This window comes from Dysgonomonas sp. ZJ709, assembly GCF_011039195.1.
Classification (GTDB): Bacteria; Bacteroidota; Bacteroidia; order Bacteroidales; family Dysgonomonadaceae; genus Dysgonomonas.
On the sequence record NZ_JAAKEM010000010.1, the window covers coordinates 1 to 115343 of the forward strand.

The window sequence follows — 115343 nt, forward strand, 5'->3', positions numbered from 1 at the left end:
AGGAATTTATAATGTTAATATTTGTTAGTAAAATGCAGGGCTTTATTAGAAGCTCTAGCGGATTTTACTTAACCGGTGGTATACTTTTCAATTATTTTAGTGGACTACTTTTCAATTATATTATACAGTATATTATCGTGTTAGCACGAAAAAGCAAGCCACAAGCGGTTTAGGCTTAGAGGCACAAAAAACGATAGTTCAGAACTATCTAAAAAACTCCAATAACATCATTGCGGAATATATTGAAGTTGAGACAGGGAAGAGTGCTAACCGTCCGCAATTGAACGATGCACTACAATGTTGTAAAGAGAATACTGCTACATTGATAGTAGCCAAATTAGATAGACTTGCAAGAAATTTGCATTTCGTTACATCGTTACAAGCTGCAAATGTAGACTTCATTTGTTGTGATATGCCGACCGCAAACCGTTTGACAATACACATAATCTCTGCCATAGCTGAAAATGAAGCCTTACTAATCAGCCAACGGACAAAACAAGCCTTAGCAGAGAAGAAGAAACAGGATATTAAGTTAGGTAATCCACAAAACAACGGATTAACAGAAAAGAACATTGCTAAAGGTAGAAGTATAAGAATAGAAAACGCACTTTCTAATGAACATAACAGAAAGGCAAGTACACTTATACTAATGATGCGAAATAATGGCTCTAAATGGTCTGAAATCGTTTCACAATTGAATCAAAACGGATTTAGGACTAGGCGAAATTGTATGTTCGACATTACAGCCATAAAGCGGTTATATATCAGATACAACAATCTTTTTTAACATAAATCCTTATATTTGTAAAAGTTAGTAATTTAAAATGAATAAAAAACATGAACAAAGGAGATATTATTTGGGCAAGAGATAGGGAAAAACATCCTCATCCGATTGTTTTTCTTAAACAAGAGAGAAATGGTACTTTTAGTGCTTGTATAATAACTCATGAGCAAGGTAATGGAAATATAAGAATGGAAGATGAACATTTTTGTAAAGTGGATGAAAACAATAATCCATATTCTATTAAATATGAGAATACTTTTCTTGTTCATCGGAGATTATCAAAGGAAAACAGCTGGATAACAAATGAAACAGTTAAAGGAAGATTGACAGAAGTAGGGATTAGATATGTGGAGAGCATGATTCCAACAAATACAGAATCGCACCCTGATGCAGTTTGGAATTGGAATGAGGATTAAAATTGAGAGATTAACAGTAAATATGAAATGCTGTTTAGCGTTTCTTGTCTTATTTATTCGCAGCATCCACAAAGTTAAATATTTCCAATTAGATAAATAAATAGAAATAAATCACACTTAAATCGTATAGTTATTAGCCAAAGCATGGTGGTGATTAGTGAGAATATATCCGCAATCGGCAGCTACAGTATGAAGCTGGTGATTAGGAAGATGTTTCAATTGCCGTCTGGACTCTGCCAATGTACAATAAAACCGATAGTCGGGATAGTCCATCTGATAAGTTTTGAATGCAGCTTTAAGACATGCTTCATCAAAGCCTTTGTTATGTGCTACTAACGGAAGCCCCTCAATGAGAGATTCCACTCGAAACCATACTTTAGAGAATACTGCTTCTTTCACTGTATCTTCGTAAGTTAAACTGTGAATACTACTGTTCTGAAGACTATAATAGTTGGGCTCGGGTTGAATAAGGCTATAGAAACGGTCTGTGATAATACCGTTCCTGACAACAACAATTCCTATACTGCAAACACTGGATAGTTGTTCATTAGCTGTTTCAAAATCGATAGCTGCAAAATCCCGTATCATTTATTTCAGGCTTTTCTTGTATTTTATAATTTCTGTCAAATCTGCCAGTTGTTGTCCTTTCTCAATATCGAGTATCAACGGAATTAATTTGCCGATGGCATCTGCATTTTTGAAGCTTTCTTTAATTTTGGTACTGATTTCGAGATCGTAAATTCCGCCACGTGTTTTCTCTGTAAAATAGAAACCGGTCTTTATAAATTTCGCCCAAATAGAGAGCCAAAAAACTGTCTTTTTCTTATAGACTACTTTACAAAACCATGACTTACCATCTTTATAAAATCTCCATTCATATTCCATTTGAAATTCTGAACAGATAATCTCTAATAGTTTAGTATAAACTACGAAAAGATCTTTTCCTAAAGCCGCTTCCAAGACTATATCTGTTGGTTTTACCTCTTCTTCCCGTAAGAGTTGGATCGGATTTTCTGTTTTCATTGTATTTTGTTTTTGAGGTTGAATTACACCAATAATTAATGTCTTTATTGTATTATATAATACAAAGATATAATTTAATTGATTCCTAGTAAAAGGTTGAAATAAAACATTATCAACAAGCTTTTATTTTAAATAGTATATAAAAAATCCCTGCCTGGGATGAGGACCAAGCAGGGATGTCATTTACTAATCGTATTACAGCTTAACGACTTTCAAATAATCAAGAAATGCATCATTTTGATCTTTTTTCCCATGCGACATATTACTGTCGAATCCTTTGTTTTCCGGATTCAATCGCAGCTTAATAATATGAGTGCCGGCAGGGATATTTTTTAATATCAAGTAATTCGACGTTGTCCATGTATTCCAGTCACCAGAAGATTCTAAGATAAAAGTACCTGTATCTACATCATCTACAAATACCGAACGGATATAGCAATATACATCGTGAGGACCTCTACCGTTAGAGCCTATCAAAGCAACTCCATAATTTCCGGCTTCCTTAATATCTATTGTCAACTCTACATTTGCGCTGTTATTCGCCATATCTTCAATATAGCCTTTTCCCGAGAAACCCTTAGCAGAATTTTTAACAGTGCCTTTATATTTTGCATCTTCTACTTCATATATATTTATCGAAGTCGAATGGATAAATGGGTTGGATAGATCAGACTCAAAGCCTTTTTGATCGACAGTATACACCGAGTAAAAACCATTAGGTTTATTATTCAGATCGTAAGGCGAAACTGCTGTTTCGTTGGTGTCAGCACTATAAACAAAATCCTTCAACCCTTCATTTTGAAACCATGATAATTTACTATTCTCTTCTTTCAATACTGGTTCTATTGGTGACCAACATTTACGTGGACCAGCTTCTACCATGTTGATCTTAGTTGAAACATTAGGATCTGCTTCCATTTCTATTTCAATATCGAATTTGCCTTTGGATGCGGCAGGTAGTTCGAAAGGTAAGGTTTGTACTTCTCCATTGACCTTTAGCGATTTTACTTTATTACCTAAGCCATTTACAGTAATATCCAAAACGGCATCTCTATATTTGAAATTTTTCAAATGTAATGCTCCGTTTATCATATCGGATGGAACAATAGGATTGAATTTTAATCCTGTTTCTGTCATTTCCATCCCGAATAACATACGATATACAATACTTACATAAGAGGCTACAGACCATAACTGACGATCTGAGTTTAATGCCGTATTACGATCATATCCTGTATCATGAGTCATATTTTCTTTATGAGTAAGGAACATAGCCCCTTGCCTTATTTGCGATTTCATAATATGGCTTGCCGCTGTCATATTACCAACTCGTTTTGCAGCATACATATACGGTGTTTGCCATACAGCCCACACACTTTTGTTGTGATAAGCAAAATCGTCAGGGATAGTAGGATACAATACCGCAGCTCCGTATGGATAAAGAGGGAAATTCTCTACTACATTCACTGTTTGTTCGGGTGAGGTTGCACCTAACAAAGCACATAAACCGTTACCCATCACATCTACTCGTTGAGTAGATCGGTAGTTCAAATATTCAGGGTAGAGATAAGCTGTGTAAAGGCTACGTTCTTTATCCCAGAAATATTTATTTAAACCGTTTTTAACAGATGTGTAATATTTCTCCCAAACATTTATTTCTTCATCGCTTTTGCCCAGCATTTTACCCGACTTCATCAGAAGTTCGTACATAAACATGTGTAACGCATTCGTTCCGCTGGAAAATGATTCTCCGATATTCTCGTTCGAGAACCAATTAGGGTAAGTATGTGTACGCCAGTCCATCGAACAGGTTTCACCTCTGAATAAACCGATGTTCTTGTCAAAAGCCACATGGATATCTTTTGTAGCAGTATAGCTTAAACCATCATACACTTCGGCCAGCCATTCCTTATCGCCTGTTGATAAATAATATTCCCACGCAGCAAGTGCCCAAACTACCCTGTCGGTAGAGATAGGCCATGAACCGCCTGTACCTGTATCCTGAAGTGCTTCTTTGGGGTTATCTAAAGTTTGTTTTCGGAGAGTCTTTTTTGATATGTCCTGATGTATCCACGAGAATGAGAAATACATGCTGTAAACTACATCGCGTGTCCATGTATCCGGCCATAAAGCACCTGTACTGAATGTAGAATCGGAACGGAGATTCATCTGCATTTCTTCTAAAGCCATATTGTACAATGCAACAACCATTGTATTGTTGTCAGCCGTAAACTGAGGAAAAGCAGAAATATCTTCCTTCAATTTCCAATGTCCGCCATCACCATGATAATTTGATAGTATTTCGGTCGGCGATATAGCTTTCGATGTACGTAATCCAAGAAAAGAAGCTTCAACAACACTGTCTGGAGACAATGTATAAGGTAGTAAAGAACCTTTTTCTCTGACAACCGTCCAATGCGAATTGAAGTCTGCATTTCTATCCAGCGATTCGAGTCTTAAGCCATCTGGTGTTTGTGTCAGAAACTTATCTTCACCTCCCGATAGATTGGATATCGTAAACCAACCACAATTTTTCATTTGGCGAATACCGAAGCCTTTGTAAGACCATGTCAGGTTATTTTCGTCAGCATTTTCAATATCCTTACTGATTACATTACCATCAGTATCTAACTGAAGATAGTTCCCTGTCTTTTTATTCTTAAATTTTACGCTCTCTGTTTCTGTCGATTCTGCTATCCACAGATAGCTGTCGTTTGCAGGTTCTTTTCCAAATTTTATAGATCCGTTATCTTCGTAGATATATTCTCCTGTCTGGCGACATTGGAAACTCCATTCCGAATATACCTTTTCATTATTCCCTTTGTTGGAGCAGCCGGTGCTGATCAGGAGTAAAAAGAGACCTATATAGTTTAATAACTTTTTCATGTCTTCATATTTTAGTTAATATCGATTTTTTATAATCCTAATTCTTTTTCTATTTGTTCTAACGATTTTCCTTTTGTTTCGGGAATCCATATTTTAACAAAGATAAATGCCAATACGGTGAATCCTCCAAAGATAGCAAACAGCCATTCCAGCCCTAACGAACTTTTGATGATAGGCGCAAACTGGATAGTAAGGAATGTACACAACCATGTTATCGCAGTAGAAAAAGACATAGCCAACCCTTTTATCCTATTCGGATATATTTCGGATATAATTACCCACATCACAGGAGCAAATGAGGCTGCAAAGAACGATATATAAACTAATAACGCAACCAGCACGCCCGTATTGTTTGTACTTGTACCCGAAAACTCGTAAGTAAGGTAAGCTAAAGCTATTGTCATACCGACAGCTCCCCATAAAAGAAGAGTTTTACGTCCTTTCGAGTCTACAAGTCTTAGAGCTACGATAGTCATCAGAAAGTTGATAAGGCCTACAATCATCGATTGGAAAAGTGAATCCTCCTTCATCGAACCTGCTGCCTGAAAAATATCGGGCGCAAACATAATAACTGCATTTACCCCCGTTATTTGTTGAAATGCAGCGATGAGTGTTCCTATAAGTACGACTTTACCGGTTTTCCCTCTGAATAATTCTCCGATTGAAACTTTATCTTTCGCATTTTCTGCATTGATAGAACGTTCTATCTCGGGTAAGTCTTCTTTTACAAAAGTTTCATCACCAATTCTTTGCAGAATAGCTACAGCCTCTTCTCGTCTGCCTTTCGCTAACAACCATCTTGGACTTTCGCAAAACGAAGTAAGCAGAAATATTAGATACAATACACCGAAAACAGCAGGAACAGCCAACATATATCGCCAGCTATTATCACCGAGATCGACAAGTAAGTAATCGAAAACATAAGCTAACAATATACCGATCGTAATAGCAAACTGATTGAGTGATACGAGCCTTCCTCTATCTTTAGCAGGAGATATTTCCGATATATACATTGGAGCTACAACCGAAGTTGCACCCACTGCGATACCCGATAACACTCTGAATGCAGTAAGCAACATTGCAGATGGAGCCAGTGCGCATCCCAATGCAGATATAATATAGAGAACAGCAGTTACTGTCATAACCTTTTTTCTACCATATTTTTCAGTTATTCCTCCTGTGAATAAAGCCCCTATCAGACAGCCGATAGTCAGCAATGCAGCTACAGTACCTAATCCGCTGTCAGACAAGCTGAATTCACTTTTTATCATGTCATTCGCTCCGGCAATACCCGCCATATTAAGTCCGAACATCAGTCCTCCGTTTATGGCAACGAAGACAATCCAGTATAAGTATTTATTATTTGTCATGGTATCTATATTTATTTAGTAAGTAAATATAATTAGAAAGTAGGTAACTTAAGGTGTAAAATTCTTCCAGACTTCTTCTTTTAACTGAGGTCGTGGTACATATAGAAACGTATCAGGATCATCCTCGAATATTTTATAAATAGATTTTCCTTTTTCTATACCCAGTTTTTCATAATTTTCAGGGGATTTACAGATTAATTCCGATGGGTTGTAACAAGGGTTAGCTATCCATTCAATTTTATTTTCATTGTTGAATATGGGAAACCAAGCTATTCCCTTGTGACTTCTTACCCCATCGTAAACAAATCCATAATCTCTGTCGCACCATGCGCCGAATGTCAGTGGCTTATCAGGATTTGCACTGATTGTAGCATGTGCCCAATAAGGGGGAACTATCACTACGTCACCCCGTTTTGCATATATAGCAAAACATCTTCCCGGTTCATCTTCCGCATACTCCTGCATATAAATAATAGCTTCTCCCGACCAAATTTCATATACTTCGGGTGTAGACCATCCGCTATACAGAGAAACTTTGTGTATATGTCCCTGACTTCTGATAGGTTCTTTGCCCAGTTTGCCGGCAGCATAAGTAACTACGCCATAGAGAAGATGCAAATCGTTTAGTAATTGGCGATGTGTATTTTTTCCTACATCCATTGCAATCGTATAGACGGTAGAAGGTCCATCGCATTCAGGATTCATCAGACTCTTGCGAATATCATCCAATCGGCGATTTTCAACTTCCGGTCCAAAAACATCGGTTCCATAAATGAAACCCATTGGGCTTTCTGTCATTTGGATAGAAAACCCGGGATTAAATATATTCGATTCAGGCATGGTTTCTTACATATGCTTTAAGAGTTCCACATTTCTGTCCTTCCGATTCACCATAAGGTCTTATTGTATATTCACCTACGCTTGCAGGAATAATGAAAGTCTCCGCATAGTGAACTACAAACGGCTCGAATGCCTTGGTCGGGCTTTCGATTATTACTTCACGCCCTTCTACCAGATTCAGTACATTTACGCAATCGTTTGTATTATGCAGTACCGATTCGGTAAACCAATGCCTGCGAGTTTCGATAAATTCACGTTCATGTAAGCCTGTATGCTCTTCTATCCAGCCTTCGCCTTCGCCAACCACAGTGACACGATCAAGAATTTCTTTCTTTACCCAATCTTCAGCTCTATCCCATTGTATTACATTTTTGCCATGTTCTACATTGATAGGACGAGGGCGACCATCTAGACCGAGGCGTTCCCAATCCCATAGTTTGAATGTGAAAATAAAAGGGGTCGCACTTATTTCCAATACCATAGAATCTGTACCCGAGCAATGAATTGTTCCCGCAGGAATAAGTACATGGTCATGTTTCTTTACAGGATAACAACCTACATATTTATCAGTATCGAATTTCCCTGTTGTTTGCGCTTCTCTTAAGTCATCGATCATTGCATCTGAGTCAACACCATCTTTCAGTCCGAGATATACTACTGCATTATCTTGTGCATCGAGCATATAATAGCTTTCGTCTTGCGTATAGTGCATCCCGAATTTATCTTGGATATATTCAGTCAAAGGATGTACTTGCAAACTAAGGTTGCCGCCTTCCATTGTATCCAATAGATCGAATCGGATAGGGAATTCATCACCGAAACGAGCATGTACCGGATCACCTAACAGTTCTTTTGGATAAGCAAATACGAGGTTTATAGACGGAATCTCAAACTTAACATCACCAAAGCCTAAGAAAAGGCTATTCTCTTCGGGAACACAATCGAAGCACCATGCAAAATTGATTTGATCATCGTCCAATCCGCAGATTTGCTTCATCCATTGTCCACCCCAAGGGCCGGGATCGAAAAATGGTACTACACGGAATGGAGTATGCACAGCTTTCTTTAGCCCTGCTATCACCGCTTCGCCTGTCACCATTTTCGGTTCGTCTTTTGTATTTGTATCTAATACAAAATCCCATTTAGACATTAATGTTTTTTTGAATCTGTCGCAGACACGCCAATCAACAAAAAATCCTCTTTTATATTGAAGCGATGCTCTTTCGGTTTTATTATTTACACCTATATTACTGATTTCGTTTCGGCGGAAGCGCATTTGTATTTCCCACCTTGCCATATCCGCATATACAAGAATATCGTATGTTGGTTGAATATAAGCCGCTCCTACTCCATAGATAATAATGACACCTTGTTTTACGTCACAAATAGATTGTCTTACTTTCTCTACTTTTTCAGTATCAAAATAACAGTCGATATTGAATCGGGTCATATAGCCGAATATTTCATCGTCGGTTATATCTGCTTTCAGCTTATCATTCAAGACTGATTCAGATAACATTGCTTGTGAAGAATTGATGAATGTAGCTGATGCAAAAGCCTTTCTTATATTCGTTTCAACTTCACTGTCAAGTACCCCTTGATAGCATTCAATCACCATTATTTTTTTCGGTGTTGTTACACTATCTATTTTTTCCTGCATCTGTTTAGTGATATTTTCCCACCCCACCGAGCACTTATTATGATGGGATGGTACTTGTATCACAGGGTATTTATCATAGTTTGGCGATTTGTCAGTATATCGTTTCATGTTTTTTTTCTTTTACGTTTATTAAACAATGTTCTATTCCTAATAATGCAGCATTGTCGCCTTCTTGTGCAACAACAATGTTTACTTTACCCGAAGGACACCATGCTAATTTATCGACGCGCTCTTTGAGATAAGGGATAATGACATCGCTGCTTTTCATTATGCCACCTCCCAGAACGATGATTTCAGGATCGTAAGCATGTATATATGTTACTATAGCTGCACTCCATACATTCATACATTCGTTACGAATCGTGATAGCGTCACTATTGCCATTATTCGCAAGCGAAAATATTTCCTTGAAATCATATTCATCAGCACGTGCTTTAAATTCTGGTGTCAGCGACTTATTGTCTTTTATTATGGCAGGCAAAAAAGAGGAAGAAGCTAGTGCTTCTACACAGCCGATATTACCACATGTGCACCTTCTGGCTTTGTAGTCCACTACAAAGTGTCCGCCTAATGAGCCGGCTTGAAAATGCTCGCCATGAAGTACTTTTCCATCTATTATAACGCCCGTCCCTATGCCTGTTCCAATAGTCATCATCACCACGTTATTACGTCCTTTAGCTGCTCCATATTTCCATTCGCCCATTGCTGCAAGGCGCGAATCGTTATCCATACAAAAAGGAACAGCCCAGTTCTCTTTAACCCATACGTCAAGTTTCAGGTCGCAAGCATCATCGTATTTATCATTTGTAGATATAACTGTTTTCTTTATTGGATTTACTAATCCCGGAAATGCCAGTCCTATGCCTGATAATTGCGAAGGCTCAATACTCTCTTTAAGAAGAAGATCATTAATGGCCTTTTCGATAAATGGCAAGTTAGATTCCAAGCCTTTTCGGGAATTTGCATCCAAAACAGTGAATCCGATGATTTTGCCGGAATGTATCAATCCTATTTTTACGATTGTACCTCCTAAGTCTATTCCTATGCTATACATCTTGTTTCAATTTAGATTAAGTTGGGGACTCCATTTCTATCTACCAAGCGACAGGCAAACCCGTTTTGGGCTATTTCCTCATAATTATGTCCTGCGTCAGAAGGCCAGCAAGCTCCAAACGACAACATCTGATTGCCGGTATTGGCTACACGATGTGCTATGCCTCCGGGTATGTAATGCAAACTGCCGGGAAACATTCTCTCTGCCCACACTTTTCTTTGTTCATCCATAAATATGAGCATGCCTTCACCTTTCAGACCCCAATAAAATTCTGCTCTGTCTATATTTGCATGAAAATGTCCTTTAGTCATGAAATATTCATCGCCTACTTTACCCGGGTACAAATAAGTAATCCCAAAGTATAGTCCGCCCGGTGTACCCTCTTTTACAGGTAAGAAACTGCTGACTTCATAAACAAGCTTTTCTTCTTGTATTTGCAGAAAGGCTGCTTCGTCTTGAAATATGCCTTTCAGATCTTTCATTCTACGTACCGATTTTTCAACTTTGTCTCCGATCAGATTATCATCCGCGAAAAAAAGTGCTGGATTGATGATATTAGATGTGCTCATAATTATTTGTTTTAGTATTTATATTTCTTGAATTATCTTAGTGCTATTGTTAAGCTATTCGATTTGGAAGGATTTAATTTTATAGTATTCGATTCTTTGTTTTTAGCCCACTCTCCGAGATGAACATATATTCCTGTACAAGAACTGTCTGTCAACTTATCTATTGTCAAATTAGCCTCGTTTCCAGCTTCATTCACTTTCAGTGTAAATGATAGTTTTCCAAATGGTGTAGCTATATCTTTCAGACTCGTTTCCATACCTGCTTGCAACCATTCTGCCGGTAATCCTTCGAGTAAGTGCATTTCATTTCCTCTGTCGAGTGCCAATAAGTGAACTGCTAAACGGACAAACTCTGCACTCCCCCAATTGTGCGGCATTTCGCCCCAAAATTTAGGTTCCAGATCTCGTGGATTTTGTTCTTCACGCCATGCGTATAATGGCGAAGCATGATTTGCAAAAGCATAAAGAGATTCATAGGCACTTTTACTATCACCCATCCAAAGACATGCATGACCATAGAAGCTTGCGAAATAAGACCAAATTCCGTCGGGCATCCAACCTGTTCCCATAACGATACCTTCCTGTAAGGTTGTATGAAGCATATTGATAGTTCCTACAGCAATCGGATCTTCTTTTTCGAATATTTGTCCCGGATATATTCCCTGACAAAACGCCCATTGTGCACGTTGGGGCAATGCCTGAAACTTAGGGTCCATTAATACTGATAAGTATTGATTTCCGAAAGCATCTGTTTGCATATCACGATGGGCAGCAGCTTGGAATGTGTCATAAAAGTCTTTGTATTCTTTATCCCATTCTTTTGCGTCTTTCTTTTCGCCGATCCAATTAGCTGCCTGAATCATGGCTTTAAGCCCTGATAGGTTCCAATATATATTAGTATATTCTGCTTGATCTTTTCCGCCCCAAAGTCCGCCGTCTATATCTCCCGGAGGTATTAATCCGTCGTCAAGAGGGATATCATTGTCAAGAGTTGTCTTTCTTAATTCTTTAATATAGGCGACTGTTTTGCGAAGTTTAGGCCATATCGATCTTAGCCATTCCTTATCTTGTGTCAGCATGGCATGGCGAACGCATGTCCATAGTACAATACCGTTTTCTTTCCAGTAGTTAGGAGTCATTTTCCCGAACTTTCCATTCTCCTGTTGAAACGAGAGAGTATAATCAATTCCATAGCGGGCATCTTTTCCTTTGTCGAGCATAGTCGCTGTTTCAAGGAAGAAAGCGCCGTCGGTGATCCACAATCCACGATAACAGGTAGGTCCTACCTGAAAAGATATATTACCATCTTTAATTTCGCGTGCCTGCCAGATTCCCCTGATAGAAGCGTCCAGAATATTCTGAATTTCCTGATCGGGAACAGATATATGTCCGTAAGGAATTTCTGTTTTATTTTCCCAATAAGAAATATGCTCTTCTTTTATTGTATTGATTTTATTATTTAATGATTTAGCATCTGCCTTAAGTTCATTAGCAAGCAGCGATTGTTTCCCATTGTCGTAGAGAACAACCATTTGTCTTTTTTCTCCAGCAGCCATTTGTATGGAAGCTAATTCGAGAAATGTTTTAGAATCGCTAAGTACTTTTCTTACTTTTACGATCTCTTCACTGACAACAAGTTGTTCTTTATTATTGATAGTCACGACCCGACCTTCTACTTTGACTTCATGCTCAGAGTTGATAATCAAAACAGGATTAATTGTTTTCAGGGTGTTTGTTTTATTTTCTACTGTTGTAAGAACGATATCTTCCCTGTTCCCCTTCTTCGTGCTTATTCCTTTTTGAATATAGTCTAGTCCGGTAGCAAAAGCCTCTTGGATTATTTCCATTCCTGCATACGAACTTTCGGTAACTACAATAGGAACACGAGGTGAATAGAGTTTTTGATCGTTTATTTTTACGTTCTCATCAGCTAAGACATGCACCACAGTACGAAACCCCTTATTGTTTGCGTAAGGATAAAAAATATCACTGCCGAACTCATATAATAGTTGTCCTAAAGGTCCAACCACCGTTTTGCAAGTGTCATCGGGTAAAGAAGTCGTAGAGGCGTGCCACTGTGGCGCATATCTGTAGTCTACTTTCAATGTTTGGGCATACAGAGAAAATATGCCAACAATGAATAATATAAATAATAATCTCGTTTTCATTTGTATATATTTTTGATGATTAAATCGTTATCTTTTATTTATAATTTCACTTTCAGCTTTTTCAGTATCTCTTTACCTATCGGTCGATTTATTACAGAAGGAGTTATCAGTATATAACCGCCCTTCGTTTTTGTATCTACAATTCTTACTATACAAGGGTATCGTTCGCTAGTCATCGGATAAAGCAGATTTTGCTTTGTGTTTGTATATGCGAGAACTTCGAATGTCCAAGGTTTAAACAGTGCAAAATCAGTATATGTAGTGTTTACAGGGAATGCTTCGGACGATAGCCCTTCTAATACTGTCCCATCGCAAAAGTCTATACCTGATCCCTCTATTTCGAAACCAAATAATCCATTCTTTGTACTCCATGAGTTGAAAAACTGTTCGCTTCCCCAATAATTCACACCTTTCCGCTTAGGGTGAGTTAATCCGATATTTGGTAGGGCATCATCTGTCGCCTGCCATTCGTTTGCGGCTTTTTGTATACTGATGTTTGGTGAATTTGATTCGGGAAAACCGAAATCCATACCATCGTTATACAACTTTACATTTATTGCGTTTGAAGAACCGAATTTCAGCGCTTTATAAGCGTCAGAACCAGCTTTTACAACATACATACGGCTAAGCATTTTATAGCGATGTGAGTCCGGATAATCAGTATTAGTCGGATATTCTTGTTTTATAAATTGCTCCATATCCCGATAATTGGCAACATACGTATTGTTGATAAATACACTATCGAGTCCAACAAGGGTTCCAAGTTCTATATAAATATCTTTTCCTTTGAAAGCGGAATTTAATGTAAATTCAGAAGCGTAATTGCCGTTCTTCTGATTCGGATATGTATTGTTTGCATGTGGAGTGAACGACCAGTCTTTTAAATATTGCCTGTCTTTTGCAGGAAGATATTGATACCAATCGACAATGCCACCTTGCTCACCCAAAATACCCGCTCCATCTTCATCACTCTTCGGGTTTACAGTAGCTCCATAGAAAACGACTGTTCCACCTTTGTTTACATAGGCTTCTAAGGCTCGTTTTATATTTTTACCTGATTTAGTGTAGAGTGGTAAACTATTTCCTTGTATAATAAGCTTGTTGTACGAGGAACCAGCCATATTTGCTAACGATTCGACATTGATCGCATCTAATTCCAATTCCGGTTTTACAGAATGAAATTCGGGATCATAAAATATTGCGGTTTTACCTTCTCTTAATTGGGGTACAGTAATTTTCGATACCGTATTATAAATTCTCTCGTTGATAATCGGTTTTATATATTGCTTTTTATCAGCGCCTGTTACTGTTACGTCGCTCAAGTTATCGACATGTATATATTTTATATTTATATCCTCTACGCTTACAGTTAGTTTTCCATTTTTACAGTTGAGTAACATATTCCCGTTTGGTGTAGGTATCTTACACTCATAATCTTTCCAATCAGCAGGAACAGCGGGAACAACTTTTACTTCCGTCCAACCCGGTGCAAGTGTTTCCACACCCATAAGGTCTTTTACTACTACTTCTAGTAGATTGCCTGCGGCAGTAATAAATACATTGCCGCCAATAGATGTACCGTCTGTATCAAGTGTTTCTTCTATTAGTCCAGGGTACTTCTCGTCTTCTATTGTCGAAGCAGCTAAGTCTAATAATTTATAAGCCCCTTCTTTATCATTGCATCTGAAACGTGCTTCTACTTCCCATAGATTCCACCAAGGCCATACTTTCACATTCTGGTCGTTATCTAGCCCGACATGATTCATACGTGGAACGATTGTTATGGAGCCGTAATCGCACCAATTATTTTTCTTTAAATAATCGAGTGTCTTTTTAGCTCGCACATCATCAGTCGCATGCATTTTGAGCAATATGGATTGGAAAGTCTGTGAACTGCTCTCACTGATAATGTCCCACAGAGTCATGCTGTTGAAGTATTCTTTTTCTTTATTCCAGTAAACAGTATTAATTGCGTCTACGGTTCGTGTATATAGTTTCTGCAGGCGAGCTGCTTCTTTTTTATTGCCTATTTCTGTTTCTATTTTAGAGAAGTAATCTAGTGCACATGCATACATTGCATTCGTTGCCAATGTACTGACGCCATTAGTTGTTAGCATCATAATCATGTGATCCATAAATTCGGTAACATCCGTGATTAAGCCATCTTCATCATAATCTCTGGTAATCCAGTGATTGATCCACGGTCTGATTATATCTGCATCTTTTTTTAGAGTTTGAATATCACCTGAATGGAGGTAATAATTCCATGACGAACGAGCCGTCCATCCTATTTCGGATGATGTGCCCCCTTGTGAGGGATCATTTGAGTTTTTACAATCCTGAGGCGACATTAATGCATATCTATTCAGGTCGTAATCCAGTGATTGTCGAGCCATTTTTGCTCGTCCCGAAACAAGTCCTCCGGGTAACATGCCTGAACCTAAATCGCGAGCCCAGATGTCTTGCCAGCGAAATAATTCGCACAGCATAATTTCGCCGTTATATCCCAGATCTAATAAAAATTGGGAAAATGCAACTGACTTATTTAGAGTAGTATTTGGCGATTTTAGGACTAATTGTTGTGTGTAAATTTCCTGTAGCAAAGTATTCATAGCTTCATAGCTCTCTACAGAATCAAAATTTTCATTTTGTGTAAAAAAAGTGTAGCTTGTGCCACCATTATGAATCTCTTTTTTGTATAGTGGTATAGAGTTTTTCAGTTCAAGTTGGGTTTTTATATTTACAGGCGATTTTACACAAATAGTAAAACCTGTAGCTGGTAATACGCCATACATGACATGAACCGAATCTCTGCCTATTCTAATATCATATGATGCTCCTCCAGGAAAGAAAGTAGAATTCCATAAGGTACTTGTAGGTAGTAATTCTTCCCTTCCTTTAAGGAAATGCAACGAACCATCTAGTTTTAAGCCTTTTGCAGCAATAAAACGTTCGGGTGTTGTTTTTACTATATATTTCCCATCCCCTATCAATGAGGTAGGAGCTTTTCCGATGTATCGCAAAGACAAATTATCTTGTCCCCAGAAACAATTGGAAGATAGCACCAATAGAAATATAATTATTGATATTTTTCTCATAATCAGCCTTTTTAGAGGGTGTGTAAACTCAGTTCATATTGAATATGAAGGAATAAAATAGCCTGTCTCAAAAGTCTATAGACCTTTCAGTTTAAAATTCTCCATTACTTCTCAGATAATAGACCTCTGAGACATGGCTAAGTAAAAGTCAGTAATTAGTAACCCGGATTCTGCTTCAAATGTGGGTTTTTATCCATTACCGCCAGAGGTATTGGAAATAGGTAAGTGTGTTTATCAGCAGGGTCTTGATTAGGTTTAAAATCCCATGTTCCCTTGAATGCATCGAAACGTATAAGGTCGTTTCTTCTCCATCCTTCGAAAACAAATTCAAAGCCCCGTTCTTTAAGTAATAAATCAAGGGTCAGAGTAGGCAATGGTTTCGCCGGGCTAAAGTTGCGTTCTCTTACTTGATTTACAATAGCACGTGCACTAGGTTCATCTCCTTTACGCAATAGGCATTCAGCTTTCATGAGTAAAACATCTGAGTATCTGAAAATAGCAAAATCGTTATTCAAGTGATTTTTACCTCCTTTTTCAACTTCCCATTTGAATAGTCTGGCTCCTTCATTTTCGTTTGCATTCGCAAAGTCACCAACTTCGATTGTGAAATCAAGCGGAGTAACACCATCACGTATATAAAGAGTTTGTCCATCAGCAGAATATTGAGGTCCTATTAAGAATGAAGCATAACGAGCATCATCTTTATCAAAACTTTTCACAAAACCAGGTACTGCGCAAGGTCCGTTCCACGAACTGAATTGTACATCGAAAGTTGTATAGTTGGAGTAATGCCAAGACATTTGGTAAGGGATAAAATAACCTCTGAAATATTCTGCATCGTAAGGTATAGCAAATATATTTTCGGTAGAGCCTTCATTCTTTACTTTGAAATTATTGAAGATATTAGGTTCTAATTGATACAAACCCGATTCGATAACTTTATTGGCATAAGTAAGACATTTATCCCATTGAGCTGTACCGGTATATACTTGAGCATTCAGATATAATTTTGCTAAAATTGTATATGCAACCCATTTCGTAGCTTTAGCATACGTACTTGCGTTCTTGTCTTCGGAAAGCCCTTCTACTGATTCCAATAATTCTTTTTCTACAAAATCGTAAACTTCCTTACGTGTATTATTGGTTGGTAGTGTACCGTCGAAAGACGTAACAATAGGCACATTGCCTATATTGTCGAGCATCATAAAGTACCAGAAAGCCCTGATCGTTCTCAATTCAGCATAAGTACGCTCTTTGTTTTCAATCTGAACGGCTGTCTTATCTAACATGTCAATAATCTTGTTGACAGTAGTTACTTGCTCGAACCGCCAGAAGTCAGGAGTTTCTTTTGCAGACCATTCATGTGTATGGTATCGTAAATGGATACCACCCGAATACCAATCCAGTCCGCGTGCCGGAATCATATATTCATCGGTAGTAATTTCTTGCATCCAGAAATCATTATTGACATAGTTGACTAATGTTCCGTATGCAGGGCCAATCAGTGAATTCATTTCTTCTGTCGTACCTCCGAATTCATCTTGAGGTGTTACACTATAGAAATCTTCATCGAGATCGGTACAAGATGTAAGTCCTAAAATGCCGGACAGAAATATGGATAATATATATTTTCTTTTCATGATATACGTTTTTGATAGTTAAAATGATACATTTACTCCCAAAGAGAATGCCCGTGTTTTAGGATAATAGTTTCGGGCATCTATACCCAATACCAGTCCGTCAGCGTTTACTTCTGGGTCTATACCTGAATAACCTGTTATAATAAATAGATTATTAGCTGTGGCCGAAAGTCTTATATTTTTAATTTTAGAGCTGGCAGGTAGTTTGAAATCGTATCCTAAAGTAAGATATTCCATACGGACAAAACTTCCGTCTTCTATATAGTAAGAAGAATATACCAACGGTTGAGCTGCTTTATCAAGAGCCGATCTCAATACATTACTTCCGGGCATACGGTTTATATCGTCCAGATACAGTCCTGTAGAGTTAGCAATATCGTTTCCAAATACTCCTCTCATCATAAATGACAACGACAGGTTTTTATATTGGAAAGAGTTCGACATATTCATAGTAAAATCAGGTTGTGCATTACCAATCACCGTTCTATCGTCTGCATAAACAAATTTTCCATCTTTACTTACATCCTCATATTGGAATATACCGTTTTCATCTTTGCCTGTGTATTTTGCACCATAGAATGTTCCGATAGAATAACCCGGTTTAAGTATTTGAGGTGTCTCCTGTAATCCGTTTAGAGACCATTCGCCGGTGTAAACTACATCCAGTTTGAATTCGTCGTTCGACAACGATTTAAGTGTATTCTTGTTTTTAGCGAAATTGAAGCCCAGATCCCATTTGAAATCCTTAGTATCAACCATTGTTGCTTCTACAGACAATTCAATCCCTTTATTTTCTACTTTACCTACATTCGCCATCATAGTTCTGTATTGATATGGAGGTGTAGAAACGGGATAATCATAAAGCAAGTTAGATGTTTGTTTATTGTAATAATCTATACTTCCTCTTATTTTTCCACCCAAAAGGTAGTAATCGAATCCGAAATCGAGTTGAGCAGTTTCTTCCCATTTCAAATTTGGATTTTCGTTTTGATTAGGAGCATATTGAGTATAGAAGCTTCCATCGCGGTAGTAATATCCGGCAGCACCGTATAATGCAGCAGATTTGTAGTTTCCTATATCCTGATTACCTGTAATACCATAGCTGACACGCATTTTCAAATCATCTAAGAACGAAATATTCTTCACAAAGCTTTCTTCGCTGATTCTCCAAGCCACAGAACCCGAAGGGAATGTGCCCCATTTATTATCTTTACCGAATTTACTCGAGCCATCTCGTCTGATTGTTCCGGTAAAAATGTATTTTCCGCCCATAGAATAGTTCGCTCTGGCATACATCGAAATCAGTTTGTTTTTTTCTTTCCAACTTGTTACATCAGATGGATTCATAACACCTTCTGCTGCACCGAAGTTATTGTACATAAATTTATCATTGATAAATCCTCTTCGTTGAGCCATAAAGTTTTCAGTCGAAAAATCCTGATAAGAATATCCGGCTATTGCGTTTATTTTGTGTACTTTATTAAATGTTTTATCGAAAGTTAGAGTAGTTTCCAATAGTCTAGTATTATCTTCTACTGTCGAACGTCGTGCTAGTCCATTTATTTGCTCTGCGGTTCGCGAATCTTTCGATTCGTAATAACCGTTCAGTCTATTAGTTCTTGACAACGAACCATTAACCGCGGCTGTAAACATATTTAAGAATTTGTATTCAACCTGCATACGTCCCATAAACTGATTGCGTTTACTTTCTGAGGTCATCTGTTTCAACATTGCTACGGGATTGTAATACTCGTATCCCGATACTTCTTTAAATCCTCCGTTGTCGTCATAAACAGGAATGGTTGGATTTAGATTCAACGAATATGCAAATACATTTGTGGTAGGAACACTTGTCCAGTCTTCGATTGCTGTATTAGCATTCAGTAATACTCTAAGATTACCGTCAAGAGCAGTCTGATCGAAAGATATATTTGCGTTCAAACGTTGCAGACCATTATCAAGTACAATTCCTTTTTGATCGAGATAGTTCACAGATGCTCTGTAAGTAGAGTTTTCTGTTCCACCCATCAGGCTTAAATTGTGATTTTGAGAATACCCTGTTCTATAAATTTCTTCATTCCACTTTGTATCCCCACCATAGTCCATGGCTTTTGTAATATCATTATCTTTTACATATTTTCGCCATTCGTCAGCAGTGAGCATATCCAGATTGTTGGCCAAGTTTTCTACTGCAAAAAATCCATCATAAGTAATAGATGTTTTACCTGCTTTACCTTTTTTTGTTGTAATCAGAATAACGCCATTAGCGCTTCGTGCTCCATATATAGCTGCGGCAGAAGCATCTTTCAATACACTCATCGATTCAATGTCTTGCGGCGCTACGCTATTTAATGACGCTCCGGGAACTCCGTCTATTACAACTAATGGTCCGTTTCCTCCCATCAAAGAAGTAGAACCTCTTAAGCGCATAGTGGCACTTTGAGTCGGATCACCTCCGGGTCTTGTGATTACAAGTCCTGAAACTTTTCCCTTTAGCAATTGGTCGGCAGATGTTACCACACCTTTATTAAAGTCTCTTTCAGAAATATTAGCTACAGAACCCGATAAGTCTTTCTTTTGTATTGTACCATAACCGATAGCAATTACGTCGTCCAACATAACAGCATCGTCCTCCATGGTTATTCTAATATTTGTTTCGGAGCCAATAGGTATAGTTTGAGATTTCATACCAATAAGGGTCACTTTCAATTCTTTCGACCCTGTAGGCACATTAATTGAAAAGCGTCCTTCATGGTCGGACATAATGCCGACATTTGTCCCTGTTATTGTTACCGAAGCACCCGGCAGGGTTTCGCCTGATGCACTTACAACTGTACCTTTAAGTATTTTGTCCTGTTGTGTTTTAGTTTGGGCCGATAGGTTTATCCCAATTAAACTAAAACCAAAAATAATCAGGAGCATTCTTTGACAAAAACGAATTATTCGTTTGTCTAAAAGATTTTGATTTGATTTTTTTTTCATACCATCAGATTATTAAGATTTTAAAATTTAGGTAGCTTATTTGCTAAATACGAAAGTTTAAGGTGAATCGCTTTTCTACATATATTAATAGAAAAAGCCTTTATTATTACTTATTCATAGGCATTAAACATTTATGTTACAATGCAAATGTATTTTTAATAATAAAGGCTATTTTATGCGATTCTCGCCAATACTTCTGGTATCTTACTATACCGGTACTTTTCTGTTTTTAGCTCCGTATTTTCTTTGATATTCTGACGGTGACATATTAGTAGAACGCTTAAACTGATCGATAAAATTAGACAGATTATAAAATCCGGATTCTATGCTAAGAGCAGATATTGTCATCTTATCTTCAATCAAAAGTTTTTTAGCATGACCTATGCGAACATCATTCAGATACTGTACAAAAGTTTTCTTTGTGCGATCTCTGAAATAGCGGCAAAAGGCATTCGGAGTTAATCCGACAAGCGACGAGACTTCTTCGAGTCGGATTGGTCTGGTAAAGTTTCTTAATATATATTGATATACTTTGTTGAATCGTTCAAAATCGCCTGAATTTAGAGTGTTGCGGGTATAACCGACACTGGCTAATGATTCGTATTCTTCGGCAGAAGCCATTTGTTCGAGTAAGAGTATTAGTTTTGCGATGCGACCTGCACCATTCTCATTTACATATTCATTTATCAATTTACCGATCTCTTCTCTCGATTTACCTACGAACTTTACTCCTCTCTCTGCTTTTTCCAACAAAGATTTTATATTGTCCATTTCCGGTAAATTGAGTAGATTAGCACCAAATAATTCTCTCTGAAAAAATAAACATAAGCATGAAGCCCGCAAGTTCGATTCCTTGTGAAAGAATATATCGTCATTTCTCCATTCGTGAGGTAAATTTGCTCCTATTATACACAAATCGCCCTCACCATATTCTTCTATGTGATCACCTACAAATCGTGTTCCTGTTCCTTCGAGAATATACATGATTTCGATTTCAGGGTGATAATGCCAAGGGACAATAAAGTGGGGCAGTTCTTCTTTATAAACATTTACATAGCTAGCTGGTGTAAATGGCAAATCCTGATATAATGGTTTCATAGGTGTTGGTGTTAGTGATGGTTAATGATATGTTATGTACTCATTTTATATATTTTAAGGTGTTTTCCAATTCATTTCTAAATCTAAAGGATAGCTGGGTCTGCTTACGTGTTTAAATGGAAGTGTTCGCATATCTAAATTGCAAAACCCTGAAGTAAGTGCCATCAAGTGTACCGGAGCTATGTCTCGAAGCTCAGGATATAGATAACCTAGTTTTACTACAACAATTTTAAAGTCAAGTGGATTTAATCCTATTTCTGTAAAATCCCGTACTTCGATAAATGATCGGCGTGTACTAATTATAGCAACTTTAATCCCATCAATATCGACTACTGCGGCGGCTCTTGGTGTTTTTAATATCGAATCCGGTGATAAATATATAACTTTCCCTTTTACTTGCAAGGGTTTTCCAAAAATATAATCGACTTTTCCACCAAGTTTAACATTAACATCTTTACCAATGCCAGTTTCAACACATTTTCTTAATGCGTCATTATCTACAATACCGGCTACAAATGCGTCTTTAGAGTTGTATTTTATCAAAGCTTCTAATACTTGAGTATTATCGCCTGGAGCTCCCGCTGTTGTATTATCGCCAGAATCGGAAATAAATACTGTTTTATCATATTCACCGGCTTTCACAATCATTTCATCTATTGTGCCTTCGGGCACATCTAATTTCATTTCGGTTCTGCGATCCCATATTTGTTGAGCTAAATTATTCACTTTTATTTTGGCTATGTCAGCATATTTTTCATCTTTTGCTACGACAAAAACACGCATAGCTGAACGAGGAAGATCTGCCCAGCAATATCCTGCGAATATAGAAGCATCCATCATTCCTTCTACTTTTGCAACATCAGGAATTTGAGCATATATAGAGTGCAAAGGTTCGACTTCGGTAATACTTTTCTCTCCGGGCACTAAGATGGGAATTATCACAGATTCGATATGCGGTTTTAAATCTTCTTTTATTGCTTGAATAAGAAGCGTAATCGCTCTCGTTTGTGTTTCGTTTCCATCTCTATGTGGGGCAGTACGGTAAGCTGTAAGGATATTGATGTTTTTTACAAAATCGGGCGATAAATTACCATGTAGATCAAAACTGCCGCTTATAAGAACATCATTTCCTACAATCTCTCTTATTTCTTTTATCAATGTAGCTTGTGCATCTTCGTAACCTTCTACATGAAGTGCGCCATGCATATCCATATATATACCGTCAAGATGCCCTGCATTCTTTATGCTATCAAGTATCTCCTGCTTGTATTTCTCAAATATTGTACGCTCCACTATACCTCCGGGCCAGGCATAGGCATGAAGAGTAGGGATAAGTTCCACCCCTTCGTTACGGCAAACTTCAGCCCACGGCTCATCTTTTAAAACATCTTGACCTCGTAAGGTTTTAAAATCGGCTTCTGTAGTCGGCAACGTGGAGAACGTATTAGACTCGTTACGAATCCCCAATGTTAGGATACGTGTAGTTCTATTGTCTTTACTCTCTGTTTTGCAAGAGATGCAGAGCATTGTTATGAAGGCTCCCAATAGGGTATAAATAAATAGGTGTTTTTTCATAGCTACTTTTTTGTTTATTAAATTATTCTAGGGTTTTAGGCTCAATATCTTTTTACTGTTCAAGAAAAATGGAGGTACTATGGCAGGTATATTCGAAAGTGGTAATATTTCTTCAGGTAAATTAATACCCAATTCCTCTATCATAAACGCACGTCGAGCCATGCATCTGTTGTAGGTATCAGGGTATTGCTCTTTGAGTTCGTTTTTCAATTTTTCGTCTGCAATAACGATACCATCTTCCATTCTTGAAGAAAAATATTTCTTCGATCTGGGAATAATATCTACTTGAAGATACATTCCTGAGCGAATCTCATCTTCTGAATCTTTATATATAGGAGAACTAACCCATTCGTCGAAATGAATTAAATGACCGGGATTGAGATAGACTCCAAAATCGTCGAAAGGGAGGAGTTTATCTATTAGTTCTCTGAAAACTTTTCCTTTTGTCCCGATTTTCATATTCTCATACCATTGGGCGCAAGCATAGAAATAAGGCGCAGCAAAGTTTTGTACATATTCTCTTGCATACTCAGGTAAATCGCTTTCGTTTTCTGCAACCCATCCCGCACGGCAAATATTACTGCCCCAATAAGCGATTCCGGTAGAACAAGGCTCTCCTTTTTTTATTATAGCACCAACAGGACTAGAGAGACCGATATGTTGATTTCCCGAACTTTTTATCCCTGTATGGCAACCTAACGGATAACCTGTATAATGATGTTCTGCAATTAATTCAAAATCGGTAATACCTACTCTGAAATTTTCAAAGAGATTTTTAAGTCCTTCGGATGCCATCACATTTACAAATTCGAAATGGGCTATTTCGAAAGCTGATAACACTGATTTCAATCCGTATGCAGGAGACATCAATATATCCGAAGCATTCAGCACATTGTCATATCCACAGATGGAACGTAGATTGTCAACTATAAATGATGGTATCTCAATCGCTTTCTTATAGTCGGCAAACTCAATGTCAGAATAATATTTCCAGCCTATACATCCTACTCTCGAGTCATTATTTATTCCTTCTTCTCTCAATATTTCAGTCAATCCCCTACTCTCGTCTCTCGGTTGGCTAATTAGCGAAAATGGTTGATATCTCTCATAACGGAGTTTACCTGCATTGTATAGAGGCGATACGGTTAAATGACCCACACATTCATTGCCTACGAGCATAAGAGGGCCTCCCTCTCTACCTATTATAAGTAATGCTTCCTCAAAACGAGGATCAAAATGAGCGAGATACATCAAGTTGGCAAAATGTTCGCGATCTCCGTATACAACTAGATGAGTCAGATTGCGCTGTTCCATCATTTCACGACATTTACATATACGGTTCTCTATTTCTTCAGCTTCAGGATATATGATAGGAGAAGCAAGACCAAATTCGGGCCAATTGATTTCTTTTAGATATACGTTTTCGTTTTTCATGGTTGTATAAGAATATATGTTTTACAAATATAAAATTCATCTATAATCATTTTGTATCTTATTTTAGCCAATAGTTATGGTATTTTACCATAGCTAATGATAAGATACCAGAAAGTTAGTTAATAAATAGAAAAGTTAGAAATGCATTTCTAACTTAGTCTATTTATAGTATTATTTACTTGAGTTTTGTACACATTCCAATATCTAAATAATTCAACTTGTTTATTCTCAATATTTAATACTAATCTGAAAAGTATCAATTGAGTAAACAGAGAGTAGGAATAAATAAACTATATTTACGCTAGAAGTAGTTAAAAAAAAGTGGTTATCTAAGCCACTTTTCTTGGTACGGAGAAAATAATTACTCCTGAACTCTATCAAATAATCATAAGAACAAAAGGCTGCTAATTGCAGTATTCTAAAATTATTTGTTTGTATTTATTGCATATTTCTCTAATTATTGAGCATCTTTCACACAGCGCACAGGCAAATAGTAACTGGTATCCATAAGCTTAATTCCATGCTGGGTTGCTGTATAAAAAACGAATGTAAGTGCTCCCAATATTTGGTTTCCGCCCGAAATAGAGGGATATCTATTCCAATAATATCCATAAGAATCGACATCTCCTATGTTACCATTGGGAAATACAACTCCTGTCAGCACAGCATTGAAGCCTCCCTCCTTCATTGGTCTACTTTTCCCTAAAGGCGTTACATCCATTTTTTGAGCATTTCCTGCATAATTTGCGCCCACTGAACTACGCGAAAATTGACACGGATTTTCCGTGATTGCACGAAACAGTATACGCCAATCATCCTGAGAGGGTAAATGCCAGCCATCTGGACAAATGCCTTGAACTTTATCGGGAAATTGCTCAACGTAAACAGGCCCTTTACGTGATGCAGCAGCATAATTATAAAAAAAGCCGTGCTCGCTTACCTTAGCCGGATCAGCCATAGGATAAGTGTACAACGGCTCGTCACCGTTACCCAAATTTGTCTCACTAGGAATTGTAAATTCAATATCTGTACTCGTTCCATCGGCCCATTTTGTAGCTCTCACGTTTTCTAACATCCACCAACCGGCATCTGTATTCGCTGATTTGAATCTGCCAATTTGATAATTAACCACTTCGCTACCTCTCACATCGGTTAACACCTCTGTTTCTCCAATAAATTTAGAAGCTTCACCCAGAGGTAACCATTCGCTGCCGCCCCACAAGTGTACTCCCGGCATAACATTGGCACAATCATCTCTCTTAACATTATAAACCATTAATCCTGAATGCTTAAGCCATGCATCATTAGTATTTTCAATTTTATTATCTCCCATCTGTAAGATTTTTAAATCAGGTATTATAACCCTAGGAAGAAGCAATCCTTTGGTCGAAGTTGTCTGGTTAGTCGAAGGCACTTCTTTTAAGTCTAGCAATGCTCCATCTGTAGCTTTTTCGCCAGAGCCGATCGTAACCTGAGCCCAAAGTATATTTTGTAAAAACACTGTAAATAATAATAAATAAATTTTAATGTACTTCATTTCTCTATGTGTAAAATTTGTTTGTAAATTATATAGTGTATTATTGTGTCGAAGCCTATGCGAAAAGTTATAAGTCTGTATAACTATAATATAATTTGTTCTCGGCTCTATTTATAATATATTTCCTATTGAGTTTACTGACTCCCTTTGCTTTCTAAAATACTCGTACCTATATACTTGCCCGCTAGCCGATATTAAAGTAGAGTGCCTTCTAATTGAGTCAATCCACTCCTTCTGTTTTTCACAGCTTTGGGCTGATTGGGTATCCACACCGCTTATTCCATATAATCTAAGATGTGCATATTGATTATCTGCATATTGAAAATGACTATATGATGCTTCTATATTGATGTTAGATAGATATATAAAAATCTTTTCTCCTGTGCTGTAAGTTCCACTTTCTGCAATATCTTCTACATAACCAATTAAGTCAAGAATCTCTTGTTTAATCATTTGCAAATCTTCCCCACTTATTAATTGCAATTGGTAGAAATACTCTATATCATATTGTAAAGACGTGAATACATTTTGGTCTAATATTAGTACGGAAGAATTAATATTTTGAGCCTCTCTAACAAATTGTTTTTGTAATTCAAATATGGCCGGAGGGATAACTACCTCATTATAACTAGTATTATAGGAAGACTTCCCTAATTGATGTAGCCATTTAAAATACTGAAATCGTGAAAGATGGGGGCACTCCAGATAAAATACGAAAGGCAAGGTATTAAGAGCATACCTAGCTTCAGAATCGGAGTATGTTGTCATTTTCTTGAAAAAATTGATGCAAACAGATAGTCTATGTGTGTAAAGTTCGACTTCAAAGTGAGGCTCATGGGCATCTAAATTGAAAGATACATTCTCAGCATGATAATTAAGAATTTTGTCCATCGAGAAATTAAACTTCCTAGATAGTAATGCTGTTTCTTCCAAAGAAAATGAAACCTCCCCCCTTAGTCTTCTGTAAACACTTTCTTTTCCAAGAGGTAATGCTTCCAATAAAACAGTTGCTAAAGTTATTCCTTCGGGCAAAGTTCTTTGAATTTCCTCTACTATTCTCTTATTAAATTCCAACTGTGCCATAAAGCTATTTATTTCCTACATATCGGAGTCTTGTAAAACGGTACAAACATATATAATAAAGAAATGATTGAAAGCGTCCAGTTGTTCCTTTATAAGCAAGTTGAGGCCACTAATCGTTTCGAATATCGGACACAATCAAATAAAAGTCTCGTTAGTAAGGAAATAAATCTAACTATTAAGATTACATTAATCCGTTTCAGCAGCTTGTCTAGACATTAATCACCTCTTTGTGTGCCTATTGAATTTTATTAATCTTTATATTTGATCGAATCAACAAAGTCTCACATGTGAGACTTTATCTATTTTGTTATTTTGAGCCATCGCTATACTCTCCATTCCTTTACTCGCTACAATTTAGCCAAGCTTTACGGACAATTAATTATAACTGAAGTATCACTTTTCACAAAATATCAGAAGTTAAAACGGTATAAAAGCAATATTTGAATTGTCAATACAGGCAAGAAATAATGTAGAAAGAAAGCTTGTACTAAGCCTTTGTGCAGTTTTGTAAAGCTTGTGTTAATCAAACCCTTTGAACCACGATAATTCGCATTTTTTTAACATATCCTAATTCCGAGGAGTCCCAAAGATTCAATTATAATCTCGGGTTATTTTACCTCTATAATATATGTTCTAGTTATCTTTTGCATATTCATCCTCTAAGTATTTATTTGATTTGCTAATATACATATTTGAATGAAAAAATCAGAATGATAATTCCGTTATCGACATCTTATATGATTATATGAAGTAGAATATCCAGTTTCAAAAGCGGATCTTATTAAAATAAACTACATTGTTAAAAACTAAAACTAGTGTTACTTTGTTTATTTTCTACTTCAAATTATCTTTGACCGAATTTTTAAATAAAAAAAAATGATTATGAAACAACAACTAGAGAATTTAAACCAATTATTTGCAGATTTTACTAAAGACGCTACGCAACAAGTAGAAAGTGGAAACAAAGCAGCCGGAACTCGTGCAAGAAAGGCTTCCTTAGCAATAGAAAAAGCTTTGAAAGAATTCAGAAAGACTTCAATAGAAGCTTCAAAGTAATATAATTTTACATTTTGTTTTAAGGTGATCGAAAAGTCACTAGTGGTCGGAAGAAATTCCGACCTTTTTTTATATTTTGAATAAATACAAAGAGATTACTGTCACGTTAACTTTGTAGCCAATATTATACACATATTTATAATGGTTTGGTTATAAAGATATAAATGAATTAAAATCAAATACTTAAACAGAAATAGATCAGTTTATAATCAAACGTGTGACAACAAAAAAACAATCAGAATATTTTTCTTTCCACCACTTATAATTCCAACATAGTCTTCGTATATGGAGTGATAGAATTGAATGTTAAATTAAGACGAGAATGCAGTTAACTTTTTTTCTTATTCTTTTTTTTTGTACTTTTGTCCGCCAATTGGAGTAATCAATAACATAAACTTACATTCAACGTAGCTTTTTAATATGAAAAAGAACTTTACAAAACATTTTTGGGTATACTTCGTGCTGTTTTTAATTTCCCCTATAGTAGCAAATGCTCAAGCTACTATAGGAAGTGCTCTTACCCCTAATACAGGAGCATTGCTCGATCTAAAAGAAAACGCTGATGGTTCCTCCAACAAAGGGCTGGGTATGCCACGAATATCACTCAAGTCTTTAACTATTGATGTCGCAGGTGGGGAGACCAATATGGCTCGAACTCTTGATGGTACAACAACTGCCGACATCTGGGATAGAAATGAACACATTGGCTTATTGGTATATAACGTGAATACTGTTGAAAACCAAACTAATCGTATATGTCCCGGCATGCATGTTTGGGATGGTGAATTTTGGCAACCAATAGCATCTTATGCCGCTCCAATCGAAGTAAAAGAATTAGATAACACTCAACCTATTGTGCGCGGATTTCAATACTTAGACCCTTCAGTATCTGATGGTTGGTCGCTAGATAAACAGGCTGACCGATTAGCAGGAAAATATAACTTAGGACACAATACAACCAATAACACTCCCGATCTGCAAGATACCAGAGGTACGGAAAGTCGTAGATATACAACCTCTCGTTTTTATGTAGGATATAAAACCATAACAAGGTCATATGTTGTGAAACGCAATAATAGTTGTGATCCCGTATCTAATCCGGCATGGACCAGTATAGAAAATATAACCGAAACAGAGAGAGTATTTACAGATGGTATTTGGATGACTCAGCACCTGAATACAACAAAAATGCCTGATGGAACAGACATTCTTCAGTTTTCGGAAAGTATGCCTGTTGGAACCCCTCATTACCAAATGTTAAGTGGTGATCCGTCCAATCTTTATGGCTTGCTATACAATTGGTACGCCAGTATCAATGTAGGATCAGGAGCAGGGCAAACACCCAATCCCGGAGATGCCAATCAGGCCGGTAGTAATTAAAGTGATGTCAATATTCAAGGCATTTGCCCTTCAGGCTGGCATCTGCCAAGTGATCAGGAATGGACTGACCTCGAAAACGGAATCATCAGAAAAACCAGTGTGTTTAGTAATGTACCCGATTTAGGAGAAGCAAAGATGATCGGCTATGACGATATGGACTGGCGTGGTATTGATGGTCTGGGGCGCGCAATGAAATCAAAAACAGCTCTTGCCGGAAAAGTTGCAACGAGAGGAGAAAGTAACACGGCTCTTTTAGGAGGCTTTGATGCTTACTTAACAGGGCACTATAATGCTGATATTTCTAATCCCACTTACAAAGAAAACAATGTCTATTTCTGGTCAGCCAGTAGTTTTGGAGCAACTGACGGTATGCGTCGCTCTCTTTATACTGAAATTAATTCACAGGCTATACATGGGGGCGCTCATCGTGCATGGAGTGCTAGGGTAGATTTATTCAGTGTACGTTGTAAGAAAAATTAGGAACTTATATAAGTACTTTCTTTTTCTCTTATATTCTTAGTCGAAAAAGAAAATAGATTGACTCATTAAACAAATCAATTATACCTTTTTAGGTGGACAATTAAAATTGTCCACCTATTTTTTTAAGTTCAGATAAGGAAAGCATAGAGAGAGAAAACAAGCTAGAAGAAAATTTCGGAGATCAGTGCGACTCTGTGGTTAAAAGTCAAGACGAACTCAACATAAATAAGTCCCAAGAAAAATCTTGAGACTTACTTATATTACAATGAAACTAAATGATATATCCTTATAGTTTCTTCAAGCCTTTGATCTGAGCTTTATCAGCCACTTCGAAAATGCTAATTGCGTAACCTCCACCGGGAGCAGATGCCTGTGTCAACTTAGACTTATTTGTCACAACTACTTTACGTACAGTATATGCCTGCGGATTTGTTTTGTAATGAGCATCTTTTGCATCGGCATATATGGTTGCAATATATGTTTTGTCAGTATCTAAGAAATCGAAAGTAATATTTGAGGTATAACCTTTTTCTCCCGCAACATTACCTACAAACCAATTGTTTGTTTCTTTTGCCTTACGAGCTACTGTTATGTATCCCCCCGGCTCTGCTTCAAGGTATTTACTATCGTCCCAATCTACAGCTACGTCTTTTATAAATTGGAATGCACCCATAAAACGTTCGTAATGTTCAGGAAAATCAGCAGCCATTTGCAACGGACTATACATTGTTACATAAAGTGCCAATTGATTTGCCAGCGTAGTGTTTACATGCGAATTATTATCGGGATTAATTGTATTGATATCCATTTCGAATATACCCGGAGTATAATCCATCGGCCCTCCCATCAAGCGGGTGAAAGGTAATATAGTGGTATGATATGCCTTACTTCCACCAAATGCCTGATATTCTGTTCCTCTGGCAGATTCCTGTGCCAACAGATTTGGATAGGTACGGTGTAATCCTGTAGGGTGAACAGCTTCGTGAGCATTAACCATTATTTTATAGTCGGCTGCTTTCTTTATGGCATACAAATAATGGTTATTAAGCCATTGTCCGTAATGATATTCGCCACGAGGTATCATATCACCCACATAACCGCTTTTCACAGAATTATAGTTATTATCTACCATAAATTGATATGCCTGATCCAGATGACGTTCGTAATTGCGAACCGAACCTGATGTTTCGTGATGCATTTGCAATTTTACATTTTTACTTTTGGCATAATCGCGCAGCATAGCAACATCAAAGTCGGGGTAAGGTGTGACAAAGTCAAATACGTAGTCTTTGGTTTTACCGAACCAGTCTTCCCAACCTACATTCCATCCTTCTACCAGCACTTGATCGAAGCCATGTTTTGAAGCGAAATCGATGTATCTTTTTACATTCTCGTTATTAGCTCCATGTTTTCCATTCGGTTTAGTTTTCGAATAATCGGTAACCCCTAGTTGCACACTCGGCAAATCGGTATATGCCCACGAACTTTTGCCTGTAATCATTTCCCACCATACACCCATATATTTTACAGGTTTGATCCATGATGTATCTGCAATCTTAGATGGTTCATTCAGATTCAAAATAAGTTTCGAAGCCAGAATATTACGGGCATCGTCACTCACTACTACCGTACGCCAAGGCGATTGACATGGTGTTTGCATATAACCTTTATCACCTCTTGCATCGGGTGTTAACCACGACTCGAAAGTAAAATTGTTATCATCCAGATTGAGTGATAGAGCAGAATAATCAACCAGTGCAGCCTCATGAATATTGATGTATATACCATCGTTCGATTTCAGCATCAATGGCGTTTGAACACCTGTTTCTGAAAATTGTGTTTGCGAAGCATTATCGGTTACAGCACTCTTGAATAATCCTTTTATTTCTGACAAGTTAGAGATAACATAATCATACTCTTGCGTATCATAATCGCCCGGAATCCAGTATGCTTTAATATCGCCCGGCATAGCAAATTGAGTTCTTTCTTCTTTTATCACAAAATAATTCAGATCGGCTTGCTGTGGAAACTCGTAACGAAAACCAAGACCGTCATTAAAGAGACGAAAACGAATTATAATCTGACGATTAGTACCCGACTGATTTAATGTTACAGCCAATTCTTTATAATTGCTGCGAATTTCGTTTACTTCACCCCAAACCGGTTTCCATGTTTCATCGAAAGTTGATGTCTTGGTATCCACTACGCTGAACTTATCGTACAAAGAAGTCTTTGGATTATTACTTTTTCCCTTCATTCCTATTTCTGTACCAAATTCAGCTGTCGGATTTTCATCTTTCAGTTCTAAACCCAGTTTACTGGTTTTGATAACATCCTTACCCTTATAAGTTAGTCTATAAGTCGGTACTCCCCCACCCTGAACCGAGAAGTTCATAGACAGATTACCATCAGGTGATTTTAATTCTTGTGCCATCATGTAATTTGCCATAGCAGAGATACACAACAGTAAAAATAGTTTCTTCATTATCCTCTTATTATTTAGTTTTGAATTAATTTACGGATATATTTACAGTCCCTCTTTCATCTGGTATTTTCACCCAACATTCCTTAGTGACGTCATTCCAAGACCATTGTACAGATTTAAAATCTAAGTCTATATTTTTTGCAATATTATCGGCTTTTACATTCTTAACAGCCTTACCGTTTACAAGTATATTTTTCGGCTTAGTTTCCAAATGATACTTTAAAACGATATTTCTTTTGTCCGATTGTTTGAAACCATTATCTGTAGATACAATTTCGGTTGAATATCCATTGTCTAATGTTGAACAAGTAAATTTAGTCTTCGAAAAGATATCTTTCAGATAATCCTGATTCTCTCCTTCGTCTTCATACAACTCAAAACTGGTGCTTTCGCCTTCGTAATTTGGAAAAATGTCGACAAATACAGGGAAATCTTTTTTCTCATGAATATATTGCATGATTGGCATTTGAGGTATAATAGACCCTTTCTTTACGAAAATAGGAATTACGTTCAATGGTGCTTTATATGCTATAGTCTGACCTCCAAGATAAACGGTTTGTTTATCATTAAAATCAATCCATTCTCCTTCGGGTAAGTAAACACGTTTTACTCGCTCTCCTTTTTTCAATACAGGTGCAATTAACAATTCTTCTCCAAAAAGAAACTGATCGTTTATCTTGGTTGCTTCCTCATCGTTCGGGTATTCCATAAACAAACCTCTCGTTATTGGTAAACCTGTGTCGTGAGCCTTGCGGGCATAGGTATAGAGATAAGGGAACAGTTGATATTTCAATTCGATAGCAGCTTTACTGTTTTGTTCTGCTACTTCGCCAAACATCCAGGGTTCTGCCGCATTATCTCCTTCGTGATGCGCACGGCTCAGCGGATTAAACACACCAAACTGCATCCAACGGATATATAACTCAGCCATAGCCGGATAATCGGTTATATCACCACAATACCCCGATATATCTGTAGTCCAGAAAGGAATACCACCTAGACCGGCAGAGATACCCATAGCAACCTGATTAGCCATTTGCCCCCATCCTTCAAGTACATCATTTCCATTGCCACTATCGCCGGTCCATCCGAATGTATAGCGCTGAAGACCTGCATAAGCAGCACGTGTCATCTGAAATACACGTTTATTGGGATTACGTTTTTCAAATTGTTCTTTTACAACCTTGTCCCATATCAATCCGTATACATTATGTATTTCGGCATGCATACCTAAGTGATGCTTCATATTCAGACGATCCAGATCTTCTTCGTTACTCCAAGCAGGCTCGCCCATATCGGTCCAGAACCCTCTGACACCATCATCCAATGGCTTTTGCTGGAGTTCACCCCACCAATCGGCAACTTCGGGTAAAGTGAAATCAACCACCCCACAATTGCCTCCCCAAGGCCATGGCATATCGTACGATTTCCCTGTACGAACATCTTTTGCAAAATAGCCCAATCTGTCTGCTTCTTCCCATTGTTCTTTTGTAGCTTGAGAAACAACAGGGTCTTGCGACAAGATCATTTTAAAACCTTGTTTATTCAATGTTTCGAGCATAGCCTTAGGATTGGTATAATTGCCTTTTCGCCAGTTGAAATCCTGAAGTCCTTGCGTCCAGCCAATATCCTGATAAATAATATCGCATGGTATCTGACGTTTACGGAATTCGGCAGCTATTTCTAATGCTTGCGCCTCCTTTGTATAAAGTCCGCGACATTGCGAAAACCCAAGTGCCCATTTAGGTGGCATAATCGGTTTTCCTGTCAACGAAATGTATTGTTCCTGAATTTCTTTATAGTCCTTTCCGAAAATAAAGTAGTAAATAAACTCACCATCAGGTGCTTCAAACGAATAGTATTCATCTGATTCCGTGCCAAATTTAAACTCTGTTTTATAGGTATTATCGAGAAAGATACCATAACGGTAGCTACTCATAAAGAAAGGGATACTTTTATAAAGCGGGTCTTCTGATGTACTATAACATGGTTTATCACTATTCCACATCTTATAATCACGACCACGGCGATTCAACGGGCCTGTTTTTTCGCCCAAACCAAAGAATTGCTCATCTTTGCGCAATACTTTATATGCTTTCTTCGATGTAGAATCAGATACATGTCCAATCTCTTTGAAATCGCTAAAGATTAACTTTTGCCATTTATCGAAGATTTGAAGTTGCATCGGATCCTTATTCAATCTGATGCGTAGTTTAGATGTATATATCTCGTAACAAGCTGCTTGCTCGTCTACATTTATTTCACCTACATCTTCCAAACTTTCGTTCACAACAGCAAATGATTCATTTTTACGGGTAAGCTTACCCGTAGGATCGAACCATATCTTCACTACCGAACCACTATTTATAGTCAGCGAGAGCTTTGCCCCGTCTTTACTTTTAAATATTACCTGATTGCCATTCTTTGTATAAGAAATACATTCTTTCGCATCCTTATTAGCAGAAGCTAAAAGGCTTAACGGAATCAACAGAGATAGCAATAATATATATTTAATTTTATTCATTTATTTTGTTTTTATTGATATTCTACAACAACCATATCCCAATATTTGAGAGATGGCAAGTTAAATACAACTTCGTTTCCCGTTTGATTAAACGTAATTTTCTGTGCAACTCCTTTATTTGTATCAGGCGATGCAACCCAAATGTTTTTTACAAGTTTTGCTGCAACCAATTTCAATTCAGTATCAGCTATGAGAACCGGTTCTGCCTGGGTTCCGTTCTTATCTCTCCACTCCATTGTATTGGCGTTGGTAAAGTTGATCAGATGCAATACATCTTTATCTGTAAACCGTTTCCCTACGACTGCTACGTTGCCTTGTTGAGCCGGCCAACTGTTTAATGCAATTTTAGAATTGGTACATTGCAGATTGTAAGAGGTGAATGTACCGCCATCGCGCAATATATTCTGATAGGCAACCAAGAAGTCATAATAAGTTACCATCGACTGCTTCAGTTCCGTCTTCATTTGCAAGTTAGAGTTCGGGAAGTATTCGTTTGCCAGATAATGCTCTCCCAATTCGAGATGAGAAGCACCGAACGAGAAAATCACGGCATTAGTCAATAATACACCCGGAGCATTTACAAATCCTGCACTGTTCGACTTATCATAATTCATGTATGCAGCCAGAACTGTTCGTTTCGTATTATTGGTATATGTATCGTTATTTTGGATGATTTGAACTAGTTGTTCGAACGATTTATTGGGATCCCACACTTCAGTATATAAGAAATCGACATCCGATTTGGCAATACTCTCTTCTTGTCCGAATTGATTAACAGCATTCATCACCAGACTTTTTGTCGGATTAGCCTGTTTCATGGCTGCAATAAACGATTTATAGGTATTCTGGAGTTTAACCACATTGCCATTGTAATCATAAACAGTACCTCTGTCACCCAATTGATCGATATGATAGCCATCGAAATCGAATACGCTGTACACATCCTTGTTTCGTTGTATCAGATAATTCTGCCATTCGGTATTCGCAGGATTGGTAAGATAAACACTACTGCGAAACGGAGCATCAAGATGGTGATTATCTTTTTCATTATGATCTGCATCTTTGAAAATATACCATTCTTCTTTTACTCCATCTGCTGCCGCATTACTTAAAGCGCCGAAAGCCAGATTGTAGAATGTTGCTTTCATACCTTTATTATGAGCGGCACTGATATATCCTTTTACAGTAGAAAGATAATTAGGACGCCCTATTAAATCGATCCATGAATCAGCAGGACTTTCGACTGTACCAGCCAATGGTCGTTGATGGTCGTTCATCCAATCGTAAAATTGGATGCCATTGATACGATAGCGAGTCAGTACATCTATGTTTTTCTCTATTTGACTATCTGTCAACTTTCCATATCCTGAAAGGAATCCGTATCGTGGAAACTTCTTCCAGTCTGACGAGACATCAATACCAATACTTTGATGTATAATCTCTTTACCGTCTGTCGACTCATATATATCAACCAGATAGCCCTTGAAATCTTCGGATGGAGCTACCCAAGTCCACGATTTACCCGATAGGTTTTCATCCTTGAGCACTTCACCCAAATATGAGTACCGTACTTTCAAATTATTACCGGGATTATCTTTCAATGAAAAATGAACTGTCTCACCGGGTTTATAAACAGCCTTATCTGTATTCAAGTCGAGACTCAAATAGGTATCGCCATAGGTTATAGGATCGTTCTTAGTATCGTAGTAATCATCGCACGATATCAAGAAGAAGCTACACAAGGCTACTGCTAAAAAATTATATATTTTTTTCATGCTATTTATATTTTACTGTGGTGCCGTTTTCTACAACACCACAGTTTGTTTAACTTATTAATTTTTCTTGATAACAACAGTTTCTTTCAACTGATCGAATTCGATTGTATAACTACCAGCTTCTGTTATCTTCCACTTGTAATCGAGTCCTGCACCTTTAGCAGTAAATACCATTTGTTGTAATTGTCCGTTTGCCGGCATATCTCCCTGAGTAGCTGTAAACCAAGCACCATTCCAATCGCTTTGCTTATCGCAGGTAAATTTCAACTCACCGGTATTTAATGAACCTGACCACTTAAATTTATAAGGGGTATCACCTGCATTCATGGCAGTAGCGTTACCGATATCCCATCCGTTAGCTGAAGCGTCTCCTACAAGATAGATCATTGCATAAGGAGTAAATGGTGCAATATTGATTTTCATCTCACGCGTATCTAGTGCTATTTTATAAACTCCTCCGGGGATATTCCATTTATTGTCAGGATCTCCTGCCCATTTAACGACCTTGGTAGCTTCTATTCCTGCTCCATTGGTTTCAGGACGTAGGAAAGCCGCATCCCAGCTACCGGAGACTGTTCCTATTTTAAATTCTCCTCCTGCTGAAAGGTTGTCATTGTAATGAAAAATAAATGGATCAAGTGGGTCTACTGTCATCGGTTTAAAACTCCATCCCGTAGGATTTCCTACAAACCATAGTTCTGTAAACTCGGCACCTTCGGTTTTTTCTATATAAATAGCCAACGATGCGAGATTGAGCGTTATTTTATAATTTCCACCTTCGGTAATCTCAAATTGCTTATCATACGGATCATCACCATTTTCACGTAAGTAAAGTTTGGTGTTATCAGACCCGATATTATATGAAGGCGTGAATTCACCAAGAGTAGTTATAAATTTGAACTTACCGGGATTTAATCTCCCACTCCATGTAAACCCTTTTGGTGTATTCTTTATAGCGGACATCTCCGTCGCATTATCGGCACTCCATCCATTAGGAGTAGCATCCCCTATCAAATATAGAGTTTTAGTTATAGGCTTGTGTGTTTTTATTTTTATCGTTTGAATGTTCGACATAGCCGGTTCAACAGCATCAGAAGCAACAGTAGCCTTTACACGTACATCTAATATGACTTCTGTTTCAGTTGCTATTCCCCATGAAATAAGCAAATCGTTCAGTTCTTCATTTTTATAAACCTTTTGATATATATTTTGGCCTAAATCGAGTGACAGTCCTTTCTCGAAATTATTTCCCTGCACATCCATTTGAAATGTGTAAGAGATAGCACTATTAGTCCCTTGATTAGAGCCCGATGTCCATAAAATAGTCAGGGCATTTGTTTCGGGATTGGCTGCATCCAATTCAATATTCTCACTCGAAGCTTTTACTTCTAGTGGCTGATTTCCTTTATTATATTCTGTATTATCTTCATCGATACACGAAAAGAAAAATAAGGAAAACAGAGTCAATAAACTTAATATTTTATATGATTTCATAATACATTCATTTTTTTGATTAATAGCCTGTGTTTTGAGACAAGTTAGGATTAGCATCCCTTTCTTTTTGAGGGATAGGGAATAGCAAATGTTTACTTGTTGCATTGACTTTTCCAATAGAGTGTAAGAAGTTTAAAGCGTATTGTCCATTGTCGATACGAATCATATCGAACCAACGATGTCCTTCGAATGCCAACTCGATACGGCGCTCTTTGATAATTTTCTCACGCATTTGATCCTGATTTAATCCTTCCACATCTGCTCGTGTGGTTAGTCCTGCTCTTTTACGCACCTGATATAATGGCTCTTGTGCATCTTTTGTCCGTCCTAATTCATTTAGAGCTTCGGCTTTCATCAATAATACATCCGCATAGCGTAATACTATTACACTGGCTGAGTTAGTATTATAGTCGGGAGATACAGATAGTGGCACCAAGAACTTGCGAACATTATAACCTGTACTCGACATCGATTTTTCATACTGTTTCCCATCGAATGCCGGTCCTCCTTCATATAGAATAGTTTTATCTTTTCGTTTATCATTTTCTTCATATTGGCTTACGAATTCTTCTGTCGGTTGATTCCAGCCATATGCTCCGCCGACCCAACCGCTATTGCGTGGACCCATATAAGTACTTAACCAATTAGCCTGGTTATCATCATCCCAGAAACCTGCTTTTGTTAGCCCGTAATATTGAACTTCGAACAACGATTCTGCTGTATTCTTATTCTGTTGTTCGCCACCGAAACAGTCGCTATAATCGGGATTGAGCGTATATCCTAAACTTTCTACAAGATTGCACATCTCCAAACATTCCTGATATCTACCCAATGTCAGATACACTTTGGCTAACATACCCGCTGCCGCACCTTTAGATGCACGACCTACATTACTGCCTTTGTACTCTTCTCTCACAGGTAATAAGTTTATAGCTTCTTTCAGATCGGGAATGATAACATCATTATAGATTGTCATCTTATTGGTACGTGTCGGAAGTAAATCATCACCTGGTTTCAATGTCGTCACAGCCATTGGCACATCGCCAAACAATTGGACTAATATAAAGAAATAGTGTGCACGAAGGAACCGAGCTTCCCCGAGACATCTGTTTTTCAACGCCTCATTGATATTTATGTTCGGAATATTTTCGAGAACAGTATTGCAATAGAGAATACCGGGATTAGGCCCTCTCCATATATCAAGCGCAGCTGCATTGTCGGTTGTGGTCACAAAATTGGCTAGAGTAATAGTTTCTATACCATCGGTTCCTCCACCTGCTCCGACCTCACTATTTCCGGCAATAATATCGAGTGTCCAGATTCTCATATTATAGAGTTTAGGACGTTGGAGCGGTTGGTAAGCCCCGTTCACTAAGGCAATAGCAGATGCTTCGTCGTTTATAGCTTCTGCACTGGGATCTTCGAAAGACTCCTTGTCTAAATAATCGGAGCACGAAGCAAATAGAGCCGAGATGGATATTAATCCTATATATAATATTTTTTTCATAATCAATGTTTTTTGAATTAGAACTTAACGTTTACACCAACACTCAACGTACGGGTAACAGGGTATGTGCTTAAATCGACACCACTTACATTTACCTCAGGATCGAATCCCGAATATTTTGTAAGAGTAAGCAAGTTTTGACATGAGATATAAAAACGAGCCATACTTAGGAATGCTTTTTGTGAAATAGATCTAGGTAGTGTATATCCCAAAGTCAGATTCTTCACTCTCAGATACGAACCATCTTCTATAAAACGGTTTGAATGGCGCACGTTTTGGTTAGGATCGCTATATATAGCACGTGGTACGCTATTGCTTGTACCCTCGCCAGTCCATCTATCCAGCACTTTTATTGTCTGATTTTGTGGAATAGACATACTTTCCTGCCATATTCTGTTTGCGTTGTATATATCGTTACCTGCAACACCTTGCAAGAAAATTTGCAAATCGAACTCTTTGTAAGCAAAGGTATTGTTCATCGAGAATGTCCATTCGGGCGACGGGTTACCAATATAGGTACGGTCATCTGCATTGATTACGCCATTATTGTCTAAATCTCTGAAACGGATATCACCCGGTGCTGTTCCTCCCGGCACTTGTATAGCATATCTATCAACTTCTTGCTGATTTTGGAATATTCCATTGGTTACATAGCCGTAGAATGAGCCGATAGGATGCCCTTCGGTGTTCACTCTCACTTTTGTCATGTTAATGTCACCTCCTACAAATAAAGGAACTCCATCATTCATACTTATCACTTCGTTTTTATTGTAAGACACATTGAAGTCGGTATTCCATTCGAAAGCTCCTTTCAGGTTTTGAGAAGAGACAGTAAGCTCTATACCTTTATTTCTTACCTTTCCTGCATTTATACTAGGAACATCTATATCCGAATACCCTGTTGTAATAGGTACCGACATTGGCACCAACATGTCGGACGTATTCTTTATATAAGCATCAATAACAACATTAATACGTTGATTCAATAAAGACAAATCTACTCCGGCATTAAATTGTTTTACTGTTTCCCATCTCACGTTAGGATTGGGCATCACTTTAGGGTATAGTGTAGAAACAGGGGTTTCGTTAAATACATATTGTCCGGTTTTCAATCGTGTGAAGTAAGCATAATTGTCTATACCGGCTTGGTTTCCTGTTTCACCATATCCTGCTCTCAATTTGATATCGCTCACCCATTTATTCTTGTTATAGAACGATTCTTCCGACAATCGCCATGCTGCCGAGAAAGAAGGGAATGTACCCCAACGATTCTCTTTAGAGAAACGAGATGAACCATCACGACGGATAGTGGCAGTCAGTAAATATTTGTCAGCATAATTGTAGTTGACACGACCAATAAATGATAATATAGACCAATCGTTTTTAGTACCTCCTACAGTAGGGTCTGTTAATCCATTATTCAATTGATTATTGTTGTCTGTCAGGAAATTCTGAACACTTGCGCTCATATTGTTATATACATTATTTTGAGCACTCGAGCCTATCATTGCATTCAAATGATGTTTTTCTTTGAATGTTTCCATATAGGTCAGTGTATTATCCCACAGATAAGTCATACTCTTATTCGACTCTTCATAAAGATTCGATTGTGGTTGGGGAATTGGCTTCCAGTTATACTTAGGATAGAAATTACGTTTGTCCCAGAACTTGAAATCAATACCTCCTAAGGTTTTGAACGTAAGGTTTTTCATTATCTTTATTTCGGCAAAAGCATTAGCCAACACATTATAACCTTTTGTTTGTTCTTTATTCAAGGTGGCACTTCCTATCGGATTCCTTATATCCCCATATTGATAGGCTGGTTCTCCAGGTCCTGAAAATGAACCGTCTTCATTAAATACCGGTTGAGTAGGCAAAGCAGCCATAGCATCGCGGACACTGTATGAACCCTGTTTTTTGATATCATGGCTCAACGTTACATTATTCCCGAATTTCAACCATGGACGAACTTTCGATTCGCTATTGAATTGAAATGTATAGCGTCGGTAAGAGGTATTTAATATAATGCCTTCCTGATCGAGTACCCCTCCTGATACATAATAATTACTTTTGTCGTTACCTCCCGAATAAGATAGGGTATAGTTTTGCATAACTGCCGCACGGAACAGTTCATCAAGCCAATTAGTACCAGTACCTAAGGCTGAAGGATCAGCAAAATCAGGTCTTTGAGTATAATTCGGATTGTTGTAATTCTTGATCATTTCGTTATGCAACGATGCAAATTGGCTGGCATTAAGCATTTTTGGCATACTTGTAGCTTTCTGTACTCCCCAATTGGCACTTAGGGAAATAGAGCCATCACCCGATTTTCCTCTTTTTGTTGTGACAATTACAACACCATTTGCTCCACGTGAACCATAAATTGCAGTGGCCGAAGCATCTTTCAAAACATCAACAGACTCCACATCTTCCATGTTCAGGGCATTGAGAGGCATATCGGTAGGAACATTGTCAATTACCAATAAAGGTTCACTATTATTTATAGTACTAATACCACGAATACGAAAAGAGACGTTATCGCCCGGTTTTCCGGATGATATAACCTGTACGCCCGAAGCTCGTCCCTGCAATGCTTCACCGATATTGGCTACAGGTTTGTCTTTGATCGTTTGGGCAGAAATAGACGAAACAGACCCTGTCAGGTCGCTTTTTCTCATCACTCCATATCCTACAACTACGATTTCGTCTAGAATTTTAGAATCTTCTTTCAGAATAATCTTCAAATTTGATTTTCCTAAAGTAGGAATTTCTTGGCTTACAAAACCAATGTAAGAGATTGTAAGTACGGCGTTGTTATCGACATCCAATGAGAAAACTCCGTCGATATCGCTAATCGCACCCGTCGTGGTACCTTTCACTACTACCGAGGCTCCTATAATAGGCTCTCCCTGTTGGTCGGTTATTACTCCTGTAATTTTGTTCTGATCCTGAGCCAGTATATTCAGGCTGAACAGCATACACATAAATATGAAACATATTCTATGTAAGCTCGTAAAAGATTTTACATTCATCATGGCAAGGTGTTTAAATTAAAATTAGATTTTGAATTAGGATAAAAGGTAGTTTTGAAGTTTGGCTATTAAACCTCTTCTAAACTGATCTCTACAAAAATAGGGTGAGTATAAAGAAAGAAAAACAAGATATAGAAATAATATAGATAAGACATTAATATAAATGTCTTATTAATAGAAACATAAGGTGTTTTTGGATGCTAATAAAAGTAGATAGGATATCCTAAAATTAGCTATTTTTTGTAAATTTGACTCCTATTTTTGTTACTAAAAGTTCAAATTCGTCGCGAGGTACAGCTGCTTTATTTCTTACCCTTGTACGGTAATTGTAAATAGTATTTGCAGAATAATGGAGGAAAGATGCTATCTTGGAACTATCGACGATGCCCAATCGTATAAGAGCAAATATACGTAATTCTGTATTCAATAATTCATTTGGTTTCAATACAAAACGCTCTTTTTCGAGAAGCAGTGAATTGAAATCCTCAACAAAACTAGGATAAAGGTGTAAAAATATATTATCAAATTTATCGAAAAGATCTTTCAACTCATTGTCGATCATATCACGAGACTTCAACATCTTATAAAGCTCGTCCAGCCTTTTTTCTACAGCTTTTTTGTTCAGTGTGTTCTGATACTTCTCCAACTTATTTATATACATAGAACACAGATCGAGAAAGTGTCCGATATATGTTTCTTTAATGCGGTTTGCTTCAGATAGTTCACCATTAAGATTGTTGAGTTGAACATTATTCTTTTGCAAATCGGTATTCAGTTCGTTCAGTTTTACATTTGTACGGTAAAGTTCTTTTCGAATACCAGCTACTCGTTTCATTTGCCTGTACACATATATTACAGCAGCAATTAAAAATAAAGATAACAGACTGACAAGGATGAGAAAAAATAGTAAACCCTCTTTTTGCTTAGTCACCTTATCTTGATATGCGGTATCTATAATCGGGAATACTTTAGATACTTCGAAAGTTCTCAATCGGGCATTACAGAATATAGCATCTTCCATCGAAAATTTGATGCATTTATAAGCGTTATCGATATCGTTCGTTTCGAATAATACACCAGCTAAAGCTTGTAACGAAGCATTTTCTTTAATAGCATTCTTTATATCACAAACAGCAGAAATAGTATAATATACTCTTTGCTGCTCAATATTATTTTCTTTCTTATAAACATTAGCTAGTGCATAAGCTAGTACCGCTCTTTCATGATCTTCTAATTTTGATTCTTCCAAAAGATTTTGTAAAATCTGTTTTGATTCTTCCAATCTATTCTGATCCAGCAATTTTTCGGAATATACTATCTTATAATGATTAGATGTCTTATCGAGTACATTTAGAAGTGAATCACGATACAAATTGCTTTTTGCATAATAGATATTTGTATATAAATTATTGGAGGAATAAGAACTGTACAAGAGTTTATACGTATCGTAGTAACTGACCAAAAGTTTTTCAGGCATTGTTTTTCGATCTATGCTCCTCAATAAGTCTATAGATTCTATATACATTCCAGCAATAGTATATAAGGATGCTAAAGCCAATTTCGATTTGTCTATCCACAATACATTATTCAGTCGATGCGCTATCTGTAAATTTTCTTGAGCAAAGTGTATGGCCGAGTCCGATATATAGGTTTTATATTGATCGTACAATTTCAGATTAATATCATAGCGCTGCACCTCTGATATATTGGGCGTTTGGAGCATTCTCTTAATTTCTGATATTTTTTGCTCCTTCACATGCATATACACCTCCTTATTATCCAATAATTTGCTTAAATATTGGAAAGTAGTGTCTTTTTCTATAGCAGAATATATATAGCTAAATTGCAAAAATACAAATATCAAGAGTAAAGATTTCTTCATTGCTTTGCATATAAATAAGCTTATCGGCAAATATAAAACTATTAAACAAATTATTGTAAGTATTTAACTTAAAAGGTGATTTTGTAGTATTGTTTACTTCGATATTGATAAGATATTATATGGTGAGATTGGTATATCCGGTCTTAAGTGGTATTTGATATTCGATTAGTAATTGCAAAAGGTAATAAAATAAGTATTGATTGTCTTTCGAGTATATGATATTTAACTGTCATTCATTTCAGTTATTCCATATTCAAGACATATTTTAACTATAAGTCCATGAGAAAATAAAATTGTGAAATTTCATTATATTTGTACCTGGGAAATTAATTATGGAAGTTTGGCAATAATATATCCCCCAACTTTCTTGTATATATCATAAAAAAACAATGCAATCAATTAAAGATAATGGGTCGAAATTCCCTCTAAATAATACTATAACATTAGCAGACTTTATACAATACGAAATACCTGTCGAAAAATTAGGTGAATTCAATATATATATTCCTGATTATTATAGAAATTCATATAATGGTACCATATTTATTATGGAAAATGAAGTTGTTGTAAAAGACCTTTTTCTTGATGATCTGGAAAAAGAGAGCAAGAACAATCACTTCTTTGTTTTCAGGAAAAATGTATCTGTCGAAAATGCATTAGTACAAATGGAAAAAGATTTTGGTCCTGTAACTATATTTCAAGGAGATGTTATAGCCCGGAATATTTGGATGGGAGGAGGAGAAACTACTTTCGAAAAAGACGTAACAGTTGCACAGACATTCATTGGGGTATACAACCATGGAACAACCACAGTTGAAGGTTCTCTGGCGGCTGAGGTTATTATATCATCTGATCATGCATTAAGAACTAAAAATATAAAAAAAGGTTATATAATTGGACGAAATAATGACAATACAGAATATGAACTAATAGATATATTTCAAAGCAAGTATTATGATAAATGGGAGGAGGTACTTAAGGAAAGCAATATACTGAAAGCAATTCTAAAGGGCGAATCCATTATCAGCGATAAATCGATACAAAGCCCACTGGAAAAACGGTTTTTCAAGTTACAGGAAAGTAAAATAAAGAAACTGGATTTATCATACATGGATTTGGAGAATATCCCCGATAAAGTATGGGAACTGGATGAAATCACTGTATTAGATCTTTCAGGAAACTACATAAATACTATTTCGGATGATATAGTGAAGCTAAACAAACTAAAAAAGATTAGCATAGATAATTGCGAATTCACTTCTTTTCCCGAAATATTATCTCAACTTATAAGTCTGGAAGAAATAGAATCAGGCCATAATCAGATATCTGATTTGCCTGATAGTTTTTCGTTATTACAATCCCTGAAAAAGTTGAAATTTGATGAATGCCATTTTGAAATAGTTCCCGATGTATTATATAGCCTACCTCAATTAACAGAACTGGACATCTCCTCTCAGAAAACCAAAAGTAAATTATCGATAGATAAATCATTTCCTAAACTAAAAAAACTTAATTTAGAAAGAAATTTTCAACCTAATATCCATTGTATTCAACCCCAATTGGTCAACCTAAATATCTCAAGTTGCAAATTAAATTCTTTTCCTGAGACTATATCAAAAATGGAAAATATATCCATATTAGGCATGATGGACAATCTTTTCACTTCTTTTTATTTTGAGATAGAGAAGCTTGTAAAGCTGAAAGATTTCTCGTTCGACCTTTCTCTATTGGATGAAAAAAGCATACAAATATTGAATGGATTATCCAAACTGACAACACTTAGGTTAAATATAGACAATGCGACATCCGATGATATAGAAAAGCTTTTGCAAATAGGAAACTGGACTAACCTTTATACTAATGATGTCATCGAAGATATGTTTGTAGGAAAAAAAATATTAGAACGAAAAAATCTGAGATTGATAGAAATGAAAGGCGAGAAGATGAATTTGAAAGAAGCTCGTGCTTTGCTTGGGATATTAGTGTAATTAGTCTTTCAATTTAAAGTCCACCAAAATTGTGGTCTTATCAAGCGATGTACTTCCGTGTATGCAGAATGGTATAGTACTATAATCTTAAAGTTTATTTACAATAAAAGCCCATCAGATTATTTCTGACAGGCTTTTATATTTCTGAATATGTATATCTTTTTTCGAATATCTCTTAAAATGCTCGTATCAAATATATGGGCATAATGACGGAGCATCTTTCCATGCTTGCTCGCTTATGTAAGGCTTCTCTTTTAATAACACTTTGCATAATTATCAGTCTCCTTAATATATCCTGTTTGAGTAGAACAGTTTAACGCTCGCTCCTTAAATTCTATGTCATTCTTATTTGGTCCTTCAAGAGGCATATATACGTCTTCTGAAGTACTTGCAACCATATATGATTCCCATCCTTTTAAGGTATTTCGCATCAGACGAATCCTTTTAGCATTGCTGCTAACTATAATGGCCGAATTATCGAATGTATTGTCTGTAGCTTCTATGTCTATGGTGTAATAATTGACAAAACACAAACCTTCACCTTTGGTATCTTTAAATTCGTTGTGGTGAATTTTAACATATTCGACCCACGATTTCCAAGGATGCAACGGATCAAGCCAATCAGTTTCGGGTTCTATGTCTATTCCGCAACCTGGCGCCATTCCGCCTATATCGTAAATCTTATTGTAGGCTATTTCTACATTACTAGCATGTATAATACTTATACCTTGCATGCTATTATGGAAAATCTCACAATTAACGATCTTGATATTCTTATTCAATCGTTTCTCATTGGGTGCTATAAACCCATAACCAACCCACATGGCACTGCCTCTGAAGTTTTCCATTTTCACCCCATCTATTGTAATATTTCTCGAACAGTTTATTTCGATAGCGCATTCACTAGGTTTCGTATTGTTCTCGGCATCATACTTATCCTTGTTACCGATCAGATGCCCTCCGATGATAGTTACGTTTTCTACTTCATCTATACGAATCAGTTTATGCACGTCCTTGCTACCGGGCTCAATATATAATGTAGCTTCTGTCAAATCGAAAGTGATATTATTGGGTATGAATATACCATTACCATTATCATAGCCTGTAGCACCTTCGCTACGTATCAGATACTCGCCCTTAGCGAACTTTATTATACTATACCCTTCGTCTTTAGCCTGTTCGATAGCTTTATTTATTCCGTCGGTGGTTTGTCGGGCATTCGATTTGTTGGCCGAAATTCCAAATTGAGAATTATTTATAACAAATACATTACTCGGCTCAGAATCATCATTAGAACATGAGAATGCAAGTAAAGATACTAATAGGATTAAATATATATATTTAGCTTTCATTTGATTTATTTCTTTTATAACAATGAGATTATGGACAAGTAAAATTCGGAGTTTTGGTTGAGTAGTCTGTTATCTTGTAACAGATATTCTTCTTATCGCCCTCAGTGGGGATACAATAATCTTCGCTCAGACCATTTTCACTACTTGCACTGATATAAATAGTACCTGTATTGGTAAGCGTATTCTTATAGATTTGTACTCTTTGGCAGTGTATGCCAAAGATATTTAAGTTTTCAAAATAATTTTCAGATACCTCTATATCACTCCCACCCCAAAGCCTCATTCCATTGCTACAATTTTCGAATGTATTGTTGCTTATTTTAACGTTTTCCATTACACTTTTCCACGCTGAGTTAGGATTTATATCGATTGCGTATTGGTCTATGCCTCCTTTAATGTTAGAAATCTTATTGTTTGATATTTCAAGCCCTTTATTTTCAACCGCATGAATACCATGTTTACCACAGTCCGAAATATCACATCCGGTAACTTTTACATTTTTAGAAGGGAACCTTCCATGAAATGCTATATAAACGTATGTCGTAAATATAATACCACTGCCTGTTACACTTTCTATTTTTACATTTTCTATTTTTACATCTCTCGATGCTACAACCTGAATACCATACCCTAAGGCATGGTTTTTATTCGCATGTTGAGCTCTATCTCCAATAATATGTCCACCTCTGACTGTTACATTTTCGGCATGATCTATCTGTATCAATGCATAGTGAGGAGCGTCGTTTGGCTCTACATACAATCTGGCTTCACCCAGATCGAGAGTCATATTGGTAGGCACGAATATACCATCGGTGGCGTACCAGTCGCTCTCATTAACACAGTATATCAGATAATCTCCTTTGATCAGTTTAACGGTATTATATCCTTCCGATTTTGCTTTTGCGATAGCCTTATTGATCCCATCTGTAGTTGCCTTAGCTTCTGTCTTATCTGCTCTGATGCCAAAGACATTGTTGTCTATTACATATATTTTTTCAGGAATCATACGCATATCTGCATTCTGGTCTTCGTCTTTTGTACACGAAGAGACAAACAGACACATAACCATTAAGAGCTTACTATAATATCTTATCATTATGAGTTTTATTATTGTTAAGTTAAAAAATAATAGAATTCACTTTTTCAAAAAAAAGTTAAAATTTAATTTTATACACACCTACTATTATGTTATAAAATCGAATAGATATCTATATTATTAAATTATATTCAACAAATAAAGGTATATAATAAAACAATAGATATAAAATATATCAAATTATTATCGATTCATTATCCGTAAAAGAATATAAAGTATATTCGCTTTACCATTCTTAGCAGCCCAGAAAAAGAGACGCCAATGGAGTGGAAAATACTTGAGTGGTAAATTCTTCACGGCTAAACGATATTGCTCTTGGGTTATTATCTGTTTTATTACGTTTATTTTATCTTGTGTACTTCGCGGGGACTTACATTCATTTATCCCCTGCCCTATCAGCCCCAGTGCGATCCGACTGTTAAGAGCTTCATTAAAATCGGAAGGAAGATCGTATGCCACAATAATATCCGACATCATCGAATAAAGATTTATCCACCGTTCATTGAGATTTCTGTTATGACCTCCGGTAAATGACTTTCCACTTTTACGGTAGTGATACATAGCCTCGTTCACATAGAATGCTCTTTTTATACGAGTGAATACTTCTATATTAAACAATACATCTTCGGCCGAACCAATAATATTTGTATCTACAAATCTGGTTTCTGAGATTACATTACGAGAATAGAGTTTACCCCATACAGTGCCCCACGAATGGAGTAATGTAGGGTCACACAGTTCTGCTCCAATAGGACCTATAATCAGACGATGTAAGGACTGTATATTGTTTTCGTCAAACAACCTATCCCCATCCATTAAAAAACGCGGAGCATTCTTCCCATTCACAAATTCGCGAGTATATGCCCAAAGCACTATATCTATATCAGAGTCTCCTATCAAAGTTATTGCTCTTTCGCATGTGGTGACATCTACCCAATCGTCCGAATCTACAAACATGATCCATTCCCCTTGTGCTTCCTCTATAGCTCGGTTACGCGCCGAGGCTATACCACTGTTTTCTTGTGTAATCATTTTCAAACGGTGGTCTTTTTTCGAATATTCGGCTAAAATAGAGCCACTTTTATCTTGTGAACCATCGTCGACACACACCACTTCTATGTTGTAGTAGGTTTGCTTCAACAGACTATTCAAGCACTTAGCCAGACAATGTTCTACATTATAAATCGGTACAATTATACTTATCATAAAATCTTGAAAAGTTCATCCCACTTGCCAGCAATGATGCTAACATCATAACGCCGTATATTACGACGAGCATTTCTACCCATTTCTTTACGCAATTGTTCATCTTCAATCAGTAAAGAAAGCTGTTTCGCAAATTGTTTTATATTCCCATTCTCAAGTAGAAAACCGTCTTCTCCATCCTTGATTACATCTCTCGGTCCACAGGGACAATCAAAAGCTACACAAGGCACTCCACACGCCATAGCTTCGATTAGCACCATTCCGAAACCCTCGAATCGAGAAGGTAATACATAGATCGAAGATGCCAGATATTCGTTCTGTATATCTTTAACCGGTTTATTTATATTTATAGAAGCTTCTCTTATAATCTCCGGCAAATTACTATTATCTGAAACCGAACCATATATGTCGATACTCCAATCCGGATACTTATGCCCAATTAGTTTCCAAGCTTCTGACAAACGTTCATAACCTTTCTGAACCGAGACTTTTCCAACACTAATAATACGTTTATTATTCAATTTAGAAATCGAATCGGGATAAAATGGAAGAGGATTAGGTATTACCTCTACATTTTTAGATCTCCACTGCTGCTTGTTATCACTTGTCAGGACAATAAATCTATCATAGAGCCTACTTCCTATATCCATCAATAATAAAGATATTTTTTGTTTTAGATTTGGATTCTTACCATGGGTAACCATCTCTTTCGAAACATGTCTTTCGTAAATAATCTTGGCTTTACTGCCAATCCATAAGGGCACAAAAAATCCCTTTAATCCATCATCGCAAACGGAAATAACATCGGGGGCAAATTCTTTTACGATACGTCGTATACCCAAGAAATATTCGAATTTACTCTTTATTACCTCTACCGAACGAAAAACTATTCTGGAACTGAACTTATAAAATGGTTCTTTCTCTTTCTCATTAAGAGATACTATACAAATTTCATAACCAAGATTATCGGCAAGGTACGACGCCTTTACAGAGAGTACACGCTCAAGACCTCCAACTCCTGTTATTCCGTTAGTTATATACAATAACCTCATAATAATCTATATATAAGCTCTACTTCTTTAGAATTGCCATAATCGGTAATCTCCATATTCTTACGAAACTCTTCTTGTAACGACTTATTCTCTATAAGAGATTGAATTCCGTGTGCAGCACCATCGATATCCATAGGGACAATAAGACCGTCGAAACCATCTATCAATTGGCTGGCCGAAGTATTAAAAGCAGTTATCACAACTGGTTTCCCCAGTATTTGTGCTTCCCGTACGGTAACTGCTTTACCTTCGTAACGCGAGGGCTGAATATAAATATCACAAGCGGCAATATAAGGATAGGGATTCATTTTCTTACCCAAGATAATAAAATGATCGTGCATTCCACATTCGTCAATTGCATTTCGGACTGTATCTTCATCTCCGTAACCGATGGCATACCACTTGACAGGTAGTCCATTCTCTACCAGTTTGGCACAGATACGCACAGCTTGATCCAATGCTTTCGGATAACAAAAACGTCCTACTGTGAGAAGCTTTATCTCTGCATCTAATTCCGGCTTTTGCAAAAGAGCCTGTTCTCTAACGAAATTTACGGAAAGGATATTTTCAATAACAACAACTTTATCAGACAAAGATGGGAATCTTGATATGAATGCTTTTTTTGCATCTTTCGAAATAGCAGCGATGTAATCGTATGCACCCCAAGATTTTAGTTCACGCCCCACATCTATCGCAATATTCGAGTAATCGGTATGAATCCATGCCACCTTACATTTCGCATTCACTTTGTCTTTCACTATATTATGCGGTGTTATAAAACTTATTGCCAGATCGTAAACAATATCGTTTATCGGAGGCAAATAAGAAGTAGTAGCATCGGCAACATATTGATATATAGAATAGTTTTCTCCGTTAGTATTCCTTTTACCAAATCGTCTTGCCTGATATTTAGCCTGCAACCGCCCCAAAGCAATCCTCCAATATCCTTCAGCAGCGATCTGAGTTATAGGCCGTGTTAGAGTTGTATAGGCTGGAATCTCGGGTACTAGGTTGACCTTGGATGGTATAAACTGCATTAATTCACCCGAATGACGATAGATAAAAAGATCCACATCAAAACGTGAATAGTCGAAGCTATCCAGAAGACCCAGTAAGGAACGTTCCACTCCTCCTATCTCCATATATTGAATAGAAATGAGCAACCGTTTTTTCATCGTTTAAATACCTTGAGCAACATTGGTTTAATATAAGTGAATATAAGGTTTCGCATTTCAGTTGTCCTACTAAACAATATATAGTATAGCCCTATGGGAACGACTAACGAAATGATGCTCTTGAGAACAATACCAATCAGTGAGTCGTCATTCAAGAGATAGCACAGATAATAAGTGACTACCCAAGAAATGAGTGCGATCAGCGTATATTTAGCATAGCTTATGAAATAGAGCCTGAGTGGTTTCTTGAATGTATATTTGTAAACAAGAAACGGAAATTGCCAAAATCCTATAGACAATACACTTATGGTTGAAGCGAGTAAAACCCCCGTAATACCCCAGAATTGAACGAAGATAAGAGATAGTATAAGGTTAGTACATCCTTGTATTAGCGGAGAAAATTTGTCTTGTACAAATATGCCCGATTTTACTTTAAATATTTGAACAGAAATACGCATACCAAAAATATAAAGGTTGATCAGTATGACAGCTACTGTGGATATATCCAATAAATATTCGGAACCTAGCCACCAAACAATAAATGGATTAATTGTATTCGAAAGTACAATTACAGGTAAGGATATTATAATAAAATTAAGTAAGAATATGGTGTTGAAAACCTTATTGACATGCTCAACACTTTCCGTAGCTATGAGGTTACCGACACTCTCCGAAAAACTATTTAAAGTGTTTGTGACAATATTATTTATATAACTTGTTATCAATGTATAATTTGAATATAAGCCAACTATCGCAATACTGACAAATGAAGATATAACAATATTACCGGTCGAATGCATCAAATATCCCCCGAGACTGTGTAAAAATAAAGCTTTTGAGTTCGTAATGATTCTTTTCCGTGTAAGTTCGTCAACCTTGTATTTCACTTTCGTTCTAATATATGAATACAGTTGATTGACTTTATAGGTAATAGCGACATTGTACCCAACAAGAAACAGGGATTCAATAATAAGATATAAAATATAATTTTTCGTATAGTATAGTATAGCCAGTTTTGTCAGGTTCAATCCTACCTGATATACCAGATTGATACGCACCAGTTTATACTGCTTCTGATCTGCATTAATTAAAGACCATTTGTATGCAGCGAAATAAGGAACTATGCTGTTGAACAGGAAAATGAAAAATACAACAGAGACATACTTCAATGATTCGCCGTCTTTAATAAAAACATCAAGAAAAGGATATATTGCCAATCCCATTAATAGTACGCCGAGGCTGATGTAGCGATAAATCTTTCGGTATAACTGTACGAGTGCAATGATTCTTGGCTGATCCTTTTCTGCAAGGGGTTTATACAAATTATACACAATACTGGTACCAAAACCGCCTTCAAGTAAGGATACTACACTCAGAATATTGAGCAACAATCCATTAAGCCCCAAATACTCAACACCTATGTTATCTACGAAAACTTTTCGGGTAAGAAATCCCAGAAAAGTCATCACTAGCATAACTGAGATACTGGCTATGAAATTCTTCCGCGAGTTATCCGTTCGCATATTCATTCAGATCTTTTGACAACTTCAATGCGATACCCTGTGCGAATGGCATAACTGAAAAAAAAGTAGAGTAATAGCCGATACCTTTTGTGTCGCCCTGACAGAAATCTATAGCACCAGTTCTACGAGTCTGTCGCATCAACTGCTTTTCCACCCGAAAGGCAGCATCTAAAAATCGTGTATCAGAATTTATCCGATATGCATTTACCATCAATAGACCTATCAAAGCTGTACCAGACGACTCGCATATAGCCTCTTTATTAAAAAACATAGCACCGAAGCCACCTTCGTCTTTTTGATAAGGCAGTAATTCGTATGCTAACGAGATGATGCGAGCATCAAGCGATCCGTCTGTATTCGACTCGACAAGTCCTAGTATATACCATCCGATGCCACGTGCCCAATCATATATTCCTAAAGGAACATCTCGAACTATATCATAAGCATGTGAAGGAATGGAAGAATCCGCCAATTTCGCTTTGTCATATTCTTCTATTTGTTTCATGGCAAGCTCACCTTCTCCACAGAGAACAAGAAAGGGAGTAACCATGCCTATTGTATCTATAAACCTCACATCTGGAATAGTAGCCCGATAGGGAATAGTCTCTTGGTCTCCCTTCAATTTTGTTAGGAGAGAAATAATAGTTTTCTCGGCTATTGGAGTTAATGCTTTATTTTTTTTTAGAATATATGCCAACAAAGCTTCATCGATATGTTTAGGATCCTTTTTCCAATTGCCGGTTGTAGTATCTATTTTTCCGTTACTATATCGGACAGCCTCAGTTTTGCCGAAAGCCATCAACAGACCTGCTGCTTGCCAGCTTTGTATTGTTCGGTTATGATATCTGCCACGCAACACATCATAAAGTACCCAATAATTATTGTCTGTTAGTTTTACAGTTGGAGGCCTATCTAACCATTTACGGGCTCTCGATTCGATTGCCTTTTGCCACTTGAGCCGATCATCCCATCTGCCTATATGAATTCTGGCTTGCCACTCACAAAAGAATAAGATAAAGTCGAACCCAACAAAAATAAGAAGTATAGCAAACAGCGATATAATAACTATCATATTTTTGTAATTTCTTTTCCGGCCTCTGCAGCTTTTGCTTTATATTGCCCCATAACCAAAGCATAATGATTTCTGATATCAGCTTCGTGTTCATATATATATTTAAAAGCTTTAACTAGCTGGTCATCCTTTGTTAACGACTGTACAGGTACTACATAATTATCCTCCGTTCCGAAAATATCACGTGCTATTCCCCTCGCTTTCACCGAATAGCCTACAACCAAAGTCGGTACACACTCTGAATATGCAGCAATACTGGCATGAGTACGTGCTGCTATAAAAAATCGACAGCGGGCTATATACCCCTTGAGTTCCGATGCTGCGGTATCTTCTATCATTACTATCCTCCCTGTATGAGCAAAACGATTGTATAATTGCAAAAGAGGTTTTCTGTCATCATTATGTGTCCATACTACATGTGGGATTAATGCGATATTCATATCCGACGTAGCCATTATATGTTCTATCAACCCTATATAATTGTTCAGCGTAGAATCTTTGCTTGTTTCGTAACTGATAATCATGGGGCTTATATTGATCCCGACTGTATTACCATCTTTAAAGCCTTCAGGTAAAGGAAGATCTATCCGATTAAGCTGGAATGCCGGATCGGGGAATAATGAGACTTTATGCAGACCTTTTTTCTTCAACGAATTATAAGTGATACTTTCGCGGGCAATTATCAGATCGAAAGCCGCCAGATCCTCAAAAACGATATCATTGTTTATTGCCTCTTCTTCTATTGAACAGCCCCACAGTACAGTTTTTTTTCCTAATTCTCTGACTGCTCTATTAACTAACAGAATGTGATTATTAATTCCATAACAATAGTTATCACCTCCTATACTCATCATCAGATCACTCTTCTTCGCTGCTTTGAGGATAGGATCGAAAGCTAGTCGGTCAAATTTCTCCACACTACCACTTATCCGAGCTAGGAGATATCGTATAGAAAAACGGTTAATTGGCTTTTGAGCAGCCGACAATTTGCAGCATTTAGCCAATCCGTATTTTGCGTCTTCTTCCAGAGATGCCGAGAATAGTTCAAAATCAATATTTTTCAATATTTTCACCGTGGATCTGACTATTGCTTCACATCCGTGATTCCCACTTCCTCCATGTGGTGAAAGAATAATTTTCATATTAGTAAATGTAAAATTTGATGGTATATTTTTTTAATGTAATCATCTGATATAATTACTCTTGACTTTTGAAAAATCTTTCTTTTTGTTTGTTTTTTACTTTCTGTCATGCTGAACGATAAAGAAGAAGCATACAACCGAGATCCTTCGTTCCTCAGGATGACAAAATAATACGAAAAATAAAAAGTCAAAACCACTTCATAGATAACAAACAGGTCTGAAACTTTTACTTTGACCTCAATTCGATTTTTCTTATTTAGCCCTCCGTTGTATCAACCACATCATTCGATAAAATCTTCCTGACATACTTATCCTCAACCAACTTGGAATTGATATTGTGTATTTATTAAAGGCTCTCAGGTCATTCATAAACTCAATACTAAAAGCACTTTTTATCTCTTTTACAGATAACTTATTACTCATTACCAGATCGTAAGCGATGCCCCATAGACGATTTGATAAATATATTTGAGCATTTGAACTATTGATCTTTTTTCCCTTGAAAAAGGAACAGATAATCTTCCACTGTGTGTAATTATTAGCAAAGTTTCGACTATGCGCAGAAGAAGAAAGCGATCCTTCCGATAAAATCCGGTAGTTATAATCTGCTGTGTTTATTACAAAGATGTTGGTTACATATTTTAAATATTCTAAATTGAATACCAGATCTTCACCATACTGAACTCCTAATGGAAACCTTATATTGTTGCCTCTAATTATATCAGAATGGTATAACTTAACAACTGGTCCGTATAATAAGAATTTTCTATTCAATTCGACAAAACGGTCGGAATCTTCACTTCCAATTATAACCAAACCTTGAGTTGCAGTATTTATTTCCGTCGCTAAAGGGCGAACCAGTTTCATACCACCGACGATTAGTTCTGCATCAACTTGCATCATCGCCTCGTAAAGTCGGGAGAGATAACTCTTGTCAACAGTATCATCACTGTCAATAAATGCGATATACGTTCCTAATGCGTGCTCTATTCCCAGATTTCGTGCGGCAGATACTCCAGAATTCACAATATGGAATACTTTGAATCGACTATCCCGGCTAGCATATAAATCACAGATACTACTACTGCGATCGGTAGACCCATCATCTATAAGCAAACACTCCCAATCTTCGAATTGCTGTGCAATTACAGAGTCCAAGCATTCTTCCAGATATGCTTCAGTATTGTAAACTGGTATTATAACCGATATCTCCATACTCGCTTTGGTCTGTGATCTTAATTATCAATTAGATTATATATTTCATTCATTTGACGTTCTAGTGAAAAACGGTTACCTCCTTCTATTGCTTGGGTTCTATATCTTGTAGTCTGCTCTGTGTCCTTCAATATATTCCTCATCCCGTTTAACAAAGCTATATCTTCATTTTCAACTATAATCCCCCATTCGTTACGTTCTCCCAGAAGTTGTTCCATTTCTGCACACATTACACTAATGACCGGAGTTTTCAGAATCAGAGCTTCAGCTACAACCAAGCCGTATCCTTCGTAGCGTGACGAAAAAACAAACCAGTCTGCTGCCTTGATGTACGGATATGGATTACTTTGATAGCCCAATAATCTGACAATTCCCTCAAGTTTCCTTTCTTTAATTAGCTCTTCCAGATATTTCCTTTCTGTGCCTTCACCTACTATCCATAAATTGAGGTCAAAACCTTCGGCAACTAACTTACCTATAATAGCTATCAATCTGTCATATCCTTTTTGTGGAACTAACCTTCCAACTGATATGAAGAATAAAGTGTTTTCCTTTCTTTCAACAGTAAAGAGAGAAGACATTCTTCGTATCCCTTCAGTATCGATGGGATTGTATATAACTATCGACTCATGCAAGAACAACTCTTCGACTGATTTTTGTACACTTTTGGAAACAGAAACCACCTCGTCAAAAGATGAATAGCACTTGATTTGCTCATTCATAGATCGGAATGCGATATCCGTCCATGGATATAATTTCAAATCGATGTGAACCCATGCTATTTTTTTATTAGAGCGACCACCGCTGACAATCCTTGTAGCATATCCTTCGATAAAAGCAATCTCAATGTCAAATTTATCCCTTAAATAAAGCTGTCTGAAAGCACGTGGAGAAAAATTATCATATACAATCAAATTAATCTTATTATATATTTTAGCCCAAATGCGACCTGCTTTCGATCTCTTTTTTTCTAGGTTCTTAAGAATACTTATATATTTAATATCAGCGGGATAAAACTCATTATTAATATCTTCTTCCCTGTAATTTACAAGTGTAATATTATATTTTCGTCGGTCGAAATTATTTAAAAATACCTGCAATACTCTCTCTGCTCCTCCGCCATATAGTCCATTAACGACAAATGCAATATGCTTCTTTTTCATCTTAACAAATCTTCTATGGGTTTCATTAACGACGATATACTAAAGTCGTTACCTCTTTTTTGAGCTTTTTGAGTTAACATAGCGAGATAATCACGATCGTGTATAATCTTTCTCAACGGTTCGAGTAGAGTCATATCTTCATTTTCTACAATGACTCCATAGATGTTATCGCCTAAAAGTTCCTTCATTCCCGAACACAGTGTTGTTATTACAGGAAGTCCGAGAATCAGAGCTTCCGTTACAACTGTACTATATCCTTCGCATCGTGATGAACAAACAAAAATGTCGCTGGCTAACATGTACGGATATGGGTTAGAAATAAAACCCCAGAGCTTTACATCGTCATTCAGATTGTTTTTATCAATATAATCAGCTAGTCCTTCCTTTTCAGGTCCGTCCCCTAATATCCACAATTCAAAATCACAACCTTCATTTTTGAGTTCGTTAATCACCTTTAATAGTCGATCATATCCCTTTTGCTCTACAAGGCGCCCGACAGTGACAATACGAAGTTTCTTCTTTATATGTAAAGAAACTTTTTCCCTAGACTTACTAATGATCTCATCGCTATCAATAGGGTTATAAACAGTCTCAGCTTCAATTCCAAACTTCGATTCAACTGACTGCTTAACAGTTTCTGAAACACATATTACTTTATCGTATTTTAAGTATGTCTTCCTCTCTCTATCTATCGAAGAATAGACTAGACTTTGAGTCCATGGATTAACCTGCATATCTGTATGCACCCATGCGATCTTATTCTTATTAGGTGAGTATGCAAGTAGCTTTGTTACAAAGCCTTCGCAAAAAGCAACTTCGACATCATTCCTTTTTGGAACAAACAAATTATAAACTATCCGTAAAGGCAAATAGAAATAGATCAAGTGGTATAATATCTTATATAAAATCTGATTACGTGTTTTTATTAATGGCTTAAATTTTACAAATCTACTAATCTGATCCACATATACACCGTTGGCTATTATAGTAGCCACAGTTATATCAAATTTGTCCCTGTCTATATGATTTATAATTGTAGAAAGTGTTTTTTCTGCTCCACCACCAGCAAGCGATTCGATAAAAAACAACACTTTTATTTTTTGTTCCATGTACTTGATTATGTATATGCAAAAGTCTTAATGAAAAAACCTTTCATTTTTCTAACGAAGAATAAATGATATTGATATATTGGTCGCCAAAATCTATTCTGAACAAAAAAACGACGTTTTTTACAGTCTGTAACTTTACCTGTAGGGCTAATAATGTATTCTACCATACCAACTATATCTTTCTCCTCAATATATTCTCTTATATATGGCTGATTATCTCCTTGAAGTATTAGCTGATTTTCATTGATAGACACCAGACGATGCAATATGTATTTTTCCTTATACACAAAGAGAAGTATAATACCAATCCTCAGATATTGTTTTTGATAAGATGTTAGTACCACTTTATGCTCACCATTCAACAAAGTGGGATACATACTTGTCCCCTTAATTTTCAGTTCTACCGAATTGCCCGAATTAATAATATTTCTAACATTAGTAAAAAACAGATTATTGGATATTTCTTTCACAGCCATATAAATCAATATATTGTAGTATATGCGACCTCAGCCGCTTGCTTGTCAGGACGGCATTTTAGTTCATATACAGGAGTATCTTTAAGAATTTTATCTAGGCAATAAATTATTTTTTCGGAGAATAATCCATCGTATGCTAAAAAAGGAGGAAAAGATGGATGTATAGCCCCGATAGAATTTAGCTTACTTGAGCGACTCATTTTATTCTCCGGATATTGACTTAGTCTCACCATTGCTTTTAATGGAACTATCTCTTGCCGGTAACAGTGGGTTTTACCGCTCCATGGAGACCCACAAACAAATATTTTGTCGTCTTTGATACGTAACAGAGGTGAATCGTCATTCAGTAAGTAAGCATTTTCAATATATTGCAACCATAATCTTGTATGTGTACTTTTACCTGTTCCTGACTCACCTAGAAATAGAACTGCCTCCGAATCTTTGACGATCGTTGATGCATGTATTGGAAGCACTTTTTCCTTCACTGCCGGTAAAGAATACGCAATCCACATGGCAAATTTGATAGATATTGGACAGTTGCAAGAAGACATTAAAACATCATTGCTATGCGGATTATAGATAACGCTTACAATCTTACTACCATCCTGCCGGTGCATTTCATAGAGATACCCTTCTTTACAAGTCGAAAAAGAGTGCTCTATATCCAATACGTTAAAACGATGAATATGGCAAACTTCTGTAAAGTAAGCAGCATCCACATTTTCGTCCATGCGGATGAAAATATCAATATTAACTTCACTTTGATCATCGATTTCGAATACATCAAACTCGGGTAATCTAGTCAATTGTTGCATAGTACTTTCTCCACTCAGCTCCACTTTCAAGCCGGCTATCGAATATATTTTTCTCATTATTTTAAAACTGTCAAAACCAAAATTTTCTCACTCAGTTGTTATAGTGAAATAATTATATGTCTACTATGCGATTGCAGAATTGAAGTGTACTCTCCCGATGCGAAATGATCAGAAGAGTAAAATTATCAGAAGCTAAAGAGTGTAGTAAAGAAACAATATCTTCCTCTCTTTTTGCATCCAGAGCAGATGTGGCTTCATCAACAAAGAGAATTTTCGGATTTTTATACAATGCTCTTGCTATCCCAATCCGCTGTTTTTCACCTCCGCTAACGGTTGCTCCTCCCTCTCCTATAATCGTATCTAAGCCATCTTTAAGACCCTCAAACCATCGCTTAAGTCCCACTTGGTCAAATATCTCCAATATCTTATCGTTGTCCGGTTCAGTCGTCGACATCGCAATATTTTTAGTTAGAGAATCATTTTTTATAAAAACATCCTGCTCTACATAACCGACCAATTTATGCCAACTTTTTCTGTTTTGAGAGGATAACTTAACTCCGTCAATATATACACCACCTTTCTGGGGAACATAGAATCCCAATAGCAGATTGAATAGGGTACTCTTCCCTGCCCCGGAGATTCCTCTAAAACCTATAGTTTCACCCTTATGTATCTTTAAAGAATAGTTTGAAAAGACAGGTGTATCGATCTCGAAACCAAAAGTTATATCCCTTAGTTCTATTTGTTGATTTAAACTTATAGGTTGGAGAATTTCTTCATTATTGTTCTTGTTATCATCTTCTTCTATCCCTTTAATCACATCAATTATGTATTGGTTATTCTGAAGAGTATGCCAACCGTTTACCATAGCTAGTATTGATGGCATTACTCGGATAGCTGTAAATCCAAAGATTATGAAAGAATTGACAGAAGTGTTGTTCGTCGTTCCTTCAACAAGCAAAATAATCAGTGCAATAACTGTGCATATCTGAAAAATCACTGATGGAATTTGCTTATAAACAATATTTTTAATGTCTGCTTTAAATATCGTATCAAGTCCCTTATTAAAGTCTTCATTTGTTCTCTCAAATGAATCATTAACTTTTAATGTTACATATCCCTTTAGGCTTTCCTGAACTATCTGAGCTTGTTTGCGACGAGCTTCGTATGCATCAGACCCAATTTCTTTAAGTTTATTTCTGACAATTACCAAGTATATCAAAGAAATAGGCACCATAGCAGCCAGTAACATCAAAGATGTCATAGGAGCAAGCCAGACTAAAAAGCCGATCAATAATAACATTACTACGAAGTTGGACATCAAATCCAAAATGGTTTTGATAATGTTTGTCGCAAATCCGTAACAAGCGCCATTGATGTGAAATGCCAACTGTGATGAATACATTTGGCGTATAAATAAGAGTCCCTTGTTATGATAATAATTATAAAGTCTTCGGGAGTAATGTTTATATATTTCCAGATAATATTTATTCTGAATATTTCCGAGCCAGATTGTAATTATACTTTTGAATGGCAATAATACCAAAGCAACTACCCCTAGCATGATACCGAATTGAGCTAGAGAATCCAATCCTATGAGTTGGAACAACCGAGCCATAAATGAATCGTCTCCTTTGATACTAGATGGATTCATAATTACGATAATGATTGGCAACAACGAAGCCAAACCAATTAGGTCCAGCAATCTGTTCAGTATCCCAATGATGACTATTCCAATCGCTCTCTTTCGAAATTGATGAGGGAGCAATTTAATGTATAAATTTATATTCATGGCAAAAATAGGCTCGAACTGAATTAGATCTTCGATGTTTTATTTGTAGAACGCCATCTATGTTTTAACAGATAGGCAAAATAGCTTTTGATCTCAGGGAGTAAAAATTCTGTAATATCTACCTTACCCAAATATTTTCTATATATATTATTTCTGCGGAAAAGATAGCGCAATACACCAAAAACAGGGATATGTATTTTGGGATTGACTCTGTACCGCATGATTGTTTTCAAGATAAATTCTTCTGTTGCTGCTTCTCTTTTTTGTGGAATTATGAAATAGGGATTGAACCCAAGATAGTTAGAACAGAAAGAGTTGATATGGCATACAAATTCTCTTAACCCCAATTCGTCTATTTGAGAGGCTAACAACTCACTGTCAATATATTCTTCGTTTTTACTGAAAAATATTGTCCAGTCACACATCTGTCTAATGTTTACATCCAGACAACAAAAATGTCTGAACGTATGACCTATTAGGTAAAGAGCCGCTGCCTGTGGCGGAAGCTGATATATATTATCCCTCTTTATAGTAGGACAAGTATTTTGAGAAAACATGCCGTGAAGCATATTCTCCATTTTTTGATACAATTGGCTTTCTCTTTGAAATTGTAAAGCAGTATCAAAAAATGTATAATGATTTTCTATGGGTATCCCATCTATTATAAAAATGGAATGTTTCTCTATTCCTTCCTCTTTTTTTACTCCGAGAGATGATATCAGATTATTAGCCTGTTCGGCCTTCTTGAACAAATAAATATCTATATCGCCACTCTCTCGAAAATATGGAACAGGATATAATTCAGATATGGTAACCCCCTTAATTATAAGGAGGGCTATATTATTTTCTGATAGTAAATTTGATAACTTCGCAATAATACATTTATAATGGTCGTATCGTTCGCAGCCTTTTACTACATTTACACACCAACGCAACTTCAATTTACGAGGCGGTTGTGACTCTTTAGGTAAGTACTGTAAACCACCATAACACAATAATAGCACTCCTTGTCTTACGGAAAGTTCAAACAATTGCTCCCAATCGTTACTTTCTGCACCAACAAATGTTGATGAACAACGATCTATTTTGTTTTTATCAGCATTCAGACTTAGCCGAAGCAGTGAAAAAAACATATTTACTGAATTTATCATTGCTGCTCGATCAGTCTGTTTTGAACTAATACATCAATCCAATCTATAGCATCCTTAGTGGCCAGCTCTCTTTCTATACCAAACTCCTCCACAAGAGAGGCGGCTATATCTTCTGCTGTAAACTCCTTATCTTCATAGATATTCCATAACAAAAGAGATGTATCGTTGAACGATACTATTTTGGTGGTATCAACACCGTATGTACCCTGCAACAGTATAATATTCTCTCCTCCTACAGACTGTATTTTAAAACCTTTTCGAATTCTCATATTGATATATTTAGAAAAAAATATAAAGGATTATTATTCTACAGAAGCAATAATAATCCTTTACAGTATTAATTAAGGTAATTCTTATTCGACAATTTTCTTATAATCGAAATTCAAGATATTCAATCCTGCCGGATTCAATCTTGTTGCTACTCCACTACCTTGTAGTTTCAATTGTTCTTTCCCTTGATTATAGAAACAGATGGTTGCTGTATAGTTAAAGCCCTCTTCTGTCGGAAGAGCAAATATTGGAATAGCATAAGAACCCAATAATTTATACTCTTCCATAAGACTTCTTATAGAACGTGCTTGCATATTTATAGTCGTTGACATTAAATCTGTTTTCACAGCTTTGTTAGGTATTATGCAATCATTCAAATCTTCAACCAACGAAGAAGTCGTTAGTTTATTTAAGTCTAATTCTATTTCGGTATAGAAGGGATATGAACCGATTGCTTTAACCTCATACACTATCTTGTCAAACATTTTGTCCAAATGTTTTGAATCTTGAGGAGTTCTCAAACTAACTCGACCTTCAATCATTGTACCCAAATGATAAAATTGAGCTAATTTAGAATCTTTTGTGTTTTCAGCATCAAATTCAAAAGGAGTTGCCACCATTGGACAATACAAACCAAATAGAGCTGAATTGCTAGTCGCTTTATCTTCGGTTATTTCAATATTTTCTCTACCTACAACTAGAATATGACCATTCTTCAATGTAACCTTAGATTTCTTAGGAACATGGTATGCTCTATAAACCTGCTTACCCTGTCCGGATTTCAGTCTTCCAGAAAACTGAGCTGAACTTTTAGGTGTTTCAGCTGCATAAGAAAACAGTTGCTCTACACCATCAACATCTAGTATCTTTACTTGATCGGCAAGATTCCAACTGGTTGCTCCTCCGGGAGCTACTATACTTTTGAGACTTCCCGATTCGGTACCTATTGTTACATTTACATAACCATCCGAAGTATTGTCAGTTTTCTCATTTTCTTCACTTTGCGAACATGACCATAAGCCAATTGCTAACGTTAATGCAGCAAATATTACTTTCTTCATCGTTTTTTCTTTTTTAGTCGTCATACTTTAGTTAAAAATCTCCCATTGTACTACCTCCGTCTCCGTTACCGAAGCTGTTTGTAGTAAAATCATTTGCAGCTCCTTTTATTTCCACAGACATGGCAAAGCCTTCTTCCACATCCACCTCGATAATTTCGATAAGAGGGGATACGTACTCTTTTTTCATTACTTTTTCGTTACTTTTCATTTTGTTTTTGTTTTGTTAATATTATAGGTCAAAAAGCTTACAGATGAATTTATTTAAATTACAGATTACTTTTATTTTTTTTATTATGCTCCACATAGCCGTAGCCGTATCCATAACCATAAGCCTGCCCGGAACGACTAACGCCATAAATTGATTTTTTATTAAAACTGACTGCATTCAACAAAAGCATTACTGATTGCAAACTACCTTCCTTAACTATACTGTTCAGAGCATCTATAGCCGAAAATTTGGTGTAGTCGGATCTTACGATGTACAAAGTGCAATCAGCATATTTACTGATAATGAATCCGCTAGAAACAACTAGAAATGGAGCAGAATCAATTATAATATAGTCATACTCATTGCGCAACTCGTCCAACGTTTTCTCTAATAATGGAAGAGAGAGCAATTCACTCGGATTTAGTGGTATCGGACCCGCCGGGATAATCTCTAAATTTGGGGTACTTTCATGAGGAATTATGACCTGATGTATGTCGTCCACCATACCTGCCAAATACGTAGACAAACCTTTCTCTTTACTATCTATCCCCAGATATTTACTAAGTGCCGGCTTATGTAGATCTGCTCCAATCAATAGAACCTTTTTCCCTAAATATGCTAAGGATAAAGACATATTAATAGAAACAAAGCTTTTCCCCTCCCACGGTCCCGAAGAAGAAATCTGAAGAATTAACCCTCCTTGTTTTTTCTTATTGATAGTAAAGTTCTCTAATTTGGTTCGCAGCATGCGGAAACTCTCGGTAAGGGGATCACGACCTGTAGCCGTTATTATATGGGCTTTCATCGGCGACTTTCTGTTCTTCAATGCCGAAGGAATAGCTCCTAATAACAGAATGTCTGTTCGATCTGTAATATCTTTTTCAAAAATAATTTTATCACGAAATATATTCATAATCAACACAATGAACACAGGCACAAAAATTGATACAATCAATGCAAGCATATATATATCCCCCCCTTTTGGATAAATTGGGAAGTCTGACCCAAAGGCTTTATCTACAACATAAGCTTGATTAGACAATGATGATAACATGAGTAATGCCTCTTCCCTTTTTTGCTGTAAGAGAGTATAGAGCGGCTCCTTTACTTGCTGTAAACGTGACATTCGTGTCAAAGCCAATTGCTTTGAGGGCATTGCAGTCAATTCGCGTTGATTTAGATTTTGTTGCTTAGTTGTAGATTGTAACTGAAGTTTATAATCAGCCTCTAAATTATCTATTGACTGTTTAATATTCCTCCTCAAAACGGCAATCAAATCGTTAATTATTTGAACTTTAGGATTATTCTCACTAGATCCTGCTAACATCCTATTCCTATCGATAACGTATTGATTATATTGTGAGATCGACGTGTTTAGAGTGCCATCAATAATGCCTATGTTAGCTGGAATGAGCTCATGAACATTACTTTCAAATGATTTTTTAATATTAGCTAAAAGGTTAAGTTGTAATCTGAGATCATTCGAACGTTCTTTATATCCTTGCTCTGAATTCATTGCAATTTGAGATTGCGAACCAAGATCAACTAACTCATTTGCTGTCTGATATTTGGTAAACGATCCCTCCACTTCTTCTAGTTCATCCTCCAGTCCCATGATACGCTCATCAAGGAATGATATTGTACTGAGAATACTCTGGCTATCGTTTTCCTTAGTCAGGATATTATACTCATCTATCAGCATATTCAATATATCCTCTATTCGTTTGGGATGCTTTTCTCTTAATGAGATAATTAATGCATCCGGCTGTTGAGCCGAAGAGGTTATTTCCAAAGCACCTGTCAATGCTCTCGCAGCATTTTCTACATTTGAGCGGGTAATGCACATCTGACCTATCAGTTTGGAAACATCTATATTTTCTTGTGCAGTTAGATTAAAGCTGCCAGCAGGTGTGTTAACAACTTGTCCGAAATTAATTTTTCTGGTAGGTAATGATATCGGTTCGTTATTAATTGACAAAGAGTCTATAAATATTTCTTTTCCTGCAGAAAATGTTATTTCCAGATTAATATTAACTTTCTCATTGTTGACTTTAGGTTTAAATGAAAATTTAACAGGAGAGTCTGTATATTGCTCTGTATCAATAAAACGACCTTTGCTAAAATACCTAACATTAAAGTTACCCAGCTCAACAACGCGACTCATCAACGTTGCCGATTTCAATATAAATATCTGATTATCGGGACTAGTCTTATTTCCTATACCCAAAGTATTAGATATTAGCTGATAATTATCAGAATACTGAGTTTGTTGATTCTTGAGAACTACAGTTATATTCTTCTTATAAATCGGTGTAGTGTAGCGAATATAAAAATAAGCCCCTGTCAGGCATAATATTATAGACATGAGTAATATATACTTCATGTTCCATAAAATAGTGCTTATTTTACGATAATCTACTTTAATTGCTCGTTCCTTATCGTTCAAAAATTCTCTTTCAGTCATGCTTGTCTCAAAATATTTTTATTGGAATATAGCTTACAACACAGCAATTGTTTAATTAATTGAAAATCAAAACTGCCATTGATATTACCAATCCTAAAGAAGAGGCAACTAATGGAATGATGGTAGATTGACTCGATCCCGAAAATGTACGGGATGAAGTTGGAGCCACATAAATAACATCGTTCTGACATAAGTGAAAATATGGAGAAGATAAAATATCAGATTTCCTAAGGTCAATTCTTATATGCTTGTAATTACCATCTATTTCGCGGATTAGTAATACATCGTCTCGTTTTCCCCCCAGAGTGAGGTCTCCAGCCATACCCAAAGCCTGTAGGATCGTTGTTTTTTGGCTTGGCATAACATAAGTTCCCGGTGTACGCACTTCTCCCAATATTGTTACTTTATAGTTCATGAAAGATGCATTAACAATAGGGTTCTTCACATCTTTGGATATCGTGTCAGTAAGCCAATTGGACAGTTCTCGCAAAGTAAGACCTTCAACTTTAATTTTCCCGAATACAGGAAAAGCTATATAACCGTCGATATCAACCATGTAGACCATTGGATCATTGTTATAAGGCGCAACAACCTCTTTGTTCGGAGCTGAAACAATGATACCAATCATATCATCTTTTTTTATCTTAGGCTCATAATTATGATAAGCTGTAAGATTTTTCATATCAATCTTATCAATATCCTGAAAATAGACGACCTTCTTAGACGAACAAGAACTGAGTAAAGTTGTGATAAGTATTCCTATAAATAATTTAGATGGAATTTTCATAATTCTTTTTTTGTAATTTATCTGTTTAAACTAAAGAACAGAATGCATGCTTGCTCTTTGGTCATATCTTTTATCCTGTGTGAATATAAAGTAGGGATGGTATCTATACATACCTCATCTCTCGTTTGCCGAAAGCAATTCGGTCTGCCGATCTGACTTTTCAGTCTTACTATTGTATATATATTTCTTCAATTCAGCCACTACTTTCTTCACGTCTTCATTTGTCAATGCCGAACCGGAAGGCAGGCAAAGCCCTTTGCGGAAAAGCTCTTCTGATGTGCCATCTATATACGCAGGACATGAATCAAATACCGGCTGCATGTGCAACGGTTTCCAAAGTAGTCGTGACTCGATATTAACAGAATCGAGATACAAGCGAATATCATTTACTGTTACTTCTAATATCGTATTGTCGATAGTAATGCAGGTTAACCAATAGTTAGAATTAAATGCCTTATCTCGACATTGCATAACAGATATTCCCTCCACATCAGCCAGTAATTCTGAATATAGAGCATGAATCTCTCGCCTTCGCGACAAATACTGTGACAGTACTTCCATCTGTCCCCGACCTATTCCTGCACAAATATTGCTTAGTCTGTAATTGTAGCCTATTTTTTCATGGTGATAATAAGGCTTATTTTCTTTCGCCTGAGTTGCAAGGAAAACAGTTTGCTGTGCCTGTTCTGTCTTTTTACATACCAAAGCTCCACCACCCGAAGTGGTTATCATCTTATTTCCATTGAATGACAGAACTCCGAATTCTCCAAATGTGCCACATTTACGCCCTTTATATTCAGATCCTAATGCTTCTGCTGCATCTTCTATTATTGGAATATTGTATCGTGATGCAATGGTAGTAATCTCATCCATTTTGGCAGGCATACCATAAAGATCCACTACAATAATCGCTTTGGGATATTTCCCTGTCTTCATTTTCCTATCAAGAATAGCTATTTCCAGTAATTTGGGAGAGATATTCCATGTATCAGCCTCACTGTCGACAAATATTGGTGTTGCACATTGATATGCAATAGGATTGGCTGATGCCGAAAATGTGAATGATTGGCATATAACTTCATCACTCGAACATACGCCCAATTGTACCATAGCCAGATGGAGGGCGGCTGTTCCGGCACTAAGAGCTACAACATGGCATTTCTGATTAAGAAAACCTTCAAGATCTTTTTCGAATCCGGTTACGTTCGGACCTAATGGAGCCACCCAATTTTTATCGAAAGCATCTTGAATGTACTGTAGTTCGTGACCACCCATTTGGGCGATAGACAACCATATTTTTTTTGATTCCATTTACTTGATTATTTTGGCAGGTACTCCCACTACAGTTCTTCCAGACTCTACATTTTCTATCAACATTGCCTGACCTCCTACTATACTGCAACTACCTATTTTGATTTTTTGTATGGAACAAGATCCTATACCCAAATTAGCTTTTTCTTCTATTTTCGTAAATCCTGCAAGATTAACACCGGGAGCCAATGTTGCAAATTGCCCTATTGCAACATTATGACCAATAGAGCATCCAGCATTAATTGTAACAAAATCGCCTATTTCTGTCTCAAAATCAACTGAACTCTCCGGATATATTAAAACTCCACGTCCTATTTTCACCCCTTTTGACAGCCAGGAATTAGGAGATATAAAGTTTGGATACTCCACATCATAAGGCTTTAGCTTTTTTGAGATTGCCTCTTTTGCCGTCGGAGAGCTCATGGCTATAACGATACATAAATTATCTATTTTGTTAGATTGCAAATAGCCTATACCAAATATCGGCAACCCGCAAAGCTCACCCCCCACTTTATTTACATCCTCATCTATAAAACCCAGTATATTATATTCATTGTCAAACATTTCTATGTTATATACAATGAATTTACCAAGATCTCCTGCACCAAAAACAATTAAGTTTTTCATGTAATTGTATTATTTTGATATCCTTATTTTTAGCTTAATATTCAATCTTTTGCGTAGAGTGCACCAAGTACGATTACTTATTCCAAGTCTGATTGAAATTGTTGACAATATGTATCGAAAGGAATCATAGTTATATTCTCATTTGAATTAATTCCATCGCGAATCACAATTTTTTGTATTGTCATCCATATAATTTGAATGTCTAATTTAAAATTCAGATGGTCGAGATACCATACATCATATTCAAATTTTTGCTCCCACGAAATGGTATTTCGTCCGTTCACCTGTGCCCATCCGGTTATTCCCGGTCGCACTTTATGGCGGCAGGCCTGTTCAGATGTATATAATGGAAGGTATTCTTTCAACAACGGACGTGGACCGATGAAACTCATATGACCGAGTAACACATTTATCATTTGTGGAAGTTCGTCTATGGAGGTTGACCTCACAAACCGTCCTATTGGATGAATTCTTTCTGAATCGGGTAATAACTTTCCATTCTCATCCCGTTTATCGTTCATTGTCTTAAACTTAACAATTCTGAAAACTTTCCCATTCTTTCCAGGTCTTTCCTGAAAAAAGAAAGGGCATCCATGATTAGCTATAGCTAAGAATATGCTTATGAATAATAATACAGGTAACAATAATGCAAGCCCAACAACAGACCCTACAATATCAAAGATTCGTTTAATGAAATTGCGATACATTCTGATAAAATTGTAATAATGCATTCCACACATTCTGGTGCGAAAACTTTTCAACAATATGTACTCTGGCATTCAAACCCATTTCCTTTCTTAATGCAGCATCTTCGGCAAGTGATTTCATAGCTTGGTAGAGCTGATCTATATTATGAGGTTCAATTAGAAAACCTGTCTTTCCATTGATAATAATCTCGTTACATCCACAAATATTCGTTGCTATAGTAGGGAGTCCCATAGATCCGGCCTGAAGAGGTGTATTAGGGAAACCCTCACGATGAGAGGGGAACACAAAAACATCGGCATCTGCGAGATATGGGCGGATATCGTCTCTAAATCCGACACTTGTTACTCGGTTTCCTTGCCTAATCCACTTATGACAACTATCGCTTAGGGGATCAATATCTTGTTCAAAAGGACCCACAAGAACCAACTCTGCATTGTCCAATCGTTCAAAAGCTTCTTTCAGCTCTTCTATTCCTTTATCGCGTACAATTCTACCGACAAAAACAAAACGTGTAACGGTATTATCCGAAATCTTGGGGATGGGTTTAAAATATTCCACATCTATACCATTGATATTACCATTGGCCAAAACCTTCGATAGTTTGTTCGCTTTACAAATATTTATCAGTTCTTTCCTTACTCCTTCTCCTTCAGGAATAACATGTGTAGCAGCTATACATGTTAATTGATCCATTGTTTTGAGTAGTTTACTCATATACCCTTTTTTCCATGGAAAAATAAGCCCGGTAAATGTATGCATCCTTACGGGCACTTTAGCTGCCCAAGCCGCTACCATAGAGAGTAATCCTGCTTTAGGAGTCAGCGAATGCACTATATCCGGCTTCTCTTTGCGAAAAAGTATATATAAATTAATTAGAGCTCTCAAATCCTTGAGTAGTGATATTCTGCGCTCTATACAAAGTTCAACAGTACGTATTCCTTCTCTGTCTGATATTTTCCTATGTATTTCTTTGTCCGGTGATGCAACTCCTACTACTTCGTAGTAATTATTCAAAAATTGAAGCTGCCCACGCAATAATATATCAAGTGAAATGGGTGCAGCCGCCACACGTATTATTTTTTTCATCAACTGACAAATACTAGGTAAAATGTGTATAGGTAGGAAATTACCACAGTGTACCCGATCTTAATCGGCTGATCACTCCAAAACTTTTTCATAAATAATGGATAAATCAATATCAACGGTATAAGGAACCATGATATTTGGGCAAAACGATTTGAAAAACTTGCTCTGATTACGATAACCCAAAAAGCATTGGTCATTAAGTAAATATTGAATAGCCATATATAGAATTTATCTGTATATTTTTCTTCGAATATAAAATAATACCCAACTGCAACAGGGATTGCACTGTATAATAAAAAATCCCACCTGAAACCGGTATAACTGAAAACATCTTCACTATTATTACCTGAAATATAACCTGCAAAACGGTCATCTTCGATCAAATTGCTCCCGGCGAGTATATTTGCAACGGAATTACCTACAATTAACGAAAGAAGAATGCAACCTACCCAAATCCAAAAATATATTTTAGAGTCTTTTATAAAAAATGCGATTCCTGCCGCTATAAGTAAGAGGTATAAGGATTTATGAATCCCCAACCCCAAGATAGACAATATTACCATTATAGTAATATTCCGTCTAAAGGTCAAAGCTAAAATTATTATTGAAGCAGCCATCCCATTCCGAATCCCGTTGACTCCGTAACTCCAAAATGTGAACATAGCCATTACGACTATAAATGGTATCAGATAATCTTCTCTGAAAATACGCTTAAATGCCCACCAGAGAGCCCCTACATACGTTGTTGCACAAAACAAAAAGAAGAAATGGACATTGCTATATTTAGCAAACCAAAACATTATGGTATTAAAAAACCATTCTCCATCTTTGAGTATTTGGAACTGATCGATATTCATTTGCAATCGATAAAACGAGTACGCATAGTTTACAGTATCTCCGAATACATATGAGATGGGACGTAATCCCATATATAAAATCACTGCGATAATGACGATGAAGCCAATTATATTATTTACCGCTCTCACTTCAGGCTTAAATAACCTGCCCGAAAAACATTCGAATGCGGCAACTATAATTAAAGCGAAAACCAAATAGTTAAAGTAATCAGTATATAAATATGTGGGGATGTAATCAATCATATTAGCTTCTGATTCCTATTCAAGGGTCATAAATTTGTTACGCTTATATTGAAATAAAAGACACAAGTATAGTACAACCCCAAAAGGTATAGCCAACACTGTCATAAATTTGAATGGCGACTCAGATATAAACCTAGAGTTACGACAAATTATACTCGAACTAACATAATGCATAGCTTCAACAAATCTCCGCTTGTGTGAGGGATGATGTTTCATAGACTCCTTACGTATAAATGCGAACCCCTGCGGATTACGGAAATATTGTCGGTACATATTCATTGAAGAACCATCTATCTGGTAATCGACATAACATAGTACCTCATTTATTGTCAACAGCTCATATTTCAAATCAATAAGCTGGTATTTATAACCCAACCCGACATATTTTTCACCCTCGAAAAGAGGATACTCAGGTACACTTCTTACTACCGATGTGCGATAGACAAGTTTTCGATCTCCACGCCCACCCCGAGTATAGAAACCTGAAAGAGTAGTCTTATCTGTCGTAAATTCAGTTCCGATTATTGTTCCATCAAATTTTGCATCAAGACCTATAATTCCTGCATATTCATCAGATCCATGCTTTTCCCACTTATTGACAATAAGCTCTACTGCATTATCAGCAAGATAATCGTCCGAATCTATACACACATTCAATTCTGTATCTATCAATTGATATGCAGTATTATGTGCTCCATGCATTCCTTGATTTTTCTGATAGTGATATTCGATAGGGATTTTACCTTCAGCAATCCAGCTCCTAACCAAATCGCCTGTAGAATCTGTAGATCCATCATCGACTATTAACCATTTGAAATCAGACGAAGTCTGACGCAAAAGGCTCTTATAACACAAGTCGATTGTATGAGCACGGTTATAAGCAGGAGTGAATATGGTTAGCGTTGGCTTTCCGTTATATATAGATTTTGAAGCCATTCTGCATTTTTATTTATATCAAATCCCATATCGATAATTTCCTGTGAACAATTCTTCCGATCTTTATTTTCTGCTATTTGCAATGCTTTTTCTGCCCATTCTGTAGCAGGCTGTTCCAGTGATAGGAAATTTACCAGTTCGGGTATAATAATTCCGTCTTTAGGTATTTTTGTTGAATTTAGAACTTGCAATCCTGATGCTTGAGCCTCTAGTTGTGCCATTCCCAGACCTTCAAAATATGAAGGGAAGATGAATATATCCATTCCTTGCAACAGATCAGGAATATCTGAACGGCTTCCCATAAACCTTACACTTTCCTTTAGCCCCAATCGCAAGACTTTTTCTTTCACTTTGCTCTCCAAGTCACCACCACTACCCACAAGTACTAATAGTGCAGATGGTTCGCGGCGAACGATTTCAACAAATATGTCTAAAAGAAAAAAATGATTTTTGGGTTGTGAGAAACTTGATACATTACCTACAACTAGTCGTTGTACCCACTCATTGTTAACTCTTATTTTTTCTCTTCTTAGAGGATTGAACATTAATGAATGTGCATCGATTGCATTTGGAAAAAAAATTACTTTTTTCATTATTTTTTTCCCAAATAACCATTTTGCAGAACCCCAACCGCAAGTGAAATAATGAGTTAAATAAGGTCGCATTGCCCACTTAAGAACATTTCTTACAGGCATCTTCATATCAAATCCACAAGGTTCGCTATGTGCATGGGCAGCAATAAATTTAAGACCTCGTTTATGAGCCTCCTTGTATATATAGTAACCTAGTTCGGAGCAATGACCGTGTATTATTTTGTATTCAGGGTGTATGTCGAAAAAATCGGATATTGACTTTTTATATGATGAAGTGCGAAATATACTAATAGGAGGAAATCTGAATATTTTACATCCCATACTTTCTATTTCATCTTCATAAGCTCCCCTTTCTTCACGGTGCACAATGAAATCAAAAATGACTTTAGAACGGTCTATCTTTCTAAGATAATTCATTACCATGGTCTCTGCTCCTCCTCTATTGAGGATCGTAAAAAGCATTAATACCCTGACCGGTTTTTCAGTCATACCCATTTTTCTATTTCTAACTGTATGTTACAAGCTCTTCTTCATCAAAAACCTCGAACTCCGAATTGTTACTCTTGAATTCCGGAACAATTTGTTTCATCATTTGGACAGTGCTCGTAATATCTATTTTTTCAGCATATCCCATGAGCTTTATTACTTGAAGTGTTAATTTTTTATCGTCTATTTTATCACCCTGTACTATCCTTATCTTTTTATTTTTAGTTATTTGAGTAGATTCAGCTTCTGTTAGTAGCTCTTCATACAGTTTCTCTCCCGGACGAAGACCGGTATATTCTATTTTTATATCTTCATCAGGGATAAATCCAGAAAGTAATATCATTTTTCGGGCAAGATTATCAATGTTTACCTGTTCTCCCATATCAAAAACAAGAATTTCACCACTTCTTCCCATAGTTGCAGCCTGTAAAACCAGTCTGCAAGCTTCGGGAATTGTCATAAAGTAACGTATCATCTCGGGGTGGGTAACAGTCACAGGTCCCCCACTCGCTATTTGCTTCCTAAATAGAGGGATGACAGATCCATTACTACCCAATACATTTCCAAAACGAACTGTGATAAACTGAGTATGAGATGAATTGTTATTCAATCCTTGTATGCACAATTCGGCTATGCGTTTTGTAGCTCCCATTACACTCGTCGGATTCACCGCTTTGTCAGTAGATATCATTACGAATTTCTCTACTTTATTAAGTTGTGCGTGACGAGCAATATTTATGGTTCCTCCAATATTAGTAAGAACTCCCTCACAAGGGTTATTTTCTATTAAAGGAACGTGCTTATAAGCTGCTGCATGAAATACAAAGTCGGGTTTATTTTGCTCGAATACATTTTTGATTCTTGTATTCGAACGAACATCACTCAATATAAAGGTAATATTCTGGTTGGGAAACTTCTTTTGCATATCAAGCTCCAAATTATGCAACGGTGTCTCTGCAATATCCAACAGAATCAATCGTTTCACACCAAAGCGTGCCAATTGCACTGAGATCTCTCGTCCGATAGAACCTGCAGCACCTGTTACTAATACAACCTTATCACTTACTTCTTGATATACAGCCTCTACATCTATTGTTATTTCGTCGCGTTGCAAAAGATCTTCTATATCAATGTGTTTTATTCGTTGTCGTACATCCTGTTTCTCTAATGGGTGTATTCTACCACTCATCAGCATTTGTATATTATGCTCTATACAGCTATATACCAATCTATTATGCTCATTGTTAAAATCAGCATAATTGGTAAATATAATATGAGTTATATTTTGCTTAATAGAAAGTAATAATTTACTCAAATCGCCATCCCAAGTATAGATTCGTAAACCTGCAATTTTGAATCCTTTTTTCCGATGCTGCCGGCTTAGTATTCCGACAACCTTGTATGGAACTTCATCATTGTTATTAATTTGAGAGGCAAGTAATGGTGCATATTCACTATCTCCATAAATTAGTACATTGCTTGTCGGCTTATCGTCTCTATGCAATATCGAGTAATAAATACTTACTATAAAAACCCGAGAAAATATCATAAAGAACGAAGATATAAGCATGTCCAATAGTCCGCAGGTAATAGCATCATCTGCATCTAAAATATCTTGTTTTACAACAATCAATGATATTAGTAGGGATTTGATAACCAAAAGGAAGAATATCAGTTTGAGTTCACGGAGCGTGGAGAATCTTATACTGGTCTTGTATAATCTAAATAAAAATAACAAAAGTGTAGAAATTGCAATAGCCAAAATCAGAATGAACCCAACAGAGTCCATTATACTATTCTTTTTTTGTATAAACCAAACAAGCAATAAAGCACATAATGTACCGAAAGAAGATAAGAACAAATCAGTAGTAAATACAATACCCCGATTCAAGTATTGCAAATTACGTAGTTTATCTCTATAGCTTGTATTGATAGAAACGAAACTTCTCTTTAGTAATGACATTTTTTATATTCTAGCGTTAAGGTAAAATCTGGCAAACTCATTTAATTCAGTGCTTTACTCAATATATTTGCAGGAACTATCAATTTAAAAGTAGCAATTCCTTCAAGTCGTATGAGCATTTTACTGTTATTTTTATCAGTGCTTATCAGCTCTCCCCTAACACCTTTCAAAGATCCGTCAACAACTTGTACACGATCTCCTTTTTCGTAAATTTCGTCTAAAGTGTATTCTACACCACTTTCACATATCAATTTGAAATCGTCCATTTGCTTTTGCGGCACAATAAGCAGGCTCTTACCATCTATAGACTTCATGTATGAGATTTTGACTCCGTAATCATTAGCTATTGACATACCGGTATGAAAATCTGCATATATAAAAACAATATTAGGAATAACAGGCGTCCAGACTTCAACCTTTCGATCTTTGCGTTTGCGAACTTCTTTTCGGAATGGTATATAATTCTCCACTCCAAGTTGCTCCAGCTTTTCTTTTATTAGTCTTTCTTGGTTGCGTCTTACACGAGCTGCAAACCACACATTTGATTTGTAGTATAACATTTGTGAAATTGTTGAGTTGTGAAATTTGTCAAGGTGATATATCTATTGTCATCCCTATGGAACGAAAAACCTCAGTTCATTGAAGTCTGCTTATGTTGCTTATCATCAGCGTGACATAAGAATGCAACAAATAGTGCTTAATTTTGATGTGATAATTAAAGCATTAGCGATTTTGTTTCTCACCTCTATTTCAATATTTTACAATGAAATAATGAGGTTAAATTTTCGAGAAAAGCAAAAGCTTCGCTATTGAAAGATACATAAATACCCTTTCAAAAATAAAATGTTTTTAGATTAGATGAAAATTACGAAATAGCACTAATACTCGCGTGTGTCAGACAATCTTAATAAATTCGATGCTAAATGTAATTCTAAACAAGAGAATGCGATGTATTTGTAAATCTTTTAAATAAGGCATTTCTCGCATCAATAACTTATTGTGTAATTAATTTTATGCAATGTTATCGAAAAAGAACATTAAACAATAATCTTATAAAACACTTATAGACCTAGCTATAACGTCTCTAATTGAGAACTTTTTCCTTTTAAAAGAAAAAAACGATCTCGCTGTGATCCACTTTAGTCATTGATTATTCATTAGCCAAAGGTAGATAAAGGTGGAAAATAATGCCGAAATAAAACATATCTATCTTTTCATAAATCACGCTATTTTTTTCATAATAAACGCCAATTTTTAAAAAAATAGCTAATATGTCGATTTATTGGGGTGGAAAGATAATTCTTTTTTATTTTAGTGACCCAGAATATAAATATTCTTGATGGTTTCTGATCGGGTCATCCAGGCATTCTTCACCGGATTTTATCAGTCGTTCTTTGAGGGTTCATTTTATCTCTGCTATTATATAATAAGTCTTGCCTGAAATAACAGAATAAGAAATAACACCATTGGTTCTCAGGCGTTGTAAAGTCCTTTCGCTAATCCGTAGAAAGGTACATACCTCGTCGAGATTTCCTTCCTCCAGGGCTTTATTGTGCTTTATGTGACTGGTAATCAAATTAAGATACTGATTCCTATAATTAAGTCCATAATTCTAAAAAAAAAGCTGCAAACCTTGTGGCTCACAGCTTTCTAAACTCTCCTTATTTTTTATTACGGTGTATCTTTTGACGGACGATATACAGCCCGAACTTTTTTAATTCCTGTGCGTGTCGTTGTCAAGGTTCGTACCGCTGTCGTTTTGTTCCAATAGTAGGTTCCTCCTGCATTATTGGCCGAGGAAGACCAATAATCGATAGTTTTATCTACCACATCCATACCTGTATAGGCAGGATTAAAAATATCGACAACAAAGCTTGCCACTGTATCCATTTCAGCTGACGAAGGCAGATAGTATGCTGCCGGCTTGAATTGCGACGCTAAAATAGATGGAACTACACCGCTTATATCAAATCCGCCTTTTCGTAGCGTATATGTTGCTGCGGGCGAGGTAGTGCCCAGTCTTTGTGTATTCACAAGTCCCTGCTGATTATCAGCCCCTCCGGCTGTCCAATAGACAAAACCCGATGGCAGAGTAGTTGTTCCTTGATACCCCCATGCCAGATTGCTGGCTAATGTAGTCTTACCCTCATCGAAGCGTTCCATATAGAGCGTGCTAGATAATCTGATCGGTGCCCATTGGCGAAAGACTACAGTTTGTGGACTAGTTCCGTTTGATTTTACTATTGTAATTGTACACTCCCTGTATTGTTTATCAGTGTCAAGTTTAGGGAAACCGGGATCTGTATATCGCCACGGCTTGATAAAATAGGTAAACTGATTATTCTTTATCGCGTCTGCTGAACCTGTTTCCATTGGTATCCAGGTATTATTGGCTTTGGTGGTCAAAATCCAGTGCTCCGATACATTTGCCGTATTTATAGCAGGATTATACTGAAAATTAAAGAATTTACTCGATCCGGAAACCGGAAGAACTCCCGTACTCATATGTCCATCGAAGTTAAAATCGGTTTGTGAAAAGCCATAATCGTACATATTCATTAATACCCGCCAGTTGACCCCTTGCCCTGTTCCCGTAACGAGAGTATTGGCGCTGATCCGTCCTCCCTCCTGTGCTCCTCCCCAATCCGAAAGGTAAAGGGATAATATATAATGCTTATTGCGAATCAGATCATAATTTTGGGTTATATCCGTTCCCAAACAAAACCTGTAAGTGATGTCACCCTTTAAGGTACCGTAACTATACTGAGCCTCTACTGTGACGTACGTAGCAAAAGGCATCTGGTTAATATCCGATTTTTTATTTAACTGATTAGCTATCGAATTGTCGGTTCCCTGCATATTTTCAAAAGCGAATAATGCAAGAGTCCCGGTACTAGTATGTGTATTGTAGCCTATAAGACTGTCTACGTTATTTAGGATCGGCCAATTGCTATCTACGAGGGAATATCCCGCGCGCAATCCAGTCGAATTAATTATTTTATTGTTGGGTTGCCCCAGTGTCATCGTAGCCGGAACATTATTTATACTTATTCTTGTCGGTTTTATACTTACTCCTGTCCTGAGGTTTTTTCCATGCAGGCTGACGGTAACCATAGCCATATTGCGCTCCAAGGCAGCATTGAACACTTTACTTCCGTCGCCATTTGTTGTCCCTTGGTCGATAGCTTTGGCAAACATAACAGATTTGTCGGGAGCATTATTCATCGGAAGGGTAACACTTAGCGATTTGAGATCGTTGGGTGTAAGTACAGAACTTCTGCTGATCGCGCTGCCATAATTACCCACAAGATATACTTCGCTGAAAGCTGTAGTTGTATATATGGATAATGACGAGGTTCCTCCACTCATAGGAAGATTAAAGCCCGACGGGTGTGTGGTTGCATCAAAATAATAGACATACGGTGACGCAGCATCATTGTTTACATATACAACAACATTCAGGTTGTTGAGTGTATTGTAATCGAACCGCGTACTGGATGCGCCATTGACAAATGCTTTAAGAGTATTCTTGGCTTCGGTAACTTCCTCCAACGATATATTTATAGTTATCCTATTAGCATCCTTAGAGCCATCGTTATCATAATCCGCTCCATCTTCACGGCACGAAACCGAGAAGCATAGTATTAACATTAGCATCAACGATAAGATTGATATATTCTTTTTATAGGGTTTCATAATTATAATATATTGTTGTTATAATTCGGGTTTAACACCATTGTCAATATTCCAATCGGGTGCTTTCACTGATACACCCTGAGGTGTAAAGTCTATACTGATATTTATTGTAACCTCGTTTTTATCAAGATCAAATTGTGCATATTTATTCAAAAAGTCAGTCATTTTCATACTATATATAGGTTCACCGGAAGAGTCTTCCAAGCCTATAGTTACTGACGATTCCTTTTGGAAACGCATTAGACTGATTTTTGTATAATAGACTTCCTGTTCTGCATTATACAGGAATTTTGGATAATAAGAATAAAGGTCTTTGGTCTGGTGGTTTTCGAAGTCGATAGAACCTGCCAAGTTGTTTATTATAAGCTTTGGCATCCCCGATGCAAATGCTTTTGTCGCAGAAGCATCAGTGTTACTGATTCCTCCTACTTCTAAATACACCTTGATGTGGCTGGAGACAAAGCGAACAGTATCTTCAACTTTGTAATAGTGTTCAAGGTCGGGTATTGTTATTTTTTTATATCCGAAATATAAAGAATCATTGGTGAGGGCATTTTTCTTTTCCATAAGGTTTAGATTAGAAATACGCATTTTGTTCATATCCGCACCTTGTTCGGTTTCTATTAATGTATTTTCGAATGCATTACCTACGCATAATATATAATAATCTCCCGGAGGAACATCGAGTCTTACTCCGTGATTCTGCATAAGTTCACTTTTACTTACTGATTGAATCAGAATATTTCGCTTATCAGAATTGAAGACAAAGAAATCTACTTTCTCGATTTTCTGATCGAAAATTTGCGCAGTCCCATCGCCCGTATAGCTAAAATGGATAAAGGCAGGCTCGCAATCGTCATAATCGTCCGAGATGCATCCACTCATCAAAACAGCGAGTAATGATAATAATATAAATCTCATGTGTTTCAATTTCATATGCCTATATTTATTTAATTCGTAATAGTATTGTTAAAATTTTGGAATTATATAATCTCCTTCAATTTTATTATTATATCTCCGGGATTAAAACTCCCGGAGATTAATATTATATGTTGTTTCTTGATTAATAGAATGTTGGAGTAAGAGCTTGTATAATCCAACTGCTTACAGTCACGTTCACGGCTATACAGATTCTTGAATCCGGATCCCAAGGGCCAATATTGCTTTCGGTAAAGACCAAGTCAAATTGATAAATATACCCCGGTTTAGGATGTGTGTTATCAACTCCTGCACCACTAAAGCTTCTTGTCGCAACATAAGAGAATTGTGTAGGGCTATTATCCACACGTGTCACATCCATAAGACGTATTTTCACATTAGGGAACGTACCTGCTACAGGAATAAAGTTATGAGCAAATACTTTCGTAATATCTCCTCCAGCATAGTATGAATTACTACCGGATGTAAGCGTCGGAATCGGTGAAATAGCATTGTATGCCCATGCTATAGCCGGTGCATTACCAAACTCATATAGTCCTACAGGAGGGTTTGCCAATCCCGGCTCATATATTTTACCCATGCTGCCAAGTCCGGTATATATAGAAAGTTTTTCGCTCACGCCTGTACCATCAACATTAATTTGTTGGTAAATATCTACCAGACCAAGACCTACCAGTTTGAAGGAAGAATAAGTGTTTCCTAAATCCGAACATTGTATTTTACCTATTTCGACGCGTGAAACCAATGCCGACAGATTGACGGTTGTTGTAAAATAATCGGTATCATCCAATGGATGAGGAGTAGGTTGTGTCTCTGTAGACGGAGTTAATATATTTTCCCCATACAATAGGATATTATTTTTATCCTGCTCATCCGCAGCTTGCATCACACTACTTTTTACTGACGCCACATTGGTGTAATTGAGTGTTTCGCCGGTAGTATTACCTAAAACTATTACTTTATTAATAGCAGGATCCAATTGGTGAAATACGTAACCGCTTCCGGTTGTTATAGTGGCAAAATCTGAACTTGAATTTAAAATAGTCTTTTTTTCATAAATATTCGTCCCGTCTGTCAGTAGAATAGTTACATCATTCAATGTGATTACACCTGCTGTTGATTTGTTTGCGATCGATTTGCTTATTTGTGAGACAATGCCATCAAGCTGTAAAGTCACCGTTTTCTTTTTTCCTGTACCCGGTGTCACCCCTGCTTCATCGTCATTGCTACTGCAAGCAAACAGTCCTATGCTCGCGAGTATAAAAACTAAATACTTTAACTTTTTCATAATTTTCGATAATTTTAATTAATACTATTTGATATATTCAATCCTCTATTTTAGTTATAGTCTTCATTCGTCCAAAAACTTATTTATTTGCGATAAATTATCAGTTGCTTCGGAAACCCCATTTTGAGATGCTTTCATAAAATAATCTCTGGCTTCGTCATACCTCTTGTTTTCTGCCATTATGATACCCAGATTGTTCCATGCTATCGGATCATTTTTCACTTTTTCGATAATTTGCATTGCTTTTTCAATGTTACCATGCTCTATTTCTATCCCTGCGGCATTGACTGCTGTTAGCGGATTGTCGGGAAATATCTGAACTGCTTTAAGGTAAATATTCTCTGATTCGGCAGAGCCTTTAGGATAGCTATTAGCCATCAAATAAATTTCGTTCAGACTTAGTAATTTAGGATTTGAAATGAAAGCCTTTTTCGCTTTCTCAACATCGAAGCTAGCTACCTGATAATTAATAGTACAGCTGATACGTCTTAAACTCGGAAATACTTCGTTAAGCAATTGTCTGTACACATTACCACCTTCCAGTTTCATAATTTCAGATTCGCGACCGTCGTGTATATTTACTGTGCGGATGATTTCCAAAACTTTTTCTTTACTATCTATATCAGCTGTTTCTAAAGCCTTTATTAAGCCGTCCCAATCCTCACCTTTCCAGTCTACAAGAACCAGATTGTGAGATATATTATGGCGTTTCTCAAGGAAATCAGCCGTAGCTTTTGCTCTTCTTTCCGACAATTTCATATTAAAGTCGAAGCTGCCTTCCGGAGAAGCAAAACCCACAATATTGATGCTTGTTATTGTCAGGTCGTTATTATTTAGAACAGTGTTGTATAAGTCGTCAAATTTCTTTATTTCGTTTGTGTTATTACCAAAAGGCATATCTATTACCCAATGTCCAACCTTAAAGCTTAAATATAATTCGCTAACTTCGTTTCTGGCTTTGATTTTTTCTACATCAGGGCTGATAAAGTTTGTTTTATATCGAGGGATAAACGTTTCTTTGAGTATGGGCGACATTAGTAAGTTCTCGCTGTTAACCAGTTCGCAAAAAGCACATCCCGAAACATTCTCCTGTAAAATCAGCGAACCGTTTTTCATCCAATCTTCAGCAGGCACACTTGTGCTATAATTTACAGTTTGCGTAGTCTTATTTTTACGATTAACAATACTGTAAGGCTCACCATTGAAAACATCTTTTTTGGAGATAAGTAAGCTCCGTCGCAGAGATTGATTCTTTCGGTTTCCGGTGATAACTATTTTAGGAAGTTCTTTCGATTTTAATTGATCCTGTGATCTGATTACAGGGGTAAGAACAATCATGTGGTCTGATTTGATTTGCAGTTTATCCAGTATAACATCCAGATTCACTACCAGATCATTGTTCTGTTTATTTATAGAATCCCTTACTGTTATCTGTTCGGAATAATTGGTTTGCGCTGCACTGCTTAGTGTTATAAATAAAAACAGAGTCAGGCTTATAACGTAATATATCTTGTTCATCTTTTCCTCCTTTTTATTTAATAATATAAACAATGTTTACTGCGAGTTTTGTAAACCCGAAATAGTCTTTAACACCTTGTCTGACCCACGATCCACATGTAGCACACTCGTATTTGTCGTAGTCGAAACGTATATACCCAACACCAACTCCGGCTTCCAGATTCCACCTGTCGCTAAGCATCCATGAATGATTGTAGGCGATACCTCCTCCAACAAACCACCCTTCAAAACGGTGATCTCTAAAAACTCTAAAGTCTGTACCTAAAAAATTTATTGGAATATCTACATTGCCGGCATTACCCTGTCCACCAAGCAGATGAGCGCCTAAACTACTACCATTAAATTTTTCGCAAAACCAATATTTTACTTCAGGTTGCACGAGCCAGTGTTTCCACTTTTTATTATTGGAGAAAGTCCATGGGTTGTAATTTCCCGAGAGATCTAAAGTCCATTTGTCATTTAATCCAGCCTCCACCCCTAAATTAATAGTGGTCGTTAAATCGTAAAGAAGATTCGACTTTATCGCAACATCTTGTCCTTTAGATACAATAAAAGGCATAACTGTAAAAAACAGTATTAATAATAATTTATTCACCTTAGTCATTCTTTAGATATTAATAGATAATATTTATATTGTATTTTGTAATGAGCATATATTTAATAATAGCCCATATTTGTTTATATATTTTAAAATTATTTTTATTTAATTAAAATGATTTAACTTGCATTTTGTTTAAATAGAACAATTATATTATATTACATTAACTATAACTACTTGGTTTTTTAACACAATAGGAACTCTTTTTCAAACAAAATACAACTACTATATCCTTAAAACCAATATTGTTTATTTTTATTAATTTAAAAAATGCAGTAAATATTTTGCAAAATAATACACTAATAACCCTCCAAATAAATGAGAATTAAGCTAAACTTAAAGAATTATTGAGAGATCTAAGACCTATCTTATTTTAGGGCGAGGCATATCGAAATTAGCTATACTCCCACTCTAGAAGAATTGAAAAATGAATAAGCCAAGAATGACTTCGCATAGTAAAACATTTAAAATATTACTATTTCTATTTTTTCTGATTAAAACTCTGTTATTTATTCTTTATATTTGTCAGGCATCCGCCTAGACCTTAAAATTGTAATACTAAGAATTGATCTTTTGGAAAAAGTCCATCTGAACATAAAATATCTCCTCGAAGATTTGGCATACAATGATTCAGAATATGCACTAAAATCTATATATCTGTTATATTGTGGAAATATTACGAGGTATATACAATTATTTATAAAATCTAAAGAAGTTACCGAAGAACTTCTATCCGATGTATTTTTATCGGTTTGGGAAAATCGAAAATTATTACCACAAGTCGCAAATTTCAATGCCTACATTTATAAAATAGCAAAATTCAAATCTTTAAACTACTTACGGGACAATAAATCTTATGAGGTAGATATCGATATTTCAACAATAGACCTTTTTACTGCAATAAAAACAACAGTGGAAGATCAATATATATCAAATGAAATAGTAGACAAATTAAATGCTGCGATAGAAGAATTACCTCCCAAATGTAAACTGGCTTTTAAGCTTGTGCGTGAAGATAAAATGAAATATAAGGAAGCGGCAGAGCATCTCGGTATTTCTATAAAAACCCTTGAAATCCATCTAACAACCGCAGTAAAAAAAATAAAAGCACGCCTTGAGAATATTAATTTGAGATAAAGTAAAAATTTCAGCAATTTATCTAGGGGGATTTTTCTATTTCCGTTACTTAATATATATAAAATATATTATAGCTGCATATGCAATCGAATAAAGAAATAGAAACCTTAATTGTAAAATACCTGACAGGAGAAGCCTCTTGCAATGATATAATTACAATATCCGACTGGCTTAAATCCGATGATAGGAACAAACTGATATTTGCGCAGATAAAAGAATATTGGCAGGGTGATATCTCATCTGAGTACAACATAAACTATGAACAAACATTTGAGACTCTTTTATCACAAATTAAAAATGAAACCAAATCAAAATCGGCTGTAAAAAAACCAATATCCCGTTATTTGCAGATTGCATCTATAGCTGCCGCATTTATAGGCATTGTCTACCTTGCCGTATTCAATAACGAAAAACGTCCTGTTAAATATTACTCTTACATATCAGGAAACAGTGTTTCTGAATTTAACCTTCCGGATGGTACACATATTTCATTGAACAAAAATAGTGTACTAACTTATACTAATTCGTATGGAGATAAAAAACGAGACATAACACTGGAAGGTGAAGCATTTTTTGAAGTGATAAAAGATGCAGAAAGCCCCTTTGTTGTTAATTTAGAGGGCACAAATATTACAGTACTTGGAACTACTTTTACTGCAAAAAATAGACCGGAAGAGAACCTTATATCTGCGGTTTTGTTCGAAGGATCTATACGATTCGAATCTCCCAATCAAAATGTAATATTAACCCCATCACAACAATTAATCTATAATAAAGAGAACAAATCTATCAATGTAAATCCCATAGATATTGAATCGGTTGGAGCTTGGAAACAAAATCTGATACGTTACAAATCCCGCTCATTCTCGGAAGTAGCCAAAATGCTTGAAGAATATTACAATGTAAAAATACTAATTAACGATCAGGGTCTTCAGGCAGAACAACTAACCGGAGCCTTCGATGGAAATCTAGATATAGACCAGATATTAAATATAATGAGAAAGAATCTGCGGTTTAAAATTGATAAAGAAAATGATAAAACATATGTGCTTTCCAGATAAAACAGACTAATCTAATACCAATAAATACATTACTTAACCTTAATAAATCTCTAGCCTATGGAATAATAATTAAAAAACGAAAACCGGCCAATCTTGGAGGAGCAGCCGGTCTTAACTTCAACAAAATTAGTACTTAACTCAAAATGACTACTGCGAATAGTCATCATTGGGTTTATAAACCAATTCATTTACAAATATATGAAAAACACCCGTATTAATAGTCTTTCTTTTAAGATAGGCTTAAAAAAAATGCCACTTCGTATGAGAATCATGCTTATTTTTTCATTTGTGTGTATTTTTCAGTTACAAGCAACTAATACCTACGCACAATCGGTAAAACTCTCTCTTTCAGTTGAAGAATCTACTCTACCTGAGATATTTAAAACTATTGAGCAAAAAAGTGAATACCTGTTTAATTATAAAGATAGTGATGTTGCAGGCTATAAAGCCAAAGTAAACATCAAATCGGGAATAATAGACGAGATACTCAGTCAGGTGTTGAAAAATACAGACCTTATTTATAGTGTCAACAACAGGCATATAACAATTTCTAAATCGGTAAAAGAGACTAATCAGTCACTTAAAATTACCGGAACAATTACAGATGAACAAGGAGAACCTCTTATTGGAGTAGCGATATCGGTGAAAGGACATAATACCGGAACAATGACCGATGTTAATGGAAATTTCGCTCTCGATATACCTGCCAGAGGTACCGTTCTCGAAATATCTTATATTGGTTATGTTAAACAAGAGATAAGTGTCTCCAACACAACCAATCTCGTAATAAAATTGAAAGAAGCATATCAAGATCTGGATGAAGTCATAGTAGTAGGATACGGTACTCAAAAGAAAGTTAATCTTACAGGTTCTATCGGAATTGTATCTACAAAAGACCTGACTATAAAGCCTGTTGGACAAACTTCTGCGGCATTACAAGGCCTTTTGCCCGGAGTAACAATTATTCAGAATTCAGGACAACCGGGGAATGACGGAGGAACAATAAGAATCAGAGGTGTAGGAACTCTTAACGATTCTAACCCAATGATATTGATAGATGGTGTAGAAGGTTCTATGAACAACATAGATCCTAATACCATAGAATCGATTTCGGTATTAAAAGATGCTGCATCAGCCTCTATCTATGGTTCGAGAGCCGCCAATGGAGTGATCTTGGTCACAACGAAACGAGGAACAGCCAGTCAATTTAAAGTCTCTTATAATAACTATTTCGGATGGCAGAAAGCCACTGATATGCCACAAATGGTAGATGCAATCGGCTATATGGAACTCTTGAATACTGCCTATAAGAATGAAGACAGAGATCCTCTCTATTCAACAGACCTGATAGATGCATACAGACAACAAAACGGAGTTAGTTCGGATGAATATCCGAATACTGACTGGCAAAAAGAAACATTGACCGGTTCGGGTTTTCAACAGAATCACTTTTTTAATATATCGGGAGGATCAGATAAGCTGAAAATGTTTACCTCTCTCGGATATTTCAATCAAGATGGATTGATAAAAAGAACAGGATTCGAACGCATATCACTGCGTAATAATATGGATTGGAATCTAACCTCCAAACTTAGCGTTAGATTGGATTTACAATTTATTAAAACGCAAACAACCACCCCATATACATCCCCTGTCGAAATATTTCAATGGATGAACGGAATTCCTGCAAATCAGATAGGTATTAACTCGAATGGTACATGGGGAGTAGGATGGAATGGTACGAATCCTATTTCGCATACGTATGATTCCGGTTCAAGAGCGGCAACATCACCTTGGGGGAGTGTCAATGCCACTGTTATATATAAACCGACAGAGTGGATTACAGCTGAGGTAAATGCTGCTCCAAAATACGTTGTAAGAGACGAGCATAACTTAAGAAAAGCAATACAAACATATCTGCCCGACGGAACGCCAAGTTATAAGAATCCGGCTAAAAGTGAATTGACAGATTCGCATTACACTGACATATACAATAACTATCGGGCAACAATTACAGCCGAAAAAAACATTGAAAACCATGATATTAAAGGAATGGTAGGTTATTCGCAAGAAAGTTATAAAACCTCCGGCTTTACGGCGTATAGAGATTCGGTTAACGTAAACTTCCCTGTGCTTAATACAGGAGGATCGGTTAATAAGAACAATGAAGGCACAGCTTCGGAATGGGCTTTACGATCTTTTTTCGGACGACTGAATTATAACTTTAAGCAAAAGTATTTATTTGAATTTAACTTGCGTTACGACGGTTCGTCACGTTTTGCTAAAGGAAACAAATATTCGTTATTCCCATCAGTATCAGGTGGATGGCGCATATCGGAAGAAGACTTTATGCAACAAACAAAAAATGTAATTGATGATGCAAAAATACGAGCATCGTGGGGACAATTAGGAAACCAGAATATCGGAACATATCCCTTTACTTCTCAGATAGTGTACGGTACAGGAGCCATGGATGGCAGTGTCAACAATACTTCGGCACTCAATTCTATGCCGAATGCCTTGATTAAATGGGAAACCACCGAGGCTTTCGGTGTAGGGATAGATTTAACTATGCTATCTAATAAGTTAACAATTACTGCTGATTATTATTCTCGCAAAACAAAAGACATCTTACTCCAATTAGATATCCCCTATATTATTGGATTAAATGCTCCATTCCAGAATGCAGGGATAGTTGATAACAAAGGCTGGGAATTGGGTATAGGTTATAGAAATAGCACAGGGGATTTTAATTATAATGTGAATTTCAACATTTCAGATGTGAAGAATAAAATCGTAGATCTGAAAGGTCAGGATGGAACAAACTATATTGCCAACCGTACAGGGTATGCGGTCAATTCCTTGTATGGATATGTAGCCGAAGGTTATTTCCAAAATGAAGATGAAATAAAAAACCACGCTACACAATTCGGTACTGTGAAACCGGGAGATATAAAATACAAAGACTTCAATGATGATGGTGTAATTAATGGAGAAGACAAACGTGTAATAGGAAGCACAGTACCACGCTACACATTTGGCCTTAACTTAGGTGCCGAATATAAGGGTTTCGATCTTTCCGCCCTCTTCCAAGGAGTGGGAAAAGCAGATGGCTACATCTATGGAGCCGGAATATGGGCTTTTGCTGTAACTGGGGCAGTAGGAGGAACAGCTCGGGAAGACAATAAAGACTATTGGACGGAAGACAACCGAAATGCCAGATTTCCGAGATTGACATTCAGTCAGACTAACAATACTCAACACTCATCTTTCTGGAAAAGAGATGCTAAGTATTTACGATTAAAAAACTTCCAGATAGGCTACACTTTACCTAAACAGGTGACTCGAAAAGCCAATATCGATCGGTTGAGAATTTTTGCAAACGGTACCAATCTTTTCTCTTTAGATAATTTCTTGTCGGGTTATAATGTCGAGATGCCTGTAGGCGACGGTTTCTATTATCCACAAGTAAGAGTCCTAAGTTTTGGTCTTGAATTAAACTTTTAAATCCTAAAATTCACAATCATGAAAAAATTATATATCACTTTTATTGCGGTTTGCTCAATAGTTCTATACTCATGTAGTGATTATCTTGATAAATACCCACTAGAAGGACCATCTTCTGAAACTTACCTGACGAACGAAACAGAACTTTTATCTGCTCTTAACGGCATATACAGTATGAATACATACGGAACAGCAGATGAGATGACTTTAGCTACTGCGCTCGATGCAGCTACCGATATAGGATATAACCGTAATGCCGGAGGTCTGCAACAATTGGGGAATGGTAATGCCGATACGAATAACGACTATGTAAATGGTGTATGGCTCAATGCTTATAAAGTTATCGGACGGTGCAACTATCTTCTCGACAATATGCATAAGGCTGAAGCTAATACTTCGCCGGACACCTATAAGGCTATCCGTGCCGAAGCCCGTTTCGTCAGAGCGTATACTTACCATTATCTGATAGAGTCGTTTGGTGGTGTTCCTTTAGTAACTACAATGCTTTCTTTAGATGAATCGTTAGTACCCCGTAGTTCGAAAGAAGATGTGCTTAACTTTATTATGGATGAACTGAAAGAGGCCGCCGCCGATTTGCCGGATGACTATAAAGGGACAGGTCGTGCTGCCAAAAGTGCTGCTTTGACTATTCGGGCTAGAGCAGCATTATATAATAGCAAATGGGATATTGCTGCACAAGATGCCGGAACTGTTATAGCTATGAAAACACACAGCCTGCATAATAATTTCGAAGACTTATTTAAGTATGCGGGGCAGGAATCCAACGAAATAATTTGGGCTCATCAATATTTGACGTCAGCAAAAAAAACAACATCTACTACTGCTAACCTGCTATCGCGAAATGGTAAAGGTTATTCCAATAAAGTACCTTCACAATCTCTTGTAGATGCTTATCAATGTACAGATGGGAAAGATATTGATAAATCGTTACTTTACGATCCGGAGAAACCATTCGAAAACCGTGACCCAAGATTAACCTATACAATTGCTGTTCCAGGTTCTGTATTCTTCGGTTATCAGTTCGAGACACATAAAGACAGTTTAAAATGTTGGAATTATAATGTTAATCCGGCTGTCAGAATAGACAATCAGGATGGAATCAATGCCTATGCATCGTTTACAGGATATTGCTGGAAAAAATACGTGGATATTTCCGATAAAGGCAACCCGAATGCGTCTCAATTGAATGCAACAATAATCCGTTATGCCGAAGTTTTGCTTATCTACGCTGAAGCAAAAATAGAAGCTAATCAAATAGACCAATCGGTCTACGATGCCCTAAATGAAGTGCGTCAACGTCCTACAGTAGATATGCCGGCCATCCCGACAGGGCTCTCTCAAACAGCATTACGGGCGATAGTCCGTAAAGAACGCCTTTACGAATTGGCAATGGAAGGATTCCGCTGGTATGATATTCGCAGATGGAAAATTGCCGAAAAAGTAATGAATGGCTCATTCTATGGGCGAATACCTCGTGGATTATTAAGTTCTGCACCTGTGATAGATGAGAATGGCGTGCCTAATTATAATTCTGTTGCTAATAAAGCCGAAATGCGCATAGTCGAACAACGTAAATTTAATAACACAAATAGCCGTGACTATTTGTGGCCAATACCCGAAAGAGAAAGGACTACCAATCCTAATTTAGAACAAAATCCGGGTTATTAAATATTTTTTACTGCTAAGTAATATTCTTGACTCCTGTAATTGCGTAAATATATGCAATTACAGGTAGTTGAGACAATTCAGTATTTATAAAAAAACAATTATGAAAAAACAAAATATAGACAAACTAAGTTCTTTGTTCATTGCACTTTTCATTTCAATATTATTATTTCCATCTTGCAAAGAATCCAGTAATATTAAAGTCAAAGAAGTAGATATCTGCATATACGGCGGAACTTCAGCCGGAGTTATAGCGGCATATACAGCAAAGAAGATGGGGAAAAGTGTATTATTAATTGAACCACGTAAAAATATTGGTGGTATGAGTTCCGGTGGCTTAGGCTATACAGACATTGGAAACAAATATGTTGTAACAGGACTTTCCCGTGACTTTTACCGCAGATTGGGAGCTCATTATGGAAAACTGGAACAGTGGATATTCGAACCAAGTGTGGCTGAAGAGATTTTTAACGATTACATAAAACGCGCGGATATAGAAGTATGGTATGAAAAGAGGCTGGCAGATGTATCCAAAGCAGATAATACAATCGACCGGATTGTTCTGGAAGATACATATAATCCCTCGGTTGAGAGCAATAGAACCGTAAAAGCCAAAGTTTTTATCGATTGTTCTTATGAAGGGGACTTGATGGCTAAATCTAAAGTTTCCTACTCAGTCGGACGGGAAGATAATAGTCTCTACAGTGAAACATATAACGGTGTTCAGTTACTGGATGGACATCAATTTGGCGTAGAGGTTGACCCATATGTAATTCCGGGCGATAAATCGAGTGGTCTTCTATGGGGTGTTAACGATACTCCCATTCAGCCGAATGGAACAGGTGATAAAAAGGTACAGGCATACAATTTTAGAATCGCATTGAGCAATAAAGAAGATAATATAATTCCCATAACAAAGCCTGACAATTATGATCCTAATAAGTATGAATTGTTGATTCGTATTAAGGAGAAAACACCATGGAAAGGTCTGAATGATGTATTCATTTGGAGCCTTATGCCGAATGGAAAAACAGATATAAATAACAGAGGTGCATTTTCTACCGATATGATCGGTGCCAACTGGAATTATCCGGAAGCCAGCTATGATGAACGGGATAAAATTTGGAAAGATCATGTAGATTATACCAAAGGTCTGCTATATTTCGTAGGACATGATGATAGAATACCACAAAATATACGGGCAGAAATGCAAAAATGGGGTTATCCTAAAGATGAATATGTAAATAACAGGCATTGGTCGCATCAGCTATATGTAAGGGAAGCACGCCGGATGGTCGGTGAAAAAGTGATGACACAACACCATTGCCAAGGTCGCGAAATATGTGATGATGCTGTCGGTTGGGCTGCTTATACAATGGATTCCCATAACTGTGATAGATTAATCGTTGACGGAGTAGTAAAAAATGAAGGAAATGTCGAAATAGGCGGTTTTGGTCCGTACCCTATTTCATATAAAGCTATCACTCCTAAATTGAGCGAAGCTAAAAATTTGCTTGTTCCTGTTTGTATGTCAGCGTCACATATTGCTTATGGCTCTATTCGTATGGAACCTGTATTTATGGTTTTAGCTCAATCATCTGCTGTTGCAGCATCTTTGGCCATTGACGAGTTTGATAATACGGTACAGAAGGTCAATGTTTCAAAATTACAACAGATACTTCTTTCAAATCCGTTAGCAGATAATAGTACTCCAGAGCTTCTTATAGATAATGACGACAAAGCATATACGGTTGTTGCAGGAGAATGGTCTCTCGCTAAACATGGAGGATATGGCCCTACTTTCTTCATAGACGATTCGAAAGGTAAAATTACTAAATCCGTAAAATACAATTTGAATATAGAAAAGAGTGGAAAATACCACGTGTATTTTTACTTTCCCAAAGTAAAAGGAATCACCGACCGGACATCTATCATTGTTTCAGGTAATGGCAAGTTAGTAGAGAATATTATAGAAACATCCGATATTGTTATCGAAGGGCAAACTTCGGGTGAATGGGCTTCTTTAGGTGAATATGATTTTGAAAAAGACTCTGATTCATATATAGAAATATCTAATAAAGAGGCAAATGGAGTAGTTGTTGCAGATGCTATATTGTTGATACCAATGTTTAAATAATCGACAATATTATAAATAAATAGAGATATACTTCTGTATTATACATTTTTCTATCAGGGGTTAAAACAATAAGATCGCTGTAAATTACACATTTACAGCGATCTTATTTCTTCTTTATTATTTGGCGGAGAGAATTTATTATAAGCAAATTAATCAAACATGTATCATTTGGGTATCACAGATTAAAGGATACGAAAGTTTTAACGATACAACAACCCACTATAACCGTAAAGCAAGACTTCTCTTCAACTGATCTAAAATTCGGGAAAGGCTCTCTAATTTATATCCATTTTAATTTTACACAAAAGCCTATCGTCGTGATGACAGGCACGGGCTTTATTACAGAAGTAATAAGAATGAGTTCCAAATATTTATTCGTATTTTTGGGAAATAATTAAGATACTATGCAATTAAATTAGCACCAACAATTAGGTAAAGCAGTATGGAAAATCATAAGAACCTAACCTTACTACCCGTCGAAGATAGCGATATTAAACAGATCGAAATCTGGCTTAACAAAGACCATGTTAAAAAGTGGTTTGAAATACCTGAACATAATGTCTATTTAAACGATTGGCTGGCTGAAGTTTCAAAGCGAAATGAGGAGTTCTCGTGGATTAACTACTTTATTGTGCAATTAGACGGGCAGCCCATCGGATTTGCTTTGTATTACGATTGCCGGGATGCTAAAGAGGAATGGTATGAGATAGAAGCCAAAGGCGAGATGTATAGTATAGACTATTTAATTGGCGAAACGTTCTATATCGGCAAAGGATATGGAAAGGAAATGATACGATTGTTAGCTGAAAAAATCAAACAAAACAGTACAGCAAAAAGTATCATAGTTCAGCCTGACAGTAAAAACCATTCATCGTGTGGAGTTCTCATATCAAACGGATTTATTTTTGATAAAGACAAAGACTATTATATATTACAGATTTGATGGTAAATAATCATATTTATTAAAAATAATATGGAATTAATCAAATGATGAAACAATTAATTGCCTGTTGCGGATTAGATTGCGAAAGCTGCGATGCCCGCATAGCCACTGTTGAAAATAACATTATTTACATTTTATGAATATCGAAGAATTTCGAGAGTATTGCCTCTCAATAAAGGGTTCTGAAGAATCGATTTCTTTACAGACTCGCAAAATACTGGTGTTTAAAGTGATGGAAAAGGTATTTGTCTATTTCACGCTGGAACCCGAAGACGGAATTTTCAAGGCATACCTTAAATGTAATCCCGAGAGGTCGGTTGAATTGCGTGAAAAATACAATGGAGTAAACCCCGACGACTTTAAAACCCTTTTGTGGAATTGGATTACGTTGGAAAGTGATGTACCTGATGAGTTGATTAAAGAGTTAATTCAGCATTCAGCAGATGAAGTGATAGAAAAACTTCCCAAAAAGAAACAGGAAGAATATTTCAATATTTAGTTATGGAAATCAGATATATTTCAGAAAATAAGAAACAATTTCTCGATTTATTACTTTTAGGTGATGAGTCGGAAGATATGATAGACCTTTACTTGGATAAAGGTGATATGTTTGCGTTGTATGATGATAATTTGAAAGCTGTTTGTTCGGTTACTCAAGAGAATAATACAACCTGCGAACTGAAAAATATTGCTGTATATGAGCAATTTCAAAGACAAGGCTACGGAGCTACTCTTATGCGTTATATTACCGACCACTACAAAGGAAAATATGAAACGATGATTCTGGGTACCGGTGACGTTCCATCGATTTTATCATTTTATAAGAAATGTGGATTTGAACCCTCTCATCGAATCAAAAATTTCTTTACAGACAATTACGATCATCCGATGTTTGAAGAAGGTGTTCAACTAATTGATATGGTCTATTTGAAAAAGAATTTGAAATAAAAAAATAAAGATATGAGATTAAACAATGTGCGACTATTAGTTAAAGATTATACAAAATGTTTTAAGTTTTATACAGAACAAATAGGTTTAGAACCTGCTTGGGGAGATGAAAATAGCGGATATGCAAGTTTTAAAGTTGCAGATGGCATTGAAGGCTTAGCCATATTTGTGTCGGATTGGATGGCAGAGGCAATTGGAAATGTAGATAAGCAAATCCCTGTCGATTGCCGTGAAAAGATGATGATCGTTTTAAATGTAGACAATGTGGATAAGGAATATCAAGCGCTAAAGCAACGTGGTATTGAATTCATCAATGAACCACATGATATGCCCGATTGGGGAGCGCGTGTTGTTCATCTGTATGATCCGGAAAATAATTTAATAGAACTATTTACTCCTTTATCGCAAGAAAATTGGTCTGAAGATCTTTTGAAAGAGAATGGAAAATTCTAGATCATCACAAGAAGTGTTTGATTATGTAGCTTCAAAAAGACAGTTATGCCTCGTACAGCATTACGTTATGCCATTGAGAAATGCCTTCCGATTTAAGAGCAGAAGCAATGGAAAAATAAACAAAAAAATTAACGGCTGAGTAATTACTGACATACTGTTGTCATTTGAAAGTGATACTTTTGTATTGCATTTAAAAAATTAAAAATTAGGAAAAAATGAAGAATGTGTATGTATTTCTTTTCGAAGGCTATTCAGATTGGGAAATAGCTTATTTAACTCCCGAAATAGCAAAAAACGAAGAGTTCAAGGTAAAAACTTTTAGTGTTGACGGGAATCCTGTCAGATCAGCAGGTTATTTACAAGTCATACCCGAATATTCGCTTAAAGACATAAAAACAGAAGATATCGACATCTTGATTCTTCCCGGAGGATTTCCTTGGGATGGCGAGTTGGACTATATTTTACCATTGGTAAAGCAATTGTCTGATAAACAAATAACTATTGCAGCAATCTGTGGAGCTACCATATTTTTAGCGAGAAAAGGGTTCTTGAACAATGTTAAACATACGAGCAACGATCTTCAATATTTGAAAATGGTCGCTCCGGAGTATACAGGTGAGCATCTTTATCAGCACGAAAAGGCTTATTCAGATAAGCATATCATAACTGCAAATGGGATTGCTCCTATCGAGTTTGCAAAAGAAATATTCGAGTCCATTTCTCTATATGATTCTACCCGAATCGAAAAATGGTATCAATTATTCAAAAATGGTATTTGGAGCGAATAGTGGAATCTCTGGCAAAAGAAGTTTATTAATTTTCAATAAAGAGACTCTAAGAATCACTTTAAATATCTAAAGGCAAGTGTTGATTTGAGATTTAATTGAAATAAAAAAAACGCACTCAAATAATGCATAAATATCCCTATTTTTCACTATTTGAGTGCAAATATATTGTAAATCACGGGAATCGTAAATTCAATCCCACTTAAATAGTTTCATACCTATAACTAAACAGATAAGGCCAAGAGCAGATAACATACAAGTCGGATAAATCATTTCCATCCATCCGGCTCCTTCATTAAAAATGCTTCGGACTCCATCGGTTAGCGCAGTCAAAGGGAGTAGCTTAATAACTCCGATGCTCCATTCGGGGAAATTATGGTAACTAAAGAAAATACCCGATAGCAACATCATGGGCATTTGTACAGCATTAATCAATCCTGTGCCGACCTCCGTTTTAGTAGTACGGGATGCAACCAAAATAGCGATTCCTGTAAAAGCAAGATTACCGGCCAGAAACAAAACAATCAAAGCTCCGATGTTTCCCTGTATATGAATATCGAATATTAGCCATGCAAAAAATAGTAAAATCAGAGACTCAACTACATTCATGAGAATGCGGACAAACATCAATGCAAATAGGAAATTCGATTTTTTCATCGGAGTTGCAACCATCCGCCTTAACAGTTTCTGAGATCTTCGTTCAATGATTGTATAACTAACTCCCCACATAATAGAACTCATCAACCCGAAAGCAATCAATCCCGGAATCAGGAAGTCGATGTAACGAACACCCATCAATGTCAATGGCTCTATATCCGTATTCTCAGTATTTATGCTTGTCTCAGGCGATTTTACCAATGCCGAAAGCTTCATGTATGCTAATTGAGATTGGGAGTTGAGCGGATCAAAATGATAAACGGCTTTTCCCAGCGAGTCTGTAACGATCACATCTGCTTCACCTCTCTTTAATGATATGATAGCTGAATTCCAATCGCTTTGTGAAAACTTAAATACAGTATTACCCAGTGTTTTGTCGCTGATTTTCCAATTTTGAATGTTTTCTTCTTTGCTTTCCGCATCTGTACCATAAACATTGAGAAGCGAATCTAGCTCTGTTTGATTTTTTTCAACAAGAACAATATTAAATTTTGATTCTGTTTGCTGTGTAAAAGCCAGTCCCAATCCGATGGAAATAAGTACCGGGAAAACCATACCCCAAAAAAGGACTTCCGGTTCACGGACTGTCATTAGGAATTGGGTTTTGAAGAGTTGATATAATTGATTGTTTTTGATTGATTCCATTATTGAAATAATTGAAAGTATACAAGTATTTATTAAAGTACTACATTTCCATTCTCACGAAGAGCTTTTCCTGTGAGATTGATGAATAATTCGTCGAGATTACGGGCCTTTTCGTCCAATAATTCAATCAGTTTCCCTTCCTTTAATATTTTCCCTTCATCAATAATGATGATACGGTCACAAAGCGATTCCGCTTCTTCCATATAATGGGTTGTCAGGATTAGAGTGGTTTCTCCTATGTCTTTTAATTCTTTCAGAATATTCCAAAGGTCGAGTCGCGAGTGTGGATCGAGTCCGGTAGTGGGTTCATCCAGAAAAAGAATTTGCGGAGTATTTAATAATGCTACACCTAAAGCAAGCCGTTGCCGCTGCCCTCCTGAAAGTGTTCCTACCATCGATTTTCGTTTACTTTCCAGCCCTGTCAATTCGATGATTTCATTTGCTCGTTTTTGACCAAGCCGGAAAAAACTGGCAAACAGGCATAAGGTTTCAAAAACAGTCAGCTTGTCGGAAAAACGTGTTTCTTGCAATGATAGACCAATAATTGACCGAAGTTCTTTTTCATTCTTTTGCCAATTTTTACCCTTCAACAGAATTTCTCCCGAATCCGGTTTTTTCAATCCTTCCATCATTTCAACCATTGTTGTCTTTCCCGCTCCATTAGGGCCAAGTAAAGCCACAAATTCTCCGGGAAGTATTGCGAAAGAAATACCTCTTACAGCATGTACATCCTTGAATGACTTATATACGTCTTTTACTTCTATCTGATGCATTATATATTTATTAACCCCATCAATTTATCATAGGGGTGATAAAAGTAATAACGAATTTTATGAATACAAAGTTTTGGTCTTTCTTAATATATATTTATTTGATTATAAAAATTTCAATAGAGATATTTAGATAAAAAGCATACGGAAAGAATTAGCACGATATAAAGTAAATATACTATGCTAAAATTCACCACCAAACAATTTATTGTGTAAGATGTAAGTATCTTATATGTAGCCCCCACCTATGTTACCACCTGTTATTGAAAGAATAATAATAACATATTATAATAAAAATCTCGCTACTTATTCCTCTACTATTTCAAAAACCACCGTTATCCTTCCAGCCCCAAGAGCACTTTCCAATCCCGAAGCATTATCAATAACTCCAATCCTGCTATAACTGTACGAGGTCGAGAAACTCTTATAGAACAATACCAACGTTCTCGAACCGAAAAGCATAATATCGCCGTTACGGATAGTTCCCGAACTGAATGCTGCTGTGGGCAAGCTGTTCGGAAGGTCGTAATACTTTTCGTTTCCGGCGTGTTCTGCCATATTTATCGTTATCGGAAGCATAGCCCTGAATGCTTTTGCCGTTTCATTATTTGCAAGAGTGGCTGAAAATGTTTCCGAGCCGACTTTTATCCTAAGTTTCATACCTTTATTTTCTGTCTGATTTCCTGTATTATCATCTCCACCATTGTTATCATTGTTGTCGCTGGTCTGCCCCGTTTCGGTAACTTTTGGCGTGATAGGTGGATCATCGGAAGTGCACGCCGAAACATTCATTGCCAATAATACGGTGAATGCTATTATCAATAATTTTTTCATGGTTTTTGATATTAGGTCTATCTTAAATGTTCCTTAAAGAAGGATCCCAGTTTATCGAATGGTATAACATTCAATCGGTCGTATAAATCCACATGAACAGCCTGAGGAATAATCATTAACTCTTTGGGTTCGCAAGCTGCTTTGTAAGCGTCTTCGCTGAAATAGCGAGAATGTGCATTCTCCCCTGCAATCAGTAACATAGGTCTTGGCGAGATTTCTTTGATGTAGGTTAGGATCGGCATATTCATAAACGATAACACATTGGTAACTGTCCACGAACCGTTTGAATTTATTGAGCGCGGATGAAAACCACGCTCCGTTTTATAATAATCGAAGTAATCTTTTACAAATTGAGGCTCATTGCCTTCAATTTTGTCAGGCAGCCCTTTGGGGGCTAAAGCCGGAGTTCCATTTTCTGCATCAGCCCATCGCTGTAAGCTTATTTGCTCTAATGTTTGGGTACGTTGCTCCAATGTCGTGGCATCGAAATAACCGTTGGCATTCACTCTCGACATATCGTACATACTTGTAGCTGCTACGGCTTTAATTCGTTTGTCGACAGCGGCAGCATTTAATGCAAAACCTCCGAAGCCGCAAATACCGATAATGCCTATTTTGTTTCGGTCAACACCCGCTTGTACTCCCAAATAATCGACTGCCGCACTGAAATCTTCGGTGTTTATGTCGGGCGATGCTATATGGCGAGGTTCACCTCCGCTCTCTCCCGTATAAGAGGGATCGAAAGCAAGCGTAATAAAACCACGCTCTGCCATATTCTGTGCATAAAGCCCCGAAGACTGCTCTTTTACTGCACCAAAAGGCCCACTTATGGCAAGAGCCGGTAAAGATTCATTACTCTTGTTTTTCGGAATATACAAATCGCCTGTAAGTGTAATTCCATAACGGTTTTTGAAAGTTACTTTCTGACGGGTAACCTTATCACTTAAATCAAACGTATAATGTTCTTTTTGCTCTGTATGATTCATATTTTCTGAATTTTGATTGTTCGTTTTTTGATTTCGGCTATATGATTGTCCTAAAAACATCAGGGTTACTACTGCAAGGATTGATAGTCTCTTCATTTTATTCAATGTATTTAATGATTTTTGCAGGAATACCGCCTACAATTGTGTTATCGGGTACATCTTTTGATACTACCGCACCTGCCGACACGATAGCGTTTTCGCCAATGGTTACGCCTTGAAGGATAGTTGCTCCTGCCCCAATCCAAGCGTTCTTTTTGATATGAATGGATTTAGGTACAAGCGAATGCCTGTTTTCTGGCGAAACAGGGTGCCCCTCGGATAAGATACTGACATTAGGAGCTATCAGCACGTTATCTTCGATGGTGATACCGCCCAAATCAAGGAAAGTGCAGTTGAAGTTGATAAATACGTTTTTACCGATTTTGGTATGCTTTCCGTAATTGATGTAAAACGGTGTAAATACAGCGACACTTTCGTCAATTATGCTATCTGTAATTCGGCTTAATAAATTTCTGATCTCAGCAGAATCGAAAGAGCTATTCATTTGCAAGAGTAGTTCTTTTGTGGCATAAGAAGCCTCCCGCATTTTATAGGCTTGCGGGTCGTCGCACGGTATAGTTTCTCCGTTTTTCAGCCGCTCAAAAATATCTGCTTTATCCATCTTTGTGTTTTTTAATACAAAGATCGTGATTTATCAGCCTTTACGGTTAACGATTTTCAAACCGATGATTAAGAAATTCAAACTATCGATTCCCTGAGAGATTTTGGATTTGTTCCCGTATGTTTCTTAAAGAAGTTGTTGAAGTAGGTCGGATATTCAAATCCGAGAGCGAAGGCGATTTCCGATATATTCCAATCGGTATGCTGTAGTAATGCTCTTGCTTCTGCAATAATCCGTTCCGTAATATGTGTGGTGGTCGATTTGCCTGTGATTTCTTTTATGGCACGATTTAAATAGTTGGTGTGAATATTCAGGGTTTGTGCATAATCCTGTGCTGTCCTCAGTTGCAATGGGTGGTCGAAAGTCTCGATCGGGAATTGCCTTTCCAGCAATTCAAGAAATACAGATGTAATGCGTGCAGTCGCTTTTTTGGCTTGGTGATAATGTTCTGTCGGTTGCAGTTTTAATGCTTGGTGAATGATCAGGCTAATGTAGTTCCGAATGAGTTCATCCTTAAAAGTATAGTCATTTTCCTGCTCTTCAATCATTTTCTGAAAAAGTGTATTCAGAAACAGCCTTTGATGCTCTGATATCTCTAAAACAGGAGTTCCGTCAATTTTGAAGAACGGCGATTGAAGGAGGCTCTCCGAGCGTTCAGATTGTTTCAGAAATTCTTCAGAAAAAAGGCAGGTATACCCAACGTATGTAGTTGATATTGTTTCCCACGAATAAGGGATATGCGGGTTGCCAAAGAACAGAATTGTACCTTCCTGCTCAAAGCTTCTGTCGGCATAGTGGATAATGCTCTTGCCGGTAGTAAGACAAATCTTGTAGAAATCTTTACGACTATAAATGCGTGTGGCATTACTGTCGTCATCAATCTGAAATGCCTTGAAGCCTTTTAGCTTGAGTTCATTGTTAAACTCCGAAATGATACGTTTTGCTTTCATAGTGTAAAGATATGAAATTCAAACTTATTGTATTTAAGTTTTTTTGTGTTTTTAGAGTGAAAGGGCTCATTATGTTCGCGAAAAACCTCAAGTAAAGTGTATCTCTCAGGCTTGTCTCTACCTAAGAAGCGGCTAACCACAGCTTCAGCAGTAATGTGTTCAATGCCGTCTTGTTCTAAATCCCGATGAATCCTGATAAATTCCGCACGAATTGAATCAAGATACATATTTAATTCATTTGTCAGGAGAGAACGCTCATAGGCTTTGCCTTTGGCGGTATCCCATAGCTTCGGGTTGATAGTATTCTTTGCTGTCGTATCGGTTCGGATTCCGTCTACGGTGACTCTAACAACTATTGCAGCTCCTCCATATACTGAATATTGCTACCATTATCTTGCTATATACAAATAATTTAACCTTCTATATCTATGGCTAAATGGATATGGCCTGCAAGCACTTTAGATATCCATAATCAAAAGAAACTAAATATCAAATTTTTATAAGGCTTTGCTTTTTATACTATTGGTTGATGAATCGTGAAATGAAACATTTATAGCACCGCTCTTATTCAAACCCCTTATTAACTCATACATGAATAAAAAATATACTGGAGGGGAAAAAAAAGAACGACTTCCTAATTCATTCAATCCAGGCAGAAATTTCTCATCCAAAATAGAATAAAATTCATTATCTGCCCCTATCAAAGAGAATAGGTATTCAACGATTTCATGTTGGATTTGATTGGTCCCTATTGTGGAATCTTCTGAAAAGAGAATACTTGTTTGTGTTTTAGAAGTCCTGTACAACGTTAATACTATGGGAATATTTGCTATTTTACCTATTTTGATTAAATCTGACCAGAATTTAAAATCTGCAGCAAAAGAATAGCCATATTCATATTTAACCTTATCTATACCTAGAACATCTCTTCTAATAAAACCTGTTGGGTTAAGCATCGGACTTCGTTTTATCATCTCTTTTAGGATTTCATCGTGCTCCAAAGGTGCCTCAATAAGTTTTGAATACATGCCAAACGAATGCATATAGCCTCCACAAGCGACAATATCTAGATTAGATTCCAAATAATCATATTGAATCTGTAATCTATAAGGCATCATCAAATCATCATGATCTAATAAAGCAATATATTTACCTTTTGCCAGTTGAAGTCCATGATTAAGGGTTTTTATAAAATCATGCGAACAAGCAATATATTTTACTCGAGAATCATCATAAGATTTTATTATCTCAGCACTAGAATCGATTGAAGAGTCATCCAATACTAAAATTTCAAAATGTGTAAATGTTTGATACAATACACTATCAATAGTATTTTTTATAAAACTTTCAGCATTATACATAGGTATTAGTACCGTTATCAATGGATTATCATGAGATTCTATTTTCATATTTATTAGAGTCTAACTATATAATATTTACACGAACCAGTCTTTTGTTATGTCCATGTGTTAAAAAAATAATGCACTGCAAAAGCCTTCTTTAATTTGCCTTCTAAATTTGTAATGTTTATATTATTAAATAAATCAATAGTATCTTGTCGTGTGAATGGAGATATATATTCTGCAGGTATGGCATGTACATTATGCTCTTTACCAAACGTTTCATATAATTTCGTCAACATTAAAGGGCCAGTCGTGTCTAATATTTCTAAATTACGATGAGTATATGGCATAGTATTTTTTTCTTGAAAAACTTTAATTACAACTTTTTTCATAAAAGAATGATTTGCCTCTGACATCATTATTGCATTATTTATAAGAGTTGATACTCCAAGAGCAATCGCATGCTCTTTTGGCTCTAAAGAAAAGCAACAAGTTTTATCTTTTAAAAGATTATTCATTGGTTTTAAACATTCAGTATCGAAATCTGCATAAATTCCTCCTATCTCATTTAGAATTAAATAACGAATGCTATCCCAACGTTGAATATTATACTTAAAACTATTATAAGTGTTCCAATATTGAGGATAGATTTTTTGAATAAAATCATTCATTTTATTATTATCCCATAGAACATACTCCCATGTCGGATGATTTGCTTTCCATGTTTCCCCTAGCATTCTGAAGTGCTCAGGAAGAGGTTCTTCTACTCCAGACCAAATTTGGTGAATAATTTTAGGTATACTTTGTTTCATCATTATGTAATATTAAGATTAATAATAAATTTAAATTTTAATCATAGGTCATTCATCCCCTCTTTCCAAGTTTTCCGAAGTGGCATAAAAAAACGTTCCAACAAAGAGATATCTTTGGTTATAATATCTGCCTGTGCTTGCATTTCTGGTAAGTAAGGCAATACCTTGTTGTAGGTCGTTGTTATCCCTTCAGGTAATTCTATCTCTACAGTATAATAGTTTTCTCCTTGATTGTCTTTTGTGGGAACCATTGATATATTCTTTACCCTGCCTTTGATAATACCATACTCATTATCCGGAAAGTTTGTGAATCTGATATTCACTTTTTGCCCTGTCTTAACTTTACCAGATCGTGCTAAAGGCATTTGTGCCTTACCGATGATTTCCCCGTTGTTATTGGGTACGATTGTGAACACACACTCCCCAATCGTTACATTTTGATTTTTTACCCAATAGGTTGTAAATGTTACTTGACCGTCTATCGGAGCAATAAAGACATAGTTTTGCTCCCATGTCTGCATTTCGGTTAACAATTGAGCTATATATGTTTTTAATTGCGTTTCCAGGGTGTTTTTTTTATCTTGATATTGATATTCAGTGTCAAGCAGATTTTCCCGCATTTGTGTGATCTGAATCTCCGTGTTTTGCAAAGTAGAATGCATATCCTCCAAAGACAAAAATCCCTGCAAATATTTATTTCTGGTAGATTCCAGTTCTTCGTGCGAAACGACTCCTCTTTTATTCAGCAAGGAATCACGGTGATACTGACTCTTAATCAAAGTGAGTTGCTCATTTACTATATCTTGCTGCTGTTTTAGATTGTTATAATAATTATCATATTGACTTATCCTTTGGTGCATAAAGTCTATTTTCTTCGTATAATATTGGAGGCGTTTAAATTCATGATAATCGAATAGGGTTATATAAAATAACGAGTATAGAGATTGTATATTTCCCAATTTCAGGTCCTTGGCGGGCATCGTTAAGATTGTGTCTATTTCCTGGCTATATTGTTCAATGTATTTTTTAAGAATCATGATATCTTCTGTTTTAGCTGGATTTTCAATAATAGCTAGGTAGTCTCCTGATCTGACTTGCTGTTTATCATATATACTTACTTCCTGTAATTTGCCGGAAGTCTTTGCAATAAGAGATGCTGGTGGAATACTCCCGGTTAATGTCATTGAGGTAGTGATTGTATCAGGATACTTGAATATGGCACTTCCTATTAAAAGGATAAATACTATGATAGCTATCAAAATTATTCCCTTGCGTAATATCCAAGGGGGTACACTACCAAGCACTTCTTGAAACTCTTCGCTTCTGAGCTCAATATCTTCATCTATTTTTTTTTTCACTTGTGTCATATAAATTATGTTCCCAATTCTAATTGATTCTTAACTAATGTATAATAGGCTCCCTTTTTATTGGTCAACTCTTTATGTGTTCCTTCTTCTATTATTTTCCCTTTATCCATTACTACTATGTTGTCGGCATGCTGAACCGTACTTAGCCTGTGAGCCACGATTACAACTGTTTTCCCTTTATAGAATTCATTTAAATTATCTAGTATTGTCCTCTCATTGTTAGCATCCAATGCATTCGTTGCCTCATCGAAAAACAAGAGGTCAGGATTTTTGTATACAGCCCGGGCAATCAAAAGTCGTTGCCGTTGTCCCTGACTGATTCCATTGCCTTCCATACCTATTTTTGTATTGTATTTTAGTGGTAAGGATTCGATGAATTCTTTTATATTAGCTATTTCGACAGCTTGAAGCAACTTTTTTTTATCAACAATATCTTCCCCTACAGCAATATTATTGGCAATGGTATCAGAAAAAATAAAGCCATCTTGCATTACTGCTCCGGATTTTTGCCGCCATAAGTGCGGATTAATATCCTCTATAGACACTTCATTTATTTTTATTTTCCCTTTATTCGGGATATAAAAAGCAAGTAGCAATTTTATTAAGGTTGTTTTACCACTTCCACTAGCACCAACAATGGCTGTTATTTTATTTTCCGGGATAGCTAGATTTATGCCATTTAACACATAATCCCTGTCGGCCCCATCATAGCTAAAGTAAATATCCTCGATTTGGATAGATTTATTCAAAGGTATTTCATTTGTTTTGTATCCTATGGATTGTTCTTCATCTTCTTTGTTATGGATTTCATTCAATCGTTCAAGGCTTATTTTGGCATCCTGAGCGGCCTGAACGAAATTAATAACTTGTCCGATTGGTCCCGATAGTTGGCCAATAATATAACTGACTGACATCATCATACCGAGTGTCATATCACCCTCAATAACAGCACGAGCAGCTATAAAAGATACAAAAAGAGATGTTGTTTGGCTAAAGAAAACCGATCCCATCTGTTGGTATTGTCCCAAAGCCATCCCTTTTATGCTGATCTTGAAGAGTTTGATCTGTATACGTTCCCATTTCCAGCGTTGTTGTTTTTCACAATTATTGAGTTTTATTTCCTGCATACCCGTAACTATCTGTACTAAGTTACTTTGTTCTGCAGAAGCTTCGGTAAATCGCGCCATATCTAATTTTCGGCGGTAGCGCATGAACATGAGTATCCATGTAACATAGAGGGCATTTCCTAAAACAAATACACCTAAAATTGTTAAATTGTAGTAAGCTAAAACTATAGCAAATATTATAAAGTTGGCAAAAGAAAATAAAGTTGTTAAGGTTGATCCAGTGAGAAATGATTTTATACGGTCGTTATCTCCTATCCGTTGCATGATGTCTCCGACATTTTTTGTGTCAAAAAAACGGAGGGGAAGTTTCATCAATTTAGATAAAAAATCTGAAATCAGGGATATACTGATTCGACTGTTTACATGTAAGGTAATCCAGTTACGAATAAATTCTACAGTAAGTTGTGTTATAAAGAGTACTAGCTGAGCAATCAATATAAGTGTAATAAAACTTAAGTTGTTATAGCCAATTCCCTGATCGACTACTGCTTGTGTAAGAAAAGGAAATATTAAAGCTAAAATGCTTCCAATAAACATCCCGACTATCAATTGTACAATTTGTGATTTATAGGGAGTCAGGTAGCGGAAGAAATAACTGATAGTTTTATTATTTCTGCCTTGAGTTTCTTCCATGTTATAGAAATCTGGCGTGGGACTTATTAATAATGCTGTACCCATATCTTCTCCCTGTGACTTGGTACTTACCCAACATTTGAGGAAAGCATCCTTATTCATTGTGTATTTTTCGCCAACAGGGTCGGATATTTTTATATCATAATTTCCATTTCGCTTCTTCTTAATATCGTAACATACAACAAAATGATTTTGGTTCCAGTGTAAAATACATGGAAATGGCTTTTCTTTGACTAACTGGTCGAACGTAATTTTAATGCCACTTGTTCTAAACCCTATGCTTTCGGCTGCGTCACTTATTCCTAACATAGAAACGCCATCACGAGTAATGAAACTCTTCTCACGTAATTCTTGTATATTGTAAGTACTACGACCATAGTATTTAGCAATCATGCGCAGACATGTTGGACCACAGTCCATAGAATCTAGCTGTTTATAAGAAGGGAATGATTTCATATATAAATAAAGAGTGATTTTTACAATAAAAAAAGCAACTATTACTAGTAATTTATTACAGATCAGTAACAGCCCAATTACTACAAAAGTAGTGGACTGCGTAAGCTTCATCCAAACAATCTTCGAGAAGTTGCTCATTTTCTCCTTGTATGAATAAATATGCTTCATGCCCATTAAACGGAGATGTAAACTGTGCTGGTATAAGATAAATATCTTCTTTTTCTTCTTCTGTTAATGTATTATAAAGATCGATCAGCATATATGGTCCAGTAGTATGGAAAACACAATCTTTCTTAGGTGATCTTTCAAAATCAAGTGCTTTTTTAGACAAGGCTTGTTCTATTATTTTTTTCATAAATGGATGTTCAGCTACGCTAAGCATCAGGGCATTATTGAAAAATATTTTATCTGGATCTGTTTTTTCTAATGCAAAGCAACAGTGTTTTCCTTTTATTAATTCATCCATTGGTTTTATAGATTCATAATCATAATCAACATAAATGCCTCCCATTTTATTCAATATCATATAACGTATAGCGTCCCAACGTTGTATATTGAATGGATATCTGGTATATACGTCCCAATGTTGAGGATAGTGTTCTTGAATAAAATTATTGATTCTTTCGTTATCCCAAAATTCGTATTTCCAAGTCGGATAGTCCCGTTTCCATGTATCTCCAATTATTTTGAAGGGTCTTGGTAATGGTTCATCTATTCCAGACCAAATTTGATGAATGATTTGAGGTATTTTTTTTTTCATAGCACGAGATTTTTAGTATTTTTTATAATATTAATTTGTAGAAATATTTTGAGCCTTCTTCCTTATGATTATCGGGTAATTTCTGTTATATACTACAGAAGTTAGACCTATTCATAACAATCTCATAATTTGACATTGGTGGGCATAAAAATTGATATAAACAATTATTGCAGGGTTCACTATTTCTAATTTGACGCCAAGCTGTATTTTGAATTAACTCGTCATAAATTATTTCTAGTAATGGTTTTTCTTGAATATAGCCTATACTTTCTTTATTCACATTTGCTTTAGTATCTCCGTCGGGGAAGATGTTCAGTTTACCGAAATAGTTTGAATTTAATTTCTGATTGCAAAATATTTTTCTGTAAATTATAGGCTCGGATAGAATATCTTCTTTATCTAAAAAAATATTGCTTTTGAAGAATTCATAATTTGAGCCCGTAAAAAAAGGAGTTATTTTGAAATTGCTTATCTGATATTCTTCTATTAATTTATCTATTAATTCATATTGTATTTCATCCTCAATGAGAAAATGATATGTTGTATAGTTACTATAGGAATTTCTAATTTGCTTTAAAAGCATTTCTTTGTCTATAGGAAAGTTAACTAATATCTCAAATTTTTGATTAATTAGATTGGGCAATAAAACTTCTGAAAAATTTCGATAATGTATAAAGAAATGGTATTCATAGTTATATTTATCTAATATCGGTTTCAATTCGTTCCAATATGGGTAGTAATTGATGTCACCTCCTGATATATTTATTTTAATTATTGAAGCGTGCAAAGCCTGCTGCAAAACTGATTCAATAATGTTAGGCATTAACACAGATTGTTTTGCATTCTTAGTACAAAATTTCGTTTGTTTATAATATGAATTACAATGATGACATTCTAAATCGCATTTATTATTTATAACAAGATTGATTTCAGTCAAGTAAGATAGGATTTTGTCTCCAATTAAGGCTGCATTATCTCCTGCCAATTTGTCAATATCTCGTTGAAGATTCAAAATAGGTAATAATACAATCGGTTTATTTTTTTCTTTTTCTATTTCGATAAGACCTACTATTTGTTTTTCAATCGCTTCTTTTATAAGGTCATTACAGTAGATATCATTTCGGTATACAGATTTTAGGATCACAACACCTAGATTATTTTTTTCATGAACCTCTTTTATCAATGCTTGAAATTGAGAATTTTCAGTCTCTATATATATTGCATTTTGCACGTTATAGAGTAATATTTTATTCGTTTTTTGAACAACATATACATGTGAATATATATAAAGCCAATATTGTTTAGTTGGGTCTATCATAATAAATGAATGTTTGAATATTAAACAACAATAACGTCTTCCATTAGTCTGAAATACTCTTCAGGATTATTAGCAAGAAAGGATATTTGTGCATTCTGATATGCTTCAAAATCTTTCTGGTTCATATAGCCATGGCAAATAGGTCTCTTTTCGTTTATATCCGGTAAATTGAATATACATTGAATACATGTATTTCGATTATAGCATAACTTGCATTGTTTATCTATTTTAGTATAATATACATTATATTTATTAACTATATATTCGAAATTGATCTCAACTGAATCGTCTGTTACTATTCCTAAAGCAAATTGATGCCCAATGCGTTCGCATGGTAAAATTTTGCCATTTACAGTCATAAAGACCTTTTTCGAAAATGGCATGCATGTTCCTGTCGGAATTGTAATCTTTGTTTGTTTACCATAAAGTAATTCATTATAATCCCTGAAAACAAAATTTGAATATTGCATTAAATATGTAGTTATACTTTTGGATGTTGCTAGACTTATAGACATATCTTTCATTATCTCAGTATAATGTTCGGATTGATTTAAATCTTCAGATAAATTGCGGTATGTTGTATTGAAATCTTCTATTTTATCTTCTCTTATACCAACATTATTAAGTTCTCCAATCCGAGGCACCTTATTATATTTTTCTTTGAAATATGAATGAATGCTCTCAACTGAATTCTTATTATGTAATACCGCATTAAAATTAATATACTTATCGAAGTAATCAGGGAATTTTTCTCTCAATAAGTCAACATTCTTTGTTATTCGATCGAAGGAAGAATTTCCTGACTTATCTATTCTATACCCCATATTATCTTTGTTACCGTCTAAACTAATCAAGACGTTAAAATTATTGGATACCAGATAATCCATATACCGATCTAATAGCATAGCATTAGTTGTCATCGAGAAAAGGAATCTTCGGGATTGGCATTTCAAGTTCTTTATGTAATCTACAATAGTTGAAATAAATTCCATATTAAGTAGTGGTTCCCCTCCATAGAAACTTATGAATACATCTTTCATATATGTATGATTATATGGAGACGTCCACAAATCATTCATATAGTCGATAAGATTTATAGCTTTCTTAACAGAAAGCATCTTATTATCCCTTTTATCGTGATCAGAATAGAGATCGCCATATCCACAGTATGTACAATTAAGGTTGCACATATCAGTAACCTCAAATGTAAGTTGGTCTGTATTTGCTATGGACTTTTTAGCTATATCTAAATTCAAATATTCTTGTGTTTCTCTCATATCATCTTTTTATTAAGAAGATTTAAAATTAGTATTCTCTGAAATTATTTAAATGCGAGTCCCAAAAACAGAAGTGTCTTGTTAGAGACACTTCTGTTAAATCAGATATTTTTAGTCTCCGCATGTATAACCATTAGAACCAGAAGTGCTATGTCCCCCACTACCAATCCCATAATTAGCACAAGAGTTGTCATAAGCACCACTCGGTCCTGCACATGAACAAGTACAACTTTTTCCTCCTCTAATAATATTCATTTCTTTATCTGATAGTCCTTCTGCTACTAGATTATGTAATTTAAGTTTATCCAGTTTTTTCATGATTTTATATTTTAAATTGAAAAATGATTTAATTTAAGCTGTTTTATGCTTTCTTTTGTATGTCCTTATATAAAGAAGACAGGTCACTGCCCCAGTCTTCAAAACAGTATAAACTGGACTGGGGCTGACTTGCTTAAATTGTTTTTACATAAAAAATGAATGTTGTTTCTCATTGTATTAGTATATGATGTATTCTTCTTCTTTGGCTATTTTACTTTAATTCGATAGGATTGTAGGGCTCTTTTTTAGATTTAAGTTCTTCTCTTCCTTTATTTATGCTAAATACAGCTCCTCCTCGCATTTTGTAAAAAGGTACTATGTCTTCATGATAACGATTACATACTTTATTATAGGCTTCACTGCTTGTTTTTTCATAGTTGAGGTCATAAATTATAATTGGTCCTTTTTTTGATAACTGTTCGATTCCAGTGCATTCGAAATTGTAGTACTGCTTATCATCAGTTATTTTCAATATTAATCCGGGTAATCCTCCAAATTTCCAAGGCCCATTGTTAATCGGGATTTCTGATGTAAACCAAGCTTCATATTTTCTTCCTCTAAATTCTGCTGTTGCTTTTTGACAGGTATAAGACGCAATGGTAGACGTTACGTTGCTAATATTCCAATTTATTATTGGAATATTTTCATTGTATAAGAAATCACTACGTAGCGCTGTTCCTAGCTCAATGAAAGTTACCTCATTTTTGGAAAAATTCTTATAGATTTCCACACCAAGTACACCCCTAGGCGGATTTGGAATAATGCTAGTATGCTTTTTAGACTTTATCCCTTCATAAATCTCATTATTATATTCGGCATAACTACTACTGAAATATTTAGACGTTTTATCTCCTATTAATAAGGTTTCTATGTCTATATATTTTTCATCGGGTCTATTACTGTCTTTTACGTAGGTGAGCTTGTAAGTTATTTTTAATTTTGCCGAATCTAGCACTTTATATTTTGTATCTATTGATAAATAAGAAGGAGGCTGATAGAATTGACCTCTTACACAGATTGTAATTAGTATACATAATATAAGGGTGCTAATCTTTTTCTTTATACAGCTTGTTTTTCCCATGACTATTCTATTTTTTATAATTTATTTTATTTTCATCCTAATTTTCAACAATATATCGCTTCCTCTGATTTCGTAATTCTGATAATATGAATTAAGATTGTTGTTATATGCCGATATATAATTGTTTGTATTGAATATATTTGCCCAACTGAGTGATAAAAAAAGTGTCTGCCAACTATATTGCAGGGCTAGATCTGTAAAGGAGAGATAACGATTGCCTATGGCAGCACTGTTATAATAGTGCTCATAGTTTGCAGTCAAGGTTATATCTTTAGGTAAATTTACATCACATGAAATATTATTTATAAAAATTCTTATAGGGGTAAAAGTTTCGACTGCTTCTATTCTACTCCAATTACGGCTCCAAGTGCCTTTATAAGCAAATGAAAGCCAAGATGCAGGTTTGGCATTGAGGGATCCGTTAATGTTTAAACCGTTATTTTTAAATTGAACTAGTTTTTTTTGTCTTAGCTGTTCGGACGAATAGGTACCATATGAAGCATCTAATGAAGTCACGATCCCCATCAAGTAGAAGCCTTTGCTTATACGCCCGTTAACAGACAGGTTCGTTGAGGTATTGTCTTGTTCGAGAGCTGAAGTTAGAGTCAATATACCTTGAAAAATCTGTCCGAATAGAATGTCTCTTTTGGTATAATTATAGGTAACGCCACCGCTTATGAAAAGCATATCTATTACATTTTTGTATGTCATTTCGATATTGCCACCATTGCCTCGCGATTCGGCTAATTGGTTGCTAAAGTGATTTATACTACGATAGTTTTGTAATATATAACCTGAATACAACGTATTTATATCTCCTAGGTTATTGTAGAAGAAATAACTTCCATAGAGGCTGGTGTTGCCTGTGAGTTGATATTTGATATTGAGTGATG

91 protein-coding genes and 1 pseudogene (1 of these 92 running past the window's edge) are annotated in these 115343 nt (G+C 36.2%); 16 read left to right on the forward strand and 76 right to left on the reverse strand.

Going from position 1 to position 115343, the window contains the following annotated elements; all coding sequences use genetic code 11:
- Positions 1-139 precede the first annotated feature (139 nt).
- Positions 140-787 (forward strand): annotated as a pseudogene (locus G7Y56_RS08640) (recombinase family protein); the annotation flags it as partial.
- A gap of 50 nt (positions 788-837) precedes the next feature.
- Positions 838-1200 carry a hypothetical protein gene (locus G7Y56_RS08645; RefSeq protein WP_165042734.1) on the forward strand — a complete coding sequence of 121 codons (363 nt, stop codon included), beginning with the start codon at positions 838-840 and terminating at the stop codon, positions 1198-1200.
- 117 nt (positions 1201-1317) lie between these two features.
- Here the strand turns inward: G7Y56_RS08645 and G7Y56_RS08650 are convergent, their stop codons facing one another.
- From G7Y56_RS08650 to G7Y56_RS08730, 17 genes are all read right to left on the reverse strand, one after another.
- Positions 1318-1785, reverse strand: a complete 468-nt coding sequence (locus G7Y56_RS08650) for a 3'-5' exoribonuclease domain-containing protein (RefSeq protein ID WP_165042859.1) — start codon at positions 1783-1785, stop codon at positions 1318-1320.
- A gap of 3 nt (positions 1786-1788) precedes the next feature.
- Positions 1789-2223 carry a DUF3788 family protein gene (locus G7Y56_RS08655; RefSeq protein ID WP_165042735.1) on the reverse strand — a complete coding sequence of 145 codons (435 nt, stop codon included), beginning with the start codon at positions 2221-2223 and terminating at the stop codon, positions 1789-1791.
- Between the two features lie 195 nt (positions 2224-2418).
- A complete protein-coding gene (locus tag G7Y56_RS08660; protein WP_255498694.1) occupies positions 2419-5109 on the reverse strand; it encodes a carbohydrate-binding protein in 2691 nt (896 codons plus the stop codon).
- 29 nt (positions 5110-5138) lie between these two features.
- Positions 5139-6479, reverse strand: a complete 1341-nt coding sequence (locus tag G7Y56_RS08665) for a sugar porter family MFS transporter (RefSeq protein WP_165042736.1) — start codon at positions 6477-6479, stop codon at positions 5139-5141.
- A 48-nt stretch (positions 6480-6527) separates the two neighbouring features.
- Entirely contained in the window at positions 6528-7319 is a 792-nt protein-coding gene (locus G7Y56_RS08670; RefSeq protein WP_165042737.1) for a glucose-6-phosphate isomerase family protein, read from the reverse strand.
- Positions 7312-9087 (reverse strand): class I mannose-6-phosphate isomerase, encoded by a 1776-nt coding sequence (locus G7Y56_RS08675; RefSeq protein ID WP_165042738.1) that lies wholly within the window; start codon positions 9085-9087, stop codon positions 7312-7314. The genes G7Y56_RS08670 and G7Y56_RS08675 overlap by 8 nt, the downstream gene beginning before the upstream one ends.
- Positions 9071-10033, reverse strand: coding sequence for an ROK family protein (locus G7Y56_RS08680; RefSeq protein ID WP_165042739.1), 963 nt, complete (start codon positions 10031-10033; stop codon positions 9071-9073). The genes G7Y56_RS08675 and G7Y56_RS08680 overlap by 17 nt, the downstream gene beginning before the upstream one ends.
- 11 nt (positions 10034-10044) lie before the next feature.
- Positions 10045-10602 (reverse strand): glucose-6-phosphate isomerase family protein, encoded by a 558-nt coding sequence (locus tag G7Y56_RS08685; RefSeq protein WP_165021652.1) that lies wholly within the window; start codon positions 10600-10602, stop codon positions 10045-10047.
- Between the two features lie 32 nt (positions 10603-10634).
- Entirely contained in the window at positions 10635-12770 is a 2136-nt protein-coding gene (locus G7Y56_RS08690; protein WP_165042740.1) for a hypothetical protein, read from the reverse strand.
- A gap of 38 nt (positions 12771-12808) precedes the next feature.
- On the reverse strand, positions 12809-15868 hold the full coding sequence (locus G7Y56_RS08695; protein WP_165042741.1) for a hypothetical protein: 3060 nt from the start codon (positions 15866-15868) through the stop codon (positions 12809-12811).
- Positions 15869-16023: 155 nt separating this feature from the next.
- Positions 16024-17508, reverse strand: coding sequence for a RagB/SusD family nutrient uptake outer membrane protein (locus G7Y56_RS08700; RefSeq protein WP_165042742.1), 1485 nt, complete (start codon positions 17506-17508; stop codon positions 16024-16026).
- Positions 17509-17526: 18 nt separating this feature from the next.
- Positions 17527-20490, reverse strand: a complete 2964-nt coding sequence (locus tag G7Y56_RS08705) for a TonB-dependent receptor (protein WP_165042743.1) — start codon at positions 20488-20490, stop codon at positions 17527-17529.
- Between the two features lie 207 nt (positions 20491-20697).
- The gene (locus G7Y56_RS08710) at positions 20698-21588 is read right to left on the reverse strand and encodes an AraC family transcriptional regulator (protein WP_165021642.1); all 891 of its coding nucleotides are present in this window, start codon (positions 21586-21588) and stop codon (positions 20698-20700) included.
- Positions 21589-21642: 54 nt separating this feature from the next.
- The gene (locus G7Y56_RS08715) at positions 21643-23163 is read right to left on the reverse strand and encodes a M81 family metallopeptidase (RefSeq protein WP_165042744.1); all 1521 of its coding nucleotides are present in this window, start codon (positions 23161-23163) and stop codon (positions 21643-21645) included.
- Positions 23164-23190: 27 nt separating this feature from the next.
- The gene (locus G7Y56_RS08720) at positions 23191-24597 is read right to left on the reverse strand and encodes a hypothetical protein (RefSeq protein ID WP_165042745.1); all 1407 of its coding nucleotides are present in this window, start codon (positions 24595-24597) and stop codon (positions 23191-23193) included.
- A gap of 457 nt (positions 24598-25054) precedes the next feature.
- Positions 25055-26134 (reverse strand): FISUMP domain-containing protein, encoded by a 1080-nt coding sequence (locus tag G7Y56_RS08725; protein ID WP_165042746.1) that lies wholly within the window; start codon positions 26132-26134, stop codon positions 25055-25057.
- Positions 26135-26245: 111 nt separating this feature from the next.
- Complete coding sequence (locus tag G7Y56_RS08730; RefSeq protein WP_165042747.1) at positions 26246-27217, reverse strand: hypothetical protein; 972 nt, start codon at positions 27215-27217, stop codon at positions 26246-26248.
- 882 nt (positions 27218-28099) lie between these two features.
- On the opposite strand from G7Y56_RS08730, the gene G7Y56_RS08735 reads away from it, so the two are divergent.
- From G7Y56_RS08735 to G7Y56_RS08745, 3 genes are all read left to right on the forward strand, one after another.
- A complete protein-coding gene (locus tag G7Y56_RS08735) occupies positions 28100-28273 on the forward strand; it encodes a histone H1 (protein ID WP_165021631.1) in 174 nt (57 codons plus the stop codon).
- Positions 28274-28693: 420 nt separating this feature from the next.
- The gene (locus G7Y56_RS08740) at positions 28694-29653 is read left to right on the forward strand and encodes a hypothetical protein (RefSeq protein WP_165042748.1); all 960 of its coding nucleotides are present in this window, start codon (positions 28694-28696) and stop codon (positions 29651-29653) included.
- Between the two features lie 21 nt (positions 29654-29674).
- Positions 29675-30133 (forward strand): fibrobacter succinogenes major paralogous domain-containing protein, encoded by a 459-nt coding sequence (locus G7Y56_RS08745; RefSeq protein ID WP_255498699.1) that lies wholly within the window; start codon positions 29675-29677, stop codon positions 30131-30133.
- Positions 30134-30419: 286 nt separating this feature from the next.
- Here G7Y56_RS08745 and G7Y56_RS08750 read toward each other — a convergent pair whose 3' ends face one another.
- From G7Y56_RS08750 to G7Y56_RS08780, 7 genes are all read right to left on the reverse strand, one after another.
- Positions 30420-32618, reverse strand: a complete 2199-nt coding sequence (locus G7Y56_RS08750) for a glycoside hydrolase family 97 protein (RefSeq protein WP_165042749.1) — start codon at positions 32616-32618, stop codon at positions 30420-30422.
- A gap of 25 nt (positions 32619-32643) precedes the next feature.
- On the reverse strand, positions 32644-35142 hold the full coding sequence (locus tag G7Y56_RS08755; protein WP_165042750.1) for a glycoside hydrolase family 31 protein: 2499 nt from the start codon (positions 35140-35142) through the stop codon (positions 32644-32646).
- Between the two features lie 11 nt (positions 35143-35153).
- The gene (locus tag G7Y56_RS08760) at positions 35154-36917 is read right to left on the reverse strand and encodes a glycoside hydrolase family 66 protein (RefSeq protein ID WP_165042751.1); all 1764 of its coding nucleotides are present in this window, start codon (positions 36915-36917) and stop codon (positions 35154-35156) included.
- A gap of 57 nt (positions 36918-36974) precedes the next feature.
- Complete coding sequence (locus G7Y56_RS08765; protein ID WP_165042752.1) at positions 36975-38411, reverse strand: SusF/SusE family outer membrane protein; 1437 nt, start codon at positions 38409-38411, stop codon at positions 36975-36977.
- A 19-nt stretch (positions 38412-38430) separates the two neighbouring features.
- A complete protein-coding gene (locus G7Y56_RS08770; RefSeq protein WP_165042753.1) occupies positions 38431-39918 on the reverse strand; it encodes a RagB/SusD family nutrient uptake outer membrane protein in 1488 nt (495 codons plus the stop codon).
- A 17-nt stretch (positions 39919-39935) separates the two neighbouring features.
- The gene (locus G7Y56_RS08775) at positions 39936-42953 is read right to left on the reverse strand and encodes a TonB-dependent receptor (RefSeq protein ID WP_255498695.1); all 3018 of its coding nucleotides are present in this window, start codon (positions 42951-42953) and stop codon (positions 39936-39938) included.
- A 226-nt stretch (positions 42954-43179) separates the two neighbouring features.
- Positions 43180-44832 (reverse strand): DUF6377 domain-containing protein, encoded by a 1653-nt coding sequence (locus tag G7Y56_RS08780; RefSeq protein WP_165042754.1) that lies wholly within the window; start codon positions 44830-44832, stop codon positions 43180-43182.
- 389 nt (positions 44833-45221) lie between these two features.
- On the opposite strand from G7Y56_RS08780, the gene G7Y56_RS08785 reads away from it, so the two are divergent.
- A complete protein-coding gene (locus G7Y56_RS08785; protein WP_165042755.1) occupies positions 45222-46820 on the forward strand; it encodes a leucine-rich repeat domain-containing protein in 1599 nt (532 codons plus the stop codon).
- A gap of 254 nt (positions 46821-47074) precedes the next feature.
- On the opposite strand, the gene G7Y56_RS08790 is transcribed toward G7Y56_RS08785, so the two are convergent.
- The 35 genes from G7Y56_RS08790 to G7Y56_RS08955 form a co-directional block, all read right to left on the reverse strand.
- Positions 47075-48172, reverse strand: a complete 1098-nt coding sequence (locus G7Y56_RS08790) for a right-handed parallel beta-helix repeat-containing protein (RefSeq protein ID WP_165042756.1) — start codon at positions 48170-48172, stop codon at positions 47075-47077.
- 28 nt (positions 48173-48200) lie between these two features.
- The gene (locus G7Y56_RS08795; RefSeq protein ID WP_165042757.1) at positions 48201-49268 is read right to left on the reverse strand and encodes a right-handed parallel beta-helix repeat-containing protein; all 1068 of its coding nucleotides are present in this window, start codon (positions 49266-49268) and stop codon (positions 48201-48203) included.
- A 183-nt stretch (positions 49269-49451) separates the two neighbouring features.
- A complete protein-coding gene (locus tag G7Y56_RS08800) occupies positions 49452-50474 on the reverse strand; it encodes a glycosyltransferase family 2 protein (RefSeq protein ID WP_165042758.1) in 1023 nt (340 codons plus the stop codon).
- Positions 50471-51526, reverse strand: a complete 1056-nt coding sequence (locus G7Y56_RS08805) for a glycosyltransferase family 4 protein (protein WP_165042759.1) — start codon at positions 51524-51526, stop codon at positions 50471-50473. Before G7Y56_RS08805 ends, G7Y56_RS08800 begins: the two co-directional genes overlap by 4 nt.
- Complete coding sequence (locus G7Y56_RS08810; RefSeq protein ID WP_165042760.1) at positions 51523-52701, reverse strand: glycosyltransferase; 1179 nt, start codon at positions 52699-52701, stop codon at positions 51523-51525. The genes G7Y56_RS08805 and G7Y56_RS08810 overlap by 4 nt, the downstream gene beginning before the upstream one ends.
- Entirely contained in the window at positions 52698-54230 is a 1533-nt protein-coding gene (locus G7Y56_RS08815; protein ID WP_165042761.1) for a lipopolysaccharide biosynthesis protein, read from the reverse strand. Before G7Y56_RS08815 ends, G7Y56_RS08810 begins: the two co-directional genes overlap by 4 nt.
- Positions 54211-55296: a hypothetical protein gene (locus G7Y56_RS08820; RefSeq protein ID WP_165042762.1), complete on the reverse strand. Its 1086-nt coding sequence runs from the start codon at positions 55294-55296 to the stop codon at positions 54211-54213. Before G7Y56_RS08820 ends, G7Y56_RS08815 begins: the two co-directional genes overlap by 20 nt.
- Positions 55293-56438 (reverse strand): polysaccharide pyruvyl transferase family protein, encoded by a 1146-nt coding sequence (locus G7Y56_RS08825; protein WP_165042763.1) that lies wholly within the window; start codon positions 56436-56438, stop codon positions 55293-55295. Before G7Y56_RS08825 ends, G7Y56_RS08820 begins: the two co-directional genes overlap by 4 nt.
- 252 nt (positions 56439-56690) lie before the next feature.
- Entirely contained in the window at positions 56691-57653 is a 963-nt protein-coding gene (locus tag G7Y56_RS08830; RefSeq protein ID WP_165042764.1) for a glycosyltransferase family 2 protein, read from the reverse strand.
- 20 nt (positions 57654-57673) lie between these two features.
- Positions 57674-58816, reverse strand: a complete 1143-nt coding sequence (locus G7Y56_RS08835; RefSeq protein ID WP_165042765.1) for a glycosyltransferase — start codon at positions 58814-58816, stop codon at positions 57674-57676.
- A complete protein-coding gene (locus G7Y56_RS08840; RefSeq protein ID WP_165042766.1) occupies positions 58813-59925 on the reverse strand; it encodes a glycosyltransferase in 1113 nt (370 codons plus the stop codon). Before G7Y56_RS08840 ends, G7Y56_RS08835 begins: the two co-directional genes overlap by 4 nt.
- An 8-nt stretch (positions 59926-59933) precedes the next feature.
- Entirely contained in the window at positions 59934-60401 is a 468-nt protein-coding gene (locus tag G7Y56_RS08845) for a S24/S26 family peptidase (protein ID WP_165042767.1), read from the reverse strand.
- A 5-nt stretch (positions 60402-60406) separates the two neighbouring features.
- Positions 60407-61273 carry a hypothetical protein gene (locus G7Y56_RS08850; protein ID WP_165042768.1) on the reverse strand — a complete coding sequence of 289 codons (867 nt, stop codon included), beginning with the start codon at positions 61271-61273 and terminating at the stop codon, positions 60407-60409.
- A 55-nt stretch (positions 61274-61328) separates the two neighbouring features.
- Positions 61329-63008, reverse strand: a complete 1680-nt coding sequence (locus G7Y56_RS08855; protein WP_165042769.1) for an ABC transporter ATP-binding protein — start codon at positions 63006-63008, stop codon at positions 61329-61331.
- Between the two features lie 23 nt (positions 63009-63031).
- Positions 63032-64141 carry a nucleotidyltransferase family protein gene (locus G7Y56_RS08860; protein WP_165042770.1) on the reverse strand — a complete coding sequence of 370 codons (1110 nt, stop codon included), beginning with the start codon at positions 64139-64141 and terminating at the stop codon, positions 63032-63034.
- Positions 64142-64155: 14 nt separating this feature from the next.
- Positions 64156-64428, reverse strand: a complete 273-nt coding sequence (locus G7Y56_RS08865) for a PqqD family protein (RefSeq protein ID WP_165042771.1) — start codon at positions 64426-64428, stop codon at positions 64156-64158.
- A gap of 84 nt (positions 64429-64512) precedes the next feature.
- Positions 64513-65490: a hypothetical protein gene (locus G7Y56_RS08870; protein WP_165042772.1), complete on the reverse strand. Its 978-nt coding sequence runs from the start codon at positions 65488-65490 to the stop codon at positions 64513-64515.
- A 31-nt stretch (positions 65491-65521) separates the two neighbouring features.
- Complete coding sequence (locus G7Y56_RS08875) at positions 65522-65698, reverse strand: hypothetical protein (RefSeq protein ID WP_165042773.1); 177 nt, start codon at positions 65696-65698, stop codon at positions 65522-65524.
- Between the two features lie 58 nt (positions 65699-65756).
- The gene (locus G7Y56_RS08880; protein ID WP_165042774.1) at positions 65757-68162 is read right to left on the reverse strand and encodes a GumC family protein; all 2406 of its coding nucleotides are present in this window, start codon (positions 68160-68162) and stop codon (positions 65757-65759) included.
- 55 nt (positions 68163-68217) lie between these two features.
- Positions 68218-68949: a polysaccharide biosynthesis/export family protein gene (locus G7Y56_RS08885; protein WP_165042775.1), complete on the reverse strand. Its 732-nt coding sequence runs from the start codon at positions 68947-68949 to the stop codon at positions 68218-68220.
- 114 nt (positions 68950-69063) lie between these two features.
- Complete coding sequence (locus G7Y56_RS08890; protein WP_165042776.1) at positions 69064-70260, reverse strand: DegT/DnrJ/EryC1/StrS aminotransferase family protein; 1197 nt, start codon at positions 70258-70260, stop codon at positions 69064-69066.
- Complete coding sequence (locus tag G7Y56_RS08895) at positions 70261-70887, reverse strand: acetyltransferase (protein ID WP_165042777.1); 627 nt, start codon at positions 70885-70887, stop codon at positions 70261-70263. It lies immediately after the preceding gene.
- A 77-nt stretch (positions 70888-70964) separates the two neighbouring features.
- Complete coding sequence (locus tag G7Y56_RS08900) at positions 70965-71594, reverse strand: sugar transferase (RefSeq protein ID WP_165021576.1); 630 nt, start codon at positions 71592-71594, stop codon at positions 70965-70967.
- On the reverse strand, positions 71575-72681 hold the full coding sequence (locus G7Y56_RS08905) for a glycosyltransferase family 4 protein (RefSeq protein ID WP_185153990.1): 1107 nt from the start codon (positions 72679-72681) through the stop codon (positions 71575-71577). Before G7Y56_RS08905 ends, G7Y56_RS08900 begins: the two co-directional genes overlap by 20 nt.
- Entirely contained in the window at positions 72681-73781 is a 1101-nt protein-coding gene (locus tag G7Y56_RS08910) for an EpsG family protein (RefSeq protein WP_165042779.1), read from the reverse strand. The genes G7Y56_RS08905 and G7Y56_RS08910 overlap by 1 nt, the downstream gene beginning before the upstream one ends.
- A 15-nt stretch (positions 73782-73796) precedes the next feature.
- Positions 73797-74717, reverse strand: coding sequence for a glycosyltransferase family 2 protein (locus G7Y56_RS08915; protein ID WP_165021571.1), 921 nt, complete (start codon positions 74715-74717; stop codon positions 73797-73799).
- Positions 74678-75799: a glycosyltransferase gene (locus G7Y56_RS08920; RefSeq protein ID WP_165042780.1), complete on the reverse strand. Its 1122-nt coding sequence runs from the start codon at positions 75797-75799 to the stop codon at positions 74678-74680. The genes G7Y56_RS08915 and G7Y56_RS08920 overlap by 40 nt, the downstream gene beginning before the upstream one ends.
- 16 nt (positions 75800-75815) lie before the next feature.
- Positions 75816-77759: a nucleoside-diphosphate sugar epimerase/dehydratase gene (locus G7Y56_RS08925; RefSeq protein WP_165042781.1), complete on the reverse strand. Its 1944-nt coding sequence runs from the start codon at positions 77757-77759 to the stop codon at positions 75816-75818.
- Between the two features lie 41 nt (positions 77760-77800).
- The gene (locus G7Y56_RS08930) at positions 77801-78319 is read right to left on the reverse strand and encodes a UpxY family transcription antiterminator (RefSeq protein ID WP_165021565.1); all 519 of its coding nucleotides are present in this window, start codon (positions 78317-78319) and stop codon (positions 77801-77803) included.
- An 842-nt stretch (positions 78320-79161) separates the two neighbouring features.
- On the reverse strand, positions 79162-79335 hold the full coding sequence (locus tag G7Y56_RS18850; protein ID WP_370457677.1) for a helix-turn-helix domain-containing protein: 174 nt from the start codon (positions 79333-79335) through the stop codon (positions 79162-79164).
- A gap of 95 nt (positions 79336-79430) precedes the next feature.
- Positions 79431-81455 (reverse strand): DUF4906 domain-containing protein, encoded by a 2025-nt coding sequence (locus tag G7Y56_RS08935; protein WP_165042782.1) that lies wholly within the window; start codon positions 81453-81455, stop codon positions 79431-79433.
- A gap of 18 nt (positions 81456-81473) precedes the next feature.
- Positions 81474-82391, reverse strand: coding sequence for a FimB/Mfa2 family fimbrial subunit (locus G7Y56_RS08940; protein WP_165042783.1), 918 nt, complete (start codon positions 82389-82391; stop codon positions 81474-81476).
- A 127-nt stretch (positions 82392-82518) separates the two neighbouring features.
- Positions 82519-83682: a hypothetical protein gene (locus G7Y56_RS08945; RefSeq protein WP_165042784.1), complete on the reverse strand. Its 1164-nt coding sequence runs from the start codon at positions 83680-83682 to the stop codon at positions 82519-82521.
- Between the two features lie 63 nt (positions 83683-83745).
- Positions 83746-85200 carry a DUF3868 domain-containing protein gene (locus tag G7Y56_RS08950; RefSeq protein ID WP_165042785.1) on the reverse strand — a complete coding sequence of 485 codons (1455 nt, stop codon included), beginning with the start codon at positions 85198-85200 and terminating at the stop codon, positions 83746-83748.
- Positions 85201-85213: 13 nt separating this feature from the next.
- A complete protein-coding gene (locus G7Y56_RS08955; protein WP_165042786.1) occupies positions 85214-85804 on the reverse strand; it encodes a DUF3575 domain-containing protein in 591 nt (196 codons plus the stop codon).
- A 609-nt stretch (positions 85805-86413) separates the two neighbouring features.
- On the opposite strand from G7Y56_RS08955, the gene G7Y56_RS08960 reads away from it, so the two are divergent.
- The 10 genes from G7Y56_RS08960 (at position 86414) to G7Y56_RS09005 (ending at position 98458) form a co-directional block, all read left to right on the forward strand.
- Positions 86414-86935, forward strand: coding sequence for an RNA polymerase sigma factor (locus G7Y56_RS08960; RefSeq protein ID WP_255498696.1), 522 nt, complete (start codon positions 86414-86416; stop codon positions 86933-86935).
- 80 nt (positions 86936-87015) lie between these two features.
- The gene (locus G7Y56_RS08965; protein WP_165042788.1) at positions 87016-87996 is read left to right on the forward strand and encodes a FecR family protein; all 981 of its coding nucleotides are present in this window, start codon (positions 87016-87018) and stop codon (positions 87994-87996) included.
- Between the two features lie 198 nt (positions 87997-88194).
- On the forward strand, positions 88195-91503 hold the full coding sequence (locus G7Y56_RS08970) for a TonB-dependent receptor (RefSeq protein WP_165042790.1): 3309 nt from the start codon (positions 88195-88197) through the stop codon (positions 91501-91503).
- An 18-nt stretch (positions 91504-91521) separates the two neighbouring features.
- Positions 91522-93192: a RagB/SusD family nutrient uptake outer membrane protein gene (locus tag G7Y56_RS08975; protein WP_165042792.1), complete on the forward strand. Its 1671-nt coding sequence runs from the start codon at positions 91522-91524 to the stop codon at positions 93190-93192.
- 100 nt (positions 93193-93292) lie between these two features.
- Positions 93293-95326: an FAD-dependent oxidoreductase gene (locus tag G7Y56_RS08980; RefSeq protein ID WP_165042794.1), complete on the forward strand. Its 2034-nt coding sequence runs from the start codon at positions 93293-93295 to the stop codon at positions 95324-95326.
- A gap of 442 nt (positions 95327-95768) precedes the next feature.
- A complete protein-coding gene (locus G7Y56_RS08985) occupies positions 95769-96269 on the forward strand; it encodes a GNAT family N-acetyltransferase (protein WP_165042795.1) in 501 nt (166 codons plus the stop codon).
- Positions 96270-96405: 136 nt separating this feature from the next.
- Positions 96406-96768 carry an MmcQ/YjbR family DNA-binding protein gene (locus G7Y56_RS08990; RefSeq protein WP_165042797.1) on the forward strand — a complete coding sequence of 121 codons (363 nt, stop codon included), beginning with the start codon at positions 96406-96408 and terminating at the stop codon, positions 96766-96768.
- Between the two features lie 2 nt (positions 96769-96770).
- On the forward strand, positions 96771-97217 hold the full coding sequence (locus tag G7Y56_RS08995; RefSeq protein WP_165042799.1) for a GNAT family N-acetyltransferase: 447 nt from the start codon (positions 96771-96773) through the stop codon (positions 97215-97217).
- 12 nt (positions 97218-97229) lie between these two features.
- A complete protein-coding gene (locus G7Y56_RS09000) occupies positions 97230-97670 on the forward strand; it encodes a VOC family protein (RefSeq protein WP_165042801.1) in 441 nt (146 codons plus the stop codon).
- 215 nt (positions 97671-97885) lie between these two features.
- Positions 97886-98458, forward strand: a complete 573-nt coding sequence (locus G7Y56_RS09005) for a type 1 glutamine amidotransferase family protein (RefSeq protein ID WP_165042803.1) — start codon at positions 97886-97888, stop codon at positions 98456-98458.
- A gap of 189 nt (positions 98459-98647) precedes the next feature.
- Here G7Y56_RS09005 and G7Y56_RS09010 read toward each other — a convergent pair whose 3' ends face one another.
- The 17 genes from G7Y56_RS09010 to G7Y56_RS09090 form a co-directional block, all read right to left on the reverse strand.
- On the reverse strand, positions 98648-99757 hold the full coding sequence (locus G7Y56_RS09010; protein WP_255498697.1) for an ABC transporter permease: 1110 nt from the start codon (positions 99755-99757) through the stop codon (positions 98648-98650).
- A gap of 32 nt (positions 99758-99789) precedes the next feature.
- Entirely contained in the window at positions 99790-100530 is a 741-nt protein-coding gene (locus G7Y56_RS09015) for an ABC transporter ATP-binding protein (protein ID WP_165042805.1), read from the reverse strand.
- Between the two features lie 303 nt (positions 100531-100833).
- A complete protein-coding gene (locus tag G7Y56_RS09020; protein WP_165042807.1) occupies positions 100834-101361 on the reverse strand; it encodes a cyclophilin-like fold protein in 528 nt (175 codons plus the stop codon).
- Positions 101362-101378: 17 nt separating this feature from the next.
- On the reverse strand, positions 101379-102443 hold the full coding sequence (locus G7Y56_RS09025) for an alpha/beta hydrolase (RefSeq protein WP_165042809.1): 1065 nt from the start codon (positions 102441-102443) through the stop codon (positions 101379-101381).
- Between the two features lies 1 nt (position 102444).
- The gene (locus tag G7Y56_RS09030; RefSeq protein ID WP_165042811.1) at positions 102445-103008 is read right to left on the reverse strand and encodes a sugar O-acetyltransferase; all 564 of its coding nucleotides are present in this window, start codon (positions 103006-103008) and stop codon (positions 102445-102447) included.
- Between the two features lie 77 nt (positions 103009-103085).
- A complete protein-coding gene (locus G7Y56_RS09035; protein ID WP_165042813.1) occupies positions 103086-103958 on the reverse strand; it encodes an AraC family transcriptional regulator in 873 nt (290 codons plus the stop codon).
- Positions 103955-104314, reverse strand: coding sequence for an Arm DNA-binding domain-containing protein (locus G7Y56_RS18855; RefSeq protein WP_165042872.1), 360 nt, complete (start codon positions 104312-104314; stop codon positions 103955-103957). The genes G7Y56_RS09035 and G7Y56_RS18855 overlap by 4 nt, the downstream gene beginning before the upstream one ends.
- Before the next feature lie 141 nt (positions 104315-104455).
- Positions 104456-105367, reverse strand: coding sequence for a glycosyltransferase family 2 protein (locus tag G7Y56_RS09045; RefSeq protein WP_165042816.1), 912 nt, complete (start codon positions 105365-105367; stop codon positions 104456-104458).
- A gap of 47 nt (positions 105368-105414) precedes the next feature.
- Positions 105415-106113 (reverse strand): glycosyltransferase family 32 protein, encoded by a 699-nt coding sequence (locus tag G7Y56_RS09050; RefSeq protein WP_165042818.1) that lies wholly within the window; start codon positions 106111-106113, stop codon positions 105415-105417.
- Positions 106114-106154: 41 nt separating this feature from the next.
- Entirely contained in the window at positions 106155-107471 is a 1317-nt protein-coding gene (locus G7Y56_RS09055; protein ID WP_255498698.1) for an HlyD family secretion protein, read from the reverse strand.
- A 14-nt stretch (positions 107472-107485) separates the two neighbouring features.
- Positions 107486-109696, reverse strand: a complete 2211-nt coding sequence (locus tag G7Y56_RS09060) for a peptidase domain-containing ABC transporter (RefSeq protein WP_165042822.1) — start codon at positions 109694-109696, stop codon at positions 107486-107488.
- Between the two features lie 55 nt (positions 109697-109751).
- Complete coding sequence (locus G7Y56_RS09065) at positions 109752-110456, reverse strand: glycosyltransferase family 32 protein (protein WP_165042825.1); 705 nt, start codon at positions 110454-110456, stop codon at positions 109752-109754.
- Between the two features lie 85 nt (positions 110457-110541).
- Positions 110542-111774, reverse strand: coding sequence for a TIGR04150 pseudo-rSAM protein (locus G7Y56_RS09070; protein WP_165042827.1), 1233 nt, complete (start codon positions 111772-111774; stop codon positions 110542-110544).
- Between the two features lie 20 nt (positions 111775-111794).
- A complete protein-coding gene (locus G7Y56_RS09075) occupies positions 111795-113051 on the reverse strand; it encodes a radical SAM peptide maturase (RefSeq protein WP_165042829.1) in 1257 nt (418 codons plus the stop codon).
- Positions 113052-113162: 111 nt separating this feature from the next.
- Complete coding sequence (locus tag G7Y56_RS09080) at positions 113163-113369, reverse strand: TIGR04149 family rSAM-modified RiPP (protein WP_165042832.1); 207 nt, start codon at positions 113367-113369, stop codon at positions 113163-113165.
- Positions 113370-113580: 211 nt separating this feature from the next.
- A complete protein-coding gene (locus tag G7Y56_RS09085; protein ID WP_165042834.1) occupies positions 113581-114450 on the reverse strand; it encodes a GLPGLI family protein in 870 nt (289 codons plus the stop codon).
- Positions 114451-114471: 21 nt separating this feature from the next.
- Positions 114472-115343 carry the final stretch of a carboxypeptidase-like regulatory domain-containing protein gene (locus G7Y56_RS09090; protein ID WP_165042836.1) on the reverse strand. 1780 nt of this gene lie beyond the right edge of the window, so 872 of the gene's 2652 nt are visible here — the last part of the coding sequence; its start codon lies off the right edge, out of view — the gene reads right to left on this strand; it ends in the stop codon at positions 114472-114474.

Coding starts and splice junctions, on each gene's coding strand:
- G7Y56_RS08645 (WP_165042734.1), top strand. CDS start 838: ATGAACAAAGGAGATATTATTTGGGCAAGAGATAGGGAAAAACATCCT.
- G7Y56_RS08655 (WP_165042735.1), bottom strand. CDS start 2,223: ATGAAAACAGAAAATCCGATCCAACTCTTACGGGAAGAAGAGGTAAAA.
- G7Y56_RS08660 (WP_255498694.1), bottom strand. CDS start 5,109: ATGAAAAAGTTATTAAACTATATAGGTCTCTTTTTACTCCTGATCAGC.
- G7Y56_RS08665 (WP_165042736.1), bottom strand. CDS start 6,479: ATGACAAATAATAAATACTTATACTGGATTGTCTTCGTTGCCATAAAC.
- G7Y56_RS08670 (WP_165042737.1), bottom strand. CDS start 7,319: ATGCCTGAATCGAATATATTTAATCCCGGGTTTTCTATCCAAATGACA.
- G7Y56_RS08675 (WP_165042738.1), bottom strand. CDS start 9,087: ATGAAACGATATACTGACAAATCGCCAAACTATGATAAATACCCTGTG.
- G7Y56_RS08680 (WP_165042739.1), bottom strand. CDS start 10,033: ATGTATAGCATAGGAATAGACTTAGGAGGTACAATCGTAAAAATAGGA.
- G7Y56_RS08685 (WP_165021652.1), bottom strand. CDS start 10,602: ATGAGCACATCTAATATCATCAATCCAGCACTTTTTTTCGCGGATGAT.
- G7Y56_RS08690 (WP_165042740.1), bottom strand. CDS start 12,770: ATGAAAACGAGATTATTATTTATATTATTCATTGTTGGCATATTTTCT.
- G7Y56_RS08695 (WP_165042741.1), bottom strand. CDS start 15,868: ATGAGAAAAATATCAATAATTATATTTCTATTGGTGCTATCTTCCAAT.
- G7Y56_RS08700 (WP_165042742.1), bottom strand. CDS start 17,508: ATGAAAAGAAAATATATATTATCCATATTTCTGTCCGGCATTTTAGGA.
- G7Y56_RS08705 (WP_165042743.1), bottom strand. CDS start 20,490: ATGAAAAAAAAATCAAATCAAAATCTTTTAGACAAACGAATAATTCGT.
- G7Y56_RS08710 (WP_165021642.1), bottom strand. CDS start 21,588: ATGAAACCATTATATCAGGATTTGCCATTTACACCAGCTAGCTATGTA.
- G7Y56_RS08715 (WP_165042744.1), bottom strand. CDS start 23,163: ATGAAAAAACACCTATTTATTTATACCCTATTGGGAGCCTTCATAACA.
- G7Y56_RS08720 (WP_165042745.1), bottom strand. CDS start 24,597: ATGAAAAACGAAAACGTATATCTAAAAGAAATCAATTGGCCCGAATTT.
- G7Y56_RS08725 (WP_165042746.1), bottom strand. CDS start 26,134: ATGAAGTACATTAAAATTTATTTATTATTATTTACAGTGTTTTTACAA.
- G7Y56_RS08730 (WP_165042747.1), bottom strand. CDS start 27,217: ATGGCACAGTTGGAATTTAATAAGAGAATAGTAGAGGAAATTCAAAGA.
- G7Y56_RS08735 (WP_165021631.1), top strand. CDS start 28,100: ATGAAACAACAACTAGAGAATTTAAACCAATTATTTGCAGATTTTACT.
- G7Y56_RS08740 (WP_165042748.1), top strand. CDS start 28,694: ATGAAAAAGAACTTTACAAAACATTTTTGGGTATACTTCGTGCTGTTT.
- G7Y56_RS08750 (WP_165042749.1), bottom strand. CDS start 32,618: ATGAAGAAACTATTTTTACTGTTGTGTATCTCTGCTATGGCAAATTAC.
- G7Y56_RS08755 (WP_165042750.1), bottom strand. CDS start 35,142: ATGAATAAAATTAAATATATATTATTGCTATCTCTGTTGATTCCGTTA.
- G7Y56_RS08760 (WP_165042751.1), bottom strand. CDS start 36,917: ATGAAAAAAATATATAATTTTTTAGCAGTAGCCTTGTGTAGCTTCTTC.
- G7Y56_RS08765 (WP_165042752.1), bottom strand. CDS start 38,411: ATGAAATCATATAAAATATTAAGTTTATTGACTCTGTTTTCCTTATTT.
- G7Y56_RS08770 (WP_165042753.1), bottom strand. CDS start 39,918: ATGAAAAAAATATTATATATAGGATTAATATCCATCTCGGCTCTATTT.
- G7Y56_RS08775 (WP_255498695.1), bottom strand. CDS start 42,953: ATGATGAATGTAAAATCTTTTACGAGCTTACATAGAATATGTTTCATA.
- G7Y56_RS08780 (WP_165042754.1), bottom strand. CDS start 44,832: ATGAAGAAATCTTTACTCTTGATATTTGTATTTTTGCAATTTAGCTAT.
- G7Y56_RS08785 (WP_165042755.1), top strand. CDS start 45,222: ATGCAATCAATTAAAGATAATGGGTCGAAATTCCCTCTAAATAATACT.
- G7Y56_RS08790 (WP_165042756.1), bottom strand. CDS start 48,172: ATGAAAGCTAAATATATATATTTAATCCTATTAGTATCTTTACTTGCA.
- G7Y56_RS08795 (WP_165042757.1), bottom strand. CDS start 49,268: ATGATAAGATATTATAGTAAGCTCTTAATGGTTATGTGTCTGTTTGTC.
- G7Y56_RS08800 (WP_165042758.1), bottom strand. CDS start 50,474: ATGATAAGTATAATTGTACCGATTTATAATGTAGAACATTGTCTGGCT.
- G7Y56_RS08805 (WP_165042759.1), bottom strand. CDS start 51,526: ATGAGGTTATTGTATATAACTAACGGAATAACAGGAGTTGGAGGTCTT.
- G7Y56_RS08810 (WP_165042760.1), bottom strand. CDS start 52,701: ATGAAAAAACGGTTGCTCATTTCTATTCAATATATGGAGATAGGAGGA.
- G7Y56_RS08815 (WP_165042761.1), bottom strand. CDS start 54,230: ATGAATATGCGAACGGATAACTCGCGGAAGAATTTCATAGCCAGTATC.
- G7Y56_RS08820 (WP_165042762.1), bottom strand. CDS start 55,296: ATGATAGTTATTATATCGCTGTTTGCTATACTTCTTATTTTTGTTGGG.
- G7Y56_RS08825 (WP_165042763.1), bottom strand. CDS start 56,438: ATGAAAATTATTCTTTCACCACATGGAGGAAGTGGGAATCACGGATGT.
- G7Y56_RS08830 (WP_165042764.1), bottom strand. CDS start 57,653: ATGGAGATATCGGTTATAATACCAGTTTACAATACTGAAGCATATCTG.
- G7Y56_RS08835 (WP_165042765.1), bottom strand. CDS start 58,816: ATGAAAAAGAAGCATATTGCATTTGTCGTTAATGGACTATATGGCGGA.
- G7Y56_RS08840 (WP_165042766.1), bottom strand. CDS start 59,925: ATGGAACAAAAAATAAAAGTGTTGTTTTTTATCGAATCGCTTGCTGGT.
- G7Y56_RS08845 (WP_165042767.1), bottom strand. CDS start 60,401: ATGGCTGTGAAAGAAATATCCAATAATCTGTTTTTTACTAATGTTAGA.
- G7Y56_RS08850 (WP_165042768.1), bottom strand. CDS start 61,273: ATGAGAAAAATATATTCGATAGCCGGCTTGAAAGTGGAGCTGAGTGGA.
- G7Y56_RS08855 (WP_165042769.1), bottom strand. CDS start 63,008: ATGAATATAAATTTATACATTAAATTGCTCCCTCATCAATTTCGAAAG.
- G7Y56_RS08860 (WP_165042770.1), bottom strand. CDS start 64,141: ATGTTTTTTTCACTGCTTCGGCTAAGTCTGAATGCTGATAAAAACAAA.
- G7Y56_RS08865 (WP_165042771.1), bottom strand. CDS start 64,428: ATGAGAATTCGAAAAGGTTTTAAAATACAGTCTGTAGGAGGAGAGAAT.
- G7Y56_RS08870 (WP_165042772.1), bottom strand. CDS start 65,490: ATGAAGAAAGTAATATTTGCTGCATTAACGTTAGCAATTGGCTTATGG.
- G7Y56_RS08875 (WP_165042773.1), bottom strand. CDS start 65,698: ATGAAAAGTAACGAAAAAGTAATGAAAAAAGAGTACGTATCCCCTCTT.
- G7Y56_RS08880 (WP_165042774.1), bottom strand. CDS start 68,162: ATGACTGAAAGAGAATTTTTGAACGATAAGGAACGAGCAATTAAAGTA.
- G7Y56_RS08885 (WP_165042775.1), bottom strand. CDS start 68,949: ATGAAAATTCCATCTAAATTATTTATAGGAATACTTATCACAACTTTA.
- G7Y56_RS08890 (WP_165042776.1), bottom strand. CDS start 70,260: ATGGAATCAAAAAAAATATGGTTGTCTATCGCCCAAATGGGTGGTCAC.
- G7Y56_RS08895 (WP_165042777.1), bottom strand. CDS start 70,887: ATGAAAAACTTAATTGTTTTTGGTGCAGGAGATCTTGGTAAATTCATT.
- G7Y56_RS08900 (WP_165021576.1), bottom strand. CDS start 71,594: ATGTATCGCAATTTCATTAAACGAATCTTTGATATTGTAGGGTCTGTT.
- G7Y56_RS08905 (WP_185153990.1), bottom strand. CDS start 72,681: ATGAAAAAAATAATACGTGTGGCGGCTGCACCCATTTCACTTGATATA.
- G7Y56_RS08910 (WP_165042779.1), bottom strand. CDS start 73,781: ATGATTGATTACATCCCCACATATTTATATACTGATTACTTTAACTAT.
- G7Y56_RS08915 (WP_165021571.1), bottom strand. CDS start 74,717: ATGGCTTCAAAATCTATATATAACGGAAAGCCAACGCTAACCATATTC.
- G7Y56_RS08920 (WP_165042780.1), bottom strand. CDS start 75,799: ATGACTGAAAAACCGGTCAGGGTATTAATGCTTTTTACGATCCTCAAT.
- G7Y56_RS08925 (WP_165042781.1), bottom strand. CDS start 77,759: ATGTCATTACTAAAGAGAAGTTTCGTTTCTATCAATACAAGCTATAGA.
- G7Y56_RS08930 (WP_165021565.1), bottom strand. CDS start 78,319: ATGTTATACTACAAATCAAATGTGTGGTTTGCAGCTCGTGTAAGACGC.
- G7Y56_RS08935 (WP_165042782.1), bottom strand. CDS start 81,455: ATGAAACCCTATAAAAAGAATATATCAATCTTATCGTTGATGCTAATG.
- G7Y56_RS08940 (WP_165042783.1), bottom strand. CDS start 82,391: ATGAAATTGAAACACATGAGATTTATATTATTATCATTACTCGCTGTT.
- G7Y56_RS08945 (WP_165042784.1), bottom strand. CDS start 83,682: ATGAAAAAGTTAAAGTATTTAGTTTTTATACTCGCGAGCATAGGACTG.
- G7Y56_RS08950 (WP_165042785.1), bottom strand. CDS start 85,200: ATGAACAAGATATATTACGTTATAAGCCTGACTCTGTTTTTATTTATA.
- G7Y56_RS08955 (WP_165042786.1), bottom strand. CDS start 85,804: ATGACTAAGGTGAATAAATTATTATTAATACTGTTTTTTACAGTTATG.
- G7Y56_RS08965 (WP_165042788.1), top strand. CDS start 87,016: ATGCAATCGAATAAAGAAATAGAAACCTTAATTGTAAAATACCTGACA.
- G7Y56_RS08970 (WP_165042790.1), top strand. CDS start 88,195: ATGAAAAACACCCGTATTAATAGTCTTTCTTTTAAGATAGGCTTAAAA.
- G7Y56_RS08975 (WP_165042792.1), top strand. CDS start 91,522: ATGAAAAAATTATATATCACTTTTATTGCGGTTTGCTCAATAGTTCTA.
- G7Y56_RS08980 (WP_165042794.1), top strand. CDS start 93,293: ATGAAAAAACAAAATATAGACAAACTAAGTTCTTTGTTCATTGCACTT.
- G7Y56_RS08985 (WP_165042795.1), top strand. CDS start 95,769: ATGGAAAATCATAAGAACCTAACCTTACTACCCGTCGAAGATAGCGAT.
- G7Y56_RS08990 (WP_165042797.1), top strand. CDS start 96,406: ATGAATATCGAAGAATTTCGAGAGTATTGCCTCTCAATAAAGGGTTCT.
- G7Y56_RS08995 (WP_165042799.1), top strand. CDS start 96,771: ATGGAAATCAGATATATTTCAGAAAATAAGAAACAATTTCTCGATTTA.
- G7Y56_RS09000 (WP_165042801.1), top strand. CDS start 97,230: ATGAGATTAAACAATGTGCGACTATTAGTTAAAGATTATACAAAATGT.
- G7Y56_RS09005 (WP_165042803.1), top strand. CDS start 97,886: ATGAAGAATGTGTATGTATTTCTTTTCGAAGGCTATTCAGATTGGGAA.
- G7Y56_RS09010 (WP_255498697.1), bottom strand. CDS start 99,757: ATGGAATCAATCAAAAACAATCAATTATATCAACTCTTCAAAACCCAA.
- G7Y56_RS09015 (WP_165042805.1), bottom strand. CDS start 100,530: ATGCATCAGATAGAAGTAAAAGACGTATATAAGTCATTCAAGGATGTA.
- G7Y56_RS09020 (WP_165042807.1), bottom strand. CDS start 101,361: ATGAAAAAATTATTGATAATAGCATTCACCGTATTATTGGCAATGAAT.
- G7Y56_RS09025 (WP_165042809.1), bottom strand. CDS start 102,443: ATGAAGAGACTATCAATCCTTGCAGTAGTAACCCTGATGTTTTTAGGA.
- G7Y56_RS09030 (WP_165042811.1), bottom strand. CDS start 103,008: ATGGATAAAGCAGATATTTTTGAGCGGCTGAAAAACGGAGAAACTATA.
- G7Y56_RS09035 (WP_165042813.1), bottom strand. CDS start 103,958: ATGAAAGCAAAACGTATCATTTCGGAGTTTAACAATGAACTCAAGCTA.
- G7Y56_RS09045 (WP_165042816.1), bottom strand. CDS start 105,367: ATGAAAATAGAATCTCATGATAATCCATTGATAACGGTACTAATACCT.
- G7Y56_RS09050 (WP_165042818.1), bottom strand. CDS start 106,113: ATGAAACAAAGTATACCTAAAATTATTCACCAAATTTGGTCTGGAGTA.
- G7Y56_RS09060 (WP_165042822.1), bottom strand. CDS start 109,696: ATGAAATCATTCCCTTCTTATAAACAGCTAGATTCTATGGACTGTGGT.
- G7Y56_RS09065 (WP_165042825.1), bottom strand. CDS start 110,456: ATGAAAAAAAAAATACCTCAAATCATTCATCAAATTTGGTCTGGAATA.
- G7Y56_RS09070 (WP_165042827.1), bottom strand. CDS start 111,774: ATGATAGACCCAACTAAACAATATTGGCTTTATATATATTCACATGTA.
- G7Y56_RS09075 (WP_165042829.1), bottom strand. CDS start 113,051: ATGAGAGAAACACAAGAATATTTGAATTTAGATATAGCTAAAAAGTCC.
- G7Y56_RS09080 (WP_165042832.1), bottom strand. CDS start 113,369: ATGAAAAAACTGGATAAACTTAAATTACATAATCTAGTAGCAGAAGGA.
- G7Y56_RS09085 (WP_165042834.1), bottom strand. CDS start 114,450: ATGGGAAAAACAAGCTGTATAAAGAAAAAGATTAGCACCCTTATATTA.